Source organism: Microvirga sesbaniae (genome assembly GCF_025460805.1).
In the GTDB taxonomy this organism is placed as follows: Bacteria; Pseudomonadota; Alphaproteobacteria; order Rhizobiales; family Beijerinckiaceae; genus Microvirga; species Microvirga sesbaniae.
Genome location: NZ_JAMXFJ010000001.1, coordinates 215,859 through 326,759, shown reverse-complemented (window position 1 = coordinate 326,759; position 110,901 = coordinate 215,859). Strand labels below are relative to the sequence as shown.

The 110,901-nt window shown below is 67.7% G+C and carries 106 protein-coding genes and 1 riboswitch (1 of these 107 cut by a window edge); of the genes, 56 read left to right on the top strand and 50 right to left on the bottom strand.

All coding sequences use genetic code 11. The annotated features are described in order from the left end of the window. Window positions 1-379, top strand: the end of a protein-coding gene (locus OCW50_RS01520; protein ID WP_262270087.1) for a LysR substrate-binding domain-containing protein. The gene continues 512 nt to the left of window position 1, outside the view; the window shows 379 of its 891 coding nt (coding positions 513-891); the start codon falls outside the window, past its left edge; the stop codon is at window positions 377-379. Between the two features lie 48 nt (window positions 380-427). Here OCW50_RS01520 and OCW50_RS01515 read toward each other — a convergent pair whose 3' ends face one another. Both OCW50_RS01515 and OCW50_RS01510 read right to left on the bottom strand, forming a co-directional pair. Beyond that, window positions 428-1,366 (bottom strand): DMT family transporter, encoded by a 939-nt coding sequence (locus OCW50_RS01515; RefSeq protein WP_262270088.1) that lies wholly within the window; start codon window positions 1,364-1,366, stop codon window positions 428-430. A 621-nt stretch (window positions 1,367-1,987) separates the two neighbouring features. Next, window positions 1,988-2,512: a YqhA family protein gene (locus OCW50_RS01510; protein WP_262296182.1), complete on the bottom strand. Its 525-nt coding sequence runs from the start codon at window positions 2,510-2,512 to the stop codon at window positions 1,988-1,990. A 209-nt stretch (window positions 2,513-2,721) separates the two neighbouring features. Here OCW50_RS01510 and OCW50_RS01505 point away from each other — a divergent pair, with 209 nt between their 5' ends. Together OCW50_RS01505 and OCW50_RS01500 are read left to right on the top strand one after the other, a co-directional pair. After that, window positions 2,722-2,931, top strand: a complete 210-nt coding sequence (locus OCW50_RS01505; protein WP_262296181.1) for a helix-turn-helix domain-containing protein — start codon at window positions 2,722-2,724, stop codon at window positions 2,929-2,931. A gap of 159 nt (window positions 2,932-3,090) precedes the next feature. Then, window positions 3,091-3,366 carry a hypothetical protein gene (locus OCW50_RS01500; RefSeq protein WP_262270091.1) on the top strand — a complete coding sequence of 92 codons (276 nt, stop codon included), beginning with the start codon at window positions 3,091-3,093 and terminating at the stop codon, window positions 3,364-3,366. Between the two features lie 132 nt (window positions 3,367-3,498). Here the strand turns inward: OCW50_RS01500 and OCW50_RS01495 are convergent, their stop codons facing one another. Beyond that, a complete protein-coding gene (locus tag OCW50_RS01495) occupies window positions 3,499-4,398 on the bottom strand; it encodes a LysR family transcriptional regulator (protein ID WP_262296180.1) in 900 nt (299 codons plus the stop codon). A gap of 135 nt (window positions 4,399-4,533) precedes the next feature. On the opposite strand from OCW50_RS01495, the gene OCW50_RS01490 reads away from it, so the two are divergent. Both OCW50_RS01490 and OCW50_RS01485 read left to right on the top strand, forming a co-directional pair. Next, the gene (locus tag OCW50_RS01490) at window positions 4,534-5,448 is read left to right on the top strand and encodes an alpha/beta fold hydrolase (RefSeq protein ID WP_262296179.1); all 915 of its coding nucleotides are present in this window, start codon (window positions 4,534-4,536) and stop codon (window positions 5,446-5,448) included. Between the two features lie 393 nt (window positions 5,449-5,841). Then, window positions 5,842-6,738, top strand: coding sequence for an aminoglycoside phosphotransferase family protein (locus tag OCW50_RS01485; RefSeq protein ID WP_262296178.1), 897 nt, complete (start codon window positions 5,842-5,844; stop codon window positions 6,736-6,738). A gap of 298 nt (window positions 6,739-7,036) precedes the next feature. On the opposite strand, the gene OCW50_RS01480 is transcribed toward OCW50_RS01485, so the two are convergent. Then, window positions 7,037-7,444 (bottom strand): translation initiation factor 2, encoded by a 408-nt coding sequence (locus tag OCW50_RS01480; protein ID WP_262296177.1) that lies wholly within the window; start codon window positions 7,442-7,444, stop codon window positions 7,037-7,039. A 418-nt stretch (window positions 7,445-7,862) separates the two neighbouring features. Here OCW50_RS01480 and OCW50_RS01475 point away from each other — a divergent pair, with 418 nt between their 5' ends. After that, complete coding sequence (locus OCW50_RS01475; RefSeq protein ID WP_262270096.1) at window positions 7,863-8,489, top strand: hypothetical protein; 627 nt, start codon at window positions 7,863-7,865, stop codon at window positions 8,487-8,489. 132 nt (window positions 8,490-8,621) lie between these two features. Here the strand turns inward: OCW50_RS01475 and OCW50_RS01470 are convergent, their stop codons facing one another. Beyond that, complete coding sequence (locus tag OCW50_RS01470; RefSeq protein WP_262296176.1) at window positions 8,622-8,894, bottom strand: DUF2312 domain-containing protein; 273 nt, start codon at window positions 8,892-8,894, stop codon at window positions 8,622-8,624. After that, window positions 8,891-9,892, bottom strand: a complete 1,002-nt coding sequence (locus OCW50_RS01465) for an AraC family transcriptional regulator (RefSeq protein ID WP_262296175.1) — start codon at window positions 9,890-9,892, stop codon at window positions 8,891-8,893. Before OCW50_RS01465 ends, OCW50_RS01470 begins: the two co-directional genes overlap by 4 nt. A gap of 141 nt (window positions 9,893-10,033) precedes the next feature. Between OCW50_RS01465 and OCW50_RS01460 the strand changes: the two genes are divergently transcribed. Next, a complete protein-coding gene (locus OCW50_RS01460; RefSeq protein ID WP_262296174.1) occupies window positions 10,034-10,924 on the top strand; it encodes an NAD(P)H-binding protein in 891 nt (296 codons plus the stop codon). A 444-nt stretch (window positions 10,925-11,368) separates the two neighbouring features. Here OCW50_RS01460 and OCW50_RS01455 read toward each other — a convergent pair whose 3' ends face one another. Continuing rightward, entirely contained in the window at window positions 11,369-12,454 is a 1,086-nt protein-coding gene (locus OCW50_RS01455; protein WP_262296173.1) for a PLP-dependent cysteine synthase family protein, read from the bottom strand. Window positions 12,455-12,631: 177 nt separating this feature from the next. Further along, window positions 12,632-12,922 (bottom strand): 30S ribosomal protein S21, encoded by a 291-nt coding sequence (rpsU, locus tag OCW50_RS01450; protein WP_262270101.1) that lies wholly within the window; start codon window positions 12,920-12,922, stop codon window positions 12,632-12,634. Window positions 12,923-13,549: 627 nt separating this feature from the next. Between rpsU and OCW50_RS01445 the strand changes: the two genes are divergently transcribed. The 3 genes from OCW50_RS01445 to OCW50_RS01435 all read left to right on the top strand — a co-directional run bounded on the left by OCW50_RS01445 (window position 13,550) and on the right by OCW50_RS01435 (window position 16,190). Next, entirely contained in the window at window positions 13,550-13,702 is a 153-nt protein-coding gene (locus OCW50_RS01445; protein ID WP_262270102.1) for a hypothetical protein, read from the top strand. Between the two features lie 485 nt (window positions 13,703-14,187). Then, window positions 14,188-15,561: an MBOAT family O-acyltransferase gene (locus OCW50_RS01440; RefSeq protein ID WP_262296172.1), complete on the top strand. Its 1,374-nt coding sequence runs from the start codon at window positions 14,188-14,190 to the stop codon at window positions 15,559-15,561. A gap of 152 nt (window positions 15,562-15,713) precedes the next feature. Further along, window positions 15,714-16,190, top strand: a complete 477-nt coding sequence (locus OCW50_RS01435; RefSeq protein WP_262270104.1) for a VOC family protein — start codon at window positions 15,714-15,716, stop codon at window positions 16,188-16,190. Window positions 16,191-16,207: 17 nt separating this feature from the next. Here the strand turns inward: OCW50_RS01435 and OCW50_RS01430 are convergent, their stop codons facing one another. After that, a complete protein-coding gene (locus tag OCW50_RS01430) occupies window positions 16,208-17,641 on the bottom strand; it encodes a pyridoxal phosphate-dependent decarboxylase family protein (RefSeq protein ID WP_262296171.1) in 1,434 nt (477 codons plus the stop codon). Window positions 17,642-17,836: 195 nt separating this feature from the next. Between OCW50_RS01430 and OCW50_RS01425 the strand changes: the two genes are divergently transcribed. Then, window positions 17,837-18,028, top strand: a complete 192-nt coding sequence (locus tag OCW50_RS01425) for a hypothetical protein (protein WP_262296170.1) — start codon at window positions 17,837-17,839, stop codon at window positions 18,026-18,028. Window positions 18,029-18,174: 146 nt separating this feature from the next. Then, a complete protein-coding gene (locus OCW50_RS01420; protein WP_262270107.1) occupies window positions 18,175-19,023 on the top strand; it encodes a type 1 glutamine amidotransferase in 849 nt (282 codons plus the stop codon). A 92-nt stretch (window positions 19,024-19,115) separates the two neighbouring features. Here the strand turns inward: OCW50_RS01420 and OCW50_RS01415 are convergent, their stop codons facing one another. Continuing rightward, complete coding sequence (locus OCW50_RS01415) at window positions 19,116-20,609, bottom strand: tetratricopeptide repeat protein (protein ID WP_262296169.1); 1,494 nt, start codon at window positions 20,607-20,609, stop codon at window positions 19,116-19,118. A 122-nt stretch (window positions 20,610-20,731) separates the two neighbouring features. Next, window positions 20,732-20,905, bottom strand: a complete 174-nt coding sequence (locus OCW50_RS01410; RefSeq protein ID WP_262296168.1) for a hypothetical protein — start codon at window positions 20,903-20,905, stop codon at window positions 20,732-20,734. A 375-nt stretch (window positions 20,906-21,280) separates the two neighbouring features. Between OCW50_RS01410 and OCW50_RS01405 the strand changes: the two genes are divergently transcribed. Beyond that, complete coding sequence (locus tag OCW50_RS01405) at window positions 21,281-21,571, top strand: hypothetical protein (protein ID WP_262270110.1); 291 nt, start codon at window positions 21,281-21,283, stop codon at window positions 21,569-21,571. Window positions 21,572-22,245: 674 nt separating this feature from the next. Further along, on the top strand, window positions 22,246-22,635 hold the full coding sequence (locus tag OCW50_RS01400) for a hypothetical protein (protein ID WP_262268543.1): 390 nt from the start codon (window positions 22,246-22,248) through the stop codon (window positions 22,633-22,635). Between the two features lie 93 nt (window positions 22,636-22,728). On the opposite strand, the gene OCW50_RS01395 is transcribed toward OCW50_RS01400, so the two are convergent. Beyond that, entirely contained in the window at window positions 22,729-23,097 is a 369-nt protein-coding gene (locus OCW50_RS01395; protein ID WP_262268542.1) for a hypothetical protein, read from the bottom strand. A 163-nt stretch (window positions 23,098-23,260) separates the two neighbouring features. After that, on the bottom strand, window positions 23,261-24,730 hold the full coding sequence (locus tag OCW50_RS01390; RefSeq protein ID WP_373371279.1) for a DUF1254 domain-containing protein: 1,470 nt from the start codon (window positions 24,728-24,730) through the stop codon (window positions 23,261-23,263). Window positions 24,731-25,143: 413 nt separating this feature from the next. Here OCW50_RS01390 and OCW50_RS01385 point away from each other — a divergent pair, with 413 nt between their 5' ends. Continuing rightward, on the top strand, window positions 25,144-26,292 hold the full coding sequence (locus OCW50_RS01385; protein ID WP_262296167.1) for a glycerophosphodiester phosphodiesterase: 1,149 nt from the start codon (window positions 25,144-25,146) through the stop codon (window positions 26,290-26,292). Between the two features lie 196 nt (window positions 26,293-26,488). After that, the gene (locus tag OCW50_RS01380) at window positions 26,489-26,755 is read left to right on the top strand and encodes a hypothetical protein (RefSeq protein WP_262268540.1); all 267 of its coding nucleotides are present in this window, start codon (window positions 26,489-26,491) and stop codon (window positions 26,753-26,755) included. A gap of 84 nt (window positions 26,756-26,839) precedes the next feature. On the opposite strand, the gene OCW50_RS01375 is transcribed toward OCW50_RS01380, so the two are convergent. Together OCW50_RS01375 and OCW50_RS01370 are read right to left on the bottom strand one after the other, a co-directional pair. Further along, window positions 26,840-27,844, bottom strand: a complete 1,005-nt coding sequence (locus OCW50_RS01375) for a Bug family tripartite tricarboxylate transporter substrate binding protein (protein ID WP_262268550.1) — start codon at window positions 27,842-27,844, stop codon at window positions 26,840-26,842. Between the two features lie 142 nt (window positions 27,845-27,986). Continuing rightward, window positions 27,987-28,526, bottom strand: coding sequence for a hypothetical protein (locus OCW50_RS01370; protein ID WP_262268539.1), 540 nt, complete (start codon window positions 28,524-28,526; stop codon window positions 27,987-27,989). 293 nt (window positions 28,527-28,819) lie between these two features. On the opposite strand from OCW50_RS01370, the gene OCW50_RS01365 reads away from it, so the two are divergent. Continuing rightward, window positions 28,820-29,719, top strand: coding sequence for a CAP domain-containing protein (locus tag OCW50_RS01365; RefSeq protein ID WP_262296166.1), 900 nt, complete (start codon window positions 28,820-28,822; stop codon window positions 29,717-29,719). Between the two features lie 46 nt (window positions 29,720-29,765). On the opposite strand, the gene pepT is transcribed toward OCW50_RS01365, so the two are convergent. The 9 genes from pepT to minD all read right to left on the bottom strand — a co-directional run bounded on the left by pepT (window position 29,766) and on the right by minD (window position 38,123). Next, entirely contained in the window at window positions 29,766-31,001 is a 1,236-nt protein-coding gene (pepT, locus tag OCW50_RS01360; protein WP_262296165.1) for a peptidase T, read from the bottom strand. Between the two features lie 103 nt (window positions 31,002-31,104). Continuing rightward, window positions 31,105-31,845 carry an energy-coupling factor transporter transmembrane component T family protein gene (locus OCW50_RS01355; RefSeq protein WP_262296164.1) on the bottom strand — a complete coding sequence of 247 codons (741 nt, stop codon included), beginning with the start codon at window positions 31,843-31,845 and terminating at the stop codon, window positions 31,105-31,107. Next, window positions 31,839-33,539, bottom strand: a complete 1,701-nt coding sequence (locus OCW50_RS01350; protein ID WP_262296163.1) for an ABC transporter ATP-binding protein — start codon at window positions 33,537-33,539, stop codon at window positions 31,839-31,841. The genes OCW50_RS01355 and OCW50_RS01350 overlap by 7 nt, the downstream gene beginning before the upstream one ends. Then, window positions 33,511-34,095, bottom strand: coding sequence for an ECF transporter S component (locus OCW50_RS01345; protein WP_262268534.1), 585 nt, complete (start codon window positions 34,093-34,095; stop codon window positions 33,511-33,513). The genes OCW50_RS01350 and OCW50_RS01345 overlap by 29 nt, the downstream gene beginning before the upstream one ends. 41 nt (window positions 34,096-34,136) lie before the next feature. Continuing rightward, window positions 34,137-34,745, bottom strand: coding sequence for a YkoF family thiamine/hydroxymethylpyrimidine-binding protein (locus tag OCW50_RS01340; RefSeq protein WP_262296162.1), 609 nt, complete (start codon window positions 34,743-34,745; stop codon window positions 34,137-34,139). Next, window positions 34,736-34,847: riboswitch (TPP riboswitch) on the bottom strand. It overlaps the preceding gene by 10 nt. 69 nt (window positions 34,848-34,916) lie before the next feature. Next, entirely contained in the window at window positions 34,917-35,663 is a 747-nt protein-coding gene (locus OCW50_RS01335) for a ComEA family DNA-binding protein (protein WP_262296161.1), read from the bottom strand. Between the two features lie 187 nt (window positions 35,664-35,850). After that, window positions 35,851-36,786, bottom strand: a complete 936-nt coding sequence (locus OCW50_RS01330; RefSeq protein WP_262296160.1) for a DUF5996 family protein — start codon at window positions 36,784-36,786, stop codon at window positions 35,851-35,853. 252 nt (window positions 36,787-37,038) lie between these two features. Then, the gene (gene minE, locus OCW50_RS01325; RefSeq protein WP_173948874.1) at window positions 37,039-37,317 is read right to left on the bottom strand and encodes a cell division topological specificity factor MinE; all 279 of its coding nucleotides are present in this window, start codon (window positions 37,315-37,317) and stop codon (window positions 37,039-37,041) included. Beyond that, on the bottom strand, window positions 37,314-38,123 hold the full coding sequence (gene minD, locus OCW50_RS01320; RefSeq protein WP_262268530.1) for a septum site-determining protein MinD: 810 nt from the start codon (window positions 38,121-38,123) through the stop codon (window positions 37,314-37,316). Before minD ends, minE begins: the two co-directional genes overlap by 4 nt. 355 nt (window positions 38,124-38,478) lie before the next feature. On the opposite strand from minD, the gene OCW50_RS01315 reads away from it, so the two are divergent. The 4 genes from OCW50_RS01315 to OCW50_RS01300 all read left to right on the top strand — a co-directional run bounded on the left by OCW50_RS01315 (window position 38,479) and on the right by OCW50_RS01300 (window position 43,630). Next, complete coding sequence (locus OCW50_RS01315; protein ID WP_262268529.1) at window positions 38,479-39,465, top strand: ABC transporter substrate-binding protein; 987 nt, start codon at window positions 38,479-38,481, stop codon at window positions 39,463-39,465. Then, window positions 39,465-40,271, top strand: a complete 807-nt coding sequence (locus OCW50_RS01310; protein ID WP_262268528.1) for an ABC transporter ATP-binding protein — start codon at window positions 39,465-39,467, stop codon at window positions 40,269-40,271. Before OCW50_RS01315 ends, OCW50_RS01310 begins: the two co-directional genes overlap by 1 nt. Further along, window positions 40,268-41,041, top strand: a complete 774-nt coding sequence (locus tag OCW50_RS01305) for an ABC transporter permease (protein WP_262268527.1) — start codon at window positions 40,268-40,270, stop codon at window positions 41,039-41,041. The genes OCW50_RS01310 and OCW50_RS01305 overlap by 4 nt, the downstream gene beginning before the upstream one ends. Window positions 41,042-41,134: 93 nt before the next feature. Then, window positions 41,135-43,630 carry a glucose/quinate/shikimate family membrane-bound PQQ-dependent dehydrogenase gene (locus OCW50_RS01300; protein WP_262296159.1) on the top strand — a complete coding sequence of 832 codons (2,496 nt, stop codon included), beginning with the start codon at window positions 41,135-41,137 and terminating at the stop codon, window positions 43,628-43,630. 372 nt (window positions 43,631-44,002) lie between these two features. On the opposite strand, the gene OCW50_RS01295 is transcribed toward OCW50_RS01300, so the two are convergent. Further along, on the bottom strand, window positions 44,003-45,031 hold the full coding sequence (locus OCW50_RS01295; protein ID WP_262296158.1) for a hemerythrin domain-containing protein: 1,029 nt from the start codon (window positions 45,029-45,031) through the stop codon (window positions 44,003-44,005). Between the two features lie 347 nt (window positions 45,032-45,378). Here OCW50_RS01295 and OCW50_RS01290 point away from each other — a divergent pair, with 347 nt between their 5' ends. Next, window positions 45,379-46,386 (top strand): threo-3-hydroxy-L-aspartate ammonia-lyase, encoded by a 1,008-nt coding sequence (locus OCW50_RS01290; RefSeq protein ID WP_262296157.1) that lies wholly within the window; start codon window positions 45,379-45,381, stop codon window positions 46,384-46,386. Window positions 46,387-46,470: 84 nt separating this feature from the next. Here the strand turns inward: OCW50_RS01290 and OCW50_RS01285 are convergent, their stop codons facing one another. Beyond that, on the bottom strand, window positions 46,471-47,253 hold the full coding sequence (locus OCW50_RS01285) for a class I SAM-dependent methyltransferase (protein WP_262296156.1): 783 nt from the start codon (window positions 47,251-47,253) through the stop codon (window positions 46,471-46,473). A 209-nt stretch (window positions 47,254-47,462) separates the two neighbouring features. Here OCW50_RS01285 and OCW50_RS01280 point away from each other — a divergent pair, with 209 nt between their 5' ends. The 3 genes from OCW50_RS01280 to OCW50_RS01270 are packed head-to-tail and all read left to right on the top strand — an operon-like array spanning window position 47,463 to window position 50,432. Further along, window positions 47,463-48,599 carry an ABC transporter substrate-binding protein gene (locus tag OCW50_RS01280; protein ID WP_262296155.1) on the top strand — a complete coding sequence of 379 codons (1,137 nt, stop codon included), beginning with the start codon at window positions 47,463-47,465 and terminating at the stop codon, window positions 48,597-48,599. 28 nt (window positions 48,600-48,627) lie between these two features. Then, window positions 48,628-49,668, top strand: coding sequence for a FecCD family ABC transporter permease (locus OCW50_RS01275; RefSeq protein WP_373371290.1), 1,041 nt, complete (start codon window positions 48,628-48,630; stop codon window positions 49,666-49,668). Further along, window positions 49,662-50,432 carry an ABC transporter ATP-binding protein gene (locus OCW50_RS01270; RefSeq protein ID WP_262296153.1) on the top strand — a complete coding sequence of 257 codons (771 nt, stop codon included), beginning with the start codon at window positions 49,662-49,664 and terminating at the stop codon, window positions 50,430-50,432. Before OCW50_RS01275 ends, OCW50_RS01270 begins: the two co-directional genes overlap by 7 nt. Window positions 50,433-50,462: 30 nt before the next feature. On the opposite strand, the gene OCW50_RS01265 is transcribed toward OCW50_RS01270, so the two are convergent. Beyond that, a complete protein-coding gene (locus tag OCW50_RS01265) occupies window positions 50,463-50,759 on the bottom strand; it encodes a hypothetical protein (RefSeq protein WP_262296152.1) in 297 nt (98 codons plus the stop codon). Between the two features lie 241 nt (window positions 50,760-51,000). Here OCW50_RS01265 and ampC point away from each other — a divergent pair, with 241 nt between their 5' ends. Then, window positions 51,001-52,164, top strand: a complete 1,164-nt coding sequence (ampC, locus tag OCW50_RS01260; protein ID WP_262296151.1) for a class C beta-lactamase — start codon at window positions 51,001-51,003, stop codon at window positions 52,162-52,164. 248 nt (window positions 52,165-52,412) lie between these two features. Here the strand turns inward: ampC and OCW50_RS01255 are convergent, their stop codons facing one another. After that, on the bottom strand, window positions 52,413-52,736 hold the full coding sequence (locus OCW50_RS01255) for a hypothetical protein (RefSeq protein WP_262296150.1): 324 nt from the start codon (window positions 52,734-52,736) through the stop codon (window positions 52,413-52,415). A gap of 203 nt (window positions 52,737-52,939) precedes the next feature. On the opposite strand from OCW50_RS01255, the gene OCW50_RS01250 reads away from it, so the two are divergent. The 5 genes from OCW50_RS01250 (at window position 52,940) to OCW50_RS01230 (ending at window position 58,681) form a co-directional block, all read left to right on the top strand. Next, window positions 52,940-53,353 carry a response regulator gene (locus OCW50_RS01250; RefSeq protein ID WP_262296149.1) on the top strand — a complete coding sequence of 138 codons (414 nt, stop codon included), beginning with the start codon at window positions 52,940-52,942 and terminating at the stop codon, window positions 53,351-53,353. Window positions 53,354-53,428: 75 nt separating this feature from the next. After that, entirely contained in the window at window positions 53,429-53,695 is a 267-nt protein-coding gene (locus tag OCW50_RS01245) for a DUF7696 family protein (protein WP_262268515.1), read from the top strand. 445 nt (window positions 53,696-54,140) lie between these two features. Then, the gene (locus OCW50_RS01240) at window positions 54,141-54,494 is read left to right on the top strand and encodes a hypothetical protein (protein ID WP_262296148.1); all 354 of its coding nucleotides are present in this window, start codon (window positions 54,141-54,143) and stop codon (window positions 54,492-54,494) included. A gap of 141 nt (window positions 54,495-54,635) precedes the next feature. After that, on the top strand, window positions 54,636-57,281 hold the full coding sequence (mprF, locus tag OCW50_RS01235) for a bifunctional lysylphosphatidylglycerol flippase/synthetase MprF (protein WP_262296147.1): 2,646 nt from the start codon (window positions 54,636-54,638) through the stop codon (window positions 57,279-57,281). After that, the gene (locus OCW50_RS01230) at window positions 57,278-58,681 is read left to right on the top strand and encodes a virulence factor family protein (protein ID WP_262296146.1); all 1,404 of its coding nucleotides are present in this window, start codon (window positions 57,278-57,280) and stop codon (window positions 58,679-58,681) included. The genes mprF and OCW50_RS01230 overlap by 4 nt, the downstream gene beginning before the upstream one ends. Window positions 58,682-58,705: 24 nt before the next feature. Here the strand turns inward: OCW50_RS01230 and OCW50_RS01225 are convergent, their stop codons facing one another. Beyond that, the gene (locus OCW50_RS01225) at window positions 58,706-58,999 is read right to left on the bottom strand and encodes a hypothetical protein (protein ID WP_262268511.1); all 294 of its coding nucleotides are present in this window, start codon (window positions 58,997-58,999) and stop codon (window positions 58,706-58,708) included. 128 nt (window positions 59,000-59,127) lie between these two features. Continuing rightward, window positions 59,128-59,370: a DUF3297 family protein gene (locus tag OCW50_RS01220; protein ID WP_262296145.1), complete on the bottom strand. Its 243-nt coding sequence runs from the start codon at window positions 59,368-59,370 to the stop codon at window positions 59,128-59,130. Window positions 59,371-59,539: 169 nt separating this feature from the next. On the opposite strand from OCW50_RS01220, the gene kynA reads away from it, so the two are divergent. Both kynA and OCW50_RS01210 read left to right on the top strand, forming a co-directional pair. Beyond that, the gene (kynA, locus tag OCW50_RS01215; protein WP_262268509.1) at window positions 59,540-60,370 is read left to right on the top strand and encodes a tryptophan 2,3-dioxygenase; all 831 of its coding nucleotides are present in this window, start codon (window positions 59,540-59,542) and stop codon (window positions 60,368-60,370) included. 16 nt (window positions 60,371-60,386) lie between these two features. After that, complete coding sequence (locus OCW50_RS01210; protein WP_262296144.1) at window positions 60,387-61,580, top strand: aminotransferase class V-fold PLP-dependent enzyme; 1,194 nt, start codon at window positions 60,387-60,389, stop codon at window positions 61,578-61,580. A 383-nt stretch (window positions 61,581-61,963) separates the two neighbouring features. Here the strand turns inward: OCW50_RS01210 and OCW50_RS01205 are convergent, their stop codons facing one another. The 3 genes from OCW50_RS01205 to OCW50_RS01195 form a co-directional block, all read right to left on the bottom strand. Then, window positions 61,964-62,905, bottom strand: coding sequence for a D-alanyl-D-alanine carboxypeptidase family protein (locus OCW50_RS01205; RefSeq protein WP_262268507.1), 942 nt, complete (start codon window positions 62,903-62,905; stop codon window positions 61,964-61,966). A 112-nt stretch (window positions 62,906-63,017) separates the two neighbouring features. Beyond that, window positions 63,018-63,263, bottom strand: a complete 246-nt coding sequence (locus tag OCW50_RS01200) for a hypothetical protein (RefSeq protein WP_262268506.1) — start codon at window positions 63,261-63,263, stop codon at window positions 63,018-63,020. Window positions 63,264-63,352: 89 nt separating this feature from the next. Beyond that, entirely contained in the window at window positions 63,353-64,531 is a 1,179-nt protein-coding gene (locus OCW50_RS01195) for a BaiN/RdsA family NAD(P)/FAD-dependent oxidoreductase (protein ID WP_262268505.1), read from the bottom strand. A gap of 366 nt (window positions 64,532-64,897) precedes the next feature. Between OCW50_RS01195 and OCW50_RS01190 the strand changes: the two genes are divergently transcribed. Together OCW50_RS01190 and OCW50_RS01185 are read left to right on the top strand one after the other, a co-directional pair. Beyond that, the gene (locus OCW50_RS01190; RefSeq protein WP_262268504.1) at window positions 64,898-65,368 is read left to right on the top strand and encodes an aminoacyl-tRNA deacylase; all 471 of its coding nucleotides are present in this window, start codon (window positions 64,898-64,900) and stop codon (window positions 65,366-65,368) included. Window positions 65,369-65,495: 127 nt separating this feature from the next. After that, window positions 65,496-65,933 carry a YqaA family protein gene (locus OCW50_RS01185; protein WP_262268503.1) on the top strand — a complete coding sequence of 146 codons (438 nt, stop codon included), beginning with the start codon at window positions 65,496-65,498 and terminating at the stop codon, window positions 65,931-65,933. Here the strand turns inward: OCW50_RS01185 and OCW50_RS01180 are convergent. After that, window positions 65,930-66,166, bottom strand: a complete 237-nt coding sequence (locus OCW50_RS01180; protein ID WP_262268502.1) for a hypothetical protein — start codon at window positions 66,164-66,166, stop codon at window positions 65,930-65,932. The genes OCW50_RS01185 and OCW50_RS01180 overlap by 4 nt on opposite strands. A gap of 305 nt (window positions 66,167-66,471) precedes the next feature. On the opposite strand from OCW50_RS01180, the gene ilvD reads away from it, so the two are divergent. The 4 genes from ilvD to OCW50_RS01160 all read left to right on the top strand — a co-directional run bounded on the left by ilvD (window position 66,472) and on the right by OCW50_RS01160 (window position 70,719). Then, on the top strand, window positions 66,472-68,301 hold the full coding sequence (gene ilvD / locus OCW50_RS01175; RefSeq protein WP_262296143.1) for a dihydroxy-acid dehydratase: 1,830 nt from the start codon (window positions 66,472-66,474) through the stop codon (window positions 68,299-68,301). 143 nt (window positions 68,302-68,444) lie between these two features. Continuing rightward, a complete protein-coding gene (locus OCW50_RS01170; RefSeq protein ID WP_262268500.1) occupies window positions 68,445-68,744 on the top strand; it encodes a hypothetical protein in 300 nt (99 codons plus the stop codon). Between the two features lie 138 nt (window positions 68,745-68,882). Continuing rightward, complete coding sequence (sugE, locus tag OCW50_RS01165) at window positions 68,883-69,200, top strand: quaternary ammonium compound efflux SMR transporter SugE (protein ID WP_262268499.1); 318 nt, start codon at window positions 68,883-68,885, stop codon at window positions 69,198-69,200. 25 nt (window positions 69,201-69,225) lie between these two features. Beyond that, entirely contained in the window at window positions 69,226-70,719 is a 1,494-nt protein-coding gene (locus tag OCW50_RS01160) for a sensor domain-containing diguanylate cyclase (RefSeq protein ID WP_262296142.1), read from the top strand. 645 nt (window positions 70,720-71,364) lie between these two features. Here the strand turns inward: OCW50_RS01160 and OCW50_RS01155 are convergent. The 3 genes from OCW50_RS01155 to OCW50_RS01145 form a co-directional block, all read right to left on the bottom strand. After that, window positions 71,365-72,735, bottom strand: a complete 1,371-nt coding sequence (locus OCW50_RS01155; protein ID WP_262296141.1) for a glutamate--cysteine ligase — start codon at window positions 72,733-72,735, stop codon at window positions 71,365-71,367. Between the two features lie 173 nt (window positions 72,736-72,908). Beyond that, entirely contained in the window at window positions 72,909-74,048 is a 1,140-nt protein-coding gene (locus tag OCW50_RS01150; RefSeq protein ID WP_262268495.1) for a carboxylate-amine ligase, read from the bottom strand. Window positions 74,049-74,223: 175 nt separating this feature from the next. Then, window positions 74,224-74,970: a 16S rRNA (uracil(1498)-N(3))-methyltransferase gene (locus OCW50_RS01145; RefSeq protein WP_262268494.1), complete on the bottom strand. Its 747-nt coding sequence runs from the start codon at window positions 74,968-74,970 to the stop codon at window positions 74,224-74,226. 203 nt (window positions 74,971-75,173) lie between these two features. On the opposite strand from OCW50_RS01145, the gene OCW50_RS01140 reads away from it, so the two are divergent. The 7 genes from OCW50_RS01140 (at window position 75,174) to lpxK (ending at window position 81,171) form a co-directional block, all read left to right on the top strand. Further along, complete coding sequence (locus OCW50_RS01140) at window positions 75,174-75,647, top strand: hypothetical protein (RefSeq protein ID WP_262296140.1); 474 nt, start codon at window positions 75,174-75,176, stop codon at window positions 75,645-75,647. 17 nt (window positions 75,648-75,664) lie between these two features. Further along, complete coding sequence (gene ubiA / locus OCW50_RS01135) at window positions 75,665-76,594, top strand: 4-hydroxybenzoate octaprenyltransferase (protein ID WP_262268492.1); 930 nt, start codon at window positions 75,665-75,667, stop codon at window positions 76,592-76,594. Between the two features lie 371 nt (window positions 76,595-76,965). Further along, window positions 76,966-77,787 (top strand): 3'(2'),5'-bisphosphate nucleotidase CysQ, encoded by an 822-nt coding sequence (locus tag OCW50_RS01130; RefSeq protein ID WP_262296139.1) that lies wholly within the window; start codon window positions 76,966-76,968, stop codon window positions 77,785-77,787. 60 nt (window positions 77,788-77,847) lie between these two features. Continuing rightward, complete coding sequence (locus tag OCW50_RS01125) at window positions 77,848-78,081, top strand: DUF4170 domain-containing protein (protein ID WP_262268490.1); 234 nt, start codon at window positions 77,848-77,850, stop codon at window positions 78,079-78,081. 14 nt (window positions 78,082-78,095) lie between these two features. Then, a complete protein-coding gene (locus tag OCW50_RS01120; RefSeq protein WP_262296138.1) occupies window positions 78,096-78,845 on the top strand; it encodes a lysophospholipid acyltransferase family protein in 750 nt (249 codons plus the stop codon). Next, window positions 78,842-80,131 (top strand): 3-deoxy-D-manno-octulosonic acid transferase, encoded by a 1,290-nt coding sequence (locus OCW50_RS01115; RefSeq protein WP_262296137.1) that lies wholly within the window; start codon window positions 78,842-78,844, stop codon window positions 80,129-80,131. The genes OCW50_RS01120 and OCW50_RS01115 overlap by 4 nt, the downstream gene beginning before the upstream one ends. Beyond that, window positions 80,131-81,171 (top strand): tetraacyldisaccharide 4'-kinase, encoded by a 1,041-nt coding sequence (gene lpxK / locus OCW50_RS01110; protein WP_262296136.1) that lies wholly within the window; start codon window positions 80,131-80,133, stop codon window positions 81,169-81,171. The genes OCW50_RS01115 and lpxK overlap by 1 nt, the downstream gene beginning before the upstream one ends. Here lpxK and OCW50_RS01105 read toward each other — a convergent pair. Both OCW50_RS01105 and xseA read right to left on the bottom strand, forming a co-directional pair. Beyond that, window positions 81,143-81,364, bottom strand: coding sequence for a DUF2093 domain-containing protein (locus tag OCW50_RS01105; protein WP_262296135.1), 222 nt, complete (start codon window positions 81,362-81,364; stop codon window positions 81,143-81,145). The genes lpxK and OCW50_RS01105 overlap by 29 nt on opposite strands. A gap of 70 nt (window positions 81,365-81,434) precedes the next feature. Then, window positions 81,435-83,009: an exodeoxyribonuclease VII large subunit gene (gene xseA / locus OCW50_RS01100; RefSeq protein ID WP_262296134.1), complete on the bottom strand. Its 1,575-nt coding sequence runs from the start codon at window positions 83,007-83,009 to the stop codon at window positions 81,435-81,437. Between the two features lie 205 nt (window positions 83,010-83,214). On the opposite strand from xseA, the gene OCW50_RS01095 reads away from it, so the two are divergent. The 3 genes from OCW50_RS01095 to OCW50_RS01085 all read left to right on the top strand — a co-directional run bounded on the left by OCW50_RS01095 (window position 83,215) and on the right by OCW50_RS01085 (window position 87,867). Further along, complete coding sequence (locus OCW50_RS01095) at window positions 83,215-85,293, top strand: cadherin domain-containing protein (protein ID WP_262296133.1); 2,079 nt, start codon at window positions 83,215-83,217, stop codon at window positions 85,291-85,293. Between the two features lie 236 nt (window positions 85,294-85,529). After that, window positions 85,530-86,807 (top strand): phosphoribosylamine--glycine ligase, encoded by a 1,278-nt coding sequence (purD, locus tag OCW50_RS01090; RefSeq protein ID WP_262296132.1) that lies wholly within the window; start codon window positions 85,530-85,532, stop codon window positions 86,805-86,807. Between the two features lie 151 nt (window positions 86,808-86,958). Beyond that, entirely contained in the window at window positions 86,959-87,867 is a 909-nt protein-coding gene (locus OCW50_RS01085; RefSeq protein WP_262268482.1) for an alpha/beta fold hydrolase, read from the top strand. Window positions 87,868-87,956: 89 nt separating this feature from the next. Here the strand turns inward: OCW50_RS01085 and OCW50_RS01080 are convergent, their stop codons facing one another. Then, window positions 87,957-88,385, bottom strand: coding sequence for a nucleoside deaminase (locus OCW50_RS01080; protein ID WP_262296341.1), 429 nt, complete (start codon window positions 88,383-88,385; stop codon window positions 87,957-87,959). Between the two features lie 105 nt (window positions 88,386-88,490). On the opposite strand from OCW50_RS01080, the gene OCW50_RS01075 reads away from it, so the two are divergent. The 5 genes from OCW50_RS01075 (at window position 88,491) to OCW50_RS01055 (ending at window position 94,296) form a co-directional block, all read left to right on the top strand. Then, window positions 88,491-90,614, top strand: a complete 2,124-nt coding sequence (locus OCW50_RS01075; RefSeq protein ID WP_262296131.1) for a pseudouridine synthase — start codon at window positions 88,491-88,493, stop codon at window positions 90,612-90,614. Between the two features lie 13 nt (window positions 90,615-90,627). Then, window positions 90,628-91,185, top strand: coding sequence for a 16S rRNA (guanine(966)-N(2))-methyltransferase RsmD (gene rsmD / locus OCW50_RS01070; RefSeq protein WP_262296130.1), 558 nt, complete (start codon window positions 90,628-90,630; stop codon window positions 91,183-91,185). Window positions 91,186-91,278: 93 nt separating this feature from the next. Continuing rightward, window positions 91,279-92,319, top strand: coding sequence for a zinc-dependent alcohol dehydrogenase family protein (locus OCW50_RS01065; RefSeq protein WP_262296129.1), 1,041 nt, complete (start codon window positions 91,279-91,281; stop codon window positions 92,317-92,319). A gap of 271 nt (window positions 92,320-92,590) precedes the next feature. Next, the gene (mgrA, locus tag OCW50_RS01060) at window positions 92,591-93,634 is read left to right on the top strand and encodes an L-glyceraldehyde 3-phosphate reductase (RefSeq protein ID WP_262296128.1); all 1,044 of its coding nucleotides are present in this window, start codon (window positions 92,591-92,593) and stop codon (window positions 93,632-93,634) included. 257 nt (window positions 93,635-93,891) lie between these two features. Next, the gene (locus OCW50_RS01055; protein WP_262268477.1) at window positions 93,892-94,296 is read left to right on the top strand and encodes a PilZ domain-containing protein; all 405 of its coding nucleotides are present in this window, start codon (window positions 93,892-93,894) and stop codon (window positions 94,294-94,296) included. Window positions 94,297-94,327: 31 nt separating this feature from the next. Here the strand turns inward: OCW50_RS01055 and OCW50_RS01050 are convergent, their stop codons facing one another. The 8 genes from OCW50_RS01050 to ileS form a co-directional block, all read right to left on the bottom strand. Continuing rightward, entirely contained in the window at window positions 94,328-95,182 is an 855-nt protein-coding gene (locus tag OCW50_RS01050) for a lysine/arginine/ornithine ABC transporter substrate-binding protein (RefSeq protein ID WP_262268476.1), read from the bottom strand. Between the two features lie 227 nt (window positions 95,183-95,409). After that, complete coding sequence (mutL, locus tag OCW50_RS01045; RefSeq protein WP_262296127.1) at window positions 95,410-97,260, bottom strand: DNA mismatch repair endonuclease MutL; 1,851 nt, start codon at window positions 97,258-97,260, stop codon at window positions 95,410-95,412. A 254-nt stretch (window positions 97,261-97,514) separates the two neighbouring features. Further along, window positions 97,515-98,831 (bottom strand): phosphoglucose isomerase-related protein, encoded by a 1,317-nt coding sequence (locus tag OCW50_RS01040; protein WP_262296126.1) that lies wholly within the window; start codon window positions 98,829-98,831, stop codon window positions 97,515-97,517. Between the two features lie 167 nt (window positions 98,832-98,998). Continuing rightward, a complete protein-coding gene (locus OCW50_RS01035) occupies window positions 98,999-100,276 on the bottom strand; it encodes a M16 family metallopeptidase (protein ID WP_262296125.1) in 1,278 nt (425 codons plus the stop codon). 31 nt (window positions 100,277-100,307) lie between these two features. After that, window positions 100,308-101,639, bottom strand: coding sequence for a M16 family metallopeptidase (locus OCW50_RS01030; RefSeq protein ID WP_262296124.1), 1,332 nt, complete (start codon window positions 101,637-101,639; stop codon window positions 100,308-100,310). 214 nt (window positions 101,640-101,853) lie between these two features. Beyond that, window positions 101,854-102,492, bottom strand: a complete 639-nt coding sequence (locus tag OCW50_RS01025) for a hypothetical protein (protein ID WP_262296123.1) — start codon at window positions 102,490-102,492, stop codon at window positions 101,854-101,856. Between the two features lie 87 nt (window positions 102,493-102,579). Beyond that, window positions 102,580-103,044, bottom strand: coding sequence for a signal peptidase II (gene lspA / locus OCW50_RS01020; protein ID WP_262268548.1), 465 nt, complete (start codon window positions 103,042-103,044; stop codon window positions 102,580-102,582). Between the two features lie 167 nt (window positions 103,045-103,211). Continuing rightward, window positions 103,212-106,160: an isoleucine--tRNA ligase gene (ileS, locus tag OCW50_RS01015; RefSeq protein ID WP_262296122.1), complete on the bottom strand. Its 2,949-nt coding sequence runs from the start codon at window positions 106,158-106,160 to the stop codon at window positions 103,212-103,214. A 754-nt stretch (window positions 106,161-106,914) separates the two neighbouring features. On the opposite strand from ileS, the gene msrB reads away from it, so the two are divergent. Continuing rightward, complete coding sequence (gene msrB / locus OCW50_RS01010) at window positions 106,915-107,418, top strand: peptide-methionine (R)-S-oxide reductase MsrB (protein ID WP_262268469.1); 504 nt, start codon at window positions 106,915-106,917, stop codon at window positions 107,416-107,418. 8 nt (window positions 107,419-107,426) lie between these two features. After that, window positions 107,427-108,596: a DUF3095 domain-containing protein gene (locus OCW50_RS01005; RefSeq protein WP_262296121.1), complete on the top strand. Its 1,170-nt coding sequence runs from the start codon at window positions 107,427-107,429 to the stop codon at window positions 108,594-108,596. Between the two features lie 135 nt (window positions 108,597-108,731). On the opposite strand, the gene OCW50_RS01000 is transcribed toward OCW50_RS01005, so the two are convergent. Both OCW50_RS01000 and OCW50_RS00995 read right to left on the bottom strand, forming a co-directional pair. Then, on the bottom strand, window positions 108,732-109,676 hold the full coding sequence (locus OCW50_RS01000) for a bifunctional riboflavin kinase/FAD synthetase (RefSeq protein WP_262296120.1): 945 nt from the start codon (window positions 109,674-109,676) through the stop codon (window positions 108,732-108,734). A 257-nt stretch (window positions 109,677-109,933) separates the two neighbouring features. After that, complete coding sequence (locus tag OCW50_RS00995; RefSeq protein WP_262296119.1) at window positions 109,934-110,809, bottom strand: TIGR01459 family HAD-type hydrolase; 876 nt, start codon at window positions 110,807-110,809, stop codon at window positions 109,934-109,936. Between the last annotated feature and the right edge of the window lie 92 nt (window positions 110,810-110,901).

Sequence of the window (110,901 nt, the reverse complement as noted above, 5' to 3'; positions counted from 1 at the left end):
CCACGGGGTGCACGAGGAGAGCCCGATTCCCCTGGCGCTCGGCCGTCCGAGCTGCGACTGGCGCCACTCGGCCACGGAGGCGCTCGAGAGCGCCGGCCGGCCGTTCCGCGTGGCCTATGTGAGCTGGCATTCCACCGCCGTGGGGGCCGCCGTGATGGCGGGCCTGGCCGTGTCGGTCCTGCCGGAGAGCGCCGTGCGGCCCGGCATGCGCATCCTGGGGCCCTCCGATGGCTTCCCGGCCCTGCCCTCGTGCAAGATCGGCCTGATCCGCGCCCGCGGCGAGGAGAACCCGCTCGCCGACGCGCTCGGCTTCCACATCAAGCAGTCCCTCGACAATCTCGGCTCGACCCGCACCATGGCGCCGCTGGCGGCCGAGTAGCGCGGCAAAGGCCGACCCGCCGACGAGACGTCGCGCCGGCGACAACGCCTATTTGGCGGCCGGCCGGCGCAGCACGAGCACGTTGCCGGCGAGCGCCAGCACGACGCCGACGATCGCGAGCGGCGTCCACACATAGCCCTCGATCAGGGTCGAGACCGTGAGCGCCACGATGGGGAACAGCACCGTGGCGTAGCCCGCCCGCGCGGCGCCGAGGCGGCGCAGCAGGGTGAGATACGCCATGAAGGCCAGCACCGACGCCCCGACGGAGAGATAGAGCAGCGAGCCGATGTACTTCGCGGTGGGCTCGATGATGAAGGCGTTGCCGCGCGCGAGGTTGAGCGCGAGCAGCACCGCGCAGCCATAGGTCATCCCCCAGGCGGTGGCCGAGAGCAGCGGCACGCCCCGGCGCTGCACCACCGTCGAGATCATGTTGCCCGAGCAGAAGAACAGGGTGCCCATCACGCACAGGCCGAGGCCCTTGAGCGCCGCCGCGTTGAAGCCCGCGCCCGCGATCTCCGGCCAGAACAGCAGGCCGATCCCCGCGACGCCGATCGCCCCGCCGAGCGCCACCCGGGGCTCGACGACCTGGCGGAACACGATGAAGCTCAGGGCCAGGTTGAACACGGAGGCGAGCGAGAACACCACCGAGAGCAGCCCAGACGGGATGCTCAGGCCGCCGTAATAGAACGACAGGAAGTTGAACGAGAACAGGCAGCAGCCCACGGCCAGGAAGCGCCCGTGATCGGCGAGCGGAAAGCGCATCCGGTGCCCAGTGGCGAGCACGAGAGCCCACATGAGGACGGCCGCCAGCAGGAAGCGCCACAGCACCGACATCTCCGGGGCCACGACCCCGAGCTGCGCCCGGATCCCGATCCAGCTCACCCCCCACAGGAACACGGTGGCGGCGTAGAGCCCGAGCGTGGTCCCGTCGAGCCCCTTCAGGGCGCGCGCGGGCGTGGTCTGCGTCGGCATGGCGGCGTCGGTCATGGCGTCTCGTTCCCTCGAAGCCTCCCGAATACGCCCGCGGACGCATCAGCACAAATGATGATATCTGATCGATTTCCCCTGGAACGGTGATGAGACGTCCCAAGGTGCCGCCCTGGAACGTCCTGGAACGGCCCGGATCTCAGCGCTCCAGGGCCGGCCAAGGGCTTTCCCTTGGGAAACCTGCCGGCCCGGTCGGAACAGAGCGGGCCAGGCTCGGGCGCAAACCCTCCCGCATCACGATCGGCCTCGCCCAGTCCCCTCCCACGTCATGGCCGGGCCTGTCCCGGCCATCCCGATGCGGTGAGGCGCGGCGCCCTACGGAAGCGGGATCACCGGGACGAGCCCGGTGATGACGTGGGAGGGTGTGTGACCCGGTGCCGACAACCTCCCCACGTCATGGCCGGCCTTGTGCCGGTGATGACGTGGAGGGTGGCGCGCTTTCGTCCGCACGATGCGCCAGAGCATCGAACGCAAAAGTGGGAACCGGTTTTGCGTGAAAAGATGCTCCAAAACAAAAGCCAAAAGCATCGAACGCAAAAGTGGGAACCGGTTTTGCGTGAAAAGATGCTCCAAGCAAAAGCCAAAAGCATCGGGCGTGAGGTCGAGTCCACGTCCGATGCTTTAGACGGTCTCCGACGGCCGCTGCGGTTTCTCGGGCCTCCCCGGCCGGTCGTCCTCGAGCGCGGAGCCGAGCAGACGGAGAGCTCCGGCGATCAGCACGATGGCCGCCGGTTTCACGAGCATCTCCCAGGTGACGCGCGTCTCGGTCTCCACCACGTCGGTGACGAAGTCCACCACCAGGTAGACCAGAACCACCTGGATCAGGGTGATCTTGATCTCGCCGAGGCCCTCGACCCGCATCCACAACGGCGCCTTGGCTCGAAGGCCGGAGGGCAGACGGAAGGCGAAGCCGAAGGTGATCGCATAGGCGAACACGATCAGGACGAGGCCGAACAGGAACGCATCCGTGGCCTGCATCACGGTGGCGATGACCAGGGTCTGCGTATCGGCGCTCGGCTGAACGACCATCTGCAGGGCATATCCCAGCTTCAGGCAGCCCTCGACAAACATCAGCATGGCGCCGATGGCCGCCCCGATGGCGGCCACGAGCGTGACCCAGCGCAGGGACAGGATGACGTGGAACATCTGACGGAGACCCCACGGACGGTTTCGCGGCACCGGTCCATTTTTACCATATCGGCCGGGAAACACACCCGATCCGACGCGAGATGGCCGCGCGGCCGCTGATGCGTCCCGAAGGGACCTTTCCCCGTTCTCCACAGGCTCCGCCACAGCCCATCGACGAACCCGGAGCTCCATGAGACGTTCATGCTTCGTTCTTATGGAGATTCGTCGTGGCGCCGCAGACCAGGAAGCTTTCCACCGAGCAGGTTCTCGAGGCACGCCTGCGATACGCGTCGGGCGAGCGGGAGTGGAGCCGGTTCGCCCGCGACTACGGGGTCGACCGGACGGTCATCAAGCGGGCCGTGATGGGAGAAACCTTCAAGGAGCTGCCGATGCCGCCCAAGCGGATCTTCAGCTCCCGGCCGTTTCCCTACGGATAGAGACCGCCCGGGGCGTCGCGCGTCCGACGACGCGCCCCATCAGGAGTGGAGCATCGGTTCCAAATGGGGCGATCCACTTTTGAGCCGATGCGCCAGCCCCTCAATCGACACAAACCGGGACAAGCATGGGGCCTTCGGGACAATCGGCGAGGGACGGCCATGCTTCCCAATCCTGACTATTTCCATTTCGGCAAGACCGGGATCCATTACGGCCTCTACGGCGGCCTCGACTACTCGGGCGGCGTCGAGGGCGGCAAGATCACCGGGGACAATGATCCGCCTCCGGTCGATGCCTACGACAAACTCTTCTACGCCCACGACCGCGATCTCCAGGAGGCCACGACCACCGAGGACCGGCTCGAAGCCCATGCGAACGTCGTCGCGGGCGTCTACGGGCTCCTGACCGGCACCTCGCCCGACTGGCATATTTTCTGACGCGCGGCGCGGGCGGCCTCCCTGTTCATCCGGGGCCGCGGCGTCCCGGAGTGACAGCATCCGTGCGCCCTCTCTCGTCATCACCGGCACGAGGCCGGTGACGACGTGGTGGTTGATCGTCCGGGCGCGCCGTCAACGCTCCCAATACGGCGGCTCTCCGAAGGCTTCGCGCAAGCACTCGGCAAAAGCCCTCAATTTCGCCGAAGGCCGCCGCCCCTCCTGATGGGCGACATAGATGAATTCGGGAGCGGACCGGAGCCCCACGTCGACGATCTGAAGGCGGCCCCTCGCGATGTCGTGGCCGACGATGAAGGTCGGCAGGAGGGCAATGCCGATCCCCGACAGCGCGGCATCCCGCATCATGTCGCCGTTGTTGACGCGCAGGGCCACCCGACCGCGCACGATTGTTGCCCCGGCCGGCCCTGGGAACCGCCAGTCATCGACGCCCCGGTTGGTATAGAAGATCCCGCGGTGAGCCTCGAGGTCGTCTGCCGCGCCGGGCGTGCCGTGCCGTGCCAGATAATCCGGCGACGCGACGAGAACGCGCCGGCTGGGCGCCAGCCGCCAGGCGACCAGCCGCGAATCCATGAGCGGACCGTGCCGGACCACGGCATCGTAGCCCTCCGCCGACACATCCACCCGCCGGTCGTCGAGATCGAGCGTCAGCTCGATGCCGGGATGCCTGGCGAGAAACGGATAGACCGCCGGCCCGAGATGCATTCGACCGAACGTCACCGGCGCGGAGATGCGCAAGGGGCCGACCAGAGCGCCGCTGCGCTGGGCCATTTCCGCCATCGCCTCCTCGACCTCCCGGGCGATGCGGGACGCCCTCTCGCGAAAGGTGATCCCATCCTCCGTCAGGCTCAGCCGACGGGTGCTCCGATGCACGAGCCTCACGCCAAGGCTGCGCTCGAGCTCGACCAGGCGGTCGCTGACCACGGACTTCGACAGTCTCAAACGGCGCGCCGCCTCGCTGATCGAGCCGGCCTCCGCAACAGCCACGAAGGTGGCGATGCCATCGAGCTTCATCATCGTTCGGACTTTCCGGAGGCCAGTTTCTCCTTTTGGAGCCTAATCCGGAAGATGCCCGAGCGCTATCTCCGCCTCCGACGGAGAAGCCCTGACCGCAGCCACGGCAAACGCTCTCCGGTTGAAAGGAGATGAGAGATGCTCAGGTTCGCAATCTTTGCTCTGGGAGCCGCAGCCCTCGCGCTGCCGGCTGCTGCGCAGATGCCGTTCCCAGCCGAAGTCCGGACACAGGAGATCACCACCAACGGCGCCACGATCCACGTCCGGGTCGGCGGCACGGGCCCGGCCGTGGTTCTGCTGCACGGCTATGGCGAAACCGGCGACATGTGGGCGCCCCTGGCCAAGGATCTTGTCCGTGACCATACGGTCGTGGTCCCGGATCTGCGCGGCCTGGGGCTTTCCTCCAAGCCGGAAGCGGGGTTCGACAAGAAGACCCAGGCCGGCGACGTGGCAGGCGTGCTCGACGCGCTCCAGATCGATCGCGCCGATCTGGTCACGCATGACATCGGCAACATGGTCGGCTACGCCTTCGCCGTCCAGCACCCGGAACGGGTGAGGCGGTTCGTTCTGATCGATGCTCCCCTGCCGGGTATCGGCCCGTGGGAAGAGGTCCTGAAGAATCCGCTGTTGTGGCATTTCCGGTTCGGGGGGCCCGACATGGAGCGCCTCGTCGCCGGCCGCGAGCGCATCTATCTCGATCGCTTCTGGAACGAGTTCTCGGCCACGCCGAGCCGCTTCTCCGAGGCTGCACGGGAGCATTATGCCAGCCTGTACGCCATGCCGGGCGCCATGCATTCGGGCTTCGCCCAGTTCGCCGCGTTCGATCAGGATGCCGTCGACAACAAGGCTTTCCTCGCCGCCAAGGGCAAGCTCGAAATGCCCGTGCTGGCGATCGGGGGCGAGAAGTCGTTCGGCCCGATGATGGCGACCGTGATGCGATTTGCCGCCAGTGACGTGACCGAAGGGATCATTCCCGATTCGGGCCATTGGATCATGGAAGAGAACCCGACGGCGACGAGCGTCATGGTTCGCTCCTTCCTGACGTCCCAGTGAACATCGCACTGCTCGGCCGACGGATCGCCGCGACGGACGGAGCGCTCATGGCACAAAGCTGAACTTGTACCACCCAACCCGTTCAGCCCTGGCTCCATCCCGAACGGAAGGCTGCGGGCCGCCGCGTGGCGCCACCCTTCCCCCGTCATGGCACCCTCCGCCCTTCCCGCCACCCTCCCACGTCATGGCCGGCCTTGTGCCGGCCATCCCGATCGGTAGAGCGCTGCGTTTCAGACGATCGAGATCACCGGGACGAGCCCGGTGATGACGTGCGAGTGATGACGTGGGAGGATGAGACACCCGGGTCCGTTCCGAAGGCTTGCCGGCCGTGGCGTTGCACCTCATGTCTGTCGCCGGCCTTCATGACCAGGGCGGGCCGGAGAGATGGGTCGCATGATGCACGATGATCAGGTTCCCATCGACGCCGATATGGTTCGTGAATTGGTCGTCGATCAGTTTCCCGAGTATCGCCATGAACGGATCGTGCGGCTCGCATCGGCCGGCACGGACAATGCCATCTTCCGCATTGGATCGGGCGTCGCGGCACGGTTCCCTCTGCGCGCCATGGACGCGGCCGCATGCGCCGAGATGCTTCGCCGGGACGCGGCCGCCATGACCGAGTTCGCGACGCATTCTCCCTATGCGACTCCTCGACCGCTCGGGCTCGGTCGGCCCGGCGCGCGCTATCCGATGGCCTGGGCGGTGCAGAGCTGGATCGATGGCGAGACGGCGACGCCGACCGGACTTGCGGCGTCCGCGGCCTTCGCCCGGGACGTCGCCGACCTCATCGCGTCCCTGCGGGCCGCGGACACCCGTGGCCGCCGCTTCGACGGACCGGGGAGAGGCGGCCGCCTTCCCGATCACGATGACTGGATGGATGTCTGCTTCAGGAACAGCGACGGCCTTCTGGACGTCGCCCGCCTGCGTGGCCTGTGGGCCCGGCTGCGGGAGCTGCCGCCCTCCGGCCCGGACGTCATGAGCCATCGGGATCTCATTCCGGCCAATCTTCTCGTGCGCGACGGGCGTCTCGCGGGCGTGCTCGATGCCGGCGGCTTCGGACCGGCCGATCCGGCGTTGGATCTCGTGGCGGCGTGGCATCTTCTCGACCGGGATCGCAGGGACATCGTGCGGTCGCGTCTCGGATCGGGCGACGTGGAGTGGATGCGCGGCGCCGCATGGGCGTTCCAGCAGGCGATGGGGCTGGTCTGGTACTATCGGCGGACCAATCCGAGGATGAGTGCCCTGGGTCGAAGCACGCTGTCCCGCCTGCTCGACGATCCCCTCGTCTGAACGGGACCGGCGCCGGGAGACCTTCGGGAACGACTGAATGCTCGCCGACGAAACGTCCGCCCATCGAGGCAAGTGACCCGCGTCCAGAGCGCGACGTCCGGCCCTCTCACAGTCTCACTGACACCCTCCACCTGTCATGGCCGGGCCTGTCCCGGCCATCCCGATCCGGAAAAGCGCGGCGCTCCACACGATCGGAATCACCGGCACAGGGCCAGTGATGACGGTTGCTCGAGTCGGGCATCGAGAGCCTGCGACGCAGGACGCCTCGCACGATCGGAATCGCCGGACGTGCCCGGTGCTACCGGTTTCGGGCGCGGCCGACGGGAACGAGGTCGATATGGGCAGGATTGGGCCGGTGGTCCAGCATGGCGCCGTTTGCGGCATCGAGGACCAGGCCAACCGATCCGCCGGGCAGGATGGCGTTCCCGATCACGCCAGGAGCCGCCTGATCGGTCAGCACGGACTTCACCAGGAGCGACCCCGGCCGGTATCCCCTGGCGTCCGCATAGGCGGTGAACTCGGTCTTTCGACTCACCTTCACGACGCAAGGCGAGCGGGGACATTCCTGCCCGAGCGACGTTCGGATCCGCGCCGAGTTCGGGCTGGCCGTGATGGTCACCGTCTCCTCGACCCCACGGGTCACCGTGTTGCAGGCCGCCAACGACAAGACCACGCCCGCCCCGCATGCCAGAACGCGCATTCGCATGGATCGTCCCTCTCCCGTGCCGGCTCACAATGCCGCGCTCTCAGAAGCAGGTAGGGCTCACGGTCAAGTCTGCCACTGGTGGGTCTCCCGGAACGTGAGTGGCGCCTCGTCATTCTGTGGGACACGCTGCTCAAAGCAATCGGGATCACCGGGACAAGCCCGGCGATGACGTGGCGGGTTGCATGAGGCGGTGCGAACACCCTCCACACGTCATGGCCGGCCATCCCGCTTCTGCGCGGCACGGCGTTCCCCATCATCGAAAAGGGGTGAGAGGCCCTCTCTCGCCACGAGAGGAGCGACGACGCGGCGCGGTGATTCCGCGGCTTTTCGCGAACCGAATGGACACGGTGTCATTGTCATGGGTGTGGCCGCGCCCCGGCGCGGCCGGCTCTCGGATTCACCAGAAGAGGACATGACCATGGCGACGAGCAGGAAGAGTGGGACCTCACAACCCAGCAAGGCCCGCAAGACCTCGGGAGCATCCGCGTCCCGGTCGGCGACCAAGACGGGAGACGCCGCATCGAAGCGCGCGCAGAAGCGCGCGCAGCCCAAGGCGAGCGCGCGCTCCGCGACGAAGTCGCAGGCCGTTCCGGCCAAAGCCCGCTCCGCGGCGGGATCGCGCTCCTCCGCCCGCGCGAGCGCCGGCGCGTCGCGCTCCACCAGCCGGGCGCGCTCCGCGTCCCGTCCGCAGGGCGGCCTGCTGAACCCGATGGCGTGGCTCTCGAGCCTCGAGACCACCCTCACCTCCCCGCAGGCCCGTGCCGTGATGGCCGAGGCCCTGAGGGCGGTGGCGAACGTGCTCGAGGCGCCGCAGGGCGGCGCGCAGGGCCAGGGCGGCGTGCAGGAAGGCCGCCGGGCCGTGTCGGCGGCCGGCAGCCTCGGGGCCGAGATCGTGGCCGCGCCCCTTGAAGTGGCGGCGGCCGCCATCGGAGCGGCGGGCGAGGTGCTGACGGGCGCGCTCGGCGGCCAGGGCGGCGAGGATCGCGGCACCGGCGCCGCGCGGACGGGCGGCGCGCGCAAGAAGTCGGCGCCGTCGCGCGGCTGAAGCATCGGACGCGAAACGTGGACTTGCCCTTTTGGGGTGAATCCGACGCTCCACTCTTGGCACGCGCACGCGCATGAAAAAGGCCGCCTCGTCAGAGGCGGCCTTCGTCGCGTCGGAGGCGCGCGGGGCTGATCAGGCCGCTTCGGCGACCGGCTCGGGACCGGCCTCGTCCATGGCCCGCATGTAGACGTCGAGCAGGCTGTCGTGCTCGTCGCGCTCGTCCTGGTCCTGCTTGCGCAGCTTGATGATCTCCTTGAGGATCTTCACGTCGAAGCCCTCGCCCTTGGCCTCGGAGAAGACCTCCTTCTTGGCCTCGTTCAGCTCCTTGATCTCGTTCTCGATCTGCTCGATGCGCTCCACGAACGAGCGGATCCGATTGCCCGGAATTCCAACGACGTCACTCATGGCTTCTCCTTTGCCGTCACCAGACCGGCACTATCGGGCAGGCGGGTAAGCACCCGGTTAATGCCGGGCGGCCGCCGTGCCGTCCCGTCCTGACGGCCGCCGAAGGCGCGCGGCGAGCGGCCCATCACGCGCTTGAACGCGGTGCTGAACGCGCCCTCGGATTCGTAGCCGAGACTCGGGGCGATCAAGGCGATCTGATCGCCCGCCGACAACCGCTCGGCGGCGAGCAGCATCCGCCACCGGGTCAGATAGGCCATCGGGGTCTCCCCGACCCGTTCGCGGAACGCGAGGGCGAAGCTCGATCGCGACATCCCGGCGAGCCGTCCGAGCTCCCGCAGGGTCCAGCGATGCGCCGGATCGCCGTGCATGGCGGCCATCGCGGCTGACAGGCGCGGATCGCCGAGGGCGAAGAACCAGCCGACGCGCGTCGGCCCGGCCTCTGCGAGGTGCAGCCGCAGCGCCTGGACGAGCATCATGTGGGCGAGATGCTGCGCCACCAGGGCGCTGCCGGGCTGGCCCTCGCGGATCTCCCGCATCATGCGCTCCACCGACCAGCGCAGCGCCTCCTGGTCGCTCTCGCGCCGGATGTGGATGAGCGCCGGCAGGGCGCCGAGCAGCATGGACGCGTGACGCCCCTCGACGGCGAAGCGGCTGCCCACGAGCGCGAAGGCGCCGCCCCCGTTCAGGGAGACGACGCCCCCGTCCCGCGGGGGCGGGAAGATCGTGGCGGCGTCGACCGGCGGCCGATCGAGATCGCTCCCGATCCGGAACGGCCGGCCGCTCGGCAGGATGAAGCAGTCGCCGGCCCGGATCAGAGCGGTCTCGTCCGTGCCCTCGACCGCGAGCCAGCACGCGCCGCGGGTGACCGCGTAGCACTTGATGCGGGCGTGCTGGTCGGCGAAGCGGACCGCCCATTCGCCCCCGGCCTCGAAGCCCGCCGAGACGGAGCCTCGCGGCTTGATGAGCGCCAACACGTCGGAGAGAGGATCGACTGGCATTCTGGACGATCTCGACGATTGTTCGGACGAACGCGCATGGAGCGTCCGGCCGCAGCGGATTAAAGCCAGGAGAGCTTAAAGCATGGGCACGGGCAACACATCCCGGGCCGTCGCGTGGGTATCATCAAGGAAGGAACAGGCATGATCGTCGTCACAACGCCCACCGGGTCCATCGGCCGCCAGGTCCTGGCCCGGCTGCTGCACGCGGGCGAACCGGTCCGCGTCATCGCGCGCGATCCGTCCCGCCTGCCCGAAGAGACGCTCGCGCGGATCGAGGTCGTCCAGGGCTCGCATGGCGAGGCGGACGTGGTGGAGCGCGCCTTCGACGGGGCGGACGCAGTGTTCTGGCTCCCTCCGCCCAACCCGCATGCGGAGAGCCTGAACGCGGTCTATGCGGGCTTCGCCCGTCCCGCCTGCGAGGCGTTCAAGATGTGCGGCGTCGGTCACGTGGTCGGGATCTCGGCCCTGGGCCGGGGCACCCCGATGGCGGACCGGGCCGGGCTCGTCACCGCGTCGCTCGCCATGGACGATCTGATCGCCGGCACGGGCGTGAACTATCGCGCTCTGACGATGCCGTCCTTCATGGACAACCTGCTGCGGCAGGTGGCGTCGATCCGCGACCGGGGCGAGTTCTTCTCGCCGGGTCGCGGCGACCGGAAGGCTCCCGTCTGCGCAACCCGCGACATCGCCGCGGTGGCCGCCGACCTCCTCGTGAATCGGGGCTGGAGCGGCCAGGGACATCGCGCGGTGCTCGGCCCGGAAGATCTCTCCCCAAACGACATGGCGCGGATCATGGCGGAGGTGCTGGGCCGGCCGATCGTGCACCGCGCGGTTCCGATCGAGGCCTTCAAGGCTCAGCTGTCGGCCGCGGGCCTGTCGCCCGCCTTCGTGGAGGGCTACGCCGACATGATGACGGCCAAGGCCGAGGGCCTGGACAACGCCGAGCCGCGCACGGCCGAGAACACGACGCCCACCACCTTCCGGCAATGGTGCGAGGACGTGCTGCGGCCGGCCGTCACGGGACGGGCGTGAACGATCTCCTTCAGGCCGTCGGGCAACGGCTTCGTCCGCAAGGTTGCACACCATCCGCATAAGGGCCGGGGTCAGGGCCTCGGAAAGTCTGACCCGATGGGCGGTTTGCACGACCTCCCCTGTCATGGCTGGCCCTGTGCCGGCCATCCCATGCTCTCACGGACACCCTCCCCAGGTCATGGCCGTGCTTGTCCCGGCCATCCCGATGCGGTGAGGCGCGGCGCTTCCCATGATCGGGATCACCGGCACAGGGCCGGTGATGACGTGGTGGATGACCATTGGAGTGGCGCGCCCCTCCCCGGGTCATGGCCGGCCTTGTGCCGGCCATCCCGAGCGGAAAAGCGCCGCGCCTCTCGGAAGCGGGATCACCGGGACAAGCCCGGTGATGACGTGGAGAGTGGACGGCGGCGTGAGGGCATCCCTCCCGTCCGACACGCCAGACCGTCAGCCCATCTGGAAGCCCGGGGTCGAGCGCGACAGGGCGGCCTCCTCGTCGGTCATGTCCTCGGGGATCGCCTCGAAGAGCGGTGTCGAGAGATAGCGCTCGCCGGTGTCGGGCAGCATGGCGAGGATCACCGATCCCTCGGGCGCGCGCTCGGCCACCTGCATGGCGACCGCCACGGTGGAGCCTCCGGAGACGCCGGTGAAGATGCCCTCCTTCTGGGCGAGCATCCGGGCCCATTTCATGCCCTCGGCGCCGGCCACCGGGATCAGCTCGTCGTAGAACTTCCGGTCGATCGCCTCCTGGAGCACGAACGGGATGAAGTCGGGCGTCCAGCCCTGGATCGGGTGCGGCTCGAAGGCCGGGTGGCTCTCGGCCGGGGCGCCGTTCTCGGCGCGGCCCTGGGCGCGGCCGCTGCCGACGAGTTGCGCGTTCGCCGGTTCGCTCAGAACGATCTTCGTCTCGGGCCGCTCCCGGCGCAGCACCCGGCCGACGCCCGTGACGGTGCCGCCCGTGCCGTAGCCGGTGACGAAATAATCGAGTCGCCGGCCCTTGAAGTCGCCGAGGATCTCGCGCGCGGTCGTCGCCTCGTGGATGTCGGCGTTGGCCTGCGTCTCGAACTGCCGGGCGAGGAACCAGCCGTTCGCCTCCGCGAGCTCCACGGCCTTCTGGTACATGCCGAAGCCCTTGGCGGCGCGCGGCGTGAGCACCACCTTGGCGCCCAGCATGCGCATGAGCTTGCGCCGCTCGACCGAGAAGCTGTCCGCCATGGTGACGACGAGCGGATAGCCCTTCTGGGCGCAGACCATCGCGAGCCCGATGCCCGTGTTGCCGCTCGTCGCCTCGACGACGGTCTGGCCGGGCTTCAGCGCGCCGGACCGCTCGGCCGCCTCAATGATCCCGATGGCGAGCCGGTCCTTGACCGAGGCGGCGGGGTTGAAGAACTCGGCCTTGACGTAGAGCGTGACATGCGCGGGCGCGAGATGGTTGACGCGGATGCAGGGCGTGTCGCCGATGGTGTCGACGACGCTGTCGAACAGTCGTCCTCGGCCGTCGGTCGTCCTGATCTGAGGCTTCGGGTTGTCCATGCGGGCCCTCCTCGTTTCTCCCTCTCAAGCTTAGTGAAAGGGGCCGAATCCGTCCAGGAATTTCGGCTCCGCCAGGAGTTTCGGCTCCGCCAGGAGTTTCGGCTCCGCCAGGAGTTTCGGCTACGGGCGGGCGGAAGGCCGCGCAGGGCACCCTGCGCGGCGACGCGGCCGACGCGGTTACTCGGCGGGCTTCGGAGCCGGCGCGGCGGGACGTGCGGAACCGGCCCCCCCGCGCCCGGGCCGGGCGGGACGCTTCGGCGCGGCGATCAATCCTTCGCGGATGGCCTGCTTGCGGGCGAGCTTGCGCGCCCGGCGAACCGCTTCCGCCTTCTCGCGGATCTTGCGCTCGGAGGGCTTCTCGTAGGACTTCCGCGCCTTCATCTCACGGAAGACGCCTTCCCGCTGCAGCTTCCTCTTGAGAGCCCGAAGAGCCTGGTCGACGTTGTTGTCTCTGACGAAAACCTGCAAGGGATGTCCTTTCTCGAATCTGTCTCACATGGGGTCGGATGTCGGGCCGGCGTCACGGATCCATCGCACGACGCCTCGATGGTCACGCGCTGCGGATCCTGCCTTCGCGCACGGCGCGCTCGACCACTCCCGCCTTGATGCGGGAGAAGACCTCGCGCTCGGTTCGTCGATGTCGGGAAGAGTGTCCGAACGTGCGCCTTGACGGCGAAGGCGCGGCGGCCCGATTGTCCGGCGGATGTCAATAGCATTCATCTAGGGCCTGGATGGGGCGAATACAAGGCAGAGGCGGACAGTCGATCCTCGTGACAACCGGAAGAGCTTGAACAGACACGAAATAAAACCACTGTCCGACAGGGCTCCGCCTTGTCGTTATTGTTCCCGCTTCTGTTCTGTTTGCGCTTTGATCTTGCATTCATCCCGAACATCGTCCATATGATGGTCATCCAACCGACATGTTCGGCCTGCTCTCTGAAGCTCCTGATCGAGCGCCGAGCCCGCTTTCCGCATCTTTGAAGTTTGGTCGCTGCGTGGAACAACGCGGCGGATCCGTCGTTTTGCACCGCACGCGACATCATCAACGAACAATAACGTCTGCCCGGCGCGATGCCGGAGTCGACCAAGGACATCATGAAGACCATTTCCCATACCAAGCCCGCCAAGGCCCGCCTTCAGGCCTCGGCGACGACGCCACCCCGCAAGTCCAGCCTCACCTGGCAGCCGCAACAAAGCAGCCTCACCCGCGAAGAGATCCGGGCCATCATCCTCGAGCAGATCGGATAAGGGCGCCGGGGTCACGGGCGATCACGCCCGGGCACGATGGGGCTCCGCCCTATCCGTCATGGCCGGGCCTGTCCCGGCCGTCTCATGCTCCCACGGACACCCTCCGGCGTCATGGCACCCTCCGCCCTTCCTGCCACCCTCGCCACGTCATGGCCAGGCTTGTCCCGGCCATCCCGATCTTTTGGGGCGCGGCGCCTCTCATCATCGGGATCACCGGGACGGGCCCGGTGATGACATGGAGGGTGGTGTGAGCCGGTGGTGACTTGGCACGGACGCGAGCCGCAGCCGCTCGACCGGGAGGACCGCCCCGGAGGCCGATCGGGCGCGGCACAGTGATCCAGGGCCCGTTCCGGCGGCCGGAAGCGTGAGGAACATGGGCCGCCTTCCCGATCCATGAGTTGACGCAAGGTAAGCAGTCCCGCACAAGACCCCTGTCAGGGCGTGGAAGGGAGCATTCCGCGCCGCTCAACGATGCTGTTGCGGGAATGCTCTTCAACTCGTTCATCTTCCTGTTCGCCTTCCTGCCGGTCGCGCTGCTGGCCCATGGGGCCGTCGAGCGGTTCCGTCCCGCATGGCGGCTGCCCGTGCTGCTCGGGCTGTCGGTTGTCTTCTACGGCTACTGGGACTGGCGGTTCGTGCCGCTTCTGGCCGGCTCCCTCATGGTCAACTGGCTCGTCGCCAGGGCCTTCGTGCGCTCGGGGCGATCCGTCCTGATCCCGCTGGCGATCGCCGCCAACCTGCTCGTCCTGGCGGTCTTCAAGTATTTCAACTTCTTCATGGACCTCGCCGCCCTCGTGCCCGGGCTGCCGAGGCTCCACGTGGAGATCGCGCTGCCGCTCGGCATCTCGTTCTTCACGTTCCACCACATCATGTACCTGACGGATCTGAAGAAGGGCAAAGCGCCCCTGTACGATCCGGTCCGCTACGGCCTCTACATCGCGTTCTTCCCGCAGGTTCTCGCCGGCCCCCTGGTGCGCTGGAGCGAGATCATGCACCAGTTCGAGGAGCGGCCTTACCGGCGGCCCGACGCCGACGAGCGCATCGCGCGGGGGCTCATGCTGCTGGTCTGCGGCCTGGCGAAGAAGACCCTGCTCGGCGACCCGCTCTCCGAATACGTCAACCCGATCTTCCAGGCCGCCGCCGCCGGAAAGGCCGTCGCGCTGGGCGAGGCCTGGCAGGCGATGCTCGGCTTCACGTTCCAGATCTATTTCGATTTCTCGGGCTATACCGACATGGCGCTCGGTCTCGCGCTGCTCTTCGGCATCGTGCTGCCGCAGAACTTCGACGCGCCCTACCGGTCCGTGTCGCTGCAGGATTTCTGGCGGCGCTGGCACATGACCCTGTCTCGCTTCCTGCGCGACTACCTCTACATCGCCATGGGCGGCAACCGGAAGGGCCTGGCGGTGCAGCTCGCGGCCCTGTTGGCCACCATGACGCTCGGCGGCCTCTGGCACGGCGCCGGGCTGACCTTCGTCGCCTGGGGGGCCGCCCACGGGCTCGCGCTCGCAGCGGGCGTGCTGTGGCGGCGCGCCGGGCTCGCCATGCCGCGCGCGGCAGGCTGGGTCCTGACAATGCTGTTCGTGATGCTCACCTGGGTGCTCTTCCGCGCCACGACCTTCGACGCGGCGCTGCGGATCTACGAGGGCCTGATCGGCCTCGGCGGAGCGGACCCGTCGATCAAGTGGCGGACGATCCTGATCGCCGCGCTGGTCGCCGTGCTCGGCCCGACGGCCTGGGCCTTCGTGCACCGGATCCCGCCGCGCCGGGCCATCGCGGTCGTCTTCGCGGTTCTCCTGGTGGTCGTTCTGTTCAAGATCGGCGACGACGCGAATTATGAGTTCATCTATTTCCAGTTCTGACGCGGCCGCCCGGGCCATGGGGCGGACATCGCGGACGCGTTCCGGCATCTGCCCCGACGGGCCCGGTTTGCCGCACCGGCCGGAAAAGAGGTAGGAAGAAAGGCACGCGCCAAGACCGGAGCCTCCGGCTCCGTCCAAGCAGGGAGCACGCCATGGCGAAGAACACGATCTGCCTCTGGTACGACAAGGACGCCGAGTCCGCCGCCCGCTTCTATGCCGAGACCTTTCCCGACAGCCGGGTGACGGCCGTGCACCGCGCCCCCGGGGACTACCCGTCCGGCCGGGAGGGCGACGTGCTGACGGTCGAGTTCACGGTGGCGGGGGTGGCCTGTCTCGGCCTCAACGGCGGTCCCGCGTTCAAGCCCACCGAAGCCTTCTCGTTCCAGATCGCCACCGACGACCAGGCGGAGACCGACCGCTACTGGAACGCCATCGTGGGCAACGGCGGCCAGGAGAGCGCATGCGGCTGGTGCAAGGACCGCTGGGGCGTGTCCTGGCAGATCACCCCGCGGGTCCTGACGGAGGCGCTGGCGGCCGGCGGCGCGGAAGCCAAGCGTGCGTTCGACGCCATGATGACCATGCGGAAGATAGACGTCGCGGCCATCGAGGCGGCGCGGCGCGGAGGATGACCTGAGGTCCGCCCCGCTCAGCCGGAGGCGCGCACCTGCCGCCAGGCGGCCAGGATCGCGTCGGCGGAGCGGTCGATATCCTGCTCCGTGGCCGGACCCGAGATCACCGAGAGCCGCAGCACCCAGGCGCCCCGCCATTGCGACCCGCCGGCGAAGAGCGTCCCGTCCTCCTGGATGCGCCGGATCGTCCGCAGGGTCAGGGCTTCGCCGTCCGCCGCAGGGGCGTCGGGCCCGAAGCGGACGATCACCTGGTTGAGGGCCACGTCGTTGACGATGCGCAGGCCGGGCTCGCCGGCGAGGCGCCCGGCGAGGCGCTGCGCGAGCCGGCAATGCTCCTCGACCATGCGGGCGATCCCGTCGCGCCCGAGATGGTTGAGCATCGCCCAGGTGGCGAAGCCGCGGGCCCGGCGGGACAGTTCCGGCACATAATGGGACGGGTCGCGCTCGCCCTCGCCGATGACCGGCAGGTAGCTCGCCGCGCTGGTCATGGCGCGCCGGTGCGCGTCTGCGTCCCGGACGATGGCATAGCCGCAATCGTAAGGGGTCTGGAGCCATTTGTGCCCGTCCGTGGCCCAGGAATCCGCGCCCTCGATGCCGGCGGCCAGATCCGCCCGGGACGGGCAGGCCCGGGCCCACAGGCCGAAGGCCCCGTCCACATGCACCCAGGCGCCCTGCGCGCGGGCCCGAGGCACGATGGCCGCGTGATCGTCGAATGCCCCGGTGTTGATCTGGCCCGCCTGCGTGATCGCGATGGTGGGCCCGTGACAATGGTCGAGGGCCCGGGCGAAGACGTCCGGGCGCATGCGGCCCTGGCCGTCCGTGTCGATGCGCACGACCCGGTCGTGGCCGAGGCCCAGGAACTGGAGCGCCGAGAACACGGTCGCGTGGGCCTCGTCGCCGATGAGCACGTGAATGGGCGGGGCGCCGAACAGGCCATGGCGCTCCACGTCCCAGCCCGCCCGGCGCAGCACCGAGCCCCGGGCGGCCGCCAGGCAGACGAAGTTCGCCACGGTGGCGCCCGTGACGAAGCCGACCGAGGCCTCCCGGGGGAGATCCAGAAGATCGAGCAGCCACCCGGCCGCCACGGTCTCGGCGGCCGCCGCCGCCGGAGAGGCCGTGTGGTTGCCCGCATTCTGCCCCCAGGCCGAGGTCAGCCAGTCGGCCGCGACGCCGACCGGATGGGAGGCGCCGATCACCCAGCCGAAGAAGCGCGGCCCCGTGCTGGCGTGGAGCCCCGGCGTGGCCCGCCGGACGAGATCGCGGATCACCTCCTCGGCCGCCAGACCGGTCTCGGGCGTGGGCTGGGCGAAGGCCGCCAGGGCGTCCGGGTAGGTTTGCTCGGGGCGCTGGAGGCGTCGGCTGATGACGCTACGGAAGTCGGAGGCCACGGACGCTACGGTCTCGAACAGCGTGCGCGTCAGGCCGGCATCGGCCGCTTGTCTCCGATCCATGGCTCGGGCTCCGGGCAACCTTGCGCCCAGCATGACCCATCCCGGGGGCGATCACAACCGGAGCGGCCCGCCCTGTCCCGACGGTCGAGGCGTGACGCTTACGATCCGTTAACCACGATGGGAAATACTCACGAGACAATCTCAGGCTGGTTCGCAGCCGATCACGTCAGGGGCGGAGTACCAACAGGGAGCCCAATGAGTACCGAGAGAAATTCGGATCAGACGATGTCGGGTCCGCGGCTTGGCCCCGACGCGCGGGAGCAGATCGCCGCCCACCTCCAGGCCATCTTCGCGGAGATCGAGGGTCAGCCGATCCCGGACGATCAGATCGACCTGCTGCTCGCCCTGCGGCGGGCCGAGCGCGAGCTCGCGCGCAAGGAACCCTGACGGGAACGGATCCGGGATCGGTTGAAGCACGGCTCGTCATCGACCGAGCGGGCCGTTCCTCATGCCGCAGGTGCGACCCGGAACCCGAATGCGGCTCGCGGTGTTCCGTCTTGCCTGCCGTTTCGGCGTCTTCCGGAAAGCTCCCCTTGCCAGAACAGTTGCGTTTCCTCGTTGCGGAAAGCGAGCCGCCCGAAGCCCGGGAAAACCGCCGCGAGAGCGTCGGGCGCAGCTCGGGCGAAACCTATATCGACACCTTGCGCAGCCTCGCACCCGAGGCCGTCTGCCATCGCGTGAAGCCGGCCGACAGGGGCGCCGCGCTGCCCGACCGGGCCGGGTTGCGGGCCTACCATGCGGTGTTCGTGACCGGCTCGCCGCTCCACCTCTACCAGGACACTCCCGAGACGCGGCGGGAGGTCGACCTGATGCGGGCGGTGTTCGACGCAGGCGTCCCCTCCTTCGGGTCCTGTGCCGGATTGCAGGTGGCCACGGTGGCGGCCGGCGGCGCGGTGCGCCCCGGTCGCCGGGGCCGGGAGGCCGGCTTCGCGCGCCGCATCACGCTCACGGAGGACGGGCATCGGCATCCGCTCCTGGCCGGGAGGCCGGCCTCCTTCGACGCTCCGGCGTTCCACTCGGACGAAGTGGAGACGCTGCCGGAAGGAGGAACGCTGCTGGCCTTCAACACGGTCACCGAGGTTCAGGCCGTCGAGATCCGGCACGAAGCGGGCGTGTTCTGGGGTGTCCAGTACCATCCCGAACTCGACCTGCGCGAGGTCGCGGGAGCGCTGCGGCGTCAGTGCGACGACCTGGTCAGGGAGGGATACGTCGGCAGTTCCGGGGATCTCGATCACTATGCTTCCATGGTCGAGGCGCTCCACCAGGATCCCGACCGACGGGATCTTGCCTGGATGCTCGGGCTCGACGCGCAGGTCACGCAGGGAGAGCACCGCCTGACGGAACTGCGCAATTTCATTCGCTTCGCGGTCGAGGGTCGATAGCCGCCAGGAGTTCCGGTGCGCGGCGAGTTCCGGTGCGCGGCGAGTTCCGGTGCGCGGCGCAGATCCCGCAGGCGCGGCGCACCGGCGCCGCATCAGCGTCGTTCCAGGAGAACGTAGAGGCCGGGCACCGGGCGCCCCGCTTCGAGCCGGATGCGGCTCTCCACGGTCTCCAGGACGACGAAGTCCGTGGCCGTCGACCGGACGTGTTCGAGCGAATGGGCGAACCGGCCGGAGGGCTGCAGCGTGAACCCGTCACCGGCTGCGAGCTCGATGCTCAGGGCGAACAATCCGCCCGGCACCAGGGCCCCGGCGGCCGCGCGGAACAGCGGGCCGAGGTCGCCGAAATAGATCAGGGAATCCGCCGCGAAGACGAGATCGAAACGGTTCCGCGACGCCGCGAGATAGGCGGCGGCCTCCGCCTTGACGAGCTCGGCATAGCCGCCGCGCCTGGCGGCCTCGGCGAGCATGCCGGCGGAGAGATCGACCCCGATCAGGCTCGCCCCGAGGGGCGCCAGTTCCGCGGCGGCCAGGCCGGTGCCGCAGCCCAGGTCGAGCATGGTCCCGAAGCCGGTCCGGTGCCTGACCACGAGCGACGCCATCCGGCGCGGGGCTTCGTATTGCAGCGTCTCGAGCAATTTGCCGTCGAACTGGGGCGCGAACTGATCGAAATAAGTCTCGATGTACTCCACGGGAGCAGCCCTCATGGCTCGCCCGAGCACGGCGTCGAGCAGATAGCGCCTGACCGGATCGTCGGGCCTTTCCGCGAGCCTCATCCGGCCGATCTCCGCGGCGGCTTCGAGATGACCGGCGGCGCTGAGAACGGAGAACGCGTCGCGCGTGATGATCTCGAGATCCTCGCGGTCCTCGCCGGCGATTGCGGGATAATCGCGCAGGGCGTCACGGACCCGGCCCTCGATCATGGCCTGGAACGTCAGCGCGCGGGCGCGCTTCTGCCGGGTCGGCGGATCGAGCGGCAGCGTCAGGCGGACAGCCTCGTCGAACGCCCGCGCGCAGCCGGCGAAATCGGACGCGATGAAGGACAGATGCCCGAGGGCATAATGGGCAAGGCCGTTCACCGGATCGTGCGCGATGGACGCGCGCACAGCCGCCAGAGCGTCGTCGTAACGCTTCTTCCGGAACAGAAGCAGGCCGAGCCCGAGATGAGACGCGGCGGCCTCGGGCTTGAGCGCGATGGTGCGCCGGTAGGCGTCCTCGGCCGTCTCGGCGTCGTCCAGCCTGTCGGCCACGCCAGCGAGGGTCTGCCAGGACGGAGCGCTCAGCGGATCGAGGTCGAGGGACCGGCGGATCGCCGTCAGCGCCTCCTCGTCCCGGTCGGCGGCGCTGGAGACGCTCGCCAGATCGCGCCAGAGGTCCGGGTTCCCGGGCGCCAGGGACAGTGCGGCGGCGAAGCATTGGGCGGCCGCGTCGAACCGCCCGTTTTCCCAGTGAACGAGGCCGAGCTGACGCAGGGCGGGGGCCGGATCGCCGCACTGATCGACCATGCGGCCGAAATGCGGCAGGCTCGCCTGCAGGGTGGCGACGAGCGTCATCGTGACGGCGACGTCGGGAAGCTGAATGGTCGTCATGAAAAGGATCCAAATATCATTTGCGCCGGAGGCGGGCCATCGGATCAAGGATTAGCCGCGCTGGCTTTGCTGGACCTTGCAGGCCGACGCGGCACGGCGTGGAAACCCATGGACCTCGACCGTCAGGGGCGCGGGGCGACGGTATCCGGGTTGGACGGGATCGGCTTGATCGTCTCCTGGCTGGCGGCCCGTCCCGGGGCACTCTCCGGGTCGGAATGCGTTTCGCGCAAGGCGAAGAAAAGGACCACGACGGCAAGGGCAATCACTGCCAGTGCCGTCCAATTGCGAATGCCCATCGTGCTCTCCTGGCCCGAGGCTCGCGCATCGCGCGGAACCCTGGGTTGCGCGCCGAACGATGCGCCGGCATCGGAATCGATATCTGGAATTGACCCGGAAGCCTAACGTCGTCCCGGTCGATGCTTCAGGTCTGAACTCGAACGGGACAAGCTGGTTCCTCCGGCGCAGCCGCAATCCGGCCGCGTTTCCCGCCGCGATGGCCGCCGGAGTTCGAACGGCGGCTCCCGACGATCAGACACATCTGCAGAAAATTCGCCGGTGTGACGCGCTTCACAGCGCCATCCTCGACGGTGGTTCAAAGTCTCATCATCGCCAACGGAGAGAGCATCTCAGGCGGTCTCGAGAGCAACGCTTAACCCGAAGAGGAACCTACCATGGAAAACTTCCAGTTCTCTGAAAACGACATCTTCCAGGACGCCTTCAACACGGCCCTCGGCGGCAACGCGACGTCGGCCCAGGTGGCCAACATCACGGATGCCGACAAGCTTCTCGACGGCAGCCACGACTGGTTCGGCGGCGGCTACAACGAACAGCTCTCCTACAACGACATCGACCAGATGGCGACGAACACCGCCTACGGCGGCAGCGCGACCTCGGCTCAGGTCGGCGGCATCGTCGACAGCGACACGCTCGTCGACAACGGCCACAGCCTGGGCGTGTTCTAAAACCTCTCTCCGTTCGGAGCGCCCGCCAACCAGCGCACCGTGCGAAAAAGTGGACCCGGTTCTTCGCGTCGAACGGTGCGCCGGCCAAGAGTGGAGCATCGGACAATCGGGATCACCGGGACGAGCCCGGTGATGACGTGAGAGGGTGGCATGAGGCGGTGACAACACCCTCCCCACGTCATGGCACCCTCCGCCCTTCCCGCCACCCTCACGTCATGGCCGGCCTTGTGCCGGCCATCCCGATCGGAAGAGCGCGGCGCCTCTCGCATCGAGATCACCGGGACAAGCCCGGTGATGACGTGGAGAAGGTGGTCAGGTCCCGGACGATGCGCCCCTTGAGGCGGGGAGCATCGGATCGATCCCAAAAGTGGGTCCACTTTTCGCTGACGCGGCCCTCTGGGTCACGTCGATGCTCTGGCCCGGCGCCCCATCCCGGCCCTCTCAGCTCCCTGGGAGGGCCTTTTCGCATCCCGCGATCGTCTTCCACCGAGGCGGCTTTCGCGGCGGGATGACGCAGCAAGGCCCGATCGACACCGACTCTCCCCACGGGCGGCGTCGGCTTGTGACGCGGTTCACAGCCCTGGTGCCGAAAGTCGTTCAAGGTTCAACGATCGCCAACTGAGAAGATCTCTCGGGCGGTACTGGGCGCAACACCGACTTGAAAAGGACATTTCATGCCGAATTTTCAAATTTCCCTGAACGACATCAACCAGACGGCGGCCAATACGGGCGTCGGCGCCGATGCGTCATCCGCTCAACTCGCCACCATCCACGATCCCGATACCATCTTCGACACCGGCGACAGCTGGGACTGGTCGTCCGGCGGCCCGGAGATCAACGTCCAGCTCGACACGAACGTGGTCAACCAGACGGCGGTCAACACGGCCCTGGGCGGCGATGCGGAATCGGCCCAGGCGGCGGCCATCCACGATCCCGACACGCTCGTGGATTCCGGCAGCTACGATCACTCGCCGGACTTCAACTTTCAGATCTCCACCAACCTGATCAACCAGACGGCCGTCAACACGGCGGTCGACGTCGACCATCTCTTCCCGTTCGGGTAAGTCCTGCCGGAGTGGGAGCGTCATCGGCCGCGCGCCGATCACGCTTCCTCTTCATCGCGGCCCCGAGCCTGCGGGGCGGGTCGCGCTGCGGGCTCACGTCTCAACCGTGGACAGAGCCTGCCGGAGCTGCGCGGGATCGACCGCGACCTTGAGCACCGTTCCGCCGAAATCCAGCACGAGGACGGGGTCTCCGCCGCCCTGCTCGATCCGCGTGCTCAGGGGCTGCACCGGCACGCTCTTGGCATGATGGGGCCCGGCATCCGCCCCGAAGGTCCTGGGCGGCTTGCCCCTGTGGGTCCGCACCATCTCGCGGAGCAGGTCCGTCACGAGGGGCGTCGAATCGACCGCACCGATGAGGACCTCATATTCCCTGCCCGTATCGGCGCGGATTCCCAGCGCCACGATGGCGCCGTCGTCCGACACCTGGACCCGCCAGGCCTGTGAACCAATCCGCTTGACCAAAACCCGCTCTCCCCTATGCGCCGGCCGGCGCGGCCCGCATCGGCGCATCCCGGGCGATTCACCCTCGGGACGAGCCGACGCGCCTACCGATACCGCGCCGGACCGACTGCCTGTCAATCCCGGTCCTGCTGCCGGTTTCCGGCTCGCCGGCGCCGCGGGCCGATCACTGGGCCGTAAGGCTCGACGTGGTTTCGAGCCTCGTCACCGGGGGCGGGTTCCACTTGCCGGTCAGGACATCCGACATCGGCGCATAGAGCCTCATGGTCAGGTTGAACTCTCCCTTCGGGGCGGGAAGCCAGTTGGCCTCCTTGTCCTTGCCCGGGCTCTCCGTCTGGAAATACACGTCGAGCGAACCATCGGCATTGTAGGCGAACGGCATCCAACTGCTCACCGCGGAGCGGTTGAGGTCGTTGGGGATCGGGAAACCTTGAGGATCGTAGAGGGTGATGGACCAGAAGGCGCCGACCGGCGGCATGTCGTTCTTCTCGAAGTGGATCGCATAGCGGTTCGCTCCGTCGAGCGGCCTGCCCTGCTCGTCGCCCAGATTGAGCGGGTAGACCGCATCCTGCGGCAGATTCGCGCCGAGTCCGAACTGCGCCACGATCGCGCGCTTGAGGTAGTAGTTGCCGTAGACGCCCATCGTGTCCGTGTTCATCGACCAGCCGTTCGCCACGCGGGCGAGCGTCTTCACCTTCCACTCCATCAGCTTCTGGGCGCTTTCCGGCGCGGCTTCGAGCGCTTTCCTGATCACGGAATCGATCCTCTCCGCATCGAAGCTCTTGCCTGCCTCGATACCGATCCGCTTCATGCGGGCGAGGATCGGCTGGTCGGTTTCATGGGGTCCGTTGGTCTTCAGGAGTTCGGCCGCATAGGTGAAATATCTGAGCGCCGGCATGGTATCGACCTGCACTTTGGGCGGCGTCTTCATGTCGACGTTCGGGTCGATCTTCACCTCGGGCGCCTTCGGGGGCCGTCCCCATTCGGACAGGGGTGTGATCTTGAACCCGGCCTGGATCTTGTGAACGGCCTCGTAGTCGGGCGGACCATCGGTCTTGGTGCGGCCGATGATCCAGACATAGGGGGTCGGCGCGTCGATGCGCTGCGTGCCGACTGGCAGGCGGAACTCGTCGAACCGTTCGCGCAGATCGGGCCGCCAGGTGGCGGGCGCGATCAGGAATTCGCCGGCCCGGGTGCCGGTCGTGCGCCAGCCCGGGGATGCGAACACGTCCGTCCACATGTCCAGCATCGGCAGGAGGTAGTAGCGGCCGCCCGTGTCGGGCACCGAGACGACGACCGGCTCCTTGGCGAGATCGAGATAGGCGACCGAGTAGAGCGTATCGAAGTTCGGCCGAACGATGATCTTGTCCTCGGGAGGCGGATAGGCGGCCACGTTGTTGAACATGTTCATCGGACCCTGGCCGGGCCGCTTTCCGGGCTCGATGTTCGTGAAGACCTTGCGCGTCACGTCCATGGTGACGAGCGGGTAGAAGTACACATAGGCCTCGACGGCAATATCCTGCGCCTCCTGCTCGGTGATCGCGAAGGCGTTCGTCGTGGCGCTTGCGATCCCGACGGCGCCCGTCAGGAGCATGAGGCCAGACACGATGATGGGATGGTGGAGAAGCCGGGACATGGATGGTCACTCCCTGGTCAGCGCCCGTGCATTGGGCATGGAATCCGGCGTGGCTTGCCGAGATATCGACGGGTGGGGACGGTGCGCCGCGACGGCATTGCTGTGAGACGCACCGGTTCCTGAGCATTCGGGCATCGCGCGGGAATCGTACCATCATCCCTCATGCGTGCGAATCAGGGCATTCCCTGAATGTCGCGCAGGGATAACCCTGAAATCGTGCCGGTGGGCTCTCCGATCGGGTCGCTGGAGGTCGGTGCGAACGGTCACCAGGCGGTCCCTCCTCCGTCGCGCCTGTTCCGTGCTCGCCGCGCCCGTGCGACCCTCTCCCGCCGGCCCGCCCAAGAGGCTCGTGATTCCGTCATCGGGATGTCACGGGTTCGATGGCAGGTGACCGGCCAGGAGGAACAGGATCCATGAAGCCCATTGCCATTTTGAGTACGCTCGCCGTCTCCCTGCCCGCGCTGCTCGGACCGGCCGCCGCCCAGGAGAAGACCCTGACCGGCGAGCGCACCACCGTGGTCGCCCATCGCGGCGCCAGCGGCTATCTCCCCGAGCACACCCTCGAGGGCTACAAGCTCGCCATCGAGATGGGCGCCGACTTCGTCGAGCCCGATCTCGTGGTGACGAAGGACGGCGTGCTCGTGGCCCGTCACGAGCCGATGCTGAGCGGCACGACAGATGTTTCCACCCGACCGGAATTCGCGTCCCGCAAGACGACCCGCAAGGTCGACGGCGTCGACACGACCGACTGGTTCGCGGGCGACTTCACCCTGGCCGAGATCAAGCAGCTGCGCGCCAAGCAGGCCATGGCGGATCGCGACCAGTCGAAGAACGGCCAGTTCCAGATCCCGACCCTGGACGAGGTGATCGACCTGGTGAAGACGGAATCGGCTGCCCGCGGGCGCAGCATCGGCATCGCGCCTGAGACCAAGCATCCCACCTTCCATGCGGCGATCGGCCTGCCCATCGAGGATCGCCTCGTGGCCGTGCTGACGAAGGCCGGCTGGACGGACAAAGACGCGCCCGTCGTGATCCAGAGCTTCGAGACGGCGAACCTCAAATACCTGAACACCCGGATCGACGTGCGCCTGGCGCAGCTCGTCGACGGGGCCGACGTCGACAAGGACGGCAGGATGGTCATGGAGTCGCCCTACGCGCAGCCCTACGACTTCGTGGTGATCGGCGACAAGCGCACCAACCAGGACCTCCTGACCAAGGAGGGGCTGGCCGAGGTGAAGACCTATGCCGACATCATTGCGCCCTGGAAGCCCTACATCCTGGCGAGCCGGCAGGTCGACCGGAACAGCGACGGCAAGCCGGACGATCTCAACGGCGACGGCGCGATCGACGAGCGCGACCGCGTGCTCACCGAGCCCTCCAGCGTCGTCAGGGACGCCCATGCGGCCGGTCTTCAGGTGTTCACCTGGACGTTCCGCAGCGAGCCGAAGCGCCTGGCATCGGACTTCAAGGGAGACCCGGCGGCGGAGTACAAGGCCTTCTATGCCCTGGGCGTGGACGGTCTCTTCAGCGATTTTACCGACCATGCGGTGAAGGCGCGCTGACGCTTTCCCGCACCGACGACGGCGCTCCGGCTCCGGCGTAGGCCGGAGCGCCGCCGTTTGCCGGCCCGCCCGGCGCGACAATCGGCGTGGTTCCATGGCAGGGCGTTATGTTATCCTTGCCCTCGGGGGCCACCGGGCCTTCGACACCACAACGGATCGAGGCCGGGCCGAACCCGGTCGAAGTGGGGAAAATGTCATGGAGACCACAGTCCTCGGCGTCCTGAAGAAGGCCTGCGACCTCGTCGGCAGCGGGCAATCCCTCGGGATTATCGAAGCGATCAGCTCGCTCCGGGAGGAGGCCAGCGGCCGGACCCGGGATCTCGCCTATTACGCCGTGCTCGAGACCGCGATGGTCAGCCGCGGCGATGCGTCCCTGGCGATGCTCGCCGGCGGAGACCGGACGGAAACCGCGATCGAGCTTCTCCAGTCGACCATCCGGCGCATCAGGGCCGCGCTGCACTGAAGCCGCGCGCGTGCCCGGACGAACGATGGCGTCGGTCCCCCCGGCCGCGGAGCCGCCGGGAGGGTGTCATGGACGACGGCCGGATCAGTCGATCTGAACGCCCGCTTCCTTCACGACCGGGGTCCACTTGGCGATCTCCGTCTTGACGTGCTCGCCCAGGGCCTCCGGCGTGGAGCCGACCACGGTGGCGCTGAAGGTCTTCAGCCGCTCCTGCACGGCCGGATCCTTCACGGCCTTGAGAGCCTCGGCATTGAGCCGGTCGATGACCTCCCTGGGGGTCTGCGGCGGAGCGAACAGGGCATTCCAGGAATAGGTCTCGTAGCCGTCGAGCCCGCCCTCGGCGATGGTCGGCATGTCCGGGAAGGACGGCACTCGCTCCTTGGTGGTCACGGCGATCCCGCGCAGCGTTCCCGCCCGGATGAACTCGGAGGCCGACGGCAGGTTGTCGAACATGATCGGCACCTGGCCGGCCACCACGTCGTTCAGGGCCGGGCCTGAGCCGCGATAGGCGATGTGCTGCATGGACACCTTGGCCATGCTCTTGAACAGCTCGCCGGACAGGTGCAGGGGCGTGCCGACCCCGGAGGAGGCATAGTTGTACTTCGACGGATCGGCTTTCAGCAGCGCGATCAGCTCCGGCACGGTCTTGGCCGGCAGGCTGGGATGCACCACGAGCACGTTGGGCACGACCACGAGCAGCGAGATCGGCGCGAAGTCCGTCACGGCGTCATAGGGCTTGCGCTTGAGCATGAGCGGGTTCAGCGCGTGGGTCGCCACCGTGCCCATCAGGATCGTGTAGCCGTCGGGCTCGGCCTTGGCGACCCGGGCCGCCCCCGTGCTGCCGCCGGCGCCGGCGACGTTCTCGATAATCACCTGCTGGCCCAGCCCTTCGGACATCTTCTGGGCGATGATGCGGGCGACCACGTCGGTGGAGCCGCCGGCCGCGAAGGGCACCACCATGGTGATCGGGCGGACCGGGAAGGTCTGGGCGGCGGCGGGGGCCAGGTTCAGGGCCGCTCCGGCCAGGAGGGCGCCGCCGGCGAGAAGGGCTTGGCGTCGGGTTGGTTTGGTCACGATCAGGTCTCCCATGGTGCGAGGCCGGCGGCGGGGGCCGCCCATGGGGTCTCACATAACCGACAGGCGGGTCATGTCCATGACTTTGCAACCCGCGGCCGTTGAACTCTGCTTGATCGAGCGCGCGCCGTGGAAGCCGCGCCGGCTCGGGCCGCCCTCAGCAGGAGATCTGGGCGCCTGTCATGTGGACCGGCGTGATGGGCCTGACGTCGCGGCCGGCCACGGAACAGGTCAGGCGCGCCTCGGACCGGCATTGCGGCCCCTTCGGCGGCCCGACCCGCGGCCCGACGGCGAACTGGACCGTCACCTCGCCGGGCGCCGTTTCGAGAAAGCCCTCGACGGACGACAGCCAAGTCTGCCCGACCACGTCCTCGGTGGCGCGCGCCTCGTTGAGCGCCTGCTCCACGCACGCGGCGGCCGCATCCTTCGGCAGCAGGGGTTCGACGACGATCGGCTTCGCGATCGCCGCAGTCGTTTCCACATCGGGCGCCGCCTGCGTCGCGGCGACTTGCGGATCGGAGGCCGGCGCACCGCTCCGGAATCCGTTGATCGTCGTGAGCGCCAGAACGACGAAAACGCCGATCTGGATCGGGATCCGCTTGAGTTTCCCCAACAGGGGCCCGCGGCCGAAGAGGATCGGCCCGTAGAGATGCAGGAAAACGGCAACGAGGGTGAGGAGAATGAGGAAACGCAGCATAATGGATCGTGCCCGCGCGGTATCGTGCGAAATGAACGGTTTGTCCTGGGAACTCGCTTAACCTAACGCAGGATCCCCGCCGTCGCATGCGGCACGTGCCATTTCCCGTTCGTATGGTGAATGATCCGTTAACGCCCCGCACCCTGCCGCGCGTCGGTGCGAGGACGCGGCCGCGCCCATCACATTGTCAACACATTGGCGGGCCATGCGCGGTGGTGCATTCCGACGTCCGACAAGACCGATATTGCGGCGGAATGTAAGCCTAAGATGTTTTTCCAAGGGGCATTTCGAGAATGACGACACCAACCAATTTGGAAGCCTACTTTTTGCAGCTCGTCAACGAGGCGCGCACCAGTGCCGGCGTCAAGTCGCTGACCTTCGACGGCGAACTTCTCGATTCCTCCGACGCTCACAGCGCATGGATGGATCAGACCGACACGTTCTCGCATACGGGCGTGAACGGCTCGAGCGCTGGCACCCGCATGACCACGGCCGGCTACGGATGGCAGGGCTGGGGCGAGAACATCGCCTATGTGAGCGGCGACCTCACCGAGGCGACCGTGCGCCAGCTGCACACCAATCTGATGAACTCGCCGGGCCACTATGCGAACATCGTCAACGGCTCGTACGAAGAAATCGGCATAGGCCTGAAGGAAGGTACGATCAACGGCTACAAGGTCGTGTTCGTGACGCAGAACTTCGGAACGCCGAATGCCCTCGAGCGGGCCGAGGCGGACGATGTCGGCACCACGATCCCGACCACTCCGACGACGCCCACGACCACCGGCCAGTCGATCGTCGGCAACAGCTCCAACAACACGCTGTACGGCACGTCCGGGGACGATACCCTCAACGGCAATGGCGGCCGGGACGTGCTCTGGGGCGGCCAGGGCAAGGACACCTTCGTGTTCGACACGGCCTCGGAAGCCAACGGCGACACCGTCAACGACTTCGTTCACGGTTTCGATAGGATCAGCCTGTCGGGCATCGACGCCAACACCCGCGTGTCAGGAAACCAGGCGTTCACGCTCATCGGCGCGCAGGGCTTCCACAAGGTGGCCGGCGAGTTGAAGGCGTATCAGTCGAGCGGCAACACCTATGTGGCCGGCGACGTCAACGGCGACGGCACGGCCGACTTCACGATCAAGGCACTCGGGGCCCACACCTTCATGGCCGCCGACTTCGTGCTCTGACGACAAGGGCCCCCGGCCCTGCCGGGGGCTCACGGTCCTCGACGCGTCAGGCGCGCTCTTCCCAGAGCTTGGCGAGTTCGACGATGGTCGTCACGGCCTTCTCCATGTCCTGGCTGCTGACGAACTCGAGCGGCGAATGGAAGGCGTGGCCGCCGGCGAAGATGTTCGGGCATGGCAGCCCCATGAAGGACAGGCGCGAACCGTCCGTTCCGCCCCGGATGCTGCCGCGCACCGGTTCCATGCCGGCACGCCGGATCGCCTCCACGGCGTATTCGACGATCTCCGGCTTCCGGTCGAGCACGACCTTCATGTTGCGGTACTGCTCCTTGACCGTGAAGGTGTGGCTGGAGCCCGGATAGGCCTGCATCACCTCCTTGACGATGCCCTCCAGGAGCGTCTCCTTGCTCTTGAGCCCCTCCTCCGTGAAGTCGCGGATGATGAAGCCCAGGCTGGCTTTTTCCATCACGCCGGTCACGCCGGTCGGATGGATGAAGCCGTCGCGTCCCTTCGTCGTCTCGGGCGCCATCTCTCGCGGAAGGCGCGCGATGATGTCGCCGGCGATCCGGACGGCGTTCTCCATCTTGCCGAAGGCGAAGCCCGGATGGATCGCCACGCCCTTGATGGCGATCTCGACCGCGTCGGCCGAGAAGGTCTCGTCCTCGATGGTGCCGGCCGTCTCGCCGTCGAGCGTATAGCCGAAATCCGCCCCGAGCTTCTTCAGATCCACCTTGTCCACGCCGCGGCCGATCTCCTCGTCGGTGGTGAAGAGGATACGGATCGTGCCGTGCCGGACGTCCGGGTTGTTGATCAGGAACTCGGCCGCCGCCATGATCTCGGCGATCCCCGCCTTGTCGTCGGCGCCAAGCAGCGTCGTGCCGTCCGACGTGACGATGTCGTGGCCGATCAGGTCGTTGAGCACGGGATGGTCCGCGACACGGATGACCTGGCTCGCGTCACCCGGCAGCCGGATGTCGCCGCCCTGGTAGTTGCGGATCACCTGCGGCTTCACGCCGGTGCCGGAGAAGTCCGGCGCCGTGTCCATGTGGGCGCAGAAGCAGATGACCGGTACGTTGTTCTTGCTCGTGGTCGCCGGGATGGTCGCATAGACATAGCCATGCTCGTCGAGATGCGCGTCGGAGATCCCGATCTCCTGGAGCTCCTCGACCAGCAGGCGGCCGAGATTCTTCTGCTTCTCCGTCGACGGCTGGGACTGGGATCTGGCGTCGGACTGGGTATCGATGACGACGTAGCGGAGGAAACGGTCGGTAACGCTGGCGGCCATGGCTCGTGATCCGTTCTGCGAGGAGGTGACGGAGTTGTAGCGGGACAATGCCGCTCCGGGAATGGGCGGCGGGAAATTTCTTGCCCTCGCGCCGCCCGGCCGATCAGACACGCACCAGCGCCGCGGCACCGCACAGCCCCAGCAGGCCGAGCGCCGCGGCAACGAAGACGCCATCCCGCCCCCGGAACGCAGGCGCGTTCATGATCGTGCGCGGCGCATCGGGGCCGAGCCCCCTCGCCTCCATGGCGATCGCAGTGCGGCCGGCGCGACGGATCGCAAAGGCGAGCAGCGGGATGACGAGGCTCATGAGTTCGACGGGGCCGGGAATCCGCCGCAGGCGGCGTCCGGACTTCATGGCGCGGGCCAGGCGCATCTGCTGCGCCTCGCCGGCGAGGTCGGGCACGAGCTGCATGGCGGCGAACAGCGAGTAGCCGATGCGCGGCGGGAGCTTCGCGTGGTGCATGAGGGCGCGCACGAAGAGCCCGGGATCGGTGGTGAGCGCGAAGAACACCGAAATCATGCCGCAGGCGAGCGCCCGCAGGAACAGGGTGATGCCCGCCGAGACGTCCGGCGACGCGAGAAGAGACTCGCCCGCCATGAGCAGGGCGAAGTCGCTCTCTCGGCGAAACAGCAGGCTGGTCGTAAGGAATCCGAAGCCGAACAGGGCGAACGGCACCATCAGGGCGAGCAGCGCCACGGGCGAGGCGCGATGGACGACGACGAGCGCGAGCGCGGGCGCCAGGATCGCCGCGAGCTGGAACCGGGGATCGAAGACCAGAACGGCGGCGACGAGCCAGACGCAGCAGACGGCGAGCTTCGAGAGCGGGTTGAGGGATGTCAGCATGGAACCGGCGCCCCCATCCGCAGGGCCGCGGCCTTGAGCCATCGCGTCGCGGCAGCCGATCCGGGCTCCGTGAGCCCGGCGCGCGCCAGAAGAGCGCCGTCGCTCATCAGCTCCTGTGTCGGGCCGTCGGCCAGGATCCCTCCCTCCCCCACCACGATGGAGCGCGGACAGAGCCTCAACGCGAGGTCCATGTCGTGAGTGATCAGCGCGATGGTGCGTCCGCTCTCGCGCAACGACAGAATTTCCCGCATGAGCAGCGCGGCTCCGGACGCGTCGAGCCCGGCCATGGGCTCGTCGAGCACGAGGAGCGGCCAGCGGTCGGAGAGCGTGAGCGAGGCCAGGGCGAGCTTGCGCTTCTGGCCCTGCGACAGCTCGAAGGGATGGTGTTGTGCAAGCGCCGCGAGCCCCCAGGTATCCAGCGCCGCCGCCGCGCGCCGATCTTTCTCGTCCCCCGTCAGCCGCGCCGGCAGCGCGGTCAGCAGCTCCTCATGCACGGTGCCGGCGGTGAACTGGTTTTCGGCGCGCTGGAAGGCATACCCGCCCGCCGGGCCCCGGCGTGTGCCGGCCTTCAGCGGCAGGAGGCCCGCGAGACACAGGCCCAGCGTGGATTTGCCGGCCCCGTTTCGCCCCAGCACGCCGAGCATCTCGCCCTCGCGGAGCGCGAGGTCGACGCCGCGCAGCACGGTCGGGCCGAGGAACGGCGCGCACTCGGCCTGTCGCAACTGCACGAGCGCGGGGGTCTCGCGCAGGATGACGGAGGGACCGACGGAGGCCACGAAGGCTTCGACGGCGGGACGCGCTTTGTCGAGGCAGGCCGGAGATGCCGCCTCGGGATCGAGATGCGCGAGCGCTTCCGCGACGGACAACGGGGCGACGGGCGCCGCGACGCCGGCGCGCATCAGCTCCGCATCGAGGGCGCTCGACGCGGGGCACCAGATTCCGTGGGACTGCAGCAGCGCGCGCTCCTCACGGAAGACCCGGCGCGGGTCGCCCTCGGCAACAACGGTTCCGCCGCGGCCGAGCACGACCACGCGGTCGATGGATTCGATCAGTCCATCGAGCCTGTGGTCGACGATGAGAACGGTCCGTCCGCCCTCGCGGGCGATCAGCAGCGCATGCAGGCGCCGCGCGGCCTCCGGGGCCAGATGCGCCGTGGGCTCGTCGGCGACGAACAGCGGCGCGTCCTGGATCAGGGTGGCGGCGAGAGCCACGAGCTGGCGCTCCCCGCCCGAGAGCTGCGCCGAGGGACGGTGGCGCCATTCCTCGGGCACGCCGACCTTCCGCATGACCTCCGTGACGGCCCGCGCGATGACCTCCGGCGGCATGGCGCGGTTCTCGAGCGCGAACGCGAGTTCGTCCTCCACGCGCATGCCGCAGAGCGTCTGGTCCGCGTCCTGAAAGTACTGGGCCACATGGCGCGCCCAGTCCCAGGGCTTTCGCGAGCCGGCATCCCGGCCGAAGAGACGGATCTCGCCTTTCACCTCCGCCGGGATGCTGTCGGGAACGAGACCCGTCAGCGCCAGCAGCAACGTCGACTTGCCCGAGCCCGACGGGCCGAGGAGGAGCACCCGCTCGCCCTGCCGGACCTGGCAATCGACGGGCCCGATCGCAGGGCGCCCGGCGAAAGGATAGGCAACCTCGACCCCGCGCCACTCCGCGGCGGGTTCAGGCGGCGGCGGAGCGCTTCTCGACATCGATCGCAAGGCCCGCGAGCGCGCCCGTCCTGTAGAGTGCCCGCACGATCACATGGGCGAGCCACCCGCCGAGGAGCGCGCCGCTCGCGCAGCGCAGCGCAAACATCGCGATGAGCAGCGCCGGCTGCAGGGCCCCGTAATCGAACCGGATCCAGGTATAGACGTAGGAGAAGATTGCCGCGCCCACGCCCGCGGCCATCAGCACCGGCAGCGAGTAGTTGCGCCAGCGGGTTGCGGCGAAGACGGCTTCGGCACCCGCGCCCTGGACGATGCCGCTGACGATGAGCAGCAGGCCGGCCGGACTTCCCAGCAGCACCTGCACGGCAGCCGCGAGCACTTCGGCCGCTAGGGCCGCGCCGGGCTTGCGGATGATGGCGGCCGCCACCATCGAGGCGACGAACCAGAACCCCATCACCACGTCCATCGTCAGGGGGCCGAACACCGCCTGGGCGATCAGCCACACCTGCACCCAGCCGAGATAGAGCACGGCGAACACTGCGCCGATCACGGTGACGATGAGGGTCTCTCTCAATGTCCAGCCACGGGTCACGGACATGACAAGCTCCTTGATGTGAGGCGAATGTATTGTGCGAGGACTTACGCTTTGCTCGGGCTGTTCGCCGAGACCTTTAGATCGAGCGCCACATGCCCCTGCGGGGCGCCGAAGCGCAGGAAGGCTTCGCTCAGGGTGGCGAAGACCGGGCCGGCATCGCCGCGCAGCTTGGTGCAGAAGTTCTTCGAACGGTCGAACACGCCCGATGCCTTGAGAAAGTCGATACAGCCGTAGATCTCGTCCATGTGGTGCCCGCTGCCGAGCGGATAGAGCGAGAACTGCGCGGCCACGACCTGGCCGGTCGGCGGCGCCGCCTCCACGTGCCGGACGGCGGACGCGATGCGCGCCGCGAGAGGCTGATCGTGGCTCGAACCGGTGATCGGCGTGCAGATCGGGTCGTCGGGTTCGCCCGGACAGCCGCGCGAGACGGTGGCGGCGAGCACGCAGTGAACGCCGCGGCGGGACGCGGCGAGGAACAGGTCGCGCATGGCCGGGAACAGCTGCTCCGGCGGGCCGACGATCAACGTGGAGACGTCGTCCGTTTCGATGCGGACATTGGGGCGATACGGTTCAAGCGCCCCGATGGCGCCGAGGATGACGTCGACGAAATCGTCGGTCATCGGGTAGAGGGAAATCTGTGCGCCGGAAAACATCGTCACCTCGCTCCGCTGGCATTACCCAGATCAGCTTGAGGGTCCAACGGCTTCGCGCCGTCATCTCAGCCCCGGCTATACGGAGCACCCCTGATTGATGAGACCTGCTTAGCACCTTCCGTCGTTCCATGGCAAGCGGGTCGCACGCCTGCTGGCGACGGGTCGCGACAGCTACTGCACGGTGACCTGATCCTTGATCCGCTCGAACGCGGTGCGGCGCACCACCCTCTTGGTCACCAGATCCTCCACGGACTTGTACGGGCGCCCTCTCACGATCGCGCGGCCGAGGGATCCTGCACCTCTCAGAGTGTTCAACTGCTCGACGGAACCTTTGTTGAGATCCACGAGGGCCGAGGCGGATTCGCCGGCAGGCACATAGGACGCCGTGCGGCTCGCCTGCTGCGTGACAGTGCCGGTCATGTTCATGTCGGCGGGCGCATCCGCGGGTGGCTTGGCCGCTCCTGTTTTGGTCGCTCCCGTCTTGGACGATTGTCCGATGATGGCTTCGAACTGCTTCAGAACGGCGAGGGACTGATCGCGAGAGGCGCCCAGGGAGGCAGAATCGATGACCGGCTCGGCGAGGAAGGACTCCGGATCGTCCTCGTCGGGATCCGGCGGAGACACGATGGCGGGCCGCTTCACGGGCAAGGCAGCCGGCACCGATGCATCCGCGTCGGCCACCTGAAGGGGTTCGGCCCGATCCGCGGGAGCGGCGGGGCGCGTCTCCACGATGACGGTCTCCGGCGGCGCCACGGACACCATGCCCTCTGCGGCTGGACTGCCCGCCTGGAAACGCCACAGCGCCAGCCATCCGGCACTCATGAGGCCGATCACCAGAAGAATGCGCATCGCCTGAAGGGCCGCATTGTCGCGCGGCTCCTGTGGCGTTTGGGTCCGGGACAGATCGCCAACCTGCATGGGGTCCTCGCACATTCACTCGACGACGGAGCCTTGGTCCGGCCTTAGGGCTAGAGAGGGTATGTGGCGCAGACGTGGCAATCGACGCCGCCCGCGTGACTTCAACGGCAATTCCGGATAGGCGCGCATCTCTTCCGAGAGCTGCCGAAGAGAAGGGGAAACGTCATCACCTTGCGAAACGGCGCGTCTAAACCGCCCGCACCCGCGCCGGCGCGCCGATGGCGCATTCGAGCGCCGCACGGTCCCAGTGCCCCGCGTCGGCCGCGGCATTGTAGGTCGCAACGAGGAAGTCGAGCAGCAGCGCATCCGGATCGGCCGATTGGCGCACCGTGTCGTAGGGCAGAATGAACTCTCCCAGCGTGGTGTCGAACGAAGCACCCTGCGGCACGGCGGCCTCGCGGAAGCCCGGCGGCTCCGGATAGGCGTAGGAGTAGAAGGCCGGCTGCGGGAAGGCATCGCTGCCGGGCCAGAATCCGGCACTCGAGACCTCGTGCGAATAGGCCTCGCGGGTCACCGGATCCGGGAGCCCGGGCACCCCTCCCGGATGCAGGGGCGCGGTCCGCCCGGAGAAGCGCGTCACCGCGAGGTCAAAGCTGCCCCAGAAGAAGTGCACCGGTGAGGACTTGCCCACAAACCCGCTGCGAAAAAGCTTAAACACCCGGTCCGCCTGAACGAGCGCGCGCCAGAAGCGATGCGCGGCGTCCGGGTCGTAAGAGGCATGGACGCGATCCTCGGAGAAGCGGATGGGATCCGCCACCTCGTTCGGCATCTCGTTGATGGCGACTTCGATGCGCAGATCCTCCAGGACGGCGCGGATCCGCGCATAGAAATCCGCCACGCTCTGGGGCTGCAGCGGCAGCTCCCGCTCCTCGCCGCTGCTCATGCGCATGCGCAGGAGGTGGGACAGGAAGTCGAACTCGATCTCCAGGATTTCGTGCCCGACGGGCATGGACGACGTGCCCAGCCCCCTTGCGGTCACGTAGAGCGGCACCTGCCAGCCGTGATTGAGCCAGGGCGAGAGCGACAGCCGGATCTTGCCGACGATCTGTGTCCAGAGCTGGAGCGTCGCCGCCGTGTCGCGCCAAACGGGATAGGACAGTTCAGGCCAGGAAGCATTGCCCATCGAGCGCCTCTCCTGAGGAACGAAGATGATGCAGAGATAGCGCATCGTGCGGAAAAGTGGACCCGGTATTCGCTGGCGCGGCCCTTCGGGTCACTGGCGTGGCCCTTCGGGTCCGCGAAGAACGATGCGCCATTTAAGGAATTGAGCATCGTTCGAGGTGGACAACCCGGGCGGCCGTCGCACCCTTGCCGCACAAGGCTGGAGCAGGCAGCCGTCCGGTGGGAGGGCCTGCCGCTCCAGCGTCTGTCGTCGCTACGCGGCGGGGCGCATGCCCGCGGCGATGGAGGTCGGGATCTCGATATCGACCTCGAGGGTCGACACGGAGGCGCCGCGATCCATCTTGATCTGAACGTTGTCCTGCGGCACCGCCATGTGCTTGGCGATCACCGCCATGATCTCCTCCCGCAGGATCGCCACGAGATCGGACTCGGCCCCGCCCACGATGGTGCGCTCATGAGCGAGCAGAACCTGAAGCCGCTCGCGGGCAACAGGCGCGGACGTGTTGCGCTTGAAGAAGCTGAAAAGGCTCATGCGGCCCTCCGTGAGAAGAGTTTGCTGAACAGGCCGCGCTGCTTCTGCACCTCGACGACCGTCTCGCCCTGGAGCTTGCGCACGGCATCGAGATAGGCGCGGGCCGGCGCCGAATTCGGGCTGCCGAGCGTCACCGGCGCGCCGAGGTTCGACGAGCGCAGCACTTCGGTGCTCTCGGGAATGATGGCGAGAAGCGGGATCGAGAGGATCTCCAGCACGTCCTCCACCTTGAGGATCTCGCCGCGCTGCGCGCGGGCATTGTCGTATCGCGTGAGCAGAAGATGCTTTTCGACCTGCTCGCCCTTTTCGGCCTTCTCCGTCTTGGAATCGAGCAGGCCGATGATGCGGTCGGAGTCGCGGATGGAGGAGACTTCCGGGTTCGTCACGACAACGGCGACATCCGCGTGGCGCATGGCGAGCGTGGCCCCGCGTTCGATGCCGGCCGGGCTATCGCAGATGATCCAGTCGAACTTCTCGCGCAGTCCGTTGATGACGCGCTCGACGCCCTCCTCCGTGAGGTTGTCCTTGTCGCGGGTCTGCGAAGCAGGGAGCAAAGACAGGGTCTCGACGCGCTTGTCGCGGATGAGCGCCTGCTCCAGCTTCGCATCGCCCTTGATCACGTTGATCAGGTCGAACACCACGCGGCGCTCGGCACCCATGATCAGATCCAGGTTGCGCAGGCCGACGTCGAAATCGATCACCGCCACCTTCTGGCCGCTCTGCGCCAGCGCCGCGCCCAGGGCCGCGGTCGAGGTCGTCTTTCCGACACCGCCCTTGCCCGATGTCACGACAAGTACTTTCGCCATCCTTGGTTCTCCTCGCCCTACAATGCTGCTCCTGCGACGGCGTCACCAGCAGGTTCCCCGGAAGAACCGCAGAACATGTTCGGAGAGCGGAGGCGGGTCAGGCTGTCGCGGATTTCTTACGCTACGTAATGCCTATTATTCGACGCCCATTATGGTTACCGATCGGTTAAGATTTCCCGAGACCATCGCATTTTTTGTTGGAAAACCAATGATTTCCGCCCCAGGCCGCAGGTTTTCAGGAATTGCGTCCTCGTTCCGGAAATAATGCTGAGCTTGCCGGGCGCCTCCCCGGGCGTCCCATTGACCTTCCTCCGGGAACCCCTAGCCTTGATCCGATGTCACTGGAGATCCTCCGATGCGGTACGGATGGCGGCTTCTTCTCTTGACGGTTCTCTTGGCGGCGTTGTCGCTCGTCACGGCTCACAATCCGGCGGCGGCACAGCAATCCACGACCGTCCGGGTCGGGCATTTTCCCAACATCACCCATGTGCAGGCCCTCGTGGCCCGCGCCTTCGAGCGGCAGGGACGCGGCTGGTTCGCGGAGCGGCTCGGGCCAGGGGTGAAGGTCGAGTGGTACACCTATAATGCCGGTCCGAGCGCCATGGAGGCGATCTTCGCCAATTCCCTCGACCTGACCTATGTGGGGCCCAATCCCGCGCTCAACGCCTATGCCCGCTCCCGCGGCGCCGAGGTCCGCGTCATCGGCGGCGCCGTGAACGGCGGCTCCGCCCTTGTGGTCCAGGGCGATTCCACCCTGTCGAAGCCCGTCGACTTCAAGGGCAAGCGCATCGCCACGCCCCAGTTCGGCAACACGCAGGACGTGGCAGCCCGGGCCTGGCTCGTCGCGGGCGGATTGCGCATCACCCAGACCGGCGGCGACGCCCAGGTGGTGCCCACCAGCAACCCGGACCAGCTCTCCCTGTTCCAGAGCAAGCAGCTCGACGCGGTCTGGACCGTCGAGCCCTGGGTGTCGCGGCTCGAATCCGAGGCCGGCGGCAAGGTGCTGGTCGAGGAGAAGGATGCGATCACGACCATCCTCGTCTCGAGCGCCGGGTTCCTGTCGAAGAACCGCGATCTCGCCAAGCGCTTCGTGGCCGCCCATCGCGAGCTCACCGACTGGATCCGGAACAATCCCGACGAGGCGCAGCGCCTGGCCCGGGAGGAACTGCAGGCCTCGTTCCGCCTCGACATGTCGCCCGAGCTCGTCGCCCGTGCCTGGAGCCGCATGGTCATCACGCCGGACACCACCCGAGAGGCGTTTCAATCCTTCGTGACCAGCGCCCAGCGGGTGGGCTTCCTGCGCGACACGCCCGACCTCTCCCGCCTGATCGAGGCGCCTTGATGGAGCTGTCCCACCCTGAGTCCCTGACGGCCGCGCCTGCCAAGCTCATCGTGGAGAACGTCTTCAAGCGATTCACGTCATCGCGTGCCACCGTGCAGGCCCTGGACGACGTGTCCCTCACCGTCGCCGAGGGAGAATTCGTCTGCCTGATCGGTCAGAGCGGATGCGGCAAGTCCACCCTCCTCGACATCATGGCGGGGCTGACCATGCCGGATTCAGGGCGGGTGCTCGCCGACGGCAAGCTCGTGGAGGGTCCCGGCCGCCAGCGTCTCGTCATGTTCCAGGAATCGGCGCTTTTTCCCTGGCTCGACGCCTTCGGCAACGTCATGTTCGGGCTGAAGCTGCGGCCGGACCTGACGGGGGCCGAGCGCCGGGACATCGCCGATCATTTTCTCAAGCTCGTCGGCCTCGAGAAATTCAGGCACGCGCATGTGCACGAGCTCTCCGGCGGCATGAAGCAGCGCGTCGCGCTGGCGCGCGCACTCGCTCCCGATCCCCAGGTGCTGCTCATGGACGAGCCTTTCGCCGCCCTCGACGCGCTCACGCGCGACCAGCTCTACGACGACATCCAGCGCATCTGGATGGGAAGCCGCAAGACCATCGTGTTCGTCACGCACAACGTGCGCGAAGCCGTATGCCTGGGAAACCGCGTCGTTCTCATGTCGCCGTCGCCGGGGCGCATCTCGCAGATCTTCCAGATCGATCTTGCGCACCCGCGCGACATCAACAGCCGTGATCTCGCGGGCTATACGTCCACCATCGCGGCCGCGCTCAAAGGCACGTTGAAGGGAGCGGTCTTCGAATGAAGCGTCTCGCCGTCGCCCTCCTGTTCTTCGCCATGCTGACCGGCCTGTGGGAACTCGCCGTGCGCAGCGGGCGCTGGTCGATCGTGCTTCTCCCCTCGCCCGTTTTCGTGGCCGAGTACATCTGGGGCGCGCTGCTCGATGGAACGCTGATCGAGTCGACCTGGGTGACGCTCAAGCGGCTTCTGATCGGCTATGCGGCCGGCGTGGTGATCGGCCTGCCCCTGGGTCTGCTGACCAGCACGACCCAGGTTCTCGAAGACACGATCGGATCGCTCGCCCTCGGGTTCCAGACCCTGCCGAGCGTCTGCTGGGTGCCGCTGGCGCTCGTCTGGTTCGGCCAGACGGAAGGCGCGATGCTGTTCGTCGTGATCATGGGCACCGTCTGGTCCGTGATCATCGCGACCGATCACGGAGCGCGCAACATCCCGCCGATCTATGCACGGGCGGCGCGCACCATGGGGTCGGAGGGCTTCCACAAGTGGACGCGCGTCATCCTCCCGGCCTCGCTTCCCTTCCTGGTCAGCGGCATGAAGCAGGGATGGGCGTTCGCGTGGCGCTCGCTGATGGCGGCGGAGATCTACGTGACGATCCTCACCGGCTTCGGCCTCGGCCATCTGCTCCATTACGGCCGCGAGCTCAATGCCATGGAGCAGGTGATCGGCATCATGATCGTGATCGTCGTCATCGGACTTCTCGTCGACCGCCTGCTGTTCTCGCCCTGGGAGCGCTTCCTGCACCGGCGCTGGGGAACGAATGTCAAGGAGACATAGCAGGGCTGCATCGCGGCTCCCTTTACCTCGCATCCTTATGAAACATTTCCGCTTACCTGTCGTTGGAAGCCGAATGTCCGAGGGAGTGATGTCATGCCTGGCCAGGGACGCAGTCCTGTTCTCATCGGCGCGGCCGTCCTGACGCTCCTGATCGGACTCGCCCTCGCCGTCGGAGGCGCATGGCTGATCACGCTTGGCGGATCCTGGTACTACCTGATCGCGGCCGTCGGCTTTGTCCTGACCGGCATCCTCCTCCTGGCGCGACGGCCCGCTGCCCTGTGGGTCTATGCACTCGTCGTCGCCGGTACCCTCGGCTGGGCCTTGTGGGAGGTGGGTCTGCACTGGTGGCCCCTGGCGGCGCGCGGCGACGTGGTGTTCCTGCTCGGCTTTCTGCTGCTCACGCCCTGGGTCACGCGCCATCTGACCCATCGGCGCAGCACCGCATCGGACCATCGCGACGAGGCCGTGCGACCCGTCTCCGCCTTCCGGGGCGCGGGGCTGCCGCTGACGGGCATCCTGGCCATCGCCCTCGCGGTCGCGGCGGCCTCCTGGTTCACCGATCCCACGCGAATCGACGGCACGGCGCCGGGGCCGCGGGCGGAGGTGCCCGACGATGCGCTCGGCGTCCCGCCCGGCGAATGGCATGCCTATGGGCGCACGGCCTACGGCCAGCGCTACTCGCCGCTCAACCAGATCACCCCGGCCAACGCGGCCCAGCTCCAGGAAGCCTGGACCTATCGCACCGGCGACGTGCGGGGCCGTCCCGGCGACCCGGAGGAGACCACGTTCCAGGTCACGCCGCTCAAGTTCGGCAATCGCCTCTTCCTGTGCACGCCGCATCAATCGATCATCGCGCTCGACGACACGACGGGCCGGGAGGTCTGGCGCTACGATCCGAAGATCCGCGGCGAGCTCGCCCTCCAGCATCTCACCTGCCGCGGCCTCTCCTACTACCGCGGCAATGGCGCCGCCGCGGCAGCGCCCGTGCCGGCGCCTGCGCCGGTCGCGACCGCCTCTCCGCTGCCGGACCTGCCCGTGGCGGCCAGCGAACGCCCGCCCGCCGACAATTGTCCGACGAAGCTCTTCATGCCCACAGCGGACGGCCGCCTGATCGCGCTGAACCCTGACAACGGCGCCGTCTGCACGGCCTTCGGCGGCGGCACGGGGCAGATCAATCTCTGGGCCAACATGCCCAACGTCAATCCGGGCGCCTATTACTCCACCTCGCCGCCCGCCATCGCGAAAAACCTGATCATCGTCGGCGGCACCGTGCTCGACAACGTGTCGACGAGCGAGCAGTCCGGCGTCATCCGCGCCTTCGACGTGAACACGGGCGCGCTGGCGTGGAACTGGGATTCGGGCCGGCCCGACGTGACCACGCCGATCGCACCGGGCGAAACCTATGTCCCCAACTCGCCCAATTCCTGGTCGATCTCCAGCGTCGACGAAGCCCTGGGCCTCATCTACATCCCGCTCGGCAACCAGCCGCCGGATCAGTGGGGCGGCAACCGCAGCGCCAATGTGGACCGGTTCTCCTCCTCGGTCGTGGCGCTCGACATCGCGACAGGTCAGCTGCGCTGGGTCTTCCAGACCGTCCACCACGATCTGTGGGATTACGACGTCCCGTCCCAGCCGAGCCTCGTCGACCTGACAATCGGCGGACAGACGGTGCCGGCTCTCGTCCAGCCGACCAAGCAGGGAGAGCTCTACGTGCTCGACCGGCGCACCGGCCAGCCCGTCCTGCCGGTCACCGAGAAGCCCGCCCCGCAGGGCGCCGCCCAGGGCGACCGGACCGCGCCGACGCAGCCCGTCTCGGCCCTGTCCTACGATCCGCCGCCGCTCACCGAGCGCGACATGTGGGGCGCGACGATGTTCGATCAGCTCGCCTGCCGGATCGCGTTCAAGAAGCTGCGTTACGAGGGCCGCTACACGCCGCCCTCCCTCCAGGGCACCCTGGTCTATCCGGGCAATTTCGGCGTGTTCAACTGGGGCAGCGTCGCGGTCGATCCGGAGCGGCAGATCGCGTTCACGACGCCGACCTACATCGCCTTCGTGTCGCAGCTCGTGCCGCGTCAGGACGACAAAACGCTCTATGTTCAGGGCGAGAACCGGCCGGAGAGCAGCCTGCCGGCCCTGAACGAGAATTTCGGCGCGCCGTTCGCCGTGAAGCTCTCCGCCTTCACGTCGGCGCTCGGCGTTCCCTGCCAGGCGCCGCCCTGGGGCTACGTGGCGGCCGCCGACCTCACCACCGGCAAGATCCTCTGGAAGCACAAGAACGGCACCGTGCGCGACGCCTCGCCTGTCCCGCTCCCCTTCCCGATGGGCGTGCCCAATCTCGGCGGCCCGATGATGACGGGAGGCGGCGTCGCGTTCCTCTCGGGCACCATCGACTATTACGTCCGCGCCTATGACGTCTCCAACGGCGCCCAGCTCTGGGAGGCGCGGCTTCCCGCCGGCGGCCAGGCGACGCCGATGACCTATACCGGCGCCGACGGACGGCAATACCTGCTCGTGGTGGCGGGCGGTCATGGTTCGCTCGGCACCAAGGCGGGCGATTACGTGATCGCCTACGCTCTCCCGAAAACCTGACGGGAGGCTCTCATGAGCCGAATCATCGCCGTCTGATCGGACGGACCCAGTCGGAATCACCGGAACAAGCCCGGTGATGACACCCTCCACACGTCATGGCCGGCCTTGTGCCGGCCATGACGTGTGGAAAAGCGCCGCGCCTCGAAGAATCGGGATCACCGGGACGAGCCCGGTGATGACGGGGAGAAGGTGGCACCCTCCCGTCACGGTCGAAACCTCCCATGTCATGGCCGGCCGGTCATCACCCGCCTCGTGCCGGCCATCCCGATCGTCCGACGCTCAGCGGACCCGAAAGCTCGCACGATGCGCCGGTCAAGAGAAGGAGCCTCGGATGAATCCCGAAAGTGGTGTCCACTTTTCACGCCCGAGGCTCTACCGCCCATCCTGCTTCAACGATCCGGATCCCGCGCCCCCTGTCGGTGCGCCGCCGGTGCCGATCGAGCCCGCGGACGTCCCCGGGCTTCCGGCCGGCAGCGTGCCGCCCGGCTGCAGCGGCGTCGAGAGGCCCGACGGCGCGCGCGGCGGATGAGCGGATGAGAACCAGGTGTCGTCCGACGGGCTTCCGCCCGGCGCCGGAGAAGCCAAGCCGGCGCCATGCAGGAGCGCATCGTCCCCCGGGTCCGATCCCAGACCCTGCTGCGTGCCGGCCGGGCTCGACGGCGGGCTTCCCGTCCGGTCGGTGCGGGCTCCCGAGCCGGTTCGGTCCACCATGCCGCGACGGGAGCCCTCCAGGCTGCGGTCGATGACCCCGCTCTCGAGCGGGAATGGCGGCTGCGGACGCCGGGGCGGCACATGCACCGACCTGGTCTGGCGCGAGCCCGTGTGGCCGGACCGGGTCATGGACCACAGAAGCGCCCCCGCCCCGAGGGCCGCAAGACCGCCGAGGACGCCGAACACGGTTCCTGTCGGAAGACCGTAGCGGCTCGGCATCATGACTTGCGGCATATGCCAGCGCTCGGCCTCGTAGGAGGCGATCCGCTCGCGCTCGTACCGGCGCCAGAGGTGCTTGAGCTCGGGCGGGGAAAATGCCCCCCGGGCGACGATCATCACGCCGTTCTCCTCCAGGGTGAACGCGTGGCGGATCGAACCGGTGAGGTCCTTGAAGTCGGAAGCCCAGTCGGCGCTGTCCTTGTCGGGCCGGGCGGCGAGCCTGTCGAGCTCCCGGAGGATCTCGTCCTGCTTGCCTTCGAGATCGGCCAGATAGGTCGCCGTGCGCTCATGTCCCGACAGGGCGGGATAGAGCACGTTCTGCTGCGCGGCGATATGCCGTTCCAGCTCGTCCTGGAGATCGGCGAAAAGTTCGGCGCGGCTGTTGGGCCCGCTCCCCGTCGCCCGCAGCACCTCGCGGCAGAGCTCTTCGATGTTCGCGTGGTCCGCCACAACCATCTGCCACAATTCCATGGGGGCCTCCTCTCATGCCGGATCGGCATGAACCATGCCTGATAAGCATGAACGGTCAGAGCGGACCGCTGTTCCGCCGCCGGCGGGCTTTGGCCCCGAGAGCGCATCCTACGGACCCGGAGGGCCGCATCAGCGACGCGCCGGTCAAGAATGGCGCCTCGCAAGCGATCCCCGAAGCGGGCCCACTCTCGGGATCGGTGCTCTAGCCCCAAAGAGCCGCCGGCCCTTAAAAATGCCGCAGAGGTGACAAGGTTAGTCCGGAATTGCTATGAACAAAGTCAAAGCTGGGCCTTGCGCATGGGAGGCGCAAGGGCTTGTCCGAAGCCTCAAGAAGCGTGAGAGATCGAATGAACGCGCAGACCCCGCAAGCCTTCGACGCCGTCGCGCCTGCCTCCGTGAATCTGCCGACCTACGACGATGTGATCACGGCGGCGTGGCGCATCGACGGGGTGGCCCACCGAACGCCGGTTCTGACCTCCCGCACCGCCGATGAGCGGACGGGCGGCCGGCTCTTCTTCAAGGCCGAGAACCTCCAGCGCGGCGGCGCCTTCAAGTTCCGCGGCGCCTACAACGCGATCGCCAGGCTGTCCCCCGATGCGCGCCAGCGCGGCGTCGTCGCATTCTCCTCCGGCAACCATGCCCAGGCCATCGCCTATGCCGGACAGCTCCAGGACGTGCCGACCGTCATCATCATGCCGCAGGATGCTCCGGCCATGAAGGTCGCGGCCACCAAGGGCTATGGCGGCGAGGTGGTGCTCTACGACCGCTACAAGGAGGACCGCGAAGCGATCGGGCGCAAGCTGTCGCAGGAGCGCGGCCTCACGCTCATCCCGCCTTATGACCACGAGGACGTGATCGCCGGCCAGGGCACGGCCGCGAAGGAGCTGATCGAAGAGGTCGGCCCCCTCGACATGCTGCTCGTCTGCGTGGGCGGCGGCGGCCTGCTGGCCGGCTCGGCGCTCGCGTCGAAGGCGCTCTCGCCCGATTGCCGGATCTTCGGGATCGAGCCGGAAGCCGGCAATGACGCGCAGCAATCCTTCCGCACGGGATCCATCGTCCGGATCCCCGTGCCGGCCACCATCGCGGACGGCGCGCAGACGACCTATGTGGGCAACAAGACCTTTCCCATCATGCGCGCCCTGGTCGACGACATCCTCACCGTGTCGGACGCCCAGCTCGTGGACACCATGCGCTTCTTCGCCGAGCGCATGAAGATCGTGGTCGAACCGACCGGCTGCCTGGCGGCGGCGGCGGCGCTTCACGATGTCGTGCCCTGCCGGGGCAAGCGGGTCGGCATCATCATCAGCGGCGGCAACGTGGACCCGCGGGCGCTGGCGGGCTTCCTCGCGGGGTAGAGGACATCCCGCGGCATCGTCCCCCGACACGGTTCCGCAGGGGGCCTCGGGAGAGCATGCTCCGGCCAGGCAGCCGATGGCTCGTCAGGTTGAGGCCTTCACGGCGAGAACCGCATAGCGATGCTGCGTCGCGCGCTCCAGCCCCCTGAGCAGCGGCAGGTTCTTCGCCTGCGCCCGGTGGATCGGCTTGAGATCGCGGTCGATGAGCGTCCGGGAGAAACCCGCCTCGCGCAGCAGCCCGGCGACCTCCTCCGCCCGCGCTCCCTTGGAGAAGTAGACGCGTCTCAGGATGCGTTCATGGGTTTCGCGCATGGCATTGGGCGCGTGCGAGGCCCCGGCGAGCCCCGGCACCAGCTTCTCGACGAAACGGATCATGCGCTTGACGATCGTATCCGACACGAAATCGCCGTCGATAACCAGCAGACGTCCGCCAGGCTTGAGGAGGGAATGCCACTCCCGGAAGGCCGCCTTCGGATCGACCAGCGTCCAGACAAGATGGCGCGTGACGAGCACGTCGTAGCTCTCCGGCTGCTCCAGGGTACGTTCCGCATCACCCATGACGAAGCGGATCTCGGCGCCGCGCCTGGCCGCCTTGGCGCGGGCCTGCGTCAGCATCGCGTCCGACCAGTCGAGACCCGTGACGGTGAAGCCGAGGCCATGCAGAAGGTGGGAGATCACGCCCGTGCCGCTGGCGAGATCGAGAGCCTTCCGGCCCTGGCCCGGACCGAGATGGCGCCGGAAGAGATCGCGCCAGGCCTCCCGTTCCTCCTCCGAGAAGATCTCGTGACCGACCTGCTCGTCGAAGGTCGGCGCACGCAAGGACCAGTAGTCGCGGATCTCGTCCCGGAGGGTGTAGTTCGAGTTCATTGAAGTCTCACGAACGCAGGTGATTTCCGCGCTCCTCTAGGCACAATTTGCCAAACCGTCAAACTATAATCATTATAAACTGCAGAATAGAACGATTACAAACTACCCCAATACTGCTCTTCCTTATAGATATTCTAAAAGATATTCCTTGCACGGCAACTATTCGAGACATAGGAAGTGCGCGCTTTCCTCAAGATGCGAGGCGCGTCATGCAACTCTCCAAGCTGGTCTTCGGCGCCGCCCTGGCGCTGGTCGGGCTTCTGCCCGTGTCCTCCCAAGCCGCCGACAGGATCAAGGTGACCGACATCACCGGCCGCCAGGTCGAAGTGATGGCGCCCGTCCAGAAGGTCATCCTCGGCGAGGGACGCCAGACGTACTTCGTGGCCACGCTCGACACCGACCAGCCGTTCAAGCGCGTGGTCGGCTGGCGCGACGACCTGCAGAAGGCGGATCTCGACGGCTACAGGGACTACCTCGCCAAGTATCCGCAGATCGACAAGATCCCCACCTTCGGCGGCTTCAAGGAAGGCACGTTCGACGTGGAGCAGGCCGTCTCCCTCAAGCCCGACGTGATCCTCCTCAACATCGAGGCCAAGACCGCCACCGACGACGCCAAGCTCATCGAGAAGCTCGCCAAGATCGACATCCCGGTCGTCTTCGTGGACTTCCGCGAGAAGCCCTTCGAGAACACCGACGCGAGCATGCGCCTCATCGGCAAGCTGTTCGGCAAGGAGACGCGCGCGGAGGAGTTCATCGCGTTCCGCAAGGCGCAGATCGATCTCGTGACCGAGCGCCTCGCCAAGGCCAACCCGCCGAAGCCCGTCGTGATGGTGGAGCGTGCCGCCGGCTATTCCGACGATTGCTGCATGTCCTTCGGCAACGAGAACTTCGGCAAGTTCGTGGAGGTTGCAGGCGGGCAGAACCTCGCGGCCAAGATCATTCCCGGCACCTTCGGCGTCGTGAACCCGGAACAGATCATAGCGGCCAATCCGGATCAGGTCATCGTGACGGGCTCGAACTGGGAACTCTACGTTCCGGGCGGCGCCTGGGTGGGCGTCGGCTCCGGGGCGGACAAGGCCAAGGCCCGGGAGAAGCTCGCCGCGCTGATGAAACGTCCCGCCTATACCGGCGTGAAGGCCCTGCGCGACAACCGGGTCCACGCCATCTGGCACCAGTTCTACAACAGCCCCTACCAGTTCGTCGCGATCCAGGCCATGGCCAAGTGGCTGCACCCGGACCTGTTCAAGGACCTCGATCCCGAGACCACCATGAAGACGCTCTACGAGCGCTTCCTGCCCGTCCCCTACAAGACCGGCTACTGGGTCTCCCTCACCGACAAGGAATAGGCCCTTGGCCCACTCGCCCGCCATCGCCATGCCGCAGGGACGCGGAGCCTACCGCGTCCTCGTCCAGCGCAAGAAGCTCGTGCTTCTTGCGCTCGGCCTCGTTCTCGTCCTCTCGGTGATCGCCGATCTCGGCCTGGGACCGGCGCGCTATTCCATGCGCGAGGTCGTGCTGGCGCTGATGGGCTCGCCCGAGGTCTCGCTCCAGACCAGCGTGGTGATCTGGGACATCCGCATGCCGGTCGCGCTCATGGCGGTCGTGGTGGGGGCGGCCCTGTCGGCCGCGGGCGCGCAGATGCAGACGATCCTCAACAATCCGCTCGCCAGCCCCTTCACGCTGGGCATCTCGGCGGCGGCGAGCTTCGGCGCCTCGATCGCCCTCGTGTTCGGCGTCGGCATCCTGCCCTGGGCCATCGACTACGTGGTGTCGATCAACGCCCTTCTCATGGCCATGGCGGCGGCCCTGTTCATCCATTTCATGAGCCAGAGGCGCGGCGTCACGGTCGAGACCATCGTGCTGCTCGGCATCACCCTGGTCTTCACCTTCAACGCGCTCCTCGCCCTGGTGCAGTATCTCGCCTCCGAGCAGGCGCTCGCCGCCGTGGTGTTCTGGACCATGGGCAGCCTGACCCGCGCCACCTGGCCGAAGCTCGCCATCACCACGGCCGTTGTGGCGATCTCCCTGCCCCTGTTCATGCGCCGCGCCTGGGCGCTCACGGCGCTGCGCCTGGGCGACGACAAGGCGGCGAGCTTCGGGGTCAACGTGCGCTGGCTGCGCCTGGAGACGATGATGATCATCAGCCTGCTTGCCGCCGTGCCGGTCGCCTTCGTGGGCACCATCGGGTTCATCGGCCTCGTCGGCCCGCACATCGCCCGCATGCTGGTGGGCGAGGATCAGCGCTATTTCCTGCCCGCCTCCGTCCTGTCGGGCGCGGCGATCCTGTCGCTGACGTCGGTCATCAGCAAGTCCATCGTGCCGGGAACGATCTTTCCCATCGGCATCATCACGGCCCTCGTGGGCGTGCCGTTCCTCTTCAGCCTGATCATGTCCAGCCGGAGGCGCTCATGGTAGCGACCCTGCAACTCACCGATGTCGGCGTGCGCTACGGCAGGCAGGAGGTGCTCTCGGGCGTCACCACGCCGGTGCTGAAGGGCGGCGAGGTCACGGCCGTGATCGGGCCGAACGCCGCCGGCAAGTCGAGCCTGTTCCGGCGCATCGCGGGCCTCCTCGACGGTCCCGGGACCATCCGCATCGACGACGGGGCGCTCCGGCCCGACCCGGGCCATGTCTGCTACATGCCGCAGGACACCTCGGTGAACACGGTGCTGACCGTCTACGAATCGGTGCTGCTCGCCCGCAAGCAGGGCGCGGGCCGCAAGGTGACGGACGAGGACCTTCACGAGGTCGACCGCATCCTCTACGATCTGCAGATCGAACCCATCTCCTTCAAGGGTCTGCACGAACTCAGCGGCGGTCAGCGCCAGCTGGTCTCCCTCGCCCAGGTGCTGGTGCGCGATCCGAAGATCCTGCTCCTCGACGAGCCCACGAGCGCCCTCGACCTGCACCGGCAGGTGGAGGTGCTGGCCCTGATCCGCTCCCTCGCGAGGGAGCGCGGGATCTGCGTCATCCTGGCCATCCACGATCTCAACCAGGTCCTGCGCGTGGCCGACCGGGTGATGGTGATCGATGCCGGCACGATGGTCTCCTGCGGGCCGGTGGAATCGGTGATCACCCCGGCCCTGCTCCAGACCATCTACCGGGTGGAAGGCCGCATCGAGCGCTGCTCGCGCCAATCCGCCCACGTGATCATCGACGGGCCGATCGGACGGTCCTGACGCGGCGCCGTCCCGGCCGGCACGCGGGCCTCAGCGCTTCCTGGAAGCGGAAGCCTGCGTCTCCTTCAAGGTCGTCTCGACCTTGTCGAGCTTGTCCTCGATCTTATCGAGCTTCGTCAGGATCTGGTACAGCAGGTCCGGGACGACACGGGCATGATCGACATTCTCGCGGGACGCCTTCGCGGTCGCCTGCACGGCCTCGATCAACTCGCGCATCTCGGAGCGTGTCGCGGTCACGGCGTCGGTGGACGGCGCAGGAGCGGTTTGGGCGGCGGCCTGGCAGGCGAAACCGATTGTCAGAACAGAGGCGATGACCACGAGGCGCATTGTCGGGCTCCAGGAGAAGGCAAGAAGAGATCTCAAGATGTCGGCAGCAAGGCAAAGACTTTCTTCAAGGAACGCCGCGTTCTTTGTTGAAAGGCGGGAGCTTTCGGCCCGAAACGCCCCCTCCTGCGGCGCCATGGCCGTCCTAACCGCTTCTTCACCCTACAGGGTCATATCGCTCGCCATTCCGGGCAATCGCCCGACCCTGTCCTCATCGCAGGAACGCCTGCCGAATCGAAAGGAGATGCCCGTGCCGACGCGACGTCACCCCCGGCTTGCCGCCGCTCTTCTCGCCTTTGCCGCGACCCTGCTCCCTGCCCTGGCCGCCGGCTCCGACCAGGACGCGACGGTGCGCGAAGCGGTCGACGCGGCGGTGAAGCCGGTCATCGAGCGCTACGGCATCCCCGGACTGGCCGTCGCGGTGACCATCGACGGCAGGCGCCACTTCATGGATTACGGCGTGGCCTCGAAGGACCATCGGATCCCGGTCACGCGCGAGACGCTCTTCGAGCTCGGATCGATCAGCAAGACGTTCACCGCCACCCTGGCGACCCTCGCGGCGGTCGAAGACCGGCTGTCGCTCACCGACCCCGTCGGCCGGCACATGCCGGAACTGAAGGGCAGCGCCCTCGACAGGGTGCGGCTCCTCGACCTCGCGACGCATACGGCCGGGGGCTTTCCGCTCCAACTGCCCGCGGCCGTGAAGGATCAGAAGCAGCTCATCGCCTATTACCGCGCGTGGACGCCGAAGGCGCCCCCGGGAACGCAGCGCAGCTACGCCAATCCGAGCATCGGCCTTCTCGGTCTGGCGACCGCCCGCGCCATGGGGGCGAGCTTCGAGACCCTCGCGGGACAGCTGTTCCGCGATCTCGGCCTGCAGCACACCTTCATCGACGTTCCCGAGGCCGAGATGGCGTCCTATGCCTGGGGCTACGGCCGCGACGGCAAGCCCGTCCGCGTGTCCGATGCTCTCCTCGCGGCGGAGGCCTATGGCGTCAAGTCGAACGCGGTCGACATGCTCCGCTTCCTCGAGGCAAACATGGGCGTCGGCCCGGTCCCGGAAAAACTCGCCCGGGCCCTGCGTGCGACCCGGACCGGCTATTCCCGCTCGGGCGGGCTGATCCAGGATCTCGTCTGGGAGCACTATCCCTATCCGGTGGCGCTCGACACGCTCGTCGCCGGCAACACGATGAACCAGAAGGTCCATCCGGCCGCCGCGATCGACCCGCCCATGGCGCCGCGAGACGACGTGATCGTCAACAAGACCGGGTCGACCCTCGGGTTCGGGGCCTATGTGGCGTTCGTTCCGGGCAAGAGGATCGGGATCGTCATGCTGGCGAACAAGGCCTATCCCAACGAGGCCCGAGTGGAGGCAGCCCACCGGGTGCTCTCGCGCCTGACGGAATAGGCCGCGCCCCCTTCCACGTCATCACCGGGCTTGTCCCGGTGATCCCGATACGGTGAGGCGCCGCGCCCCAAAAGATCGGGATGGCCGGCACAAGGCCGGCCATGACGTGCGGAGGGTATCAGCACCGGGATTGTCCCGGTGACCTCGATCGGAAGACCGCCGAGCGCATCCTGCGGACGATGCGCCGCTTCAGGATGAGAGCATCGGATCCGATCCCAAAAGTGGTGTCCACATTTGGGTCCGAGGCTCTAGCACTCGGTCTTCTGTTTCGTCGTGGTGTCGCCGAACTCGTTCGTCTTCTGCTGCGTCGTTGTCGAGCACCCGGTGCTGCCGGTCGCTCCCACGTCGCGATGCTCGATGATCACGTCCTTCCGGTCGGGACCGGACGCGGCGCCGCCGGCGATGCCGCCGATTCCCGCCCCGACGGCGGCACCGACGGGCCCGCCCACCACGGCTCCGGCCGTGCCGCCGGCAATCGCGCCGGCCGCGGCGCCGCCCTCCTCGGCCCATGCCAGGGTCGGGACCGTCAGCAGCAGCGCGGCAGCCGCGAACTTGAGATCAGAAACACGCATGACCTGCTCTCCACCTATCGAAGGAAAACTCCGCCATGACAACGGTGAAGGCAGCGCCGCGTTTCAGCGTGGCCGTTGCCCGAATTCCGGACGCCGTCTCGCGGCTGCAACCCTTCGGGGCGATCCCTCGAAGGAGCGGTCGCGATTAACACGATGTTAATCGGCCGCGGCGGACAATTGCCGATCATCCGGGGAAGACCGCCATGGTTTCCGATTCCCGATCCAAGGCGATGGTCCTTGTCGTCGACGACGATGCCGTCGCCCGCGAGCTCGTCGCTCATCTTCTTCGAGCGGGCGGATACGACGTGACGGCCGTCCCCAACGGGGAGCGCGCGCTTCTGATCCTGTGCCAGCAGGGCGACGAGATCGACTGGCTCGTGTCCAAGGTGGACCTGCCGGGGCTGGTCTGCGGCTTCATCCTGAAAGACGAGTATGAGCGGCTTCATCCCGACCGGCCCGCGCTGCTGATCGCATCCCCCGATCCGGCCAGGACGTCGCCCGCCCACGCGGTTTTCATCCCTCCGGCGGCTCCGGTCAGAGTGCTCGAGGCTCTGCAGGGCCTGACAAGCCCGGATGCCCCGCGGGTCCTGCCGTTTCCGAGCGCGAAGGCAGCCTGATCGCTCCGGCGCGAGCCAGTCTCCCTCTCGCCTGCATTAATCATCTGGTTACCCCCTGTCCGGCATACCGACAGGATGACCTATTCCCGCGACACCGAAGCCGTTTCCGAGTTCACCGGCGAGCCCGTCAGCACCTGGTCCGAGGAATGGCGGATCGAGACCGAGGCCCGGACCGTCCTGAAGATGTCCAAGCAGGAGCGGGACGTCTTCTTCAACGGGCGGAAGGACGAGAACGGGAAGACGATCGACCGCGGGGTGGTCGGCATCCGGGGGGCGAAGGCGGCCGAGGAGATCAAGGCCACCATGGAGCGGCTGCAGGAAGCCCGTACCAAGCCCCGATGACGGACAGGACTCCTAAAAAGGTCGGTGTTTAGAAATAAAAAGAAAAGAAAAGGGTCGCGCCCGGTCTTTATCGACCGTGTTCGCGACCCTTCGAACCGTATTTGCCCCTACGGTGAGCCCGGATTAAATCATATGAGATGATCGATCAAGGGCAAATAGTTTGCAAATGAACGATCGGAAGCGTCAGAATAACGCAGAAATTCTATTGACACGCCCCATTCGTGTCACGGACCGTCACAATTTGGCCAAACTACTCCCTGAATAGATAGGTTCACCGACCTTATTATTTGCCCCTACGGGTCGGACCTTGAAGCGCCCCGAGAGCGGGCGCTTTCTTTTTGGGGCACGAGCCGCCACCTGAGCAAGCCTCCACTTGTTTCTGCCGTAATCAGGAAGCATTCAGGTTTCCTGTGAGATGATCACACCGGCGTTAAGGCGATTATCCGTGATCCCGCACCGCATCCTTCTGGCGCTCGCCCAGTCCCTGCTGGCGCTCCTGCTCATGGCGGGAACCGCGCAGGCGAAGCCGTGCCTCATCGATGACCGGGATTGCCTCGGCGCGTCCGAGACCACGCTGGCTCTCTCCGGCGACGCCATCGATTCGCCGGAAGGCGTCCTGGCGGACCTCCAGGCCGTGCCGGGTGGCGACGACGCCCCGGGCTCCCTCCTGCCGGGCGTCGCCCCGACCGTCCTGATCGATCAGGCCCGCCTGATCAGGATGGGCTGCATCGCCTGCCCGAACGCTCCGCCCTCGCACCGGGCCTGCGCCGCTCCTCCGACCGGCCCTCCGTTCGTCTGAACCTTCGCGGCGCCGACGTCGTGCGCACCGCACTCCCGCGGGCGCCTGTGGCGGCGGCCCCCTTGCTCGTGCTTTGACGCGGTTCGAAGCGCCCGGGCGCCCGACTGAAGGCGCCGAAAGACCACTCAGACGAGATCTCCCATGCCCACCACCGCTCTTCGCACAGCCGAGGCGAACCCCGCCGTCGAGGCGCACGCGACCCCGGCCGCTGCGGTCACCCCGCCCCGGCGCCCTTTCTTCCGGCGCTGGATGACACCGGCTCTCGCCCTGGCGGGGTTCGCCGCCCTCGCGGCCCTGCTCATGCGGCTTCTGTCCGGGCTCGACCTCGCGACCGTGGCCGCCAGTGCCGTCGGCACGCCGGTCTCGCTCATCGGAATCTCCCTGCTCTTCGCCGCCGTCAGCTACGCCGCGCTGATCGGGTATGATGCCTTCGGCCTCCGTGCCGCGACCGACAAGGCGGTACCGCTCGGGACCGTCGCGCTCGGGTCCTTCACGAGCTACGCCATCGGCCACACCCTGGGATTTCCGCTCGTCACGGCGGGCGCCGTGCGCTGGCGCATCTATGGCGGGGCGGGCCTGAGCCTGAGCGAGGTCGCCAAGCTCACAGCCGTGGCCGCCATGACCCTGTGGGTCGGCATGGCCGGGGTGCTCGGGCTGAGCGCCACCCTCGAGCCGCAGGCCCTTGCCGCCCTCGACCATCTGCCGATGGGGTTCAACCGCGGCCTTGGGATCGTGCTGCTGGCGGGGCTCGCGGCTTACCTGGCCTGGAGCCGCGGGAGCGGTCGTGAGATCGGCCGGGGACGGATGCAGATCCGCGTCCCGGGCGGCGGAGCGGCGCTCGTCCAGATCGGCCTCGGCCTGACGGACATCTGCGCGGCCGCCGCAGCCCTGTGGGTGCTTCTCCCGGCGGATCTCGGCATCGGCTTTCCGGTTTTCGCGGCCGTTTTCGCAAGCGCCATCCTGCTCGCCGTGGTCAGTCACGTCCCGGCCGGGCTCGGGGCCTTCGAGGCGGCCATCCTGCTGGCCTTTCCGCAGGCTCCGGCGGCCGAGCTGCTGTCGGCCATCCTCGTCTGGCGGCTCACCTACACGCTGATTCCCTTCCTGTTCGCCGTGGCGCTGTTCCTGGCCCACGAGGTGCGGCGCTCGGATGCGAAACTCACCCGCGCGGCGCGGCGCGTCCGGCGCCTCGTGCTGCCCTTCGTGCCGGCAGCCCTTGCCATTCTCACCTTCATCGGCGGCCTCGTGCTGCTCACCTCCGGCGCGCTCCCCAACGATTATTCACGCGTGCGGGCCCTGCGGCTTCTGGTGCCCCTGCCCTTCGCCGAGGTGTCGCACCTCGTCGGCAGCACAGCCGGCGTCGTGCTCCTTATCCTGTCCCGCGGCCTGATGCGCCGCCTCGCCAGCGCCTGGACCCTGTCCGTCGTCGTCATCGGGGCCGGGATCGTGGTGTCGCTGGCCAAAGGGTTCGACTGGGAGGAAGGGCTCGTTCTCGGGGCCGTTCTCACCCTGCTCCTGACCCACCGCTCGGCCTTCTACCGCAAGGCCGGGATCTTCGCCGAACCGCTGGAGCCGCGCTGGCTCGTGGCGGTCACCTTCATTCTCGGCTGCACCCTCTGGCTCGGCTTCACGGCCTTCCAGGACGTCGACTACAGCCATGACCTGTGGTGGCAGTTCAACTGGCACGACGATGCGTCCCGCTTCCTGCGCAGCAGCCTGGGAGCCATCATCATCGGGGCGGCCCTGTCGCTCTACGCGATGATCCATCGTCATCCCGATGCGCGCCGCGTGGAGCCCCTGAAGCCCGACGCGCTGGCGCCCGCCCTCGCCTGCGCCGAGCGCGCGGACGCGCATCTTGCCCTGCTCGAAGACAAGCGCTTCCTCTTCCATCCGTCCGGCGAAGCCTTCCTCATGTATGCCGTGCGCGGCAAGAGCTGGATTGCCATGGGCGATCCCATCGGCAAGCCCGAACATGCGGCCGACCTCATGTGGCAGTTCCTCGAGGAGGTCGACCGCCATGCGGGCTGGCCCGTATTCTACCAGGTCAGCCCGACGCATCTGCCGCTCTATCTCGACGGCGGGCTGTCCCTCGTGAAGCTCGGCGAGGAGGCGCATGTGGATCTCGAGACCTTCACGACGGAGGGCAAGGCCGGCAAGGACTGGCGCGCGGCGCTCAACCGCGCCAAGCGCGAGAACCTCGAGTTCGCCATCATCCCGGCCGCCGAGGTGCCCGGCCATCTCGGCGAGCTGAAAGAAGTCTCGGACGCCTGGCTCGCGGGGCGCGGCGCCGGCGAGAAGGGGTTCTCGATCGGCTTCTGGTCGGAGCGCTACCTGTCCTATTTCGACGTGGCCGTGATCCGCCGGGACGGCCGCATCGTGGCCTTCGCGAACATCTGGTACGGCCAGCCCGGAGGCGAGATCACCATCGATCTCATGCGCTATCTGCCGGGCATCCCCGGCATCATGGATCTGCTCTTCGTCAGCCTCATGCAGGAGGGCAAGGCGCGGGGTTACCGCTGGTTCAACCTCGGCATGGCGCCGCTCTCGGGCCTGTCCGAGCATCGCCTCGCTCCGAGCTGGCACAAGGTCGCGGCCTTCGTGGCGCGCAACGGCGAGCGCTTCTACGGCTTCAAGGGCTTGCGGGCCTACAAGGAGAAGTTCGGCCCCGCCTGGGAGCCGCGCTATCTCGCGAGCCCGGGCGGCTGGGCGCTGCCGCAGATCCTGCTCGACGTGAGCAACCTGATTTCGGGAAGCCCGATCAAATCCATCAGCAAGGGGGCGAGATCATGAGGACGTTCAAGCATCTCCGGAACCTGACCGTCGTGGCGGCGCTCGTCGCCCTGGTGTTCGGCAGCGTGCTGCTCGGCCGCTCCGCATGGTCGGCCCTGATGCCGCCCACCGTCTCCACCACGACGATCGACGTCGAGGGCTTCGGCCCCGTCGACATCGTCCGGGCGGAGGATCGTCCCTCGAAGGGGCTGGTCATTCTAGTGGCCGACGAGGCCGATGCGGCGGCGCGGCGGGAGGATGCCCTTGCGCTGGCGAAGGCCGGGCTGGCGGCAGCCTCCTTCAACTTCGACGCCCTGCGCGCCGACTTCGCCAAGTCGCCGCCCGAGGACGAGTGCCACTACGTGTCGGACGACCTGAAGGATCTCGCCCAGGCGGTGCAGCGCAAGCTCGGGCTGCAGCGCTACTTCTTCCCGGTGATCGCCGGACGGGGCGACGGCGCTGCCTTCGCCTATGCGGCCCTGGCGCAGGCTCCGGCGAACACTCTCGGAGGCGCCATCGGAATCGGCTTCAAGCCCCTGCTGAAGACCGACAGGACCTATTGCTTCGATCCCAAGCTCGAGCCGGCGGGCGACGGCTTCTTCGCCCTGCGCCGGGTGCCCGACCTGCCCGCGCCCTGGCGGGCCATTGCGCCGGAACGCGAGCGCCAGGCCGTGGAGGCCTTCCAGGGCGACGGCGACGAGGTCGCCTTCGTGCCGGCCGAGGACGCCGCCGCCGTCCGCGACGCCCTGATCGACAGCGCCGTCGAGCTGGGCAAGACCGGCGAGCGCGGCCACTCGCAGCTGCCTGTCTCGGTCATCGCCCCCGAGGGGCCGGCGAAAGGGCTCGCCGTCATCATCTCGGGCGACGGCGGCTGGCGGGACATCGACAAGTCCATCGGCGAATGGCTCGCGCAAAAGGGCGTCGCCGTCGTGGGGCTCGATTCCCTGCGCTATTTCTGGTCCAAGAAGAGCCCGAAGGACGTGGCCGCCGATCTCGGTCTGCTGTTCGACCATTACGGCGCGGAATTCGGGACCGACCACTATGCCATCGTGGGGTTCTCGTTCGGCTCCGACATCATGCCCGACGTGTGGCCGGAACTGCCCAAGGCGATCAGGGACCGGGTCGGTCTCGTGTCGCTCCTGGCGCTCGGCACCAACGCGGATTTCGAGGTGACCGTGGAGGGCTTCATCGGCGCCGCCTCCGCCGAGAGCCGGCCCTTGACCCCGCTCCTCCATCAGTTGCCGCTCGACAAGACGCAGTGCATCTACGGCAAGGAGGAGGCGGAGGACAACGAGACCTCCTGCACGGCGCCCGAACTCGGTGGGACGCAAAGAATCGCGCTGGACGGCGGGCATCATTTCGACGGCGATTATTCCAAGGCCGCAGAGGCGATCTGGGGGCGGCTCAAGCCGACCCCGTAGCTCGCCGGGAGGGGCGGCGGCCCGTCAGGACGATCCCTGCGGGGCGAAGAAGCAGATGATCGCGTGGGTGGTCGGCTCCTCGCAGATGTGGAACTTCCCATCCGGGGACATCTTGGCCTCGTCGCGGCCGACGAGGCGCCCGTCCCAGAGCCGCCAGCCCTCCTCGGTCTCGGTCACGGTCTCGCCCCTGGCCTGCGCCAGTTCGCGGCAATCGTGATCGTTGCAGCACCAGGCCGGATACCAGCCATGGGCCAGGGCCGGCCCGCCGAGGAGCCAGCCCGCGACCACGAGTGTTGTCCGTCGCCGACCAGCGGCCATCCTGGATCAGCCCCTCCCGAGGATCTTCCGAGCGGCAAGCTTATCCTGGATCGGCGCGTCCGCCACCCTACCCCTCCGGCTTGGCCGGGCGGCCGGCGATTCCGGGAGGACGAGGGCTCTCCCCGGCCTCACTCCTTCGTCTGGAGATAGGGCTCGACCTTGCCCTTGAGCTTGATGGTCATGGGATTGCCGAAGCGGTCCTTGGCGTTGCCGGCGGTGACGCGGACCCAGCCCTCGCTGACGCAATACTCGTCCACGTTGGTCTTCTCGGCCCCGTTGAAGCGGATTCCCACCCCCTTCGCGAGCAACTCCTCGTCGTAATAGGGGCTGTTCGGGTTCGAGGACAGGCGGTCGGGAAGCGTGTCGGTCATGCGGGGTTGTCTCCGGCGATGGATCGTTCGGGGCGGCAACCTACTCTCTCGGGGAGCGAATGCCAATTCCGACTCACCCGGCGTGACAAGCCCGACGCAATGTCCTACTTTCGTAGAATTCATCTAAGGTAACGTAATAATCCGCGCCAAAGCGGAGCAGCTCAGGGAGATGGCGTTGTCCGCAGCGACAGACGGGATTCACACCGACTTTTCCGACGGCATGAGCTATGGCGACTATCTCCGGCTCGACACGCTCCTCTCCGCCCAATCCCCCCTGACGGCCGAGCACGACGAACTCCTCTTCATCACCATCCATCAGGTGATGGAGCTCTGGCTGAAGCTCCTGAACCGCGAGCTCGACACCGCCCTGGCCTATATCCGGGCCGACGAGCTCCAGCCCGCCTTCAAATGCACCGCGCGCATCAATCGGATCCAGGAGCAGCTGATCCAGGCCTGGACGGTGCTCTCCACCATGACCCCGTCCGACTACCTGAGCTTCCGGCCGGCGCTCGGAAAGTCCTCCGGGTTCCAGTCGTGGCAATACCGGCTGGTGGAGTTCAAGCTCGGCGCCAAGGATGCGGCCAAGATGGCGCCGCACCGCCACCGGGGCGACCTCGCCGAGCAGCTCGAGGCCGCCTACCGGGCGCCGAGCCTCTACGACGAGGCCCTGCGCCTCCTGGCCCGGCGCGGCTATGCGATCCCGGCCGAGGTGCTCGACCGCGACGTGACCCAGCCCTATGCGGCCAACGCGGGGGTCGAGGCCGCCTGGGAGGAGATCTACCGCCATGCGGGCGAGCATTTCGACCTTTACGAGCTCGCCGAGGAACTGGTCGACCTGGAGGATGCCTTCCAGCAATGGCGTTTCCGGCACATGAAGACGGTCGAGCGCATCATCGGCATGCGCAGCGGCACGGGCGGCAGCAGCGGCGTGACCTACCTGCGCAAGGCCCTCGAGCGCTCCTTCTTCCCCGAGCTCTGGTCCGTGCGCGGCAGGCTTTGACGGAGGGGGATGCGCCATGCTTGATCTTCGCCAGCATTTCTCCCGCTTCCTCAACACCGAGCCGGACCGCCTGCATTTCGCGGCCCACAGCCACCACCCCTGGCCCGACGTGACGCGGGACGCGCAGCTCCAGGCCTGGGACGATGCGGCCCGGCTCATGGACGACAAGTGGGAGCATGTCCTGGGTCCGGTCCTCGACGAGTATCGCGGCCACGTGGCCGGGCACCTCAACCTGCCCGATCCGTCCACCATCGCGGTGGCGCCCAACACCCACGAATTCCTCAAGCGCATCCTCTCCTGCTTCCCGGGGGACCGCCCGGTCCGGATCCTGACATCGGACGGCGAGTTCCACTCCTTCACGCGCCAGATCGCCCGCCTGGAGGAGGAGCGGATCGTGGCCGTCACGCGGGTGCCGGCGGAGCCCTTCACGACATTCGAGGACCGCTTCTTCACGGCCGCCCAGGACGGCTACGACCTCGTGTTCGTCAGCCAGGTCTTCTTCAATTCCGGCTTCGCGCCGGATGGCCGCAGGCTCGCCGAATGCGCCTGCGACGGCGCCATGATCGTGATCGACGGCTATCACGGCTTCATGGCGCGGCCGACGGATCTCGGCGGCATCGCGGAACGTGTGTTCTACATCGCCGGAGGATACAAATACGCCATGGCCGGCGAAGGCGCGTGCTTCATGCATTGCCCGCCGGGCTGGGGCCCGCGCCCGCGCGACACGGGCTGGTATGCGGCCTTCGGCAACCTCACCAACGCGCAGGGCGGACAGGTCGGCTACAGCCACGACGGCTGGCGCTTCATGGGCGCCACCTTCGACCCCTCGGGCCTCTACCGTTTCAACGCGGTGATGCGCTGGCTCGCGGATGAGGGCATCACGCCCGGCATCATCCACGCCCATGCGAAGGCGCTTCAGCAGCATTTCCTGCGCCGCATCGAGGCGTCCGCCCTGTTCGAGCACGCTTCCCTCGTGGTGCCGGCGGACGAGATGCGGCGCGGCAACTTCCTCACCTTCCGGACCCCCGAAGCGCAGACGATCCATCGCGACCTCGCGGAATTGCGCGTGGTGAGCGACGTGCGCGGCCAGCGCCTGCGCATCGGTTTCGGCATCTACCAGACGGAAGAGGAAGTGGACGATCTCGTGCGGCGCATCGACGAGGCCGGCGCACTGGAATCCCTGCCCGTCGACAGGCCGTCGGCTGCCTAGCGCATCGGACGGACCCAGAGGGCCGCGTCAGTGACCCGCCTTCGTCCACACGATACGCTCGGCGGCCTTCCGGTCGAGATCACCGGGACAAGCCCGGTGATGACGTGGAGAAGGTGGCAAGGGCCGGTGATGACAACCTCCGCCCTTCCCGCCACCCTCCGCACGTCATGGCCGGCCTTGTGCCGGCCATCCCGATCGGAAGAGCGCGGCGCCTCTTGCATCGAGATCACCGGGACAAGCCCGGTGATGACGTGGGAGGATGAACATCCGGTTCGCGCAAACCTCGCCCCGTCATGGCCGGCCGGTCATCACCCGCCTCTTGCCGGCCGTCCCGATTGTCCCATGCTCATCCCTTGAAACGGCGCATCGTTGAGCGCTGATCGTCAGCGGAGCGGCTGAATCTCGGTGCGTTTCGCGACCGTCCCCGCGGCAGCCCTCGCTTCCAGGCGCGCCGGATCCTGCCGGCCGCATTTGAGGCGGCGCAGATCCGCCGCCGGGGCAGGTCCTGCGGCCTTCATGGTGCGCAGATTGCCGACGGGGCTCGCCCCGTCCGACAGGCCGGTGTTGAGCAGGTCCCGCATGACCAGCGTCCGGGTCGCGGCGCTCGGCGATCCGAGCACCACGCCGACGACGCGCCTGTCCCCGCGCAGGGCCGAGACCGCCACGTTGAATCCGGAGGCGCAGACGAAGCCGGTCTTCGAGGCTTCGAGCCCCGCGTAATCCTCCACCAGCTTGTTGGTGTTCTTGAGCATCCGGCCGTTGACGGTGATCGACGGGGTCCTGAGCAGGTCCATGTGGTCGCCGTGGTAGCTCAGGAGCACCATCATGAGCACGGCCATGTCCCGCGCGTTGGTCACCTGGCGGTCGTCGTGCAGGCCGGTCGGGTTGACGAACCGCGTCCCGGTCATGCCGAGGCGCCGCGCCTCCGCGTTCATGGCGGCCACGAACGCCTCCTCGCTGCCGCCGATGGCCTCCGCGACCGCGAAGGTGACGTCGTTGGCGCTCTTGACCATCATGACCGTGATCGCGTCCTCGAGCCTCAGGGACGTGCCCGGCGGGATGCCGAGCTTCGTGGGGGCCTGGGACGCCGCCTTCGCGCTCATGACCACGGACGTGTCCATGCTGACCTGGCCGGCGCGGACCGCCGAGAGGGCGAGATGCGCCGTCATCATCTTGGTGAGCGATGCGGGATGCCAGGAGCGGGTCGCCTCCTGGGCGGCGAGAACGTCGCCCGTGGACGCGTCCACCAGCAGCATGGGAGAGGCGCCGACGCCGGCAGGCATCAGGAGAAGGCCGGCAGCCAGGAGGAGCGAGAGCGGCTTCATGGCCGGATCGTTGCCCGAACCGTGGCCTGAGGCAAGCGCAACCCGGCAAAAACTGCCCCGCTCTACCTCTTTCGAGATGCGAAGCACCGTTTCGACGCCGTCGGAGGGCCCGTCACACGGCCGCTTCGGCCAGCATGAGCACGATGCCGAGCGCCACCAGGGCGATGCTGGGCCAATGGTGCCTGGGATGCAGGGAGCGCGCCCGCTCCCGCGGCTCCAGGGTGGCGCCGCCCTCCGCCGGGCCCAGGCGATGCGGGTCGCTCAGGCGGCCCTTCCAGAGAACCCGGCCTGCCGCGAGCACGATCCCGGCCACGATGAGCAGCGCACCGATCCAGATGAGGACCATGCCCGAATGCATGCGACCCTCCCCCGTGGAGTTCGACCCCGCGAGCATAGCACAGGGCCAGGGGAGAACACAGGCGGACGGGCACGGCCAGTGTCCCGCGATCAGGCCGCCTGTCCGGCGCACCAGCCGGACGACCATGCCCATTGGAAATTGTACCCGCCGAGCCAGCCGGTGACGTCCACCACCTCGCCGATGAAGTAGAGGCCGGGCACCGCCTTGGCTTCCATGGTCCGGGAATCGAGGTGGCGCGTATCCACGCCCCCGAGCGTCACCTCGGCGGTCCGATAGCCCTCCGATCCGGCCGGCTTGAAGCGCCAGCGGTTGACGGCCTCGGCGATGGCCCGGAGCCGCTTGTCGGAATGATCGGCCAGGTTGGCCGGCCCCTTCTCGGTTTCGGCGACGAGTTGCGCGAGGCGCTTGGGCAGGAGGGCGGACAGGGCGGTCTGAAGCGCCTGCCGGCCGTTCTGCGCGCGGGCGGCGCGCAGTTCCTCGAACAGGTCGACGCCCGGCAGCATGGACAGCACGATCTCGTCCCCCTCACGCCAGTAGGAGGAGATCTGCAGGATCGCCGGTCCGCTCAGGCCGCGATGGGTGAACAGCATGGCCTCGGCGAAAGTCGTCTTCCCGCAGCCCGCCACCGCGTCGACCGACACGCCCGCCAGCGGCGCGAGGCGCTCCAGCATGGAGGGCTCCAGGGTGAGCGGCACGAGGGCCGGCCGCGTCTCGACGATGGGCAGGCCGAATTGCTGCGCGAGATCGTAGCCGAACCCGGTGGCGCCCATCTTCGGGATCGACTTCCCGCCGGTGGCGACCACGAGAGACCGGCATCGCACCGCGCCCTGCGAGAGCGTGAGCGCAAACCCGTCCGACGTCTTCTCGACCGTCGCGACGGAGGTCGAGAGCCGCAGCTGAGCGTTCGCCTGACGCATCTCGGTCAGGAGCAGATCGACGATCTGCCTCGACGAACCGTCGCAGAAGAGCTGACCCAGGGTCTTCTCGTGATAGGCGATGCGGTAGCGCTCCACGAGGGCGACGAAATCTCGCTGCGTGTAGCGGCGCAGGGCCGAGATGGCGAAGCTCGGATTCTGCGAGAGGAAGTTGGCCGGCGCGGCGTTGAGATTGGTGAAGTTGCAGCGTCCGCCGCCGGAAATGCGGATCTTCTCGCCCGGCTTGGCCGCGTGATCGAGGACGAGCACGGAACGGCCGCGCTTCCCGGCCTCCGCCGCGCACATCATCCCGGCGGCCCCTGCGCCGATCACCACCACGTCGAACTGGTCCAAGAGAGGTCTTCCCGAAAGAGATGTCTCGGCGCCTCCGCGCGAACGATGCATGGCGGGCCGGCGTGGAAACGAGATGCGCCGTTGGTAGTGAACCTTGGGACGGGGAGCAAGTCCGGGGTGCAAGTCCGGGGTGCGAGTCCGGGGTGTAAGTGTCAGCGCAGGGCCGGTGATGGCGCCACATGACCGCCAGGCGGGCCGCTCCCTTCACCGACAATGTTCTCGGTCGCAGCCTTGTGTCGATTGAAGCCCACTTGACCCAGGTGTACCATCGGGATGTTTCAAAGCAACCGCGCTGCCCGAAGCGACGGTGTGTCAGTCGAGCCGCCCTCCCGGCATGCGAGCATCCTCGTCCCACAGGAGGTTGTCATGACGATCGCGCCCACCCTTCAACGCTACATGTCCGATCAGGGGATCAGCTACGATCTGATCGCGCACGAACCGGCGATGACCTCGCTGGGCACGGCCCATGCCGGGCACGTGCCGGGCGACCGGCTGGCCAAGGGCATCATGCTCAGCAACGGCCAGAGCTACATGCTGGCCGTACTGCCGGCCTCTCATCACCTGCGCCTGTCCGACCTCAAGACGGAACTCGGCCAGGAGTTGCGCCTCGCCTCCGAGGATGAGATCGTCGAGGTGTTCCGCGACTGCGACCGTGGCGCCATTCCGCCCGTCGGCACGTGCTACGGCCTCGACGTCATCGTCGAGAACAGCATGGAACGCCAGCCGGACGTCTATTTCGAAGGCGGCGACCACGCCACGCTGGTTCACGTGAAGGGCGACGATTTCGCGCGCCTCAACCCGCGGGCCCAGCACGGCACGTTCAGCGACCGGATGTAGCGTCGGCGGAGGCGTTCGCATCCGGCTCGGCGGAACGGCGGAACCATGATAGATCCCGCGCCGTTCAGGCCTCGGCGCGAGGCCTGAACCTTTGCGCCCCTCGCACCCGGTCCGACCGTCCCGCCCCATGCCCCACCTTGCCGAATACGGCGCCCTGTTCGCCGCGGCCTTCCTCTCGGCCACCATCTTCCCGTTCCAGTCGGAGGCCGTGCTCTTCGCCATGCTGGTGGCCGAGCATTATCCCTGGTGGCTGCTCATCCTCGTGGCGAGCGTGGGCAACATCCTCGGCTCCATCGTGAACTGGTTCCTGGGCCGCTTCTTCGCCCGTTTCGAGGACCGGGCCTGGTTTCCGGTGAAACGCCGGCAGATGGCGAAGGCCGAAGGCTGGTACCACCGCTACGGGCGCTGGACACTGCTCCTGAGCTGGCTGCCGGTCGTCGGCGACCCGCTCACCATCGTGGCGGGCGTAATGCGCGAACCCCTGCGGGTCTTCATCCCGCTCGTGGCGCTGGCCAAGGCGGGACGGTATCTGGCCGTCGGGGCCCTGAGCCTGGGGTGGGTTTAAGGGCCCTGGAGGCTCGACCAGATCTCCTCCAGGTGCCGCGGCCCGAGCACCGCCCCGGAGGCCGCGCGGATCACCGCCTCCATGCCGGCCGGCGGCTCGTTGTTCATGGCCCAGTGGATTGCCTCGCGCAGGGTGGCGAATTCCCTTACGTCGCTCGGATGACCCTGGCCGGCCGTGCCGATCGGCTCGTATTGCAGATGGGCCGGGGCATCCAGTTCGGCTTTGCTCAGCATGGCTCGGTCCTGCCTCGTTCGGGGGCTTTGAGCAGGACAACGTTCTTCGGGCTCAAGGCGTTGCAGCCTGGGATCGGTGCGGGCCCCTCATGTCATCACCGGCCCTGTGCCGGTGATCCCGAGCATGACAAGCGCCGCGCCTCACCGGATCGGGATGGCCGGGACAGGCCCGGCCATGACGTGCGGCCCGCCAAGCCTCGGCAATTCCATTGCGGCAAAGCAGGCGCGACCACAAGGAATGGCAATTTTCCTTGCAAGTTTCGCAATTTCAGTCGAACAAAGCAGCAAGTTTTTGAGAGGAAACCATGCCAGCCTATCGTTCTCGCACCACCACACATGGCCGCAACATGGCGGGAGCCCGCGGCCTCTGGCGGGCCACGGGCATGAAGGATTCCGACTTCGGCAAGCCGATCATCGCCGTGGTGAACTCCTTCACCCAGTTCGTGCCGGGCCACGTCCACCTCAAGGACCTCGGCCAGCTCGTGGCGCGGGAGATCGAGAAGGCGGGCGGCGTCGCCAAGGAGTTCAACACCATCGCGGTCGACGACGGCATCGCCATGGGCCACGACGGCATGCTCTATTCCCTGCCCTCGCGGGAGCTGATCGCCGATTCGGTGGAATACATGGTCAACGCCCATTGCGCCGACGCCATGGTGTGCATCTCCAATTGCGACAAGATCACGCCCGGCATGCTGATGGCGGCCCTGCGGCTCAACATCCCGGTGGTGTTCGTCTCCGGCGGCCCGATGGAGGCCGGCAAGGTCGTGCTCAACGGCGTGACCAGGAAGCTCGACCTGGTGGACGCCATGGTGGCGGCGGCCGACGACCGGGTGGCGGAAGAAGACATCAAGGTCATCGAGCGCTCGGCCTGCCCCACCTGCGGCTCGTGCTCGGGCATGTTCACGGCCAATTCCATGAACTGCCTCACGGAGGCACTCGGCCTGTCGCTGCCCGGCAACGGCTCGACGCTCGCCACCCATGCCGACCGGCGCCGCCTCTTCGTGGAGGCCGGCCACCTGATCGTCGACCTCGCCCGCCGCCATTACGAGCAGGACGACGCCAGCGTGCTGCCGCGGGCGATCGCCTCCTTCGCGGCCTTCGAGAACGCCATGACCCTCGACATCGCCATGGGCGGGTCGAGCAACACGGTGCTGCACCTCCTGGCCGCCGCCCACGAGGCCGAGGTCGACTTCACCATGGCGGACATCGACCGCCTGTCGCGCCGGGTGCCGGTGCTCTGCAAGGTCGCCCCCGCGGTCGCCAACGTCCACATGGAGGACGTGCACCGGGCCGGCGGCATCATGGGCATCCTGGGCGAGCTCGACCGCGCCGGCCTGCTCGACACCTCCGTGCCGACGGTCCATTCCGAATCCCTGAAGACCGCCCTCGACCGCTGGGACGTTCGCCGCACCAACAGCCACGCCGTGCACGAGTTCTTCAGCGCCGCCCCCGGCGGCGTGCCCACCCAGGTCGCCTTCAGCCAGGAGAGCCGCTACGACAGCGTCGACATGGACCGGGCCGCCGGCACGATCCGCGACAAGGACCACGCCTTCTCGAAGGACGGCGGCCTCGCGGTTCTGTCCGGGAACCTCGCCCTCGACGGCTGCATCGTGAAGACCGCCGGCGTCGACGAGAGCATCCTGGTGTTCTCGGGGCCCGCCATCGTGTTCGAGAGCCAGGACGACGCGGTGAGCGGCATCCTCAACGGCAAGGTGAAGGCCGGGGACGTGGTGGTGATCCGCTACGAGGGCCCGCGCGGCGGCCCCGGCATGCAGGAGATGCTCTATCCGACGAGCTACCTGAAGTCGAAGGGCCTGGGCAAGGCCTGCGCGCTCATCACCGACGGGCGCTTCTCCGGCGGCACCTCGGGCCTGTCCATCGGCCACGTCTCGCCGGAAGCCGCCGAGGGCGGCACCATCGGGCTCGTGCAGGACGGCGACCGGATCGAGATCGACATCCCGAACCGCCGCATCCAGCTGGCCGTCGACGAGGCCGAGCTGGAGCGCCGCCGCGCCGCCCAGCAGGCGAAGGGCTGGCAGCCGGCCGCCCCGCGCAAGCGCAAGGTCTCGGCGGCCCTCAAGGCCTACGCGATGCTCGCCACCAGCGCGGCCAAGGGCGCGGTCCGGCAGATCTGACGCGAACCGGCCGCAGTCCGAGCGAACGCGGCGCCGGGCGGATCCGGCGCTGCCAAAGGTCTCAGCCGGGGCCTGAAGCCTTGACGAAACACTGTCTCCTGGAGTCCTGTGGGGAGAGACCCAAATCAGCCGCAGGATCCTGAATGACCCGCCTCGCCCTGACCGTCAGCCTCCTTCTCCTGGCCGGCCCCGCCTTCGCCCAGGAGGCGCCGGACGGCAAGGCCCTGCAGCTGACCGTCCGGCCCTCCGGCTATGAAGCCGAGGCCAACGAAGCGACGGAGCGCCAGGCGAGGCTGCTCAGGCGGCTCGAGGAGAGCGACCACATGATCCGGTCGATCTGCATCAATTGCGGCGATTCGTGGAAGCACCAGATCTATGCCCCCTTCAACCCCCTGGCGTCCCTCGGCCGCTCCGGTCAGCCCGCGGAAGAGCCCGGTAACTAAGCCGGCAGACAGACCTTCGGCCGCGCCCGGATCATATTGAGAAGGTTTTCCCGACCCTCTATATTCGGAGGGGTGAGGACGACCTCACACCTTCATGACCCCGGTGGGGACGGCCCTGCCAATGACGGAGGTCCTGTCATGGCATGGACTTGGCTCGGTCTTGCCGGTTTGTTCGAGATCGGCTGGGCGATCGGCCTCAAATACACGGACGGCTTCACCCGCCTGGTCCCGTCCGTTCTCACGGCCGTGAGCATGATCATCAGCGTGGTGCTGCTCGGCATCGCGCTGAAAACCCTCCCGGTCGGGACCGGCTATGCGGTCTGGACCGGGATCGGCACGGTTGGAACGGCCATTCTCGGCATCGTGCTCTTCGGCGAGCCCGCCACCGTGATGCGCCTGGCCTGCATCGGCTTGATCGTGGCCGGGATCCTCGGCCTCAAGTTAGCCTCAGGCTAGCCCCGGCATTTATGGTTGGGGGATCATGACTGCATTCGCTCACATCAGGCCGAAATCGGCGGCGCGAGGGCTCAAGGCCTTCGTGGCCGTGGTCTGCCTCGTGATCGTAGGCCTGGAGGGCTGGCGCGACTGGAGCGAGCGGGAGCAGGAAACCGCCCGGATCAGCGCCGAGACGGTGAACCTCGCCAAATCGCTCGTCCAGCATGCCGAGGACACCTTCGAGGTCGCGGACGCCCTGCTGGTGGACGTGGTGGACCGGGTCGAGATGGGCGGCGTGCTGCCCAACGCGGTCAAGAAGCTGGATACTTTCCTGGTCGAGCGGGTGCAGTCCCTGCAGCGCATCAAGGCCCTGTCGGTCTATGGGGACGACGGCTTCCTCCTGACCAGCTCCCTGCCCGGGCACCGGGGCAAGGCGAGCGTGGAAGCGCAGACGTTCTTCCGGCACCATAGGGAATCCACCAGCAGCGACTGGTTCCTGGGGCCCCTGATCCGCGACCCGCTCGGGGGCGACTGGGTGCTGACCCTGTCGCGCCGCATCGACAAGCCGGACGGCAGCTTCGGCGGGGTCGTTCAGGCCAGCATTCCCCCGCGCTACTTCGCCAATTTCTTCGGCCGGTTCGATGTCGGGACGCAGGGGAGCATCACGCTCATCCACAAGGACGGGACGATCCTGTCGCGCTATCCCTACATCGAGCGCGCCATCGGATCGAGCATCTCGAACGATCCTCTCTTCAAGGAGAAGCGAGGTTCCGGCGCCTACGACTACGTCTCGCCGTTCGATAACGTGGCCCGGATGGGCGGCTACCACCGCAATCACATCTTCCCCATCGGCGTCCTCGCGTCCGTGGGCCGGGACGAGGCCCTGGCGGACTGGAACCGGGAATTCGTCTTCCGCACCGTCGTCATCGGCCTGCTCGTCGCCACGCTGGCCACGCTCGGCTGGGCCTTGGCGGCGGAGCTGCGCCGGCGCGAGGAGACGGAGGCCGAACTCTCCGTGCTCGCCGTCACCGACGGCCTGACGGGGCTGGCCAACCGGCGCATGTTCGACAAACAGCTCGAGACGGAGTGGCTCCGCGCGTCTCGGGAGAAGTCGCCGGTCTCCCTGCTGCTCATCGACGTGGACCAGTTCAAGGCCTACAACGACATCTACGGCCACCCGGCTGGCGACGAATGCCTGCGCACCCTCGCGAAGGCGGTGGCCAGCGCGGCCCGCAGGCCGGGCGACCTGGCGGCCCGCTACGGCGGCGAGGAGCTCGTGGTGCTCCTGCCGGATCTCGACGAAGTCGGCGCGGCCCTCGTGGCCGAGGACATCCGGGCCAAGGTCGAGGCGCTTCGCATGCGCCACGAGGCGAGCTTCCCGTCCCGAATCCTCACGGTCAGCATCGGGAGCGCGACCCGGATTCCGAGCCTGGACCGGTCTCGCATCGGTCCGGCGGACCTGATCGCGCTGGCGGACGATGCGCTCTACAAGGCCAAGCAGGACGGCCGCAACCGCGTCGCGACCGCCAAGGCCGCCTGAGCAGGGCCGCCTGAGCAAGGCCGCCTGAGCCGGATCGGATCCGGCCCGTCGTTGTCGGACCATCCCACCCTGCACGTCATCACCGGCCCTGGGCGGGTGATTCCGATTGTTCGAGGTGCGGCGCCTCACCGGATCGGCATCGTTGGTCCTGACAGCCTCAAGCCGATGCCAGGCTTAACCCGGTGATCTCGCTCCTGTGAGGCAAGACGCCTTTCCGTATCGTGATGGCCGGCACAAGGCCGGCCATGACGTGGGAGGTTTCGGCCACGGTGGGAGGGTGTCGGCTGCAACGGGAAGGCGCCACCGTCTCCCCGTCATCACCGGGCCTGTCCCGGTGATCTCGATCATGGGGAGCGCCGTGCCTTTCCGCGTCAGGATGGCCGGGACAGGCCGGGCCATGATGTGCGGGGGCGTCGGGCAGGGTTCTCTGCTTCTAGAGCATCGGACGGAAAAGTGGATCCGGTTTTCCGTTCTGACCGATGCTCTCATCCAAGAAGAAAGCATCGGATGGATCCCAAAAGTGCAAGTCCACTTTTGGGTCCGATGCTTTAGAGCTGTTTCCACTGGCGTGGAATCACCTCTCTTCTCTTCCTTGCTGTGCCGCATTTTTGACGGCGAACCGGACCCACTTCGCCGAAAAAGGCTCTAGAACACGCATTCCCGGAAGGCCGGCAGCACGGAGCCGTTCCATGCGCCATGGTAAAGCTCCAGCAGGCGCTCCGCCTGGGTGCGGCCGGAGGCGGCGATCTCTTCCGCGTAGGCGAGATGGCGGGTCTCGTCGCGGCCGTCATCGTCCCGGTGGCCGCGGCGCCGGAGGCCGGCGCGGGCGAGCGCCAGGGCGTCGCGGGCGACGTCCTGCACGGACCGGCCGGCGATGCGGGCCTTGAGGGCCTGCCTGGGCACGTCGGCGCGCAGCTGCTCGCGCTCCTGGGCGGTCCAGGCCTTCACCAGGTCCCAGGCCCCGTCGAGGGCGGCCTCGTCGTAGAGGAGCCCGGTCCAGAAGGCCGAGAGGGCCACGATGTGCTCGAGGTTGCCCACGTCGGCGCCGCGCATCTCGAGATAGCGCTTGAGGCGCACCTCGGGAAACACGGTCGACACGTGGTTGGCCCAGTCCGAGTGCGTCGCGTATTCGCCCGGCAACTGGGGATGCCGGCCCGCGAAGAGGTCCCGGAAGGAGGAGCCCGCCACGTCGTGATAGGTCTCGCCGCGTTTGACGAAGTACATCGGCACGTCGAGCACCCAGTCCACATAGCGCTCGTAGCCGAAGCCGTCCTCGAACGCGAAGGCCATCATGCCGGTCCGGTCGCGGTCGGTGTCGAGCCAGATGGCGGAGCGCATGGACAGGTAGCCGTTGGGCCTGCCTTCGGTGAAGGGCGAGTTGGCGAAGATCGCGGCCGCGACGGGCTGGAGCGCCAGCGAGACGCGCAGCTTCTTCACCATGTCGGCCTCGGACGCGTAGTCCATGTTCACCTGCACGGTGGACGTGCGGTACATCATGTCGAGGCCGAGGGAGCCGACCTTCGGCATGTAGTCGGTCATGATGCGGTAGCGCGCCTTCGGCATCACGGGGGTCTGGGCCCGGGTCCAGAGCGGGCTCATCCCGAGGGTCAGGAAGCCGAGCCCGAGCCCCTCGCCCACTGCCTTCGCGTCGGCGAGATGCTGCGCCGTCTCGCGGGCCGTGTCGTGCAGCGTCGCGAGCGGGGCTCCCGACAGCTCGAACTGTCCGCCCGGTTCGAGAGAGATGGCGCCGCCGCCGGTCTCGTCGGCTAGGCCGATGGGACGGCCGTCCTCCATGATCGGTTCCCAGCCGGTGCGCGCCTGCAACCCGTCCAGGAGCGCGCGGATGCCCCGGTCCCCGTCATAGGGAACCGGCGAGGCATCGGCCGTGTAGAAGGGAATCTTCTCGTGTTCGGTGCCGAGCCGCCAGGCCTCGCGCGGCTTCTCGCCGGAGGCGATCCATTCCACGAGCTCCGACCGCGCACCAATGGGGGTCGTATCGGATACGTCCCGCGCCATGCATCACCTCATCAAAAAGCGCGTTCAAGGCGCGCCGACTCAGGGTCGGGACTCAATAAGGGGCTTAAGGCCAAGGCGCAATGAGGGGGGACGGCAGAAAGCGACGAGGGCGGCCCGCCCTCGTCGCGGCATCGGACGTGAAGCGCGGATGCCACGCCGGGATCCGCACGGCCCTAATGCCGGAGCGCCGTTTCTCCCGTCGTCTCGGCGCTGAGCCAGTCGACCACCCCGGCGAGCGCGTCCCGGTTCGACAGGCCACGGCCGACCGCCTCCGTGTAGAGCGTCAGCTGCTGGTCGGCGCTGGTGCCGCGGGCCACGATCCAGCGGGCGAGGTCGAGCTCCCGCTGGCAGCCGAGCACCTTGGCGTCCTCGGCCACGAGGTCGAGGGTCTCGTCGAGGAGCTCCCGCACGGGCTTGGCCGTGCGGGTCTTCTCGTCCACGAAGCTGCCGTGGATGCCGTAGCGCTGGGCCCGCCAGCCGTTCTCGTCGTTGATGGCCCGGGAGGCGCCCGTCTGCCCGGCGTTCAGCGCGGTGTCCAGGCTCAGGCGCCGGACGAGGCAGCGGTAGAGGGCCGCGATCGCGATGGTGTCGTCGAGCCGGGTGCAGCTGTCGGCCACGCGCAGCTCGAGGGTCGGATGCCTCAGGGACGGCCGGATCACCCACCAGACATAGCTCGAATTCTCGATGGCGCGGGCCGCCACGAGGGTGTCGATGTAGCGCTGGTAATCCTGCTCGTTCTCGAACAGGTCCGGCAGGCCCGTGCGCGGCAGCTCGCGATAGGCGGCCAGCCGGTAGCCGAGCAGGCCCGTGCGCTGCGCCTGCCAGAACGGCGAGGAGGTCGACAGCGCGAGCAGGAGCGGCAGATAGGGCTGGATCCGGTTCATGATGTCGACGCGCATGCCGAGCTCCGGCACCTCCACGTGGACATGCATGCCGCACAGGACATTCCGGCTGCCCAGCATCTGCAGGTCGTGCATGACCTTGCCATAGCGCGGCTGGGCCGTGGGACGCACCCGCGACCAGACGGCGAGCGGATGGGTGCCCGAGGCCATGATCGACAGGCCGAAATCGCGCGCGACGGATCCGACCGACGAGCGCAGCGCGGCCAGCTGCGCCCGGGCGTCGGAGAACTCGAGCGCGGGCTTGCTCGCGATCTCGATCTGCGGCTCGAGCATCTCGGGCTGGATGTCGCCCGAGATCTGGTCCCGGCAGGCGGCAAAGAATTCCTTGATCTTCCCCTTGGCGATATCGCGTCTCGGCGCATCGTTGACGAAGTACTCTTCCTCGATGCCGAACTTGAAGTCCCAGCTCATTTCCTTGGTGTCCTCTGTTCTTATTCAGAAATGACCTTTCGCGCATGCGGATCGGCCTGCGGCGACCGCGCCCAAACTCCGGCTCAATGGGGCCAGATTGGGGCGGCTCGGCGCGAAACTGCTAAGCTTCTGAAGCTAGAGGCGGATCGGCTTTATGCGTTGTCGGACGACGAGGTCAGTTCCAATCGCCAAGCACGGACTGAACGATCGCCAGCGCGGCCACAGCGGCTGTGTCAGCTCGCAGGATTCGCGGACCCAACGATACGCAAACACATCTTTCGTGGGCGGCGACAAGCGCTCTCTCCTGGTCGGTGAACCCTCCTTCGGGGCCCACGATAACGGCCAGACCAGCTTGATTGTTCCCAAGCTCGGCCAGAGCCCTGACCGGGTTGGAAACGGGGGCGTTCTCGTCGCAGAAGACGACCAGGCGATCCTTCTCCAACCCCTTGAGAAACCGCTCCAAATTCTCCTCCTCGCGGACCTCCGGAACCGACAGGATCCCGCATTGCTCGGCCGCCTCGACGGCGTTGCTGCGCATGCGGTCCAGGTTGACCCGGGAGGCCTGGGTCCGGCGGGTCAGAACCGGCTGGAGAACACCCGCTCCCATCTCCACGGCCTTCTGGACCATGTAGTCGAGCCGGGCATGCTTGAGCGGCGCGAAGGCGTAGATGATGTCGGGCGCGGTCCCCTGCTCCCGGGTCCGGGCCGCACAGACGAGGTCGGCGGCCTTGCGCCCTTCGACCGCCACCTCGGCGCGCCATTCTCCGTCCCGCCCGTTGAAGATCAGCACGGACTCGCCGGCCTTCAGGCGCAGGACGTTCAGGAGGTAATTGGCCTGCCCCCGCTCGAGCGGGATCCGGGCCCCGGCCCGGAGCGGGGCGTCGATGAAGAGGCGGGGGGCGTTGAAGTCGTAATCGGCCATGGCAACCTTCCGAAACGCCCCTCCTGTATCAAGTTCCCGGGCCCCGAGGGAGGGGCCGGCCGGTCCGGTCACGGAATATTCAGGTGCCAAACGGCACAGCTTATGCCCAAGGCGACCATTCGCCTCTTGGCCTCAAGGCCCTGAACCTGTTAACAGAACCCTGGCCCGCGAGACGTCGCGGGCCGAGTGAGGGAATTTTGGGCATGACGCATATCCGTTCGCACATCCTGGCTGCGCTTGCCGTCGCTGGCATTTTCGTGACGGCTCCTGCCTTCGCGCAGTCGAGCGCCTGCCAGGAAGGCCAGAAGATCCTGCAGGAGCGGCAGAACCTGATCCAGCAGGTCAACAAGCTCACCAACGGCGGCAAGAACAAGCAGATCGATCCCCGCGCCGCCTGCACGGTCTTCTCCAAGCTCGTGACGAACGGCGCCGCCGGCGAGAAATGGATGACCGACAACAAGGATTGGTGCCAGGTTCCCGATCAGCTGATCCAGAGCTTCTCCGAGGACCACAAGCGCTCCCAGCAGTTCAAGGGCCAGGCCTGCGGCGCAGCCGCCAAGATGGCCGAGATGGAAAAGCGCGCCAAGCAGCAGCAGCAGGGCCAGCAGGGCGGAATCGCGGGCAAGATGGGCGGTGGCCTGACCGGCACCTTGTCCGTCCCGAAGGGTGCCCTCTGAGCCCGGCCATCTGAGCGATGGAGCCCCCTGCAGCGCCGTCCCTTCCCGATGCGGTCAAGGGCCATTGGGCCGAGCGATGGGCGCCGGCCGGCTTCCGGCCCTACCTGCGCCTCGCCCGCATCGAGCGGCCTATCGGCTGGTGGCTGCTTCTCCTGCCCTGCTGGTGGTCGGCGGCGCTCGCCGCCATCGCGGCCGGGCAGCCCTGGCCGAACCCGGTCCACTGCCTGCTCTTCCTGATCGGCGCCGTCGCCATGCGCGGGGCCGGCTGCACCTATAACGACATCGTCGACCGGGATCTCGACACCCGTGTCGAGCGCACCCGCCAGCGCCCCCTTCCCTCGGGCCAGATCACCGTCAAGGGAGCCCTGGCCTTCCTGGCGCTCCAGGGGCTCGTCGGATTGCTGGTCCTGCTCCAGTTCAACGCCTTCGCGGTCGCGACCGGCTTCGCGTCCCTGGGGGTGGTCGCCCTCTACCCGTTCATGAAGCGCTTCTTCTGGATGCCGCAGATCGTCCTGGGCTTTGCCTTCGCCTGGGGGGCCCTGATGGGCTGGGCGGCGGCCTTCGGCTCCTTGAGCCCGGCCGCGATCCTCCTCTATCTCGGCAGCATTGCCTGGGTGGTGGGCTACGACACCATCTACGCCCTGCAGGACATCGAGGACGACGAGATCGCCGGGATCAAGTCCTCGGCCCGGTACTTCGGCGAGAACGTCAGGCTCGGCGTCGCCATCTGCTATGCGCTGACCCTCGTCTCCGTCACCGCGTCCTTGGGCTTGGCCGGAGCGGGCCTCGCGTCCTTCGCGGGACTGGGCCTCTTCGCCCTTCACCTGGGCTGGCAGGTGGCGCGCATCGACCCTTCTGACGGGGCCGGCGCGCTGCGCCTCTTCCGCTCGAACCGGGACGCCGGCCTGATCCTGTTTGCCGCCCTCACCCTCGACTGCCTCGTCTAGAGCATCTTTCGGGATCGGATCCGATGCTCAAGCCTTTGAGCGGCGCACCGCTCGGGACCCTGTCTTGATCGCTCGGCCGATCCGCCACCCCGTCATCACCGGGCCCTGACCACCTTCTCCACGTCATCACCGGGCTTGTCCCGGTGATCCCGATTCCGAGAGGCGCCGTGCTCGAGACAATCGGGATGGCCGGCGAGACAGGGGTGATGACTGGCCGGCCATGACGTGGGGGGTATCATCACAAGGATACGCTCGAGCATCGGACGTGAAAAGTGGTCCCACTTTTGGGATCGGATCCGATGCTCCCCTCTTGGCTGGCGCACCGTCCGAAAAGAAAGGTTTGGGAAGGCGGGATATGGTATCTCCTGCCCATGGTTCCCATCTCAGGCTCGATGCCGTCGTCCTCACCCCTTCCCATCCCGTCCCTCGCGCCTGCCGTGCGCGAGGCCGCCCACCGGGCGGGAGACCTGGCCCTGCCCTATTTCCGCGCCGGCGCCCAGACGGCCGCCAAGCTCTGGTACAAGGGGCAAAGCTCCCCGGTGACGGAGGCGGACATCGCCCTCGACACCTTCCTGAAAGGGCACCTGTCCGGGTTGCTCCCCGAGGCCGGCTGGCTCTCCGAGGAGACTGCCGACGATCCCGCGCGCCTCGACCAGAGCTATGTCTGGATCGTCGATCCCATCGACGGGACGAGGGCCTTCGCATCCGGCCACCCGGACTGGGCCGTCTCCATCGCCCTGGTGAGGGACGGCCGGACCGTTCTCGGCGTCCTCTACGCCCCGGCCCACGAGCGTCTCTACGAAGCGCGTCTCGGCGAAGGCGCCTGGTGCAACGGCGATCGGCTGCAGCTTCCCGGGTCCGGCCATGTCCCGCCGCGGGTCGCGGGTCCCAAGCCCCTCGTGGACCGGCTCGAGCGCCGCATGGGTCCGGTCGAGCGACTACCGAAGGTGCCGTCCCTGGCGCTCAGGCTGGCCCGGGTCGCCGACGGCTCCATCGACGTGGGCCTCGTCTCGGCCAACGCCCAGGATTGGGACATCGCCGCCGCGGACCTCATCCTGCGGGAGGCGGGCGGACGCCTGACCGAGCTCGACGGTTCGACCCCGGCCTACAACAGGCCCCATCCCGTACACGGCGAGATGATTGCCGTTGCGTCACAGTTGCATCCTCGTGCTATTGGGGCCATGAGAGCCTGAACACCGTCGGCTCGCTTCACCACCGATCCGTCCAACCCTCTTCAGAAGAGCCCTATCACCATGACCGACACGCCTGGCAAGCAACTCCTGCACCTGGTTTTCGGAGGCGAGCTCACCAGCCTCGAATCCGTCGATTTCAAGGATCTTTCCAAGCTCGACATCGTCGGAATCTTCCCGAACTACGCCAGCGCCCACACGGCCTGGAAGGCCAAGGCGCAGGCGACCGTGGACAATGCGCAGATGCGCTACTTCATCGTCCACCTCCACCGCCTGCTGGATCCGCAGAACGGCTGATCCCTCCTGTCACCATGGGTCTCGTCAAGCGCATCGTCCGGTCTCGAGCGGTCCAGGAAGTCCTGGGCCTTCTCGTCGCGGGCTATCTCAAACTCGTGCAGCGCACGAACCGGTTCGTCATGGAACCGGCGGATGCCTATGACCGGATCGAAATGCCCGTGATCGCCGCCATGTGGCACGGGCAGCATTTCATGATCCACTTCGCCAAGAGGCCGCAGGACAAGGCCGCAAGCCTCGTCTCCCGCTCGGGCGACGGCGAGTTCAACGCCATCGCGTTGCGCCATCTGGGGGTGCGGGCCATCCGGGGTTCCGGCGCGCGGGGCCGCGACATCCGCAAGAAGGGCGGAGCCCAGGCCATGCGGGCCATGCTCAGGGCGCTGAGCGACGGGGAGATGGTGGTGATGACGGCCGACATCCCGAAGATCTCGCGGGTCTGCGGCCAGGGCATCGTGACCCTCGCCCAGCTGTCGGGACGGCCCATCGTGCCGGTTGCCGTCGTCACCAGCCGCCGCATCGACTTCGACAGCTGGGACAAGGCCAGCATCGGCCTGCCCTTCGGCCGCGGCGCCATGGTGCTCGGGGACCCGATCCCGGTGCCGCGGGATGCGGACGGGGAGACGCTCGAATCCCTCAGACGAGCCGTCGAGAGGGAACTCGACCGGGTGCATGCGCGCGCCTATGATCTGGTGGGGTCGAAGGATCCTGGCGCCAAGGATCCTGGCGCCAAACCCCGGTCCGTGCTCATGGGAGGCTCCCGGGCATGAGCTTCCCGATCATCTTCAAGGCGTACCGCACGGCCGTTTCCGTCCTGGAGCCGGCCGTGCTGGGCCTCCTCTACTGGCGCCAGCACAAGGGCCGGGAGGACCGGACGCGGCTCGGGGAGCGGCAGGGCTATCCCAGCCGGCAGCGGCCCAAGGGCCACCTGATCTGGGTCCACGGCGCCAGCATCGGAGAGACCCTGTCGCTTCTGCCGGTCGTGGAGCGGATGACCCAGCGCGGCCTTGCGGTGCTCGTCACGTCGGGCACCAAGACCTCCGCCTCCCTGATCGCACGGCGCCTTCCGCCCGGCGCCATCCATCAGTTTGTCCCGCTCGATGTGCCACGTTATATAAAGAGGTTTCTGGACCATTGGCAGCCGGACCTGGCCCTGATCGCCGAATCCGAGATCTGGCCGAACACGATCATGGCCCTGTCGGAGCGCGACATCCCGCTGGTCATGGTCAACGGCCGGATGTCCGATCGATCGTACCGGCGCTGGCAGAAGATGCCGGGGATCATCCGGGGCCTTCTCGAGCGCTTCGCCCTCTGCCTCGCCCAGACGTCCGAGGACGCCGAACGGCTGGCGAGGCTCGGCGCCCCACGGGTGATCGTGACCGGCAACATCAAGTTCGACGCGGCGGCGCCGCCGGCCGATCCCCGCGTCGTGGCGCATCTCTCGGGGCTGATCGCAGGGCGCCCGGTCTGGCTTGCGGCCAGCACCCACCCCGGCGAGGAAAGTGCGATCATCGCGGTGCATCGCGCCCTGGCGGCCCGCCACCCTCGCCTGCTCACCATCATCGCGCCGCGCCATCCCGATCGGGGCCCGGAGGTCGCCGGCCTCGCCGGGCAGGCAGGCCTGCGGGCGAGCCGGCGGTCCGGGGGCATTCACCCGGACCGGGCCACGGACGTCTACGTGGTCGACACGATCGGCGAGATGGGCCTGTTCTACCGTCTCTCGCCCATCGTTCTCATGGGCGGCACCCTGGTGCCGATCGGCGGCCACAATCCCATCGAGCCGGCCAAGCTCGGCGCCGCTATCCTGCACGGCCCCCATATCCACAGCGCCACCGAGATCTACGATGCCCTTGACCAGTCGCGCGGCGCCGTGATGGTGAAGGACAGCGCCACCCTGGCCCGGGCCGTCAACGAAATGCTGACCAACGCGGCTCTGACGCGCGACATGGCCCGCAAGGCCGGAGATGCCGTGCAGGCGCTCGGCGGGGCCGTGGACCGGACCATGCAATCGGTCGAGCCCTTCATCGTGCAGGCGAAACTGGGAGCGCGCCGCTGATGCGGGCGCCGCATTTCTGGTGGGCGCCTTCCCCATCGTTTCGGGCGACGCTGCTGCGCCCGGCCGGACTTCTCTACGGCGCCATCGCCACGAGCCGGATGCAGCAGCCCGGCAAGAGGGCCGATCTTCCCGTCATCTGCATCGGCAACTTCACCGCCGGCGGCGCCGGCAAGACGCCGGCGGCCCTGGCCGTGGCAAGGATCCTCGAGGGCGCCGGAGAGAGCCCGGCCTTCCTGTCCCGCGGCTATGGCGGCTCCCTGCCCGGCCCGGTGCAGGTCCGGACGGAGCATACGGCCCGGGACGTGGGCGACGAACCCATCCTGCTTTCGGGTGCGGCCCGGACCATCGTGTCGCGAAACCGCCCGGCCGGAGCGCAGTTGGCCCACGAGATCGGGGCGACGGTCGTCATCATGGATGACGGGCTTCAGAACCCGTCGCTGACCAAGGATTGCGCCATTGCAGTCGTCGACGGGGCAACCGGGATCGGCAACGGACTGCCCCTGCCGGCCGGCCCCCTGCGCGCCGCCATGGACGCGCAATGGCCCAGGACCGACGCGGTTCTCGTCATCGGCGAGGGAGAGCCGGGGCGGCGCATCGCCGAAGAGGCCGAGCGGCGCGACAAGCGCGTGTTCACGGCGAGGCTCGAGCCGCCTGCGGAGACGGCCCGGTTGCTGGAAGGCCGGATGGTGCTGGCCTTTGCGGGCATCGGTCGGCCCGAGAAGTTCTTCGAGACCCTGAGGAGCTGCGGCGCTCTCGTCGAAGCCGCCCATTCCTTTCCCGACCATCACCGCTACACGCCAGCCGATCTCATGGCCCTGCGCCGCGAGGCGGCGACGCGTGGGCTTCACGCCGTGACGACGGAAAAGGACTTTGCGCGGGTCTTGTCGGCGGAGAAGACCAAGCCTTGGCCGGACTTGCTGGTCCTGCCCGTGCGCCTTCGAATCGAGAATGAGGCGGGGCTGCGCAACCTGCTCCTGCGCCGCATCAACGAGAGGCGCCTGAACGGCGGCGCTACGTCTGAGGCCCCGTCCCGCCGGTGATGCGCATCATCACCGCTTCGGGCGAGGCATAGGCCTCCTGCCGCTCGACGCTCCAGTACTTCAGCTCGTCGAGGGGGATCTCGACCCCCGTCACCGCGCAGCGCACATAGGCCCCGGGCTTCAGGACCCGGAGGTTGCTGTCGAGATATTGCACGACGGCTTCGCCGCCGCTGCGTTCGAACTTGTTCAACATCGATGACATCGAGGAATGCGTTGCGCCATCCTTCACATAAGCAGGCCCGACGAGGATTTCCAATCCCCGCTCAGAACAAGGCGCCCTGCTCCTCTGCGACCAGAAGCTTGGGCTTGGCCGCCTTCGGCCTCGTCCCGATCCGGCCGCCGGTCGCATCCGCCTGTCCGTCGGCGAACTCGAGCACGAGGGCCTGGCCGTCCAGCACCGCCTCCGCCGAGTTGAGCGGCTGCCCGTCCCCATCGCGGACGAGGACGAAGCCGCGCTTGAGCACCGATTTGTAGTTCAGGCTGTCGAAGAGCTTGGATACGGCGTCCAGCCGGTCGGCCTTGCGGGCGATCTGGCCCTGCAGCGCCGGACCGAGGCGCTCGGCCACCCTCTGGGCGAGTTCATGGGCCTGGGCGAGGCGCGTCCGCTCGGCACGCAGCAGAGTCTCGCGAGACACCACCAGGCGGCGTCCGATCTGCTTGAGGCTCTCCTCGCGCAGCAGGATGGACCGGCAGACCGCGTTGTAGGGGCGCGGCCCCACGGCATCGAGCCGGGCACGCATGCGGGCGACATTGGCCACCGGCGAGACGTGGGCGAGCTGGCGCGCCACCTTGAGCAGCCGCTCCTCGTGGCCACGGGCATTGCGGGCGAGCGCCGGATAGAGCTTGGCGGCGGCGAGATCGAGGCGCTGCCGCTTGGGCGAGACCAGGGCCTCGGGGCTCGGAAGCGCACGGGCGGTGGCGCGCAGGTCCGAACGGCGGCGCTCCACCAGGCGCAGGGCCGCCTCCCCGTGGCGGCGCGAGAGGTCGTTCACCGCGGCCATGAGCTCGACCCGCACCGGCACCACCATCTCGGCGGCGCCGGTGGGCGTGGGCGCCCGCATGTCGGCCGCATGGTCGATCAGGGTCCAGTCGGTTTCATGGCCGACCGCCGAGACGAGCGGAATCCCGCTCTCTGCCGCCGCCCGCACCACGATCTCCTCGTTGAACCCCCAAAGGTCCTCGATGGAGCCGCCGCCGCGGGCCACGATCAACACGTCCGGCCGCGGAACGGGCCCGCCCGGCTCGAGGGCGTTGAAGCCCCGGATGGCGGCGGCGACCTCGGCCGCGCAGGTCTCGCCCTGCACGCGCACAGGCCAGACCAGGACGCGGCGCGGGAAACGGTCCTCCAGCCGGTGGAGAATGTCGCGGATCACCGCTCCGGTCGGCGAGGTGACGACCCCGACGACCCGCGGCAGAAAGGGCAGCCGGCGCTTGCGCTCCTGGGCGAACAGCCCCTCCGCATTGAGCTTGCGGCGCCGCTCCTCGAGCAGCGCCATGAGGGCGCCAATGCCGGCCGGCTCCAGGGATTCGACGACGATCTGGTACTTGGACGAGCCCGGAAAGGTGGTGATGCGGCCGGTCGCGATGACCTCCATCCCCTCCTCGGGGCGGATCCTGAGCTTGGCGAAGGCTCCCTTCCAGATCACCGCGTCGATGCGGGCGTTCTGGTCCTTCAGGCAGAAATAGGCATGCCCCGAGGAATGGGGCCCGCGATAGCCCGATACCTCGCCGCGCAGGCGGACATGGCCGAACGCATCCTCGAGGGTGCGCTTGAGGGCACCCGCCAGGTCGGAGACCGACCATTCGGGAGCGTTGGAGGGAGCTTTGGCTGCGAACATGCCGTGAACCTAATCGTTCCGCCCCGGGCCTGCCAAGGGTCCGGAGCGGAATGCACACAGCCTTCCGGTCGCAGGCCCATGGGCGGTTTCATGTGCGATTGCGCACGTCACGGGCGTTTCAGGCACGCTGCTCGCACGCCATGATGGAACCTATCATACGAAATAACATTGCGTCAAAGTTGTCACTTTCAAAGGGGAGCCAGCCATGGCTGTCAACTTGACCTACACAATTGCCGATCAGAGGACCGGCACTCAGGATTTCACGCCGACCGACATCGCCGACATCACTGTCGTGGTGAGTCAGCCGGGCAGCGTCATTGCGCCTTCCGGAATGGGCATTCGAATGTCCCATCCGGCAGACCATTGCGACGTCACGGTGGACGGAACCGTCCGGAGCGCGGATGACGCAGGCGTTTACATTACGAAAGGTCAGCTGACCGTCGGCGCGACAGGACGGATCAGTGGCAGGTACGGTTTCGATTGCGCCAACCCGGCGGCCGTCACCAATCATGGCACGATCACCGGCATCGATGACGCCATCACCGGAGCCCGCGGCCTCACCCTGCTGAATGACGGAACCATTCAGGGCGGCCGCTATGGGATTTCCTACTTCCAAGTCGGCGCAGTCCACGTGACGAACGAGGGGACGATCTCGGGCGGGACCCAGGCCGTTCGAAGCGGACCGGGCGACGACGTCGTCATCAACAAAGGCTTCCTGAAAAGCGCCGATCCCATCACGGTTCTGCTCGGGCAAGGAAAAGATCTCTACGACAGCCGGCAAGGCGGCAGCGCCCCGGGATTCGTCGACCTTGGAGACGGGAACGACACCGCTTACGGTGGTGCCGCGGACGACAAGTTCCAAGGCGGCATGGGGAGCGACTGGCTCGCCGGCGGCGGCGGCTTCAATCTCCTGGCTGGTGGAGAGGGCGGCGATACCCTCGACGGAAGCAACGGGACGAGCCTCGCCTCCTACGAAGGTGCGACGGGCAAACTGACGATCCATATGGCCCATGAAGACCAGAACACCGGAGAAGCCGCAGGCGATCACTTCATCAACATCGCCGGCATCGTCGGGTCCCGCTTCAACGACACGATCATGGGGAACGACGACGGGAACGATCTGCGCGGCGGGAACGGGGCGGATTCCATTCTCGGCGGAGAGGGGGCGGATTCATTGTCCGGCGGCGATGGGGACGACACCTTCGAAGGCGGACAGGGCGACGACATGATCGACGGGGGCGGGAACGAAGACAACACGGCCGTTTATACGAAGAGCAAGTCCAACTACACGATCACCCACGATCAGGCCGGCTTCATTATCGTCGAAGACAAGACAGGCGACGAGGGCAAGGACAAGCTCTCGCATATCTGGACGCTCACATTCGCGGACGGCGCGATCGAAACCAACAAGGCGCCCGATTCCATATCCGTCTCGAAGACGAGCGTCGCCGAAGATGCGCTGGTGAACACCATCATCGCCGATCTGTCCGCTCACGATCCCGATGGCGATACCGTGAGGTTCGGCATCCTCGAGAACGACGGCTACTTCAGGATCGACGGCAACCACCTGGTCCTCGCCAAGGCGCTCGACTACGAGACGCAGCCTCAGCAGCACAAGATCACCCTCGAGGCGATCGATCCCTTCGGAGGCAGAACCTACAAGACGGTCACGATCAACGTGACGGATGTGAATGACACAGTCGTCGACCCGACCGACCCGACCGATCCGACCGATCCGACCGATCCTACAGATCCCACAGGTCCGACCCATCCGACGGGTCCGGCCGATCCGCTCGTTCTGATCGGCACGCCCAAACGGGATTCACTGACCGGCAAGGGCGGCAACGATGTGATCAAGGGCCTCGCGGATAAAGACATGGTGCAGGGCGATGGCGGCAACGACATGCTCTATGGCGGGCTCGGCAACGACACGCTTACCGGTGGTACGGGACAGGACGTGTTCGTGTTCGACAGGAAGCCCGCCAGGACCAATGCGCTGGCCAAGAAGCAGAACTGCGACAAGATCACGGACTTCTCGGTGGCCGACGACACGATCTGGCTGACGAAGGCAGCCTTCAAGGGCCTCGGCAAGAAGGGCGTGCTGGCCAAGAAGGAATTCCACATCGGCGCCAAGGCGCATGACGGCGACGATCACGTCATCTACAACAAGAAGACGGGTGCCCTGTTCTACGATGCCGACGGCACGGGGGCGAAGCAGGCCATTCAGGTCGCCACGTTGTCCAGGGACCTCAAGATGACCGAGGCGGACTTCTTCGTCCTTTAAGGGACGATCGGCCCCGGTCCTCGACCGGAGCCGCGCGGCCGTTCCGGAAGAAGAGGATCCCGTGTCGGGATGGGCGAGTGGATCCCTGCCTTCGAGCGGATGACACCTGAAGCATCGCGTCGGTTTCCGCCTCCAGCGGGAGCCGCTCGCCCCCAACCCTGAGGACGCGTCATCTGACCGGTTGAAGCCGGCCTTCCGTCCGGTTAAGAGCAGCCTGTCACAGCAAGGCGGCAGGCATGAACATCCTTCTCATCGGATCCGGCGGACGCGAGCATGCTCTGGCCAGAAGCCTCTCGGCGAGCCCCCTGTGCGACAGGCTGCTCGTCGCTCCCGGCAATCCCGGCACCGCGCAGCACGGCACCAACGTGGTGCTCGATGTGACCGACCATGGGGCGGTGATCGATTTCTGCCGGGTCATGAAGGTCGATTTCGTGGTCGTCGGCCCCGAGGCTCCCCTGGTGGCGGGCCTCGTGGACGATCTCGCGGCCGCGGGCATCAAGGCCTTCGGGCCGAGGAAGGCCGCCGCCCAGCTCGAGGGCTCGAAGGCCTTCACCAAGGATCTGTGCGCGGAATTCGGCATCCCGACCGCCGCCTACCGGCGCTTCACCGATGCGGAGGCGGCGAAGGCCTATATCCGCGGGTACGGCGTGCCGATCGTCGTCAAGGCGGACGGGCTTGCCGCCGGCAAGGGTGTGGTGGTCGCAACCTCCTTCGAAGAGGCCGAAGAGGCCATCGACATGATGATCGGCGGCGGCCTGGGCGCGGCCGGCGCCGAGGTCGTGATCGAGGCTTTCCTCGACGGCGAGGAGGCGAGCTTCTTCGCGCTCTGCGACGGCACCCACGCGATCCCGTTCGGCACCGCGCAGGACCACAAGCGCGTCTTCGACGGGGACAAGGGTCCCAACACCGGCGGCATGGGGGCCTATTCGCCGGCCGCCGTGATGACGCCGGAGCTTCAGGCCCGCGCCATGCGCGAGATCATCGAGCCGACCCTGGCCGGCATGAAGGCGCGCGGGACGCCCTACACGGGCATCCTCTATGCGGGCCTGATGCTCACCGAGAGCGGCCCGCAGCTCATCGAATACAACGCCCGTCTCGGCGATCCCGAAACGCAGGTTCTTCTGCCGCGCCTGAAATCCGATCTCGTGACGGCGCTGCTCGCCGCCTGCGATGGTGTTCTGAACAGCATCTCCCTGCAATGGTCGGATCAGGCGGCGCTCACCGTCGTGATGGCCGCGAAGGGCTATCCCGGAGCGGTCGAGAAGGGATCCGAGATCCGGGGCATCGACAAGGCCGAAGCGCTCGACGACGTCATCGTCTTCCACGCGGGCACGAAACAGGATGGCGACAGGATCGTTGCCATTGGGGGACGCGTGCTCAACGTCACGGCGCTGGGACGCACGATCTCCGACGCGCAGAGGAAGGCCTATGAGGCTGTCGCCAGGATCGAATGGCCGAACGGCTTCTGCCGGAAGGACATCGGATGGCGCGCGGTGGAGCGCGAGAGCGAATGAGCACCCGCTGATTCCATCGAGGGATGACGATGCGGAACATTCTCCACTCTTAGTTGTAATCCCTTTTTTTCCTAAGCTTTTCCATCCCATTCGCGGACAAATGCTCTAGCTTCTTGAAGCATTCCTGATTGCAACCAGCGAGCGGCCATCCATGAGCGACGATCTCTTTCCCGGTTTCGACAGCCACTGGATTGACACCGAGATCGGCCGGATCTTCGCGCGCTCGAAGGGCACGGGAAAACCCCTGGTGCTGCTGCACGGATTTCCCCAGACCCACGCCATGTGGCACCACCTCGCGCCGACCCTGGCCGAAACCTACGCGGTCGTCTGCATGGATCTGCGCGGCTACGGCTGGTCGTCGGCGCCCAAGGGCGATGCCAAGCACGAGACCTATTCGAAGCGCGCCATGGGCCGGGACGTCATCCAGGTGATGGAGGCTCTGGGGCATGTGCATTTCGCCGTGGCCGGGCACGACCGCGGCGCCCGCGTGGCCTACCGCCTGGCGCTCGACCATCCCGGCCGGGTGGAACGCCTCGCCCTCCTCGACATCCTGCCGACCTACCACGTATGGGAGCAGATGCGGACAGGGAAGGTTCCGGAAGCCCACTGGGGCTATCTTTCGCAGGCCTACCCGAAACCGGAAGACGAGATCGAGCGCGACCCCATTCCGTATTTCGAGGGGCTGATGCGGCAATGGTCGGCGGCCGGCGATCTCGGCGCGTTCGATCCCCGCGCCTTGCACTCCTATTGGCAGAGCTGCAACGAACCCAATCGCATCCACGCCTTCTGCGAGGATTACCGCGCCGGCGCCACCCGCGACATCGAGGCGGACGAGGCCGACCTCGCCGCGGGCAGGACGATCCAATGCCCGACCTACGTGATCTGGAGCGACTATTATCTCGTCAGCGGCCCAGTCGGCGACAGGAAGCAGCCGCTCGACATCTGGCACAAGAGCTTCACGCCCAAAGCGACCGGGATCGGCGTCACGTCGGGCCACTTCGTCGCGGAGGAGAATCCGGGCGCGACGCTGGAGGCCCTGCGGGCGTTCCTGGCGGCCTAGACCTGTTTCCACTCACGTGGAATCATCTCTCTTCTTTGCCTGACCGCATTTTTTGACGGTGAACCGGATCCACCTCACCGAAAAATGCTCTAACGCTTTGCTTCGAAAAACCCCTTCAGCAATGCCGCCGCCTCACTCTCGCGGATGCCGCCGTAGACCTCCGGGGCGTGATGGCAGGTGGGCTGGTCGAAGAAGCGCACGCCGCTGTCGACCGCGCCGCCCTTCGGATCGAAGGCCGCGTAATAGACCCTCCGGATCCGGGCGAAGGAGATGGCGGCCGCGCACATGGTGCAGGGCTCCAGGGTCACGTAGAGATCGCAGCCCGTGAGCCGCTCGTCGTCCAGAGCCGCGCAGGCGCGGCGGATGGCGAGCATCTCCGCATGAGCCGAGGGATCGCGCAGCTCCCGCGGGCGGTTTCCTGCCGACGCGATGACGCGGCCGTCCCGGACGATGGCCGCCCCCACGGGCACCTCCCCGCGCGCCGACGCGGCGCGGGCCTCGTCGAAGGCCACGCTCATGGGATCCGGTCGTCCCGGATCAAGCGGCTCCAGATCGGCGTTATCCGTCAAACGGTTCGTTCCTTAATCCTCGCTTCTCCGACACTCCTCTGCTATCAGGCTCCCATGACCGACAGCAACGACGATAATCGCAGGGGCCGCTCCTCGGGACGCTCCGACCGTGGCCGCACCCCCGGGGACAGGCCCTTCCGCAAATCCCGCGACGGCGGCGAGCGCCCCTTCCGGGCCCGTGGCGACGACGACCGCCCGCGCAAGCCGCGCGAGGGAGGCGACCGGCCTTCGCGCAGCCGCGACGGCGACAAGCCCTTCCGCCCCCGTGGAGAAGCGGGCGACCGGCCCTTCCGCAGCCGGGACAACGATGAGCGCCCCCGCCGCTTCGAAGGCGGAGACAAGAAGCCGTTCCGGGCCCGCAGCGAGGGCGGCGACAAGCCGTTCCGCAGCCGCAGCGCCGGGGACAAGCCGTTCCGCGGCCGTGCCGGCGACGAACGCCCGCGCCGCTTCGACCGGTCGGCCGAGGATCGGCCGCGCCGCACCCGCGAGGACCGTCCCGAGGTGCAGGCCGAGCCGCAAGAGCCCGCCGAGGACCGGATCGCCAAGGTGATCGCCCGCGCCGGCATCGCGTCCCGCCGCGACGCCGAGGTGCTGATCGCCGAGGGCCGGGTCACGCTCAACGGCACGGTGCTGGAATCCCCTGCGGTCAACGTGACCGCGGCCGACAGGATCACCGTGGACGGGGAGCCCCTGCCGGCCAAGGAGCGCACGCGCCTGTGGCTCTTCCACAAGCCGCGCGGCCTCGTGACCACGGCCCGCGACCCGGAGGGCCGTCCGACCGTGTTCGACAACCTGCCCGAGGACCTGCCCCGCGTGGTGGCGGTGGGCCGGCTCGACATCAACACGGAAGGCCTGCTGCTCCTGACCAACGACGGTGGCCTCGCCCGCGTGATCGCCCATCCCGACACGGGATGGTTGCGCCGCTACAAGGTGCGCGCCCACGGCGAGATCAACCAGGCGGACCTGGACCGCCTGCGCGACGGCATCAGCATCGACGGGATCGATTACGGCCCCATCGAGGCGCGCCTCGATCGGGTGCAGGGCGACAACGCCTGGATCACCATGGGCCTGCGGGAAGGCAAGAACCGCGAGATCAAGCGGATCCTCGAGCATCTCGGCGTTCAGGTGAACCGCCTCATCCGCATGTCCTTCGGCCCGTTCCAGCTCGGCGACCTCGAGGTCGGCCTCGTGGAGGAGGTGCGCACCAAGGTGCTGCGGGATCAGCTCGGCGAGGCGCTCGCCGCCGAGGCCGGCGTCGATTTCGAGAGCCCGGTGCGCGAGCCCATCGCGCCCTTCGGCTCCTCGAAGAAGCAGGACCGGGAGGAGCGCGGCGAGCGTCCCGGCCGCTTCGGCCGCGACCGGGACGACGAGCGCCCGCGCCGTCGCCGTGACGACGATGAGAGGCCGTCCCGCGGCCGCGGCGGCGACCGCTTCGAGCGCGACGAGGAGGAGCCCCGGAAGCGCCCCTCCCGCCTCGACGTGAAGACCAGCGTGTGGCGGGCCGGCGAAACGGACGAGGACGCTCCGCGCCGAAAGGTCCCGCGCCGGGGCGCCGATCCGAAGGAGGCCCGCGCGGCGAGCGGCGAGCGCGAGCGCGAGCGCGTCGGGGCGATCGCGTCGCGCGAAGGCCGCAAGGTGGTGGTGGAACGTCTCGTGCGCCAGCCCGAGGACGAGGAAGCCCCTCCGCCGCGCAGGGGCCGCGCCTCCGCCGGAGAGGATCGTCCGCGCCGTCGCGACGACCGCGACGCGGTGCCGGCTCGCCGCGGCCGCGAGGGCGGAGACCGTCCGGCCCGTCGCGAGGATGACCGCCCGCGGCGTCCTGCGGGCGACAGGCCGTTCCGCGCCCGCGCCGAGGGAAACGAGGATCGTCCCCGCGCCCGCCAGGGCGAGCGCCCCTTCCGGGCCCGTGGCGACGACGACCGCCCGCGCAAGCCGCAGGGTGACCGGCCGTTCCGGGCCCGCGGCGACGACGACCGACCCCGTCGCGGCCCTCCGCGGGGCGATGGGCCCTCGCGCGGCGGTCCGAGAGGCGATGGTCCGAGAGGCGATGGTCCGAGGGGCGGCGGCTTCAAGGGCGGCCCCAGGGGCGCGTCCAGGGGCAGCGCGTCCAAGGGCGGAGCCTCCAAGGGCGGCTTCAAGGGCGGCGGTTCCAAGGGCGGCCCGCGCGGCCGCCGCTGATGGGGTTTAGACGATGAGAATCGTGGGCGGGCGCTGGCGCGGCCGCTCGCTCAAGGGGCCGAGCTCGGACGCCATCCGCCCGACCTCGGACCGCCTGCGCGAGACGCTCTTCAACATCCTGCAGCACGGCTACGACGATCCCATCGAGGGCGCACGCGTGCTCGATCTCTTCGCGGGCACCGGCGCTCTGGGCCTGGAGGCGCTCTCGCGCGGGGCCGCCTTCGCGCTCTTCGTCGACGACGGGGCGCAGTCCCGCGGCATCATCCGCGAGAACGTGGAAGCCCTCGGGGCCGGGGGCGCGACCCGCCTGTTCCGCCGCGACGCCACCCGCATGGGCGAGGCCGCGCCCAACCCCCCCTTCTCCGTGGTGTTCTGCGATCCGCCCTACGGCCGCGATCTCGCGCCCAAGGCCCTGCGCGCCTGCGCCGAGGGCGGCTGGCTTTTGCCCGATTCGCTCGTGATCGTCGAGGAAGCGCAGGGCGCCGAGGTCGCGCTGCCCGAAGGCTTCGAGGAGCTCGAGCGGCGCGATTACGGGGAGACGCAAGTGGTGTTCGGGCGCTATCGCGCTTGACCTTCTGCAGTCTGCCGGCACTCCCGCATTTGCCCCGCCTTCGCCGGCCCGCTATACCGCCCCTTCCCTTTCGATCGTAATGGAAGCTCCATCATGAAAGCGGTTCTCTTCGAGCAGTTCGGCCAGCCGCCGCGGGTGCAGACCGTGCCGGATCCGACGCCCTCGGCCGAGGGCGTGGTGATCAAGGTGGAGGCGACGGGCCTGTGCCGGAGCGACTGGCACGGCTGGATGGGGCATGATCCCGACGTGGTGCTGCCGCACGTGCCGGGGCATGAGCTTGCCGGTACGGTTCTGGCCACAGGCCGCCAGGTCACGCGCTGGAAGACGGGCGATCGCGTCACGGTGCCGTTCGTCGGCGGCTGCGGCCATTGCCATGAATGCCATTCCGGCAACCACCAGGTCTGCGAGCAGCAGTTCCAGCCGGGCTTCACCGCCTGGGGCTCGTTTGCCGAATACGTCGCGGTCGACTACGCCGACACCAACCTCGTCGCCCTCCCCGACGAGCTCGATTTCGCCACCGCGGCGAGCCTCGGCTGCCGCTTCGTCACATCGTTCCGCGCCATCGTCGACCAGGGCCGGGTGAAGCCCGGCGAATGGGTGGCGGTGCACGGATGCGGCGGCGTGGGCCTGTCGGCGATCATGATCGCGTCCGCCATGGGGGCGAACGTGATCGCCATCGATCTCACGGACGAGAAGCTCGCATTCGCCAGGACGATGGGCGCGGTGGCGACGGTGAATGCCCGCGACGGCAGGGATGTGGTCGGCGCCGTGAAGGAGATCACGCGGGGCGGCGCGCATGTCTCCATCGACGCCCTCGGCCACCCGGCGACCTGCTTCAACTCCATCGCCAACCTGCGCCGCCGCGGGCGTCACGTTCAGGTCGGCCTGATGGTGGGCGAGCACGCCCGCGCGCAGGTGCCGATGGCGCAGATCATCGCGCACGAGCTGGAGGTCTACGGCAGCCACGGCATGCAGGCCTTCCGCTACCAGGACATGATGGCCATGATCCGGACCGGCAAGCTCATGCCGCAGCAACTCGTCGGTCGGCACATCAGCCTCGACGAGGCGCCTGCCGCCTTGATGGCCATGGACCGCTTCGAGGGGCTCGGCATCAGCGTCATCACGCGGTTCTGAAACCGTCTGGGCCCTCTTGTCATCCCCGGCCTTGTGCCGGTGATCCCGATCGTTCGGAGCGCCGCGCCTCACCGGATCGGGATGGCCGGCGAGAGGCGGGTGATGACCGGCCGGCCATGACGGGGTGGGTGTCACCCGGTCTGATCCTGCTCCCCGTGCTTCGCGGCAAGGGCAAGAAACATGCGCCTCGTCCTGCATTCACGTTGTTGAACGCCTGCCGGGCGCGCTATGTAACCCCCTCGGTCTGAAAATTGCCCCGCTGGAGATACCGATGGCCTATCTGCCCGCCGAGAACCGCTACGACGAGATGCTCTACAATCGCTGCGGCCGCAGCGGGCTGCTGCTGCCGGCGATCTCGCTCGGGCTCTGGCATAACTTCGGCGAGGACAAGTCGGCCGCGACTGCCCGGGAGATCTGCCGGACGGCGTTCGATCTCGGCGTCACGCATTTCGATCTCGCCAACAATTACGGCCCTCCTCCGGGCTCGGCCGAGACCCTGTTCGGCGAAATCCTGCGCAACGATTTCCACGGGCTGCGCGACGAGCTCGTGATCTCCACCAAGGCCGGCTACCGCATGTGGCCCGGCCCCTACGGCGAATGGGGCAGCCGCAAGTATCTGCTCTCGAGCCTCGACCAGAGCCTCAAGCGCATGGGGCTCGACTATGTCGACATCTTCTACTCGCACCGCTTCGATCCGGACACGCCGCTCGAAGAGACCATGCTGGCACTCGATTCCGCCGTGCGGCAGGGCAAGGCGCTCTATGTCGGCCTCTCGTCCTACAACAGCCAGCGCACCCGCGAGGCCCTGGCCATCCTGCGCGAGCTCAAGACGCCCTGCGTCATCCATCAGCCGAGCTATTCCATGCTCAACCGCTGGGTCGAGGAGGACGGGCTGCTCGACACGCTCGAGGATCTCGGCATGGGGTCGATCGTGTTCTCGCCCTTGGCCCAGGGCATGCTGACCACGAAGTATCTCAACGGCATTCCCGAGGAGAGCCGCGCCGCCCAGGGCAAGTCCCTGCGCACGAGCTTCATCAACGACGACAACATCGCCCGCATCCGGGGCCTCAACGGCATCGCCGAGCGGCGCGGCCAGACCCTGGCGCAGATGGCTCTGGCCTGGGTTCTGCGCGGCGGACGCGTCACCTCGGCGCTCATCGGGGCGAGCCGGCCCGAACAGGTCGTCGACTGCGTCGGCGCGCTCAAGAACCTGTCGTTCACCGCCGACGAGCTCGCCGAGATCGACCAATATGCCGGCGAAGGCAACCTGAACCTCTGGGCCGCCTCGGCCGAGCGGAAGGGCCCGTCCCGGTAATCCACACCCTAGCACCAGACCCGAACGCGGAAAGCCCTCTCGGGTCTGGTGCTCCAACGTCGCGTTGGGCATGATCGCCAGTGGACAACGGAGCCCGCCCTTTGTCGACGCGGCCTTCTTTTTCCCGGAGCGCGGGTTCACAAAGCGCGGGAAAGTCCCCAGCTTCCGGGGGACTACCCCTTCGGAGGGACTTGAGAAGTCGGTTAACAAATGGTTAAAGCCAAGCTTCGTACGCCATTTGACCGAAGGTCACTTCCATGGTTCCCGTCACCGCTCTCGATAACCGTCGGCAAGCCAGGCGCTTCCCCACGCATCACCCTGCGAAGATCATGCTGGGTCCCGAGGCGATGATCTCCTGCACGGTGAAGGATATCTCCACCGGCGGAGCCAGGATCGCGGTCAAGCGGCACACGGACCTGCCGGAAACCTTCGAGCTGTACATCGCAGCGCACGACCTGCAGGTGCGCCGGGCACGGGTCTGCTGGCGCCATGGGGATTTCGCCGGCATCGCATTCAGCGCCGAGGAGGCCGACATGGCTCCGGCCGGCGAAGCCGCCGAGGCGCTGAGCTTCGCGGCTTGCCTCGACCAGGCCGCCATGCCGGCCCATCTCGCGTCCAAGCCGGCGCGCAAGGATCTCAAGCTCTATCGCACCACGGTCTGATCGAACGCCGTCCCGTTGATCGGGGCGCCGTTCAGGTCGTCGGTGTGACGTCGATCTTGAACCACTTCTCCGACAGCTTCTTGATCGTGCCGTCCGCCTTGGCGGCCGCGATCGCCTCGTTGAACATGGCCTTCAGATCGGCCTCCTCCTTGCGCAGCCCCACGCCGACGCCGGGGCCGAGCAGCCCGCCGGTGATCGAGGGTCCGACGATGGCGAAGTCCTTGAACTCGGGCTTGCGCAGGGTTCCGCCCAGCGCGGTGGCGTCCGCCAGAACCGCGTCGATGCGGCCGGCCGCCAGATCGAGATCGTGCTGCTCCGTGGTCTTGTACTCACGGATCTCGGCCACGTCCTTCAGGTACTTGTCGGCGAAGTTCGAGTGGATGGTCGAGGTCTGCACCCCGACGGTCTTGCCCTTCAGGAGCGGCTTCAGGTCGGCGATGGCCTTCTCGGCGGCCGCCTGCTGGGTCGACAGGTTGAAGGCCTGACCGGTGCCCGGCATCTTGGCGAGCGGAGAATCCTTCGACACGAGGAAGCCGTTGGGCCCGGCCGCATAGGGGTTCGAGAAATCGATGGTCTTCTTGCGCTCGTCGGTGATGCTCATGCCGGCCATGATGGCGTCGTACTTCTTGGCGGTGAGCGCCGGGATGATGCCGTCCCAGTCCTGGGCGACGATCTCGCACTTCACCTTCATGCGGGCGCACAGCTCGTTGGCCAGATCGACCTCGAAGCCCTCGAGCTTGCCGCCCGGCCCGGTGAAGTTCCACGGCTCGTAGGCGCCTTCCGTCGCGATCTTGACGGTGTCCCACTTCTTGCCCTGGGCGAGAGCGCCGCCGACCGCCAGGGCGGCGCCGAGGAGAGAGACACCAACGATTCGTGAGACCTTCATTGCCGTTCTCCTGACTCAAAGGGTTGGTCCGAGGCGAGAGAGGGCTGCCCGCGCTCCTTCGAAGGAGAGGAGATCGGCCCGATGCGACGGCCAGGAGCCGCCAAGGCGCCGGGCCACTGCGCGCTCAGCACGTCATCACGCCTCTGCTGGGAAACGCCCGGGCACCGGGGCCGTGTTCCCTCGGCCGTCGGGCCCAAAAGGGGGGCCCACATTTCACGTCCGATGCGCTAGCGCCGTCCGAACAGGCGCTCGATATCCGTCAGCTTGAGCTCGACATAGGTCGGCCGGCCGTGATTGCACTGGCCTGAGAGCGGCGTCGCCTCCATCTCGCGCAGCAGGGCGTTCATCTCCTCGGGCCGCATGCGTCGTCCGGCCCGGATGGAACCGTGGCAGGACATGCGCGAGAGCACCGCGTCGAGGCGCTCCTCCAGCGGGCTCGCGGCCCCCTGCCCCCATTCCGCCAGCGCGTCGGCCACATCCTGCACCAGCGCCTTGATGCGCCCGCCCGCGAGCGCGGACGGCACTTCGCGCACGAGCAGAGCACCATGGCCGAACGGCTCGACCACGAGACCGAGCTCCTCCAGGGACGAAGCCTCGGCCAGCACCCGGTCCGCGTCCACGAGGTCGAGGTCGACCACTTCGGGGATCAGCAGCAATTGCCGGGCGATGCCCGCCGAGGCGCGCTCACGCTTCAGCCGCTCGTAGACCAGGCGCTCATGGGCGGCATGCTGATCCACGATGACGATGCCGTCCTGGGTCTGCGCGACGATGTAGGTGCCGTGCAGCTGCGCGCGGGCGGCGCCCAGAGGCGCCTCCCCGGCCTCGGGCTCGACCTCTTGGGTCGCCGCCCGGCTGTCGGCGGACGGAACCGACAGATCGGACAGGCTCGCCTGCCTGTCCGCGAAGCCGGAAGCGTTCGCATGGGGCCGCTCCGGCGCATCGAGCGGCGCCTGCCAGTTGGCGAAGGCGCTGGTCGGCCGGATCGCATGGGTACGGTGCGGATAGGCCTGGCGCATGGGCAGCGCGCCTTGCGGGCGCAGGCTCTCCAGCGTGCGCGTCCCGCCCGTGGACGACGCCCGGAAGGCGGTGCGGGTGATCGCCTCCTTCAGCGCACCGACCACGAAGCCGCGCACGAAGGCCGGATCGCGGAAGCGCACCTCGGTCTTGGCCGGATGCACGTTGACGTCCACCGCCCGGGGATCGAGATCGATCATGATGGCGAGGACCGGATGCCGGTCGGACGCCATCACGTCCGCGTAGGCGCCGCGCACGGCGCCGAGCAGCAGCTTGTCCCGCACGGGCCGGCCGTTGACCACGAAATGGATCGCCGTTCCGGTGCCGCGGTGATAGGTCGGCAGGCTTGCGAAACCGGTAAGCCGCACGCCCTCGCGCTCGACCCCGATGGCCATGGCGTTCTCGTGGAACTCGGATCCGAGCACCCGCGAGAGACGGCGCAGGAATCCGTGCTCGCCGGGCTCCTCCGGCGGGTAGGTGAAGGCGGTCAGGTGTTCGCCCGACAGGGTGAAGCGGACCGTGGGATGCGCGATGGCGAGCCGCTTGACGATCTCGGCCACCGCCTGCGCCTCGGAGCGGTCGCTCTTCAGGAATTTCAGGCGCGCCGGCGTGGCGGAGAACAGATCCGTCACCTCGACCCGGGTGCCCTTCGCGGCCGGGGCCGGGCGCACGGGGCCTTTCACCCCCGCCTCCACCAGGATGGAGGAGCCGGTCTCCGCCTCCGCGGTTCGCGTCACGATGGACAGGCGCGCGACCGCCCCGATGGACGGCAGCGCCTCGCCCCGGAAACCCAGGGTGTCGATCGAGAACAGGTCGCCATCCGGAAGCTTGGAGGTGGCGTGGCGCTCGACGGCGAGCTCGAGATCCTCCGGGGTCATGCCGCGACCGTCGTCGACGATGCGGATCAGGCGCCGTCCACCGGCCTCGACGGCGATCTCGATGGAGGCCGCGCCCGCATCGACCGCATTCTCCACCAGCTCCTTCACGGCCGCGGCCGGACGCTCGACGACCTCGCCGGCGGCGATGCGGTCGACCAGAATGGGATCGAGGCGGCGAACAGGCATGCGGGGCGTCCCGGCTCCGGATTCGAGAATAGGGAAGATAGGGGCTGACCGCGACGGAAACCAGAACGCGCGACGTTATTCCCCTGCTCTCTCCGGCTCTCGCCGGGGGCTCGAGGCCGCCATGTGAGGCTGCCCCCTCTCCCGTCATCACCGGCCTTGTGCCGGTGATCCCGATGAGACGAGGCTGGGTGCTTTTCCGACCGGGATGGCCGGCACAGGGCCGGCCATGACGTGGCGGGTGGGACGTCCCGTTGTTACCCTTGCGCCAGATACTCCTTGGCCAGGAGCTTGGCCTCCTCCACGGCAGGCTGGTCGAACGGGTCGACCCCCATGGCGTAGCCGGCCAGGATCGTCTCCAGCATGAAATGCATGAGAAGCTCGCCCAGGGCGCGCTCGTTCAGGGTCTCGACATGGATCTGCCGGGTCGGGCGGCTGTTCTTGGCGAAGGTGTCGGCCATGGCGCGGCCCTGGGCGGCCACCAGGTCCCCGATGGTCTTGCCGGCGAACGCGGCCTGACCCGCACGCTTGGCCAGGGATGCGTCCATCACGGGCCCCTTCCCGGCGACGCCCGTGGTCAGCACCGTGAACAGCTTGTCGTTGGGGCCGGCGAGATAGAGCTGCTGCTGGCTGTGCTGGTCCACCGGGCCGATGGCGGCGACCGGCTGCGTGCCCTTGCCGTCCTTGCCGACGCTCTCGGCCCAGAGCTGGACCCACCAGCGGGTGAAGCGCTCGAGCCGGTCCGCATAGGCCATCGTCACCGCGATGCCCTTGCCGGCCTTGGCGGCCGCCACGTTGAGCGCGGCCCCCAGGGCGGCCGGCGCGTCCTTGGCCGCGGCCCCGCTGCGGAACGGCGCGTAGGCGTCGGCCGCGCCCTGCCGGATGGCGTCGATGTCCAGACCGAGCACCGCGGCCGGCAGGAGCCCCACATTGGTCAGCACCGAATAGCGCCCGCCGATGCCGGTATGGTGCTCCAGGAAGCGCACGCCCTCCGGCTCCAGGAGATCGCGAAGGGCGTTCTTGCCGCCGTCCTTGCGAGGCTCGGACAGGCCGAGGAACAGATCGTTGGGATGGGAGCGCAGGCCGGCCTTTTCCAGGGCCGTGAGCACCGCGATGGTCTGCATCAGCGTCTCGCCCGTGCCCCCGGATTTAGAGATCGCCACGAACTTGCTCGATGAGAGCGGGAGCTTGTGCAGGATGCGGTCGAAGGTGATCGGATCGAGATTGTCGAGGAAGTGGATGCGGGGGCTCTCTGTGAAGCGGCCCGTGCCCGGCACCGCGTAATCCTTCAGCTGCGCGAGGGTCTGTCCGCCGAGGCTCGATCCGCCGACGCCGAGAATGACCACGTCGGTCGCATCGTCGCGCAGGAAAGCGGCCGCCTCGCGGATGCCGGCCAGATCGTCGGTGGTGCGCGGCATGTGGAGAAGCGGCAGCCGGCCCGACGCATCGTCCTCGGCCAGCCGCTTCATGGCCTCGCCGACGAGGCCCAGCGCATCGTCGAGCGCCGCCTGCGGCAGACCGCCTTCCCCGATATTGGTGTCAAGGGCAAGATCGATCGATTGCTGCAGGGCCATGGGCGTACTCCGACTCGTTCAAAGCAGGAGCGAAAGATTAGGGCAGAGCGGCGCCGGAGGCTAGGGCCGTGGGAGCGGGCGCGAGGTGTCTGCTCCGGCCGGCTGTTCGGGAGCGCGGCGCCCCTCGGATCGCGGTCACCGGGACATGCCCGGTGACCAGGTGGCGGTCACACGCCGGTTGGCCGGCCGGCGATCACCGTGAGCATCCGGCCGTCGCCGAAGATCTGCGCGGCAGCCTTGCGGATGTCCGCCTGCGTCACGGCAGCGACCAGGCCGTTCCGACGGGCGATGTAGTCGATGCCGAGGCCTTCGAACGCGATCTGCGCCAGGGTGTGGGCGATCTTCGTCGAGGTGTCGAAGCCGAGGGCGTAGGAGCCGGTGAGGTAATCCTTCGCCTTCTGCAGCTCCTCGTCGGACGGGCCTTCGCTCGTCAGCTTCGCCATCTCGTCCGCGATGACGTCGAGCGCCTCGACCACGCGCTCGTTCTTGGTGGCGGTGTAGCCCCAGGTCATGCTGGCCGAACGGTAGCTCACGAGGGAGGTGCCGACGCTGTAGGCGAGGCCGCGCTTCTCGCGCACTTCCTGGAACAGGCGCGAGGTGAACGCGCCGCCGCCGAGGATGTGGTTGAGCACATAGGCCGGGATGAAGCCCGGATCGCGCCAGGCGATGCCGTTCATGCCGAAGCGGATGACCGATTGGGGCACGTCGAGATCGACAACGATGCGCGTTCCGAGCTTCTGCAGCGAGGCGGTCTCGATGAGGCCGAGGGCCGGGGCTTCCGGCAGGAAGCCGAACACCTTGTCGAGCAGAGCGGAGAGGTCGTCGCCGCCGATGGCGCCCACCACGGCGATCTTGACGCGGCCGCGGGCGATGATGGCCTTGTGCATGGCGACGAGATCGTCGCGGGTGATCGCCGCGACGCTCTCGGGCGTGCCCGAGGTTGGACGCCCGTAGGGATGGCCGGAGAAGCCCTCCTCGAAGAAGCGGCGCGTCGCCATGACGCCCGGATCGTTCTGCTGGTACTTCAGGCCCGCGATGGTCTGGGCGCGCACGCGCTCGATGGCATCCTGGTCGAAGCGCGGTTCGGTCAAGGCGAGCCGCAGCAGATCGAAGGCTTCGTCCGCGTGCTTGACCAGCGTCTTCAGGGAGCCGCCGAGGGCGTCGTTGCCCGCATTGAACGACAGCTCGATGGCATGGGCCGCCAGGCGCTCCTGGAAGGCGTCGGAATCGTACTCGCCGGCTCCTTCGTCGAGCAGGCGCGCGAGCATCTGCGCCACGCCGGGCTTGTCCGCGGGATCGTGCGCCGAGCCCCCCTCGAAGATGAAGGAAACGGCGATCAGCGGAACCACGTCGGACTCGACGTGCCATGCCTCGACCCCACGGGCGGAGGTCAGCGCCTTCACCGTGGTCGGAGACGAGGACATGGTTTCGACAGAAGCTGTCATGGGCACCTCGGTTCTTGTGCAGGCGGGCTTTTTAGGAGACCGGCTTCTGCAGATAGCCCGTCACGGAACGGCGGGGAATGAGATAGCGCTCGGCCGCGGAGGCGAGATCGTCCTTCTGGATGGTTTCGATCTCGACCGGCCAGCGGCGCACCTCCTCGATGGTCTCGCCGATGGCGAGCGCCGAGCCGTAGATGCGGGCGAGCGAGGATTGGCTGTCGGTGGAATAGATCGTCTCGGCCACGAGGCGCGTCTTGGCGCGTTCGATGGAATCCCCGTCGAGCGCCTCGGCCGGAATGGTCTTGAGCACCTGATCGACGGCCTCTTCCAGCGCCTGCAGCGACACGCCTTCGGCCGGCACGGCATAGACGCAGAAGCGCGTATCCTCCATGGCGGAGGACATGTACCAGGCGCCGGCGTTCACGGCGATGCCGCGCTCCATCACGAGCTTGCGGTAGAGATACGAGGTCGGCCCGCCGCCGATCACCTCGGCGAGAAGCTCGAGCGAGTAGCAGTCGCGCTGCGAGGCCGTGCGGCAGGACGGTACGAGGTAGAGCCGCTGCATGGTCGGCTGCTCGACCTTCGGATCGGCCACGGTGATGTGGCGCGCCGCCACGGGCTCGGGCTCGCGCGGACGCATCCGGACCGGACGCTTGCCCTGCGGGGCGATGCAGCCGTAGGTGGCGTCGGCCAGCCGGCGCACCTCGTCCTCGCTAACGTCGCCCGCCACGACCAGAATGCCGTTCTCGGGCGTGTAGAAGCGGCGATAATAGTCGAGCGCATGATCGCGGTTGAGCGTCTCGATCTCGTGCATCCAGCCGATGATCGGAATGCCGTAGGGGTGATGCACGAACAGGGAAGCCGCCATCGCTTCGGAGAGCTGCGCCGACGGATCGGTCTCGACGCGCATGCGGCGCTCTTCGAGCACCACGTCGCGCTCGGGCGCGATGACGGATTCCTCCAGGAGGAGGTTCGTCATGCGGTCGGCCTCGAACTCCATCATGGTCTTGAGGTTCTCGCGGGCGACGCGCTGGAAATAGGCCGTGTAGTCGAAGGACGTGAACGCATTCTCCTGACCGCCGAGGCCCGAGACCACCTTCGAGAACTCCCCGGCCGGGTGCTTCTCCGTGCCCTTGAACATCAGATGCTCGAGGAAATGCGCGATGCCCGACTGTCCGAGCGGATCATCGGCCGAACCGTTGCGGTACCAGATCATATGCGTGACCACAGGGACCCGGCGGTCCGGGATGACCACGACGTCGAGACCATTGTCGAGCGTGAAGGAGGACAGGTTCGGGCCACTGCCTTCCGTCCGCCCGAAGGAGGCGGCGTCAGCGCGAAGAAGGGGCTTTGAGGCGGTGTCCATGACGTTTCAACCTTGGCGACATCAATGCGTTTCGCAGGGTGGTTCCTACGGGATAGTCAAATTAGGAGGCTATGCAAGCGAAGCCGCTGATCTTTCCTGTGCGGCGCGAATTGTCCGGAAGTGTCGGAGCAGGCTTGGCTTTTGATGGCCCCATAACGGTTTCAGGCGAACGGGTCGATCCGTTCGCCTGAAGGAAGGAAGGAGGAGACAATGCTTACTGCCTGCTCTGCTGCTGGCGGAGATAGGCCGACGGGCTGTCGGGATCGCCGGACACGATCGGATCGGCCGTGGCCTTGATGCGGCGGCCGCCCTGGGCCTTGAGCAGATCGCCCGGAGGATCGCTGAGATAGCGCCGGTCGAGGCCGTTGCCTTCGAGCTGCGGCTTGTCCTCCTTGGAGAAGGCGCGCAGCTCGTCGGGGCTCATGCGGGCGATATCGGCCTGCCGGCCGACCGGGTATTGCGGGCCGGCGGCCACGGCGTTGGGATTGCGTCCGGCGCGCATCTCCTCGATGGAGAGACGCTTGCCTTCCGTGTTCTTGTAGAGTTCGGAACTGGTGTAGGGCATGCGGGCTTCGGCCGCGGCCTTGCGGCGGGCCGCCACGTCCGGATCCTTGGGCCAGTTGGCGTTGCGCGCCTCGGCACCGCTGCTCGCGACCGGGGCCGGCAGATCCATCTTGGGCGGAAGCACGAGCGGCGCGCGCTCGTTGTAGGTGATGGGGGCCTTCTCCTTGGGAATGATGCCGATGGCGCCGAGGATGCTCTTCACGGCCTCGCCTTCCTCGGCCGAAGCGCCGGTGGCGGCGATCAGAAGCGCCAAGGCCCCCGCGCGGCCTATGATTTTCATTCCCTTCATGGCACCCACCATTCGTTTCTCATTGTGGCCGGAAGGCCTGATCGCTCATTCTGGCGAACATATGGCAAACGGCGCCACAAAATATCGTTATTTCGCCCGCCGCCCCTCCAGGACGAAGGAGTCATAAAGCAAACCAACCACCCCCGCAACGATGGCGGCATCGGCCACGTTGAACACGTACCAGGACCAGGTTCCCACATGGATCTGGATGAAATCGAACACGGCCCCGTAGGCCAGCCGGTCGATGACGTTCCCGATCGCCCCGCCGACGATCAGGCCGAGGGACGCGGCCAGAAGCTTGGCCGTGGTGCGCCGGATCCAGAACGACAGGCCGATGGCGGCCAGGATCGAGATGACGATCAGCCCCCAGCGGCCGATCTCCGAGTTCTGCTGGAACAGACCGTAGGAAATGCCCCGGTTCCACACCACGATCAGGTTGACGAAGGGAGCGAACGCGACCGGCTCCCTCACCGGCAGATCGTAGACGAACAGGGTATAGAGCTTGGTGGCCTGATCGAGCACCAGGGTGAGCAGGGCCGCCGTGAAGCCCAGGACGGCGGCGGCCGACAGGCCCTTCTGGACCGCCCGGCCCCTGCCTCTTCCTTTCGAACTCCCGCCTTTCGAGCTCCCCGACCGGTTCGCGGGGCGCGAACGCGGCGAACCGGCCTGCGGGGTCATCCCCGCATCCGTCAGCGGCACGCCGGAATCGTCGGGCTTGCTCATTCCGCCGCCGCCTTCAGCTGGTCCCATTCGCGCAGGGCCGCCGCGTCGCGGGGCGTCACGTCCGGGTAATCGGGATCGGCCCCGACATCGGGTGTGACCTTCCAGGAGCGGGCGCATTTGCGGCCCTGGGCCAGGGCCGGCACGACCGCCACGCCCTTGACGTCCTCGAGGCGGAAGGCGTCGGCCGGGCCTTCGCCCTGCACCACCTGGATGCCCGACGTGATGCAGATCTCGGCGAGGTCCAGGCCTTGGACGGCCCGGAACAGGCTCTCGTCGGCGATGTGGACGACGGGCGCCGCCTCCAGGCTCGCGCCGATGCGCTTCTGCGCGCGCTCGATCTCCAGCGCGCCGGTGACGACGCGGCGGACGCGGCGGACCTTCGCCCAGCGTTCGGCGAGCGCCTCGTCGCGCCACTCGGCCGGCACCTGCGGGAAGGTTTCCAGATGCACCGATTCCGCCTGCGGATAGCGGGCGAGCCAGGACTCCTCCGCCGTGAAGGCGAGGATCGGGGCGATCCAGGCCGCGACGCAGCGGAAGGTCTGGTCGATCACCGTGAGGGCGCTCTTGCGCACCTTGCCGGAGATCGGATCGCAGTAGAGCGAGTCCTTGCGGATGTCGAAATAGAACGCCGACAGGTCCGTGGTCATGAACGAGGTCAGCAGCGCGACCACGCGCTTGTAGTCGTAGTTGCCATAGGCCTCGCGCACCTCGCCGCCGAGTTCGACCAGGCGGTGCAGCACGAAGCGCTCGAGATCGGGCATCTCGTCGAACGCGACCGTGTCGGCCTCGCGGAAATGCGCCAGCGAGCCCAGCATCCAGCGGATCGTGTTGCGCAGCTTGCGGTAGGTCTCGGCCGTCGTCTTGATGATCTCCGGACCGATGCGCTGATCGTCCCAGTAATCGACCGACGCGGTCCAGAGGCGCAGGATGTCGGCGCCGTATTCCTTGATGATGCTCTGCGGCGCGACCGTGTTGCCGAGCGACTTCGACATCTTGCGGCCCTGCTCGTCGAGGGTGAAGCCGTGCGTGACGACGATGTCGTAGGGCGCGCGGCCGCGCGTGCCGCAGCTCTCGAGCAGCGAGGAGTGGAACCAGCCGCGGTGCTGGTCCGAGCCTTCGAGATACATGACCTGGTCGGGCCCGCCGTCCACCTTGCGCGTCACCTTCAAGTCCTCGCGCTTCTCGAGCGCGAAGGCGTGGGTGCAGCCGGAATCGAACCAGACGTCGAGGATGTCGTTGATCTTGTCGAAATCGCCAAGGTCGTAGCCGCCGGCCTTCAGGAAGCGCGATCCGTCATCGGCATACCAGGCATCCGCGCCCTCCTGCTCGAAGGCTTGCGCGATGGCGTCGTTGACGCGTTCGTCCTTGAGGATCTCGTTGGTGCCCTTCCGGACGAAGACCGCGATCGGCACACCCCAGGCGCGCTGGCGCGAGACCACCCAGTCGGGCCGGTTCTCGATCATGCCGGTGATGCGGTTCTCGCCGGTTTCGGGCACCCACTCGACGGTCTTGATGCCGTGCAGCGCGCGCTGGCGCAGGGTGTCGCCGTGAGCGTCGAGCGGCTTGTCCATCGAGATGAACCATTGCGGCGTGTTGCGGAAGATCAGCGGACCCTTCGAGCGCCAGGAGTGCGGATACTGGTGCTTGAGGCGCCCGCGCGCGACGAGCGCCCCGACCTCGACGAGCTTCTTGATCACCGCCTCGTTGGCGCCGGCATCCTTGCCCTTGTCGTCGTAGATGCGCTCGCCGGCGAAGAACGGCACGTCGGGGAAATACGACGAGTCCGGCGAGACCGTGTGCGGCACTTCCCTCGTGCCGCAGGCGGCGAAGACGTCGCGGTGCTTCACGTAGGTGTTGTAGTCGTCCGCGCCGTGGCCGGGCGCCGTGTGCACGAAGCCCGTGCCCGCGTCGTCGGTCACGTAGTCGGCCGGCAGGACCGGAACGCCGAAGTCCCAATAGCCATGCGCGCCCTTGAGCCCGCGGAACGGATGCGCGCAGCGCTCGATCATCACCGGGAGCACGTCCTTCACGCGCCTGTATTCGGCGACGCGCGCGGTGGCGAAGACATCGGCCGCGAGCTTGTCGGCGATGACGAGACGGTCGCCCACCTTGGCCCAGTTGTCGTCCGCCGCCTCCGTGACCTCGTAGAGGCCGTAGGCGATGGTGTCGCCATACGCGATGGCGCGGTTCGCCGGGATCGTCCAGGGGGTGGTCGTCCAGATGACCACGGACGCGCCGTCGAGATCGCCGTCCAGCGTGTTGGTGATCCTGAACTTCACCCAGATCGTCGTGGAGGTCTTCTCGTGGTACTCGACCTCGGCCTCGGCCAGCGCGGTCTTCTCCACGGACGACCACATGACCGGCTTGGAGCCGCGATAGAGCTGGTCGCTCACCGCGAACTTCATGATCTCGCGGGCGATCTGCGCTTCCGCATCGTAACTCATGGTCTGGTAGGGGTTCGTCCAGTCGCCCTCGACCCCCAGGCGCTTGAACTCCTCGCGCTGCACGTCGATCCACTTCTCGGCGAAGGCCCGGCATTCGCGGCGGAACTCGACGATGTCCACGTCGTCCTTGTTCTTGCCCTTTGCTCGGTACTCCTCCTCGATCTTCCACTCGATCGGCAGGCCATGGCAGTCCCAGCCGGGCACGTAGTTGGAATCAAAGCCCAGCATGCCCTGGGAGCGGACCACCATGTCCTTGAGGATCTTGTTCAGCGCATGGCCGATATGGATGTTGCCGTTGGCGTAGGGCGGGCCGTCATGCAGCACGAAGCGCGGACGGCCCTTCTGGACCTCGCGCAGGCGCTCGTAGAGCCGGTTCTCGTTCCAGCGCTGGAGGAGCAGTGGCTCCCGTTGCGGCAGGCCGGCCCGCATGGGGAACTCGGTCTGCGGCAGGAAGAGGGTTTCGGAATAGTCGCGGGCGGCGCTTTCGGGCTTGTCGGTCATCGTGGTCAATCGGTCTTGTGTGGCCCGTAAAATGAGGCGGGCGCATCGGGCTTCTGTCGGAGGCGAACGGCTAGGATCCCGGACCTTCGCGGGTCATGCGAAAGCCGGGCCGATAATTCGCGCAGCCCCTATGCGGGCGGCCAGCGGAGCCTGGGAAGCCGTGGACATGACGAGCCTTTTAGCAGCGCCGGGCCGGATAATAAAGCGCAGACGCATGGGTTTGCCGAACGGCCGGACCACCGGCCCGGAACCATCGCCACGGTTCCGATTTGCCCCCGCGCGGGCCGAACGGGCCCGCGTCTCGAAGATGGAACCCTTCCCATGTCCCCGACCGGCTCGACCGGACCAAGACGGTGGTCCCGGCGCTCTCGCGCGGCCGGGAGAGCCTGGGTGAGGCCTTCTGTTCGCAGGCCCCGATCCGCTGCGGCATCCTCGCCCCCTGCCGGTCGAGGATGCCTCCGTCTTGTGGCCGGAGCAGACGAGTCCCTATATTCCGGTCGGTCGCATCACGGTTGAGCCTCAGGAGACCTGGAGCGACGGCAAAGCGGCCGCCATCGACGAGGGCCTGTCCTTCGATCCGTGGCTCGGCCTTGCCGCCCACAGGCCCCTCGGTGCCGTCATGCGCCAGCGTCGGACGGCTGTCGAGGCCTCCGTCGCGTTCAGGGCGGCCCTGACGGGCATTCGATCGAGGAGCCGAAGACGCTGGACGCCATTCCGGTGTAAGGTTTCTCCAAGCTGATTGAGAGGAAGAACAATGGCTCACTCCCCCGTGGACGAGAAGCGGCGCTCGAAGGCCGGCTTCGACCTCACCCCGCCCAGCCGCGAACAATTGCACGCCCTGGTGGCGAACCTCGACGACGAGGAGCGCCGGGTCCTGCTGGAGCACGGCACCGAGCGGCCGTTCTGCGGCATCTTCAACGAGGCCAAGGAGAAGGGCACCTATTGCTGCCGCCTCTGCGGCCTGCCGCTGTTCAACGCGGGCACCAAGTTCGAATCCGGCACCGGCTGGCCGAGCTTCTTCGACCCGATCGACCGCGAGCACATCGCGTTCGTGCGGGACACGAGCTACGGCATGGTCCGCACCGAGATCCGTTGCGCCCGCTGCGAGGGGCATCTCGGCCACGTGTTCAACGACGGCCCGCCGCCGACCGGCGAGCGCTACTGCATGAACTCGGTGTCGATGCGCTTCGTGGCCGAAGGCGACCCGCTCCCGGACGAGCTGGGTCGAGGAGCCCCGGAGGGCGAAGCGGCGGGCTGACGCCCACCATGGGCGTCCCTCTTCAGGAAACGGGCCGGCACGCGGAGGCGGACTTCTACGCCCGCCTGCCGGTCTTCGACCATTTCTCCCAATTGACCGATCCCGGGCTCTACATGCCCGTGCCGGACGATTGGGTGCTGGGCCTCAGCGACATCGTGCGCTCGACCGGCGCCATCGCGGCCGGGCGCTACAAGGAGGTCAACACGGCGGCCGCCTCCGTGATCGCGGCTGTGGCCAACAGGCTCGGCACGAGCGAATTCCCCTTCGTGTTCGGCGGCGACGGAGCAAGCTTCGCCCTGCCGGCCTCTCAATCCGGTCCCGCCCGCGAGGCGCTGGCCGCCGTGGCCGCCTGGGTGCGGGACGTCTTCGGCTTCGAGCTGCGCATCGCCATGGTTCCGGTTGCGGAGATCCGGGCCAAGGGCCACGACGTGCGGATCGCCCGCTTCGCGGCCTCCCCCGACGTGTCCTACGCCATGTTCTCCGGCGGCGGCCTCGCCTATGCCGAGCGGCGGATGAAGGACGGCGCCTTCGCGGTGCCTCCGGCGCCGCCCGGCACCCTGCCCGATCTGACCGGGCTGACCTGCCGCTTCGACGAGATCACCCCCCAGCGCGGCGTCATCCTGTCCCTGATCCTGCTGCCCGAGCCCACGGCGGGCCCGGACGCCTTCAACACCCTCGTCGGACAGGTCCTGTCCCTGGCCGAGGGCCAGGAGGCCGGCCGGCCTCTCCCCGAAAACGGACCGGCCCTGACCACGCCCTTCAGGGGCTTCGGCATCGAGGCGAAAACCGTCTCGCGGGATGGGGCGGGCCTTCTTACCTTAGGGAAATTGGCGGTCCGCCGCCTGATCTCGTTCCTGGTCTTCCGGTTCGGGCTCAAGGTCGGCCGCTTCGATCCGGTCCGCTACAGGCGCCAGCTGGTCGAGAACACGGATTTCCGCAAGTTCGACGACGGCCTGCGCATGACCCTCGACTGCACCCCGGCGCTCGCCGACCGGCTCGAAGCCCTGCTCTCGGAGGCGCGGCGGACGGGGATCGCCCATTACGGCCTGCACCGGCAGGAGGCCGCCCTCATGACCTGCTTCGTGCCTTCGGCGACCCGCAGCGACCATATCCACTTCGTCGACGGTGCCATGGGCGGCTACGCCATGGCCGCACAGGGGCTCAAGCCTGCCGCGTGAAGCGGGATCGCGCCGGAAGGAACGAAACGAGGATCGGGAAGGCCGGGACAAGCCCGGCCATGACATGGTTGGTTCTTGGGACGCTTCGGTGAGCTGCGTCAGATCATCGTGAGCCTCCGGCACCGCGTCGAACGATCAGCCGATCATCGAGACCGTCCTGTCCGCGGCCAGCATCCGCTTCGCCTCGACCGAATCCCGATCCATCCGGGCGATCAGCGCCTCGATGCCGTCGAAGCGTTCCTCGCCTCGGATCCAGCCGACGAACTCAACGTCCAGGGTTTGCCCGTACAGATCCCCGGAAAAATCGAACAGGTGCACCTCGAGGAGCGGGGCGCCGTTGTCGAAGGTGGGCCTGCGGCCGAAGCTTGCGACGCCGTCGACCGGCCGGCCCGCCACGCTGGCCCTGACCGCGTAGATCCCGTGGCGGAGACGGCAATCGTCGGGAAGCCGCATGTTGGCGGTAGGGTAGCCGAGCTCCCGGCCGCGCTTGTCGCCGTGGCGCACCTGCGCCTGCACGAACCAGCGGTAGCCGAGAAGCCGGTTGGCCGTGGCGATGTCGCCCGCCTCCAGGGCCGCCCGGATGGCGCTGGAGGAGACCGGCTCCGTCCCCTCGACGATCGCAGGCGCGACCAGACAATCGAGCCCGCGCTCCCGGCACAGCTCCGCCATCCGGGCCGGATTGCCCTCGCGCCCGCGGCCGAAATGGAAATCGTGGCCGATCACCACGCCCGAGAGCCGGAGGTCCCGCGCCAGCAGATCGACGAAACCCGCCGCCGTCAGGGCCGCGAGGCCGCCGCTGAAGTGCCGCTGGAAGACCCCGTCGAGGCCCAGTCGCTCGAAGATCGCGAGCTTCACCGGCTCGGGCGTCAGGCGGAAGAGCGGCCTGTCGGGCTGGAAGAAGGTGCGCGGATGAGGCTCGAAGGTGACGACGGCGGACGGACGGCCGCTGGTCTGGGCCATCGTCAGGAGATGCCGGTGTCCCCGGTGCACGCCGTCGAAATTGCCGATGGCCGCTACGGCTCCCACGAGGCTCTCGGGCACGGGCTCGCCATCGCGGCAGATCGCGAACGGGGTGGGCATCGGGAGAGAGACCTCGGAACTCATCGGGCGGATATGGGTGCGGGCGCGACCCTGTCGAAAACCGGCCTGCGGGTCAAGGGAGGCGCTTTCGATTCAACCCGGCGGGGTTCACGGACGATGGCCCGCCCTCCGGCGTCATGGCCGGCCGGTCATCACCCGCCTCTCGCCGGCCATCCCGATGGGAAGGGCGCAACGCCTCACGGAAGCGGGATCACCGGGACAATCCCGGTGATGACAGTCTCACGTCCTGTCGCGCTCTACCAGGACAGGACTTCCGTGAAGGCCGTCGGCCGGACCGGCTGACGGTCGACCCAGTCCTGCACATGGTCCGAGACGAGGCCTCCGTTGTGGAGGCCCAGTTCCTCGGCGTGGATGCCGCGGGCGATCATGAGCGAGTCGATGCCGTAACCCGCCGCGCCCGCGATGTCCGTGCGGATCGCGTCGCCGACGGCGAGCACCTTCTCCTTCGGGATGGAACGTCCGGCGATTTCCGCCCCGACAGCGAGCGCCCGGTCGTAGACGGGACTATGCGGCTTGCCCGCATAGAAGACCTCGCCGCCCATCTCCTCGTAGGCGAGCGCGATCGTTCCCGCGCAGGGCAGGATCATGCTGCCGCGCTCCACGATGAGGTCCGGATTGGCGCAGACCATGAGCAGCTGCCGGCGCCGCATGGCCTCGAGCTGCGGCCGGTAGTCCTCGACCGTCTCCTCCTCGTCGTTGTCGAAGCCCGAGCAGACCACGTAATCGGCCTCGTCGATGGAGCCGAAGCGCACGTCGAGCCCGCCGTAGATCGGCATGTCCCGGGGCGGCCCGATATGGTGGACGATCCTGTCGATGCGCTCCGCGATGGCGAGCCGCGTCAGGTCTCCGGAGGTGACGATGGCGTCATAGGCCGTGCGGGGCACGCCGAAGCCGTCGAGCTGCGTTCCGACGGAGGCCCCGGGCCGGGGCGCGTTGGACACGAGGACGACCCGTCCGCCGTTGGCGCGGAACCGGGTGAGCGCATCGCTGGCCGCCTCGTAGGCCTTGACCCCGTTGTGGAGCACGCCCCAGACGTCGCACAGGACGAGATCGTAGTTGTCGGCGAGAGGCTGCAGGCCCTCGACGTGGACGGGACGGGACGGAGCGGTCATGAGGTCTCCCTGGCACATCGTGCGGACCGTGAGGGCCGCTGACGCGGCCCTGCCGGTCCGCGCCGAACGGTGTGCACATAGGGAATCGGCAT

What these genes read in the sequence shown, in the direction of transcription:
- OCW50_RS01390 (WP_373371279.1), bottom strand. Translation starts at nt 24,730, where the DNA reads ATGTCCCGGCTTCTCCACCATCCCATCATCGTGTCTGGCCTCATGCTC.
- OCW50_RS01475 (WP_262270096.1), top strand. Translation starts at nt 7,863, where the DNA reads ATGGCGACGAGCAGGAAGAGTGGGACCTCACAACCCAGCAAGGCCCGC.
- OCW50_RS01065 (WP_262296129.1), top strand. Translation starts at nt 91,279, where the DNA reads ATGAAAGCGGTTCTCTTCGAGCAGTTCGGCCAGCCGCCGCGGGTGCAG.
- OCW50_RS01460 (WP_262296174.1), top strand. Translation starts at nt 10,034, where the DNA reads ATGATCGTCGTCACAACGCCCACCGGGTCCATCGGCCGCCAGGTCCTG.
- OCW50_RS01470 (WP_262296176.1), bottom strand. Translation starts at nt 8,894, where the DNA reads ATGAGTGACGTCGTTGGAATTCCGGGCAATCGGATCCGCTCGTTCGTG.
- OCW50_RS01025 (WP_262296123.1), bottom strand. Translation starts at nt 102,492, where the DNA reads ATGAAGGGAATGAAAATCATAGGCCGCGCGGGGGCCTTGGCGCTTCTG.
- OCW50_RS01030 (WP_262296124.1), bottom strand. Translation starts at nt 101,639, where the DNA reads ATGGACACCGCCTCAAAGCCCCTTCTTCGCGCTGACGCCGCCTCCTTC.
- OCW50_RS01495 (WP_262296180.1), bottom strand. Translation starts at nt 4,398, where the DNA reads ATGATGAAGCTCGATGGCATCGCCACCTTCGTGGCTGTTGCGGAGGCC.
- OCW50_RS01375 (WP_262268550.1), bottom strand. Translation starts at nt 27,844, where the DNA reads ATGGGAGACCTGATCGTGACCAAACCAACCCGACGCCAAGCCCTTCTC.
- OCW50_RS01140 (WP_262296140.1), top strand. Translation starts at nt 75,174, where the DNA reads ATGACGCATATCCGTTCGCACATCCTGGCTGCGCTTGCCGTCGCTGGC.
- OCW50_RS01510 (WP_262296182.1), bottom strand. Translation starts at nt 2,512, where the DNA reads ATGTTCCACGTCATCCTGTCCCTGCGCTGGGTCACGCTCGTGGCCGCC.
- OCW50_RS01130 (WP_262296139.1), top strand. Translation starts at nt 76,966, where the DNA reads ATGGTTCCCATCTCAGGCTCGATGCCGTCGTCCTCACCCCTTCCCATC.
- OCW50_RS01405 (WP_262270110.1), top strand. Translation starts at nt 21,281, where the DNA reads ATGGAAAACTTCCAGTTCTCTGAAAACGACATCTTCCAGGACGCCTTC.
- OCW50_RS01210 (WP_262296144.1), top strand. Translation starts at nt 60,387, where the DNA reads ATGCTTGATCTTCGCCAGCATTTCTCCCGCTTCCTCAACACCGAGCCG.
- OCW50_RS01370 (WP_262268539.1), bottom strand. Translation starts at nt 28,526, where the DNA reads ATGCTGCGTTTCCTCATTCTCCTCACCCTCGTTGCCGTTTTCCTGCAT.
- OCW50_RS01190 (WP_262268504.1), top strand. Translation starts at nt 64,898, where the DNA reads ATGACGATCGCGCCCACCCTTCAACGCTACATGTCCGATCAGGGGATC.
- OCW50_RS01290 (WP_262296157.1), top strand. Translation starts at nt 45,379, where the DNA reads ATGAACGCGCAGACCCCGCAAGCCTTCGACGCCGTCGCGCCTGCCTCC.
- OCW50_RS01255 (WP_262296150.1), bottom strand. Translation starts at nt 52,736, where the DNA reads ATGCGTGTTTCTGATCTCAAGTTCGCGGCTGCCGCGCTGCTGCTGACG.
- OCW50_RS01410 (WP_262296168.1), bottom strand. Translation starts at nt 20,905, where the DNA reads ATGGGCATTCGCAATTGGACGGCACTGGCAGTGATTGCCCTTGCCGTC.
- mprF (WP_262296147.1), top strand. Translation starts at nt 54,636, where the DNA reads ATGCCCACCACCGCTCTTCGCACAGCCGAGGCGAACCCCGCCGTCGAG.
- OCW50_RS01270 (WP_262296153.1), top strand. Translation starts at nt 49,662, where the DNA reads ATGGTAGCGACCCTGCAACTCACCGATGTCGGCGTGCGCTACGGCAGG.
- OCW50_RS01105 (WP_262296135.1), bottom strand. Translation starts at nt 81,364, where the DNA reads ATGTTGAACAAGTTCGAACGCAGCGGCGGCGAAGCCGTCGTGCAATAT.
- OCW50_RS01085 (WP_262268482.1), top strand. Translation starts at nt 86,959, where the DNA reads ATGAGCGACGATCTCTTTCCCGGTTTCGACAGCCACTGGATTGACACC.
- OCW50_RS01335 (WP_262296161.1), bottom strand. Translation starts at nt 35,663, where the DNA reads ATGCAGGTTGGCGATCTGTCCCGGACCCAAACGCCACAGGAGCCGCGC.
- OCW50_RS01115 (WP_262296137.1), top strand. Translation starts at nt 78,842, where the DNA reads ATGAGCTTCCCGATCATCTTCAAGGCGTACCGCACGGCCGTTTCCGTC.
- OCW50_RS01500 (WP_262270091.1), top strand. Translation starts at nt 3,091, where the DNA reads ATGCTTCCCAATCCTGACTATTTCCATTTCGGCAAGACCGGGATCCAT.
- OCW50_RS01350 (WP_262296163.1), bottom strand. Translation starts at nt 33,539, where the DNA reads ATGTCGAGAAGCGCTCCGCCGCCGCCTGAACCCGCCGCGGAGTGGCGC.
- OCW50_RS01245 (WP_262268515.1), top strand. Translation starts at nt 53,429, where the DNA reads ATGACCTATTCCCGCGACACCGAAGCCGTTTCCGAGTTCACCGGCGAG.
- OCW50_RS01385 (WP_262296167.1), top strand. Translation starts at nt 25,144, where the DNA reads ATGAAGCCCATTGCCATTTTGAGTACGCTCGCCGTCTCCCTGCCCGCG.
- OCW50_RS01285 (WP_262296156.1), bottom strand. Translation starts at nt 47,253, where the DNA reads ATGAACTCGAACTACACCCTCCGGGACGAGATCCGCGACTACTGGTCC.
- ubiA (WP_262268492.1), top strand. Translation starts at nt 75,665, where the DNA reads ATGGAGCCCCCTGCAGCGCCGTCCCTTCCCGATGCGGTCAAGGGCCAT.
- OCW50_RS01305 (WP_262268527.1), top strand. Translation starts at nt 40,268, where the DNA reads ATGAAGCGTCTCGCCGTCGCCCTCCTGTTCTTCGCCATGCTGACCGGC.
- OCW50_RS00995 (WP_262296119.1), bottom strand. Translation starts at nt 110,809, where the DNA reads ATGACCGCTCCGTCCCGTCCCGTCCACGTCGAGGGCCTGCAGCCTCTC.
- OCW50_RS01225 (WP_262268511.1), bottom strand. Translation starts at nt 58,999, where the DNA reads ATGGCCGCTGGTCGGCGACGGACAACACTCGTGGTCGCGGGCTGGCTC.
- OCW50_RS01145 (WP_262268494.1), bottom strand. Translation starts at nt 74,970, where the DNA reads ATGGCCGATTACGACTTCAACGCCCCCCGCCTCTTCATCGACGCCCCG.
- OCW50_RS01480 (WP_262296177.1), bottom strand. Translation starts at nt 7,444, where the DNA reads ATGCGAATGCGCGTTCTGGCATGCGGGGCGGGCGTGGTCTTGTCGTTG.
- OCW50_RS01120 (WP_262296138.1), top strand. Translation starts at nt 78,096, where the DNA reads ATGGGTCTCGTCAAGCGCATCGTCCGGTCTCGAGCGGTCCAGGAAGTC.
- OCW50_RS01515 (WP_262270088.1), bottom strand. Translation starts at nt 1,366, where the DNA reads ATGACCGACGCCGCCATGCCGACGCAGACCACGCCCGCGCGCGCCCTG.
- OCW50_RS01455 (WP_262296173.1), bottom strand. Translation starts at nt 12,454, where the DNA reads ATGGACAACCCGAAGCCTCAGATCAGGACGACCGACGGCCGAGGACGA.
- mutL (WP_262296127.1), bottom strand. Translation starts at nt 97,260, where the DNA reads ATGCCTGTTCGCCGCCTCGATCCCATTCTGGTCGACCGCATCGCCGCC.
- OCW50_RS01300 (WP_262296159.1), top strand. Translation starts at nt 41,135, where the DNA reads ATGCCTGGCCAGGGACGCAGTCCTGTTCTCATCGGCGCGGCCGTCCTG.
- OCW50_RS01200 (WP_262268506.1), bottom strand. Translation starts at nt 63,263, where the DNA reads ATGCATTCGGGCATGGTCCTCATCTGGATCGGTGCGCTGCTCATCGTG.
- OCW50_RS01440 (WP_262296172.1), top strand. Translation starts at nt 14,188, where the DNA reads ATGCTCTTCAACTCGTTCATCTTCCTGTTCGCCTTCCTGCCGGTCGCG.
- OCW50_RS01170 (WP_262268500.1), top strand. Translation starts at nt 68,445, where the DNA reads ATGACCCGCCTCGCCCTGACCGTCAGCCTCCTTCTCCTGGCCGGCCCC.
- ileS (WP_262296122.1), bottom strand. Translation starts at nt 106,160, where the DNA reads ATGACCGACAAGCCCGAAAGCGCCGCCCGCGACTATTCCGAAACCCTC.
- OCW50_RS01250 (WP_262296149.1), top strand. Translation starts at nt 52,940, where the DNA reads ATGGTTTCCGATTCCCGATCCAAGGCGATGGTCCTTGTCGTCGACGAC.
- OCW50_RS01040 (WP_262296126.1), bottom strand. Translation starts at nt 98,831, where the DNA reads ATGGCCCTGCAGCAATCGATCGATCTTGCCCTTGACACCAATATCGGG.
- OCW50_RS01340 (WP_262296162.1), bottom strand. Translation starts at nt 34,745, where the DNA reads ATGTTTTCCGGCGCACAGATTTCCCTCTACCCGATGACCGACGATTTC.
- kynA (WP_262268509.1), top strand. Translation starts at nt 59,540, where the DNA reads ATGGCGTTGTCCGCAGCGACAGACGGGATTCACACCGACTTTTCCGAC.
- sugE (WP_262268499.1), top strand. Translation starts at nt 68,883, where the DNA reads ATGGCATGGACTTGGCTCGGTCTTGCCGGTTTGTTCGAGATCGGCTGG.
- OCW50_RS01345 (WP_262268534.1), bottom strand. Translation starts at nt 34,095, where the DNA reads ATGTCCGTGACCCGTGGCTGGACATTGAGAGAGACCCTCATCGTCACC.
- mgrA (WP_262296128.1), top strand. Translation starts at nt 92,591, where the DNA reads ATGGCCTATCTGCCCGCCGAGAACCGCTACGACGAGATGCTCTACAAT.
- OCW50_RS01150 (WP_262268495.1), bottom strand. Translation starts at nt 74,048, where the DNA reads ATGAGCTGGGACTTCAAGTTCGGCATCGAGGAAGAGTACTTCGTCAAC.
- OCW50_RS01445 (WP_262270102.1), top strand. Translation starts at nt 13,550, where the DNA reads ATGAAGACCATTTCCCATACCAAGCCCGCCAAGGCCCGCCTTCAGGCC.
- OCW50_RS01430 (WP_262296171.1), bottom strand. Translation starts at nt 17,641, where the DNA reads ATGGATCGGAGACAAGCGGCCGATGCCGGCCTGACGCGCACGCTGTTC.
- OCW50_RS01280 (WP_262296155.1), top strand. Translation starts at nt 47,463, where the DNA reads ATGCAACTCTCCAAGCTGGTCTTCGGCGCCGCCCTGGCGCTGGTCGGG.
- OCW50_RS01080 (WP_262296341.1), bottom strand. Translation starts at nt 88,385, where the DNA reads ATGAGCGTGGCCTTCGACGAGGCCCGCGCCGCGTCGGCGCGCGGGGAG.
- ilvD (WP_262296143.1), top strand. Translation starts at nt 66,472, where the DNA reads ATGCCAGCCTATCGTTCTCGCACCACCACACATGGCCGCAACATGGCG.
- OCW50_RS01425 (WP_262296170.1), top strand. Translation starts at nt 17,837, where the DNA reads ATGAGTACCGAGAGAAATTCGGATCAGACGATGTCGGGTCCGCGGCTT.
- purD (WP_262296132.1), top strand. Translation starts at nt 85,530, where the DNA reads ATGAACATCCTTCTCATCGGATCCGGCGGACGCGAGCATGCTCTGGCC.
- OCW50_RS01400 (WP_262268543.1), top strand. Translation starts at nt 22,246, where the DNA reads ATGCCGAATTTTCAAATTTCCCTGAACGACATCAACCAGACGGCGGCC.
- OCW50_RS01315 (WP_262268529.1), top strand. Translation starts at nt 38,479, where the DNA reads ATGCGGTACGGATGGCGGCTTCTTCTCTTGACGGTTCTCTTGGCGGCG.
- OCW50_RS01380 (WP_262268540.1), top strand. Translation starts at nt 26,489, where the DNA reads ATGGAGACCACAGTCCTCGGCGTCCTGAAGAAGGCCTGCGACCTCGTC.
- OCW50_RS01005 (WP_262296121.1), top strand. Translation starts at nt 107,427, where the DNA reads ATGGGCGTCCCTCTTCAGGAAACGGGCCGGCACGCGGAGGCGGACTTC.
- lpxK (WP_262296136.1), top strand. Translation starts at nt 80,131, where the DNA reads ATGCGGGCGCCGCATTTCTGGTGGGCGCCTTCCCCATCGTTTCGGGCG.
- OCW50_RS01180 (WP_262268502.1), bottom strand. Translation starts at nt 66,166, where the DNA reads ATGCTGAGCAAAGCCGAACTGGATGCCCCGGCCCATCTGCAATACGAG.
- OCW50_RS01050 (WP_262268476.1), bottom strand. Translation starts at nt 95,182, where the DNA reads ATGAAGGTCTCACGAATCGTTGGTGTCTCTCTCCTCGGCGCCGCCCTG.
- OCW50_RS01275 (WP_373371290.1), top strand. Translation starts at nt 48,628, where the DNA reads ATGCCGCAGGGACGCGGAGCCTACCGCGTCCTCGTCCAGCGCAAGAAG.
- OCW50_RS01230 (WP_262296146.1), top strand. Translation starts at nt 57,278, where the DNA reads ATGAGGACGTTCAAGCATCTCCGGAACCTGACCGTCGTGGCGGCGCTC.
- OCW50_RS01035 (WP_262296125.1), bottom strand. Translation starts at nt 100,276, where the DNA reads ATGACAGCTTCTGTCGAAACCATGTCCTCGTCTCCGACCACGGTGAAG.
- minE (WP_173948874.1), bottom strand. Translation starts at nt 37,317, where the DNA reads ATGAGCCTTTTCAGCTTCTTCAAGCGCAACACGTCCGCGCCTGTTGCC.
- OCW50_RS01220 (WP_262296145.1), bottom strand. Translation starts at nt 59,370, where the DNA reads ATGACCGACACGCTTCCCGACCGCCTGTCCTCGAACCCGAACAGCCCC.
- OCW50_RS01490 (WP_262296179.1), top strand. Translation starts at nt 4,534, where the DNA reads ATGCTCAGGTTCGCAATCTTTGCTCTGGGAGCCGCAGCCCTCGCGCTG.
- OCW50_RS01155 (WP_262296141.1), bottom strand. Translation starts at nt 72,735, where the DNA reads ATGGCGCGGGACGTATCCGATACGACCCCCATTGGTGCGCGGTCGGAG.
- OCW50_RS01435 (WP_262270104.1), top strand. Translation starts at nt 15,714, where the DNA reads ATGGCGAAGAACACGATCTGCCTCTGGTACGACAAGGACGCCGAGTCC.
- OCW50_RS01160 (WP_262296142.1), top strand. Translation starts at nt 69,226, where the DNA reads ATGACTGCATTCGCTCACATCAGGCCGAAATCGGCGGCGCGAGGGCTC.
- OCW50_RS01000 (WP_262296120.1), bottom strand. Translation starts at nt 109,676, where the DNA reads ATGCCCACCCCGTTCGCGATCTGCCGCGATGGCGAGCCCGTGCCCGAG.
- OCW50_RS01095 (WP_262296133.1), top strand. Translation starts at nt 83,215, where the DNA reads ATGGCTGTCAACTTGACCTACACAATTGCCGATCAGAGGACCGGCACT.
- OCW50_RS01185 (WP_262268503.1), top strand. Translation starts at nt 65,496, where the DNA reads ATGCCCCACCTTGCCGAATACGGCGCCCTGTTCGCCGCGGCCTTCCTC.
- OCW50_RS01125 (WP_262268490.1), top strand. Translation starts at nt 77,848, where the DNA reads ATGACCGACACGCCTGGCAAGCAACTCCTGCACCTGGTTTTCGGAGGC.
- OCW50_RS01465 (WP_262296175.1), bottom strand. Translation starts at nt 9,892, where the DNA reads ATGCCAGTCGATCCTCTCTCCGACGTGTTGGCGCTCATCAAGCCGCGA.
- OCW50_RS01485 (WP_262296178.1), top strand. Translation starts at nt 5,842, where the DNA reads ATGATGCACGATGATCAGGTTCCCATCGACGCCGATATGGTTCGTGAA.
- rsmD (WP_262296130.1), top strand. Translation starts at nt 90,628, where the DNA reads ATGAGAATCGTGGGCGGGCGCTGGCGCGGCCGCTCGCTCAAGGGGCCG.
- OCW50_RS01075 (WP_262296131.1), top strand. Translation starts at nt 88,491, where the DNA reads ATGACCGACAGCAACGACGATAATCGCAGGGGCCGCTCCTCGGGACGC.
- xseA (WP_262296134.1), bottom strand. Translation starts at nt 83,009, where the DNA reads ATGTTCGCAGCCAAAGCTCCCTCCAACGCTCCCGAATGGTCGGTCTCC.
- OCW50_RS01205 (WP_262268507.1), bottom strand. Translation starts at nt 62,905, where the DNA reads ATGAAGCCGCTCTCGCTCCTCCTGGCTGCCGGCCTTCTCCTGATGCCT.
- minD (WP_262268530.1), bottom strand. Translation starts at nt 38,123, where the DNA reads ATGGCGAAAGTACTTGTCGTGACATCGGGCAAGGGCGGTGTCGGAAAG.
- OCW50_RS01415 (WP_262296169.1), bottom strand. Translation starts at nt 20,609, where the DNA reads ATGACGACCATTCAGCTTCCCGACGTCGCCGTCACGATGACGCTCGTC.
- msrB (WP_262268469.1), top strand. Translation starts at nt 106,915, where the DNA reads ATGGCTCACTCCCCCGTGGACGAGAAGCGGCGCTCGAAGGCCGGCTTC.
- OCW50_RS01265 (WP_262296152.1), bottom strand. Translation starts at nt 50,759, where the DNA reads ATGCGCCTCGTGGTCATCGCCTCTGTTCTGACAATCGGTTTCGCCTGC.
- OCW50_RS01310 (WP_262268528.1), top strand. Translation starts at nt 39,465, where the DNA reads ATGGAGCTGTCCCACCCTGAGTCCCTGACGGCCGCGCCTGCCAAGCTC.
- OCW50_RS01330 (WP_262296160.1), bottom strand. Translation starts at nt 36,786, where the DNA reads ATGGGCAATGCTTCCTGGCCTGAACTGTCCTATCCCGTTTGGCGCGAC.
- OCW50_RS01055 (WP_262268477.1), top strand. Translation starts at nt 93,892, where the DNA reads ATGGTTCCCGTCACCGCTCTCGATAACCGTCGGCAAGCCAGGCGCTTC.
- OCW50_RS01365 (WP_262296166.1), top strand. Translation starts at nt 28,820, where the DNA reads ATGACGACACCAACCAATTTGGAAGCCTACTTTTTGCAGCTCGTCAAC.
- pepT (WP_262296165.1), bottom strand. Translation starts at nt 31,001, where the DNA reads ATGGCCGCCAGCGTTACCGACCGTTTCCTCCGCTACGTCGTCATCGAT.
- OCW50_RS01355 (WP_262296164.1), bottom strand. Translation starts at nt 31,845, where the DNA reads ATGCTGACATCCCTCAACCCGCTCTCGAAGCTCGCCGTCTGCTGCGTC.
- ampC (WP_262296151.1), top strand. Translation starts at nt 51,001, where the DNA reads ATGCCCGTGCCGACGCGACGTCACCCCCGGCTTGCCGCCGCTCTTCTC.
- OCW50_RS01295 (WP_262296158.1), bottom strand. Translation starts at nt 45,031, where the DNA reads ATGGAATTGTGGCAGATGGTTGTGGCGGACCACGCGAACATCGAAGAG.